Here is an 89,605-nt window from a genome sequence, read left to right as displayed (position 1 = left end):
TAATAATACGGCTTGTTAAAATTGTTTATATCTAGAATATAAAAATTAATATAGACGAGTGCGACGAGCGTTTTCTCTTTCTAATTTCTTAGCATGGCGTTTAACAGCAGCTGCTTTTGCGCGTTTACGAATAGTTGTTGGTTTTTCGTAAAATTCACGATTACGAACTTCAGCTAATACTCCTGCTTTTTCGCAAGAACGTTTAAAACGACGTAATGCTACATCGAAAGGTTCATTTTCACGTACTTTAATTACTGGCATGTGCCTCTCACCTCAAATTTGTTTAATATCACAAAGGACCAAAATTAGTGCGCAATTTTACTCCTATTTGGTATAGGTTGTAAAGTAAAATATCGTATAATTACTATATAGTAAATTAATTTGCTAATCTACTTTTTCAATCAGATAATAAAATAGTTTAATTAAAGATATATAGGTGTTTTATGTCGTCTTTTTTTACTGGTCAATATCCACAAAAACGTTTACGTCGAAACCGTGCACAAGATTTTAGTCGTCGTCTGGTAGCAGAAAATCATTTGACGGTTAATGATCTAATTTATCCAGTATTTATTGTTGAAGGCAACAATATCAGTCAATCCGTACCATCAATGCCAAATGTAAAACGAATGAGTATTGATATATTAGTGAAAGAAGCTGAACAAGTTGCTAAACTAGGTATACCAGTACTTTCATTGTTTCCGGCTATTGATTCTTCACTTAAATCACTATTAGCCGAAGAAGCTTATAATGAAAGAGGTTTAGTTCCTAAAGCAATTCGAGCATTAAAAAAAGAAATACCAGAACTCGGAATTTTAACTGATGTGGCTCTCGATCCTTATACGACACACGGTCAAGATGGCATCATTGATGACAACGGTTATGTTCTCAATGATATATCTGTCGAAGCTTTAAAAAAACAAGCATTAATACAAGCTGATGCAGGGGCAGATATTATTGCACCAAGTGATATGATGGATGGACGAATTGGCGCAATACGTAAAGAGCTAGAATCACATAATTTTGTTAATAGCCAAATTATGGCTTACTCGGCAAAATATGCATCTAGCTTTTATGGACCTTTCCGTGATGCCGTTGGTTCAGCCAATAATATCAAAGGTGGCAATAAAAAAACTTATCAACTTGATCCAGCAAATAGCGATGAAGCCTTACAAGAAATTTATCAAGATTTAAGTGAAGGCGCAGATATGGTCATGGTTAAACCTGGTATGCCCTATCTAGATATTGTTCGCCGAGTAAAAGAAACTTTTGCAGTGCCTACATTTGCCTATCAAGTATCAGGAGAATATGCAATGTTGATGGCTGCAATCGAAAACGGTTGGTTAGATGAAAAGTCCACTATCATGGAATCTCTACTCTGTTTCAAACGAGCAGGTGCCGATGGTGTGTTAACTTATTTTGCTAAGCAAGTAGCTCAATGGCTCAATAACCAGTAGTAGCTGTATTATATTTATCATATCAATTTACTAATTATAGTGAATTGATATGATTAACAACGGAAAAACAAGCACAACTTTTTAAAGCAAAATCGAATCTCTTTAGATAAAAACATACCTCAAATTAGCTCAATCAAGCTTTTCCATAATCAATAACATCATTAATGTTTTAATTTTTTTAATAAATATTAAACTAAATCAATTACAAAATCTTAATTTATGGATAAAATATATTAAGTTACTTATTCTGACACTAAAAATCACAAATTAAGTGATGAGAGTGAAGATTAGTCTGATATGATGATCAAGTAACTATTCAATAATAAAAATATTATTGCTCATAGCTAGAATAAACTGATGAATCGAAATATTAATATCGCTATTAGATATAAATAAAATTTTAACCAATAACATTAAGAAGCCAACATTATGAAAAATTATATCTATCTTTTCTTATTAAGTATTCTTTTATTAACTGGGTGTGATGATAAAAAAGACAGCCAACCATCATCTGATGCAACTCCATCGACTAATCAAAATAACGAAGTTAATACTAATACCCAAAATGATACAACTGATAAAACTACAATTACAACAAATAACAATGAAAACAATGCTACAAATTCTAGTAATGACAACCAATCACAGTTATCTACCCAAGTAACCAATAGCTATCTATTTCATACCGAACCAGAACTATTACCTAATAAAAAACTCATTAAACATCAAACTATTCAAAGTTCAGATAAAAAATCTATTAATTATAACGATAAAGGTTATGTTAAAGATTACGACTTGGAAGGATTATATGGCGAAATAAATTATGATACAGCTAAATACATTTATGGTATGAAAGATACCAGAAACAGTTATGACATTACCTTCGATGAATCTAAAAATATCATTGGTATGAAAAATAGTAATGATGAAATTGTCGCTAATAGTGAATTTGATGAACAAGGCCGCTTAGTTGAAACTACTTTATCCAACTTTGCTGATAATAATATTATTTTTAACAGTAAAATTATTTATCAAAGTAATCAAGTGGAACAAGTTTTATATAACGCTTATGTAAAAATGGATGATAAAAAACAATTACCCGTTTTAGTAAGAGAAAAAGATATTATTTATAATGCAGAAAAACAATTAGAAAAAACGATCACTCGAACCTTCAAATTATCTGCCAAAGGTGAAGTCATCATCAATGATAAAAATGAACAAGAATTAGAATCTACTGAAACTTGTAGTTATTCTGAATATAACCAAAATAATGACTGGACCAAAGCTGTTTGTGAAACAACAGGAAATGGTTCAAGTAAAATTAATTTAACCAGAACCATCGAGTATCTATAACTTACCAAATAAAGTGAATATGATGAGTTTTACTCACCATATTCATCATATTCACGGCAAAGTATTACGGTATCTTCAATCAAACGCCTTGCGATCGTGCCATACTCTGGTATTTTGGGTAATTGAGAATAGTGATACCAATTTGCTTCCATTAACTCATTTTTATCGATGGTAATTTCGCCACTCTCGTAATCAGCTAAGTAAGCCATCATCATGGAGTTAGGGAATGGCCAAGGTTGAGAACCAACATAACGAATATTTTTAATTTTTATCTTTGACTCTTCATACACTTCACGAGCTACTGTCATTTCCATGGTTTCACCAATCTCTGTAAAACCCGCTAATACAGTATATAAATTATCTTGATTATGCCTTACATGTTTAGCCAATAAAATTTTATTTTTATTGCGAATAGCGACAATAATAGATGGTGAAATTTGTGGGTAATAACGTTGCTGGCAATGATCACATAGACAACACCATTCGGTTTGACTGATATACATCTCATGACCACAATAGCCGCAATATTTATGAGAACGATAAAACTCTGACAACTGTACTGCCCTGCCAGCCATATTAAATAATGATTGATCGCCAATATTGAGTAAAGGTCTAATCGAACCCATTGAATCTTGCATTTCTTGGCAAATCAACCATGCAGTTTGCCCATTCCATTCACCGATTGATTGAGCTAAATTATTGGTAAAACCAAATTCACTCGCAACACCATTAGGAACCTCACCATTAGGCAACCATAATCGGCCATTTTTGCTAACGAACCAGTAACCTTTTTCATTACCGACTAAATTAAATTGTTTTTGTATATTCATCGCATCAATACTCGAAAATTAACTACTAAAAAGGAGGATTTTACTCCTCCTTTTTATCAATACTATTTCTTTTTCTTCTCATGGAGACCTTTTTTCTCAAGCTCCCAGTAAATTACACGTTGCTGTGCAATAGTAAATAAGTTACTTACGATATAGTATAAAACTAGACCTGATGGGAACCATAAAAAGAATACCGTAAAGATTAATGGCATATAAGTCATTAATTTTTGTTGTAACGGATCGGTAACCGGAGTTGGTGACATCTTCTGAATTAAGAACATGGTCGCCCCCATTAATAATGGGAAAATATAATATGGGTCTTGTGCAGATAAGTCATGGATCCAAAGTGCAAATGGCGCATGACGTAGCTCAACCGTGTTACCTAACATATAAAATAGAGACAAGAAGATCGGCATTTGGATCAACAATGGTAAACAACCGCCAAGAGGATTAACTTTCTCTTGTCTATAAAGTGCCATGGTTTCCATACTCATTTTTTGTCTATCATCACCATAACGCTCTTTTAGTGCCTGTAAACGAGGTTGTAATAACTTCATTTTAGCCATTGAACGGTACTGTGCTCGCGTGAGTGGGAATAAAATACCCCGCACAATAAAGGTGATAACTATTATTGAGAAGCCCCAGTTTCCAATAAAACTATGGATAAATTTTAATAAATAAAACAGTGGTTGAGATAAGAACCATAACCAACCATAATCCACGATTAAATCAAGATGATTAGCCGTTTCTTTCAATTCACTTTGAATTTCAGGACCTAACCATAATTTAGCATTAATTGATTGTGTTTTACCCGGTTGAATAACGGTTGTTTCACCTTTAAAGCCAATTGTCGCTTGGGAATTTTTTGCGGTTGAACGTGAATAAAATAGATTATTCTGATCCTGAGCAGGAATCCAAGCAGAGGCAAAATAGTGTTGCAACATGGCAATCCAACCTGTATTTGTTTCTACTTTTAACGCTTTATCTTTAATATCATCGAAACTATATTTACTATAATTGGTATCAGCACTAGAGTAAGCTGTACCACGGAAAGCGCTTAACCCTAATCCGCCACCGCCTTCAGTAACGGCATCTTTTGGTAGTTCAATTGTTTGTTTTAACTGACCATACATTGCCACTTCTAAAGGATTTTGGCTCTGGTTATTTACCTCGTACTGTACATCAATAGCATAATTACCACGATGTAAGATGTAATATTTAGTAAAGGTTGCGCCATTAACTTGATAGGTAAATGGAACTTTTAACTCATCTTGACCATCAGCTAAAACATACTCAGATTGAGCTGTTTGATACACAGGTCTTTTTGAACCTTGGTTAGCATTATCTGGACCATCTTTGCCAGTTAATCCACTTTCAGCAATGTAAATAAAATCCGGGGTTGAGGTTAATAGTTGAAAAGGTGTACCGGAATGAAGAGTCTGCTCATATTTCAACAATTGGGCAGCTTGTACATCGCCACCATAGGTATTAACCGTTAATGACAATACATCAGATTTTATTGTGATTGTTTTACCTTGCGCAGAATCCGCCGGTGAATTATCTTCACCTATTTGTTGTGTCAATTGGTTAGCGACTGGCGGTTTTGGTGTATGATCCTCTTCCCAAGCTCTCCAAACTAGGAAAGAGACAAAAAGTAAAGCAATGACTAAAATATTACGTTGAGATCCCATTAGTGTTTTTCTCTATTGGTTTTAATTTTCTTAGGAGGAACAAAATCTTCTCCTCCTTCATGTAAAGGGTGACATTTTAATACACGTTTGAGCGTTAGCCAACCACCTTTTATCAATCCGAAGCGTCTAAATGCAATTATTGCATATTGTGAACAGCTAGGAGTAAAGCGACATTTTGGACCCAATAGTGGGCTAATGACATGTTGATATAGCTTGATAATAAAAACAAAAACATTAACAATCATATATTTAACTGCATAAACATGCTGTTTAATGAATAATAATAGCTTGTTTAATTTTTTTGTTTTTTGAAGATTTGCTGACATAGTTTATCTAATGTCTCAACTAGTTGTTGATTATTCAATTGTATAACAGGCTGTTTAGCCATCAAAATAAAATCGATATTAGGAAACTGATGTTGATGGTGACGAAAATATTCTTTAGCTAATCGTTTTATTCGATTACGCTCGTGAGCTCGTTTAACCTGTTTTTTAGCTATAGCAAAACCTAATCTAGGATGATTTAGTGAGTTTTTACGTGTAACCAAAGTCAGAAAAGGAGAACCTGCACGAATAGATTCTTGAAAGACATGATTAAAATCGAAGGGAGTTAACAAGCGTAACTCCCGAGGAAAAGTGAGTTTAGTCACCCAACTTTTTAACTAGCAACAGTTAAACGAACACGGCCTTTAGCGCGACGACGAGCAAGAACTTGACGACCGTTTTTAGTAGCCATACGAGCACGGAAACCGTGAGTTCTATTGCGTTTTAATACTGATGGTTGAAATGTGCGTTTCATGACGATTTATATCCAAATCTAATTTATCAACAAGTAGTAGAGTAAAAACTCCACAGCATTAATTAAAGAGGTCGGAATTATAGAGTCTATTTTATTTTTCGTCAACGAGATTTTGATACATAAATTATAAGGACATCAAATTAACTAGTACCTTTATTCATCATTAATAGCTAAAACACGTTTACTTTCCTCACCACCAACCTCACGAGCTAATTTAGGCACCAAATAGCCCGATACCTTTTTGGCCAGTTGCTGCATAATTTGCCTTGCCGTATCATCATCGATTAAAAAATGAGCCGCACCTTGCACTTTATCAAGCAAATGAATGTAGTAAGGCAAAATACCAATTGAAAATAATTTATTGCTTAACTCTGCTAACACATCAGCATTATCATTAATTTTTTTCAATAAAACACTTTGATTCAATACTGTTACATTACTATTCTTTAAAGATTTAACGGCATTTGTAACATCATCATCAATTTCATTGGGATGATTAATATGAGTAACTAATACAATTTGTAAACGCGTTTTGGCAAATAAACGACATAACTCAGAAGTAATACGATTAGGTATCACCACCGCCAAACGACTATGAATACGTAACCGTTTGATATGTGGAATTTTTTCTAGTTCAGCTATTAACAAAGCCATTTCGTGATCTTTTGCCATTAATGGATCACCTCCTGAAAGAATAATTTCATCCAGTTCGTTATGATCTGCAATATACGCTAATGCTGCACTAATATTTTTTTTATTACCTTGATTGTCATGATAAGGAAAATGTCGCCTAAAACAGTAACGACAATTAATTGCACAGGCGGTTTTGGTCATTAATAATGCGCGATTATGATATTTATGTAGCAACCCCGGAACATCATTATGTTGCTCGTCAAGGGGATCTTTACTAAAACCTGGTATATTTATTAATTCTTGCTCATCACAAAGTACTTGCAATAGCAACGGATCTTGACTGTCGCCTTTTTTCATTCGATTGATAAAGGCCATAGGCACTCGTAGCGGAAATTGTTTTCGCGCCTGCAACATCGGTAAAGAAATAACGTTGGGATCTAAATCTAAACAACGATAGAGCTTTTTGATGTCTGTCACCACATTAGCGAGATCAAAAATCCACTCATCTTTATTTGGTTGTTCAACATTTTGCTGTATAATATGGCTCATTTTTGTAATTCAGAATGATAGTTGGAGCTTTTATGGCATCTTATAGTACTAATGAGTTTAAAGCTGGTCTTAAAATAATGCAAGATGGCGAGCCGTGTGTGATCGTTGAAAATGAATTTTATAAACCAGGTAAAGGGCAAGCAATCAACCGTGTTAAAATAAAAAAATTACTTTCTGGTAAAACAGTTGATAAAACATTCAAATCTGGTGAATCAGTTGAAGCAGCTGATGTCGTAGATATGAACCTCACTTATCTTTATACCGACGGTGAGTTTTGGCATTTTATGAATAATGATACTTTTGAGCAACTTTCCGCGGATGCAAAAGCGGTGGGTGACAACGCTAAATGGTTAGTGGATCAAGCTGAATGTATCTTAACCTTATGGAATGGTCAACCGATTGCAGTCACACCACCAAACTTTGTTGAACTTGAAGTAATTGAAACTGATCCAGGTTTAAAAGGTGATACAGCAGGAACCGGAGGCAAACCAGCAACATTATCAACCGGTGCAGTAGTACGTGTTCCTTTATTTGTACAAATTGGTGAAGTACTTAAAGTTGATACTCGTTCAGGTGAATATGTTTCACGTGTTAAATAATATCAACGAGTTATAAATGCTATTTTTAAAAAAGAGGTCAATATGACCTCTTTTTTATTTCAATAATTAGGCACAGTTTTTCGACAATTACCTATCCAGCACTCAATCAAACTAGTGAACGGCAATAAACTAACAATATCTAAATTAAGAATTTTAGTTTATTTAGCTCCAATATAATTTAGTTGTCGCCATGATTCATAAACAACTACAGCAACAGAATTAGATAAATTCATACTTCGACTATTGGCAACCATTGGAATTCTAATTTTTCTATCTTGCGGTAGCACATCAAGAATGCGATTTGGTAAACCTCGTGTTTCAGGGCCAAACATTAAAAAATCTGCTTGTTTATAATTGACTTCACTATGTGATTTTTGGCCTTTTGTGGTTAAGGCATAAACTTGAGAAACTAAATCAAGGTGGTTATCAGCTAAAAAATGCTCAAGATTTTTATAACGTTTTACATCAACAAATTCCTGATAATCAAGCCCAGCTCGTCGCAACTTTTTATCATCCCAATAAAACCCCATCGGTTCAATAATATGTAAGTTAAACCCAGTGTTAGCACACAATCGAATGATATTACCAGTGTTGGCAGGAATTTCGGGTTCAAATAAAACAACATTTAAAGGTACAGTGGACACAATTATTTCTCTTAACTGTTAATATTTTTTTGAAGTGGTAATTCTATCACAATTCTAAGTCCACCTAAGTGGCTTTTCTCAGATCTAACTGTTCCATTATCTCGAGTAATAGCATTAGCAACAATGGCTAAACCTAAACCTGTGCCACCAGATTCACGATCTCGAGCTTCATTAGTACGATAAAATGGCCTAAAAATTTTCTCTAGTTCACTATCAGCAACGCCAGGACCATCATCATCAATTGTGATAGTCACTGTTTGTTGTTGAATAACAAAATTTACATCAATACGTTGGTTTGAATAACGAAATGCATTTCTTATCACATTTTCAAGCGCACTACATAACGCTATTGGATAACACAAAATTGTATGATTCATTGGAGGTTTATGAATTGAAAACTGTTTAGAAATTTGATTTGCTTCAAAAGTTGCATTATCTAAAACATTTTTAAATAATTCATCTAACTTTTCATATTCACGAACTTCATTATTATCATGCTGATTTCTGGCTAACAATAGCAAATCGCCAATCATTGAATCAAGTTTTATCGCTTCATCACTTATCCGTAAAACCTCGTTACTTTCCCCTTGTTTACGACGTAACAGTGAAGTTGCTAATTGCAATCGAGTTAATGGTGTTCGCAATTCATGTGAAATATCAGAAAACAATCGTTGTTGTAACTCTTGCATCCGTTTCAACTCTCTAAGCATATGGTTAAAACTTGCACCGGTTGCTTTATATTCATATGACCCTATTTTTTCAAGCTCAGGCCATTGTTGTAAATTTCCTTTAGCCACTTGTTCCGCTGCTAACCGCAATCCTCGTGCTGGTCTAGCAATACTCCAAGATAACCATAACAAGAATGGTGTACTTGCCAACATGGTTAATGTTAGAAGTAAGAAGGGATGATCAAAAATTAAATTAACAAATTGTGACTGAATATCCGATGCAGGTTGCAATAAATATAATTGGTAATCTTCATTAGTATAATGGATAAGAAAAGGCCCTATAATCTCTTGATCATCATAAATTTTTTTAGCAGGGTCATCAATATCATGAGATTTTTCGCTAAAACTTTTTACTAAATCAATGTTTTTAGTGTCGGCAGTAATTATTTGTTGATTAGGAGTGACAATAAATAAAGTTTGGCTAGTTTTTTGATAATTATCCATTACCACTATAAATCTCATCCACCAGCGGAAGCTATCTTTGGATATTTTCCTAAGATCTTTTTCAATTTGGGCTGCAAGAATTCTACCACTTTCCTTATCTTTATTTGCTAAATAAGTTAAGTTGCGCGAGTCAAGTTCAGGTAATAGCATTACAAGCGTAAGAAAAAAAACGATGGTAAGTAAGAATATTGTGAAAATTTTAATTGTAAGACGGTCAAATATCCACATAGATTCTTACCATATTTAGGAAAACCTAATTTTGCGATAAATCATCATTTTGATCAACAACAAATAGATATCCTTTAGAGCGTAATGTTTTTATCCATGGTAATCCATCACTACGAGGAGGAAGTTTTTTACGCAAGTTAGAAACATGTACATCGATTGAACGAGCTAATGGAATAAATTCTTTCCCTAAAACTGTTTCGCTAAGTGTATCACGAGAAATAATATTACCTGCATTTTCAAGTAATTTTAATAAGACTTGAAATTCAGTGCCTGTTAATTCAATATATTTATTATCAAAATAAACTGATTGCTGTTTATTATTTACTACTAGTTTATCAATAGTATATTGGACTGCTTTTTCATTACTTGAGTTATCCCAACGAGTCCTACGTAATAACGCATTAATCCTAGCAATAAGTTCCTTATCATTAAAAGGTTTAAGAATATAATCATCAGCACCGAGTTCAAGTCCATTAATTTTGTCAAATTCACTATCTTTTGCAGTCAAGAATATAACAGGAACAGTAAACTTACTTCTAAGTTGCGACAATACACTGAAACCATTCATTTCTGGCATCATAATATCCAGTAGAACAAGATCTATTGAATCATCAAACTTTTCTAATGCTTCAATACCATTATTTGCAATTTCAATGGTGAACCCTTCCAATTCTAATAATTCACATAACAACGAAGCAATTTCTAGATCATCATCAACTACAAGTAATTTGCTCATTATAATCCTCAATAAGTAATAAAATCCTTAGTTTTTATATCTATTAAATAGACGATAACTAGATTTTATATTTTAGGAAATATTATATAGATATATGAGAAAAATATCGTAAATAATTGTTAAGATTCACAGTTTAAACACTTTAACATTGTTAAAACCTTGCTCTATTAAATAAAGCGCTTGTAGTTTACTCATCACTCCTTTAGCACAATAAAGTAAATATTGCTTTGATTGATCTAAATCACCAAATTGAGTTGCCAATTTATAAAATGGTATAAGCTTAACGTCAACATTTTCGATTTCCAGAGGTTGCTCCTCTTGCTCTTCTGGCGCTCGAATATCAATGATTACGTGCTTTTCTTCTAGTGTTGTAACGGTATCTACCTGAGTAATGGTATTATTAGTCTGTTTAGCTATTTCACGAATATCAATATTTTCAGCTTCTTCAACGACCTTATCTAAAATAGCAAAATCAAAATTTTTCTCTTCAGCTTCTATTTTTTCTTTAACTGCCTTTACCGTTGGACTTTTCGATATGACACCACAAAATTCAGGCATAGTTTTAGCAATATCTTCAGTACCTATCTGACGAGCTAGATTAATTATTGTTTCTTTGTCATGGGTGATAAGTGGACGTAAAATTAGTGTATTACTAACATTATCGATTAAACGTAAATTAGTTAAGGTTTGACTTGATACTTGTCCTAACGCTTCGCCAGTAACCAGCGCTTCAACATTATAACGCTGTGCAACTTTAGAGGCTGCACGTATCATCATTCGTTTTAAGATAACCCCCATCTGGCCATCATCAATTTTTTCTAAAATTTCGCCGACAACATCAGAAAAATCAATAGCAATAAAACGAACTTTATGAGAGCTTCCAAATCTATCCCACAAATAATGAGCCATCTGTTTCACTCCAATTTCATGGGTTTTGCCACCTAAATTAAAAAAGCAATAATGGACTCGACAGCCTCGTCTTATCAGCATATAACTAGAAACACCAGAATCAAATCCACCTGAAATAAGAGAGATGACATCTTCTTGTGTTCCGGTTGGAAAACCACCTATCCCGGCATGCCGTTCTTTAACTAGTAGAAGTTTATCTTTATCAATTTCAAGATTAACCGTAATATCTGGACGCGTTAATTTGACTTTGGCAGTAGCAACATGCTGATTAAGACCACCACCGACATAACGCTCTACCTCAATTGAGGTAAATTCGTGCTTACCTCGTCGTTTAACTCTTACACAAAATGTTTTATTCTCAATTAAAGGTGCATAGTGATTAAACGCTTTTTCATAAATATCATGTAAATCAGTAAAAGTAAGCTCTTCAACCACTAAAATATGATGGATACCAGGAATTCTTGTTAATAGTTCTAATATTTGATTTTCACTATTTTCAACTTTAGGGCGAACCTCAATAAAATCCCAATGACGAATAACTGCCACATCATTAATAGCATTCTTTAAAATATTACGAATATTACTAGTAAGAATTTTAATAAAACGTAAACGAACGGATTCACTTTTGATGGTAATTTCGGGGAAAAGTTTAACTATAAATTTCATACAACTGCATTTGCCAAGAATAAAAATGGCGACATTATACTGATTTTTCCCTTAAAAACGTACAATTGATTATGATAAATACAGAAAATAATAAAATATACTTGCTTGTTGCTCACTCTTTCGCTAATATTTCGCATCAATAAATTCTGTTCTATAACATAAAAATTGACAGGTTGAAATGTACGAACTTTTAATTATAGGTTATTTATTTATCGCACTTGCGATAATCGTTTTAGTGCTAATTCAGCGCGGTAAAGGTGCTGATATGGGCTCATCTTTTGGTGCAGGCGCTTCTGCAACTTTATTTGGTTCATCAGGAAGTGGCAATTTTCTAACTCGCACAACAACAATACTTGGTGTTTTATTTTTTGTGTTAAGCATTATTTTATCAAATCTTGGCAGCTCAAAAACCACAACTTCAAGTGATGAGTTTAAAAATATTGGAGATAGTGCTCCTGCGACTACGCAACAAAATACTGAAAGCACTAGCGATAATGGGGAAGTAATTCCAACTGCTGATCCTGTTATTCAACCACAGAAGATTAATCCTACATCCGATATTCCAGAATAAAAAGGCGCCGTGGTGGTGAAATTGGTAGACACGCTATCTTGAGGGGGTAGTGCTCTAAGGGCATGCGGGTTCAAGTCCCGCCCACGGCACCAATTCAATATTCATTAACATTCTTTTAACTCCTTTAAAACACATCAAAACCAACAAATATAAGGCTTAAAGCCTATTTTGTTATTCATTAAGCATCAGTAAGATACATTTACAACCAAAATTTTTAGGACTATATTAAGGACTACGCAAACATATTAAAATAATTTCATAGTCCCATAAGAGAAAAGTATGCCTAAAAAAGTAACCCCAATGACTGATACACAAATAAAGAATGCCAAGCCACAAAGTAAAGATTATCCTATTTATGATGGAAATGGTTTGCTTTTACTTATTAAGTCAACGGGGGCAAAAATATGGCAGTTCAGATATTACCGCCCTATAACTAATAATAGGACTACTGTAAGCTTCGGAAGTTATCCAGAAGTTTCGCTACAACAAGCGCGAAAACAACGGGACGAAGCACGCGAATTAATTAAACAAGGTATAGATCCTCAAGAACATAAGGCAGAACAAGAGCAACTACAACAAGAAGCTAGCAATAATACTTTTTATGCTATGGCTCAAAAATGGTTTAAATTCAAAACCGAACAAGGATTAGAAGAACAAACCTTAAAAAAAGCTTGGCGCTCATTAGAGAATCATGTTTTCCCATATATAAAAGACATTCCCATTAACCAAGTAACAGCTATTAAAGCAATTAATGCACTACAGCCATTAAATAACAACAATAAATACGAAACAGTTAAGCGAGTTTGTCGGCGAATTAATGAAATAATGTATTATGCTGTCAATATGGGAATTATCGATAATAACCCTCTCGCTAGAATTACCGATGTTTTTAATAGCCCAAAAGTTAAAAATCAGCCAACTATCCCCCCTACTGAATTACCCGAATTTATGCAAGCACTGGCTATGGCAAATATTGAACTACAAACTCGATGCGTTATTGAATGGCAATTGCTAACTTTAACGCGACCAAGTGAAGCCGTAGGGGCTAAGTGGGACGAAATAAACTTTGATAGAAAATTATGGAGTATTCCTGCCGAACGCATGAAGATGGATAGACCACACAATATACCTTTATCATCACAGGCATTAGCTATCCTTGAGATAATGAAAACTATTAATCATAAAAGTGAGTTTGTATTTCCTACTGCTAGACCCCCCTATAACAAACCAATGAGTAGCCAAACCGCTAATATGGCAATAAAGCGCATGGGATATAAAGATAAGCTTGTTGCGCATGGCTTAAGAGCTTTAGCTAGTACCGCTTTAAACGAACAAGGCTTTAATTATGATGTCATTGAAAGCGCGTTATCGCATGTAGATAAAAACGCAGTAAGGCGAGCCTACAACAAAGCAGAATATGAACATCAAAAGCGTATTATGCTTGACTGGTGGGGTGACTTTGTCGAGCAAGCAAGCCAAGGAAATGTCTCACTATCAGGTAACCGGAATTTAAAGCTAGTTAATCATTAACCATATCGCGCTATTCATACCGTGCCCCATATTTGGGTTACGATAAAACCGTAACTCAAATTTGAGTTACTCACTTCAATAACTTCATATTAAACCACTCCTCATATCTGAGGGGTGCTTTTTCAAATGTCACCCTTTACCTATGCCAATCATTAGGTTGTTTTTATTCTTACCGCCCCATAATCTTAAACTTTTAATATAAAGTGTTCACTACTATTCACCAACCTAATATTAATTTATATATATCAATATATTATATACTTATTATATATATTTTTTGGTGTTCACTAGTATTCACTACTGTTCACTACTATACACATTATTAAAATAATCTTGATCCTGTAATTAACTAATTGAAATATAAATATATTTATGTAGCGTTATTTTCTCATTAAAATAAAGTAATTATTAATCATAATGTTAAGTTAGGGTGATTTTAAGGTTGATCCAGTGCTATTATTAGAGGAAAAGAATAAATGCTCTATGGTGATTTCCACCATACAGGTATTACATTTGCAATCTGCTAAAAAGCCAGCAGGTTTATTAAATTGAATTACTCAACCATAGCTATTTATGGGTACCCATTTAGTAATAACGGTCAAAAAAACTTAAAAAATCGGGTTAGCGCTGGAATGAATGGGTACGGGTGGTTTTAGGGATGCTTCGTTATGAACTTTGTACCCTCCCCTCTAGGTATAAAGGTTTTATTAATATCACTAAAGCATTAAACCTATTCCATGAATTTTAAACATTCTTCTCTTGGCTAGGTTATAGTTTCTAGAGTCCATAAAAAGAGCGCTCAATTTTGCAGTTCTGTTAAATTAAAACAGTTATCTTCATAATAAAGATAACTTATAAATCGCTTTCATGGGGTTGAATTTAAAAAACCCATCAAAGAACTTACAACTATCTTGCTACCGTGCGAGCCTGATGCTTTGATGTAGCGCGATGGCTCAAAATTTGCCTACTTTTTACGTTTATTTTAAAACTTTCTAAGTGACTCACGCCATTCATCCTTAGACATTATCACGATCTGCATCCTATTGTTAAAATCCTCTTTAGATATTGAGTTAACGCCACGCCCAGATTTATCATCAAGTACAAATACGAAAGGCAAGTTAAACTCAATAAGAGAAGGACTACCAACAGAAAGCCCTTTATTTTTTGTGATATAACAGTCTTTATCAATATTGAATAAATCAAATTGATATCCGCGCAATACTGAGTTATATCTCAATGTCAATTTTAGATTCATATCGAATAATGATAATGTTTGCTCTAATACGTCATCTGATGTTGTTTGTATAATGTGCATTTATAATTCCCTATTACCTATCCAAAAAATGGCTCTTTACCTAATAATCTTTCAAGAAACGCTCTTTTATTCTCTCCCGTTACTTCTTTAGGCTGAGTTCTGCCCAAGTTCCTCACTTTCGGCTTTTGCATTTTAAAACCATTTGCAATTTGAGTTTCAACGATAAATATCTCACGAAAGGTTATGATAAACTCGCCAACCGTGTTTTGTTTTTGAGTAAGTCCTACTGACGTTATCACCATATTTTTATATTGCCTTGAGTTAGTCTGTAACGTAACTGGCTCACCACTACGCTGAATTGCTAACAGTTTTTCATAGGCATCACTGATGCGGTCTGATGATAGATTATTGAGTAGTGGCGATTGATAATCAGGGAGAAAATCAGCAATCACATTATTAACTGTTTTTTCGACAGTCTGATAATGTGATTCATAATACTGTCGCAGTTTTTTTTCAGCCTGTTCCGTTATAACTCGAACTTCCATAGGTAACGGATATTCGGGGAAATCGTAACCTAAAATACTATCAATTGACGGAGTGTTAACCTCATAGCCAACCACTAATCCGTTAACGGTGACTTCTTTAGGATCTAACACAGCATGATCTGCAATATTCGCTCCATTCTCGATGGGGTTTTCTGTTACTCTCAGCTTTGATGTATGTTGCTCTACGGTGTTAATATCAAGGCTAAACGTGCCAGCATCCGAAATGATCAGACCTGTATTTGTCGATGATTTATTTAATATAGATTGAAAGGTCATTATTCTTTCCTAAAAATTATTTACCCCTCCAATTTTATCACGATTATTTTCATGTATATAGATACAGTGTTATAATGTATCTAACTGTATGTTAAAGTATTATTTGCGTCTAGGCTGATCCCCGAACATTCGCAACCCTAGCGAACTGGCGCAAATGTCTATTAGGGGCGTGAGGGGCGTATGGATATAATTAAAGATATTTTGGATAAAGAATATAAACTAGATAAAACTAAACAAGAATTAAATTCCGACACATCTAAAAATCTAAAAAAAATCAAATATGACGAGGAAAATTGCGATAATTTTCAGCAATATTTTACTTATTACTACGTCGAACAAATGGCTATGTTATGGTGTGGAATTGAACCAACAGATTTTAATGAGGTTATATCTGAGTGCGAGTATGCTAAAAGAGCAATCCCAAAACATCCCTATATAGGTTGCTTAGAGCATAGAGCGCGTGCAATTATGGATGCTATTGACGCGAAACAACTAGCTGTTGGAAGAGATGGAAAAACACATAGCATTAGTGACGACCATATAGCTCCAGAAAGGAGAACTATTTTACTAAAAGATTTTAAAGAATGGTTAATGTCTACTTTTCCAAGCGAAAAACCCAAGCTGATTTTTGATGATATGGAGAGAAAGACTCATACATCCATTACAACCGAAGCTTATTTAGCATTAGTTGCTGATAGAGATCATTTAAAAACAAGAATTAGCAATGCAGAGAATATATACAAAAAACAAATTGCCGAAATTAATAAATTGAAAGAAGAAAACGTAAAATTAAATAATTTGCCTACCAGTGAAAGTATTGGTGAGCGTCTAGAAAATACATATTTAAATATTATTGGTGGATTAGTTAATTTAATGCTATCAAAAACACCTAATGGTAGAAAAATTTCTGTATATAACTCGCAGTCAGATATTATCAATGCGCTTGTAGCACACTATCCAGGTAAGAAAGGATTAAGTCAGAGAAGTTTAGAAGGTAAGTTCTCCCAAGCAAATTTGAATCTACAAAAAGAGTAATTGAAAGTACCGCAATTGCGGTATCTGTTACCGCAGTTGCGATGACAGTAATAGCGCTTGGTTATATTCTGATATTGTCTTTTAAATACAGGAGAATATAACTAATGACAAATCAAATCCTATCAAAAAAAGAAGTAAAAGATTTACTTCACTTCAAATCTGACACTAGCCTTTATACGCTAGAACAGAAAGATAAAACTTTTCCCCAAAGAATCAGAATAGGCTTGCGCCGTGTTGGCTATCGAGCTGATGAGATTTACTCTTGGCTAGAATCTCGCAGAGTAGAACGCCGTGATGTGGCTTAATGGTGATAAAGCAAAACCCTTTATATCGCGAAATAATAAAGGGCTAACACTGGAATAATGACGCTTCCAATGATAGCCAATCTCGCGTTAAGTGTCTAGCTAAAAAACACTGAATTAACTAATTGATTTTAAAGCAAAGCGAAAAAATTCGTTACGGTCTCCCCTTGCCTAAATTCAGCTAAAAGGGGAATTTTTCGACACGTTAGGAGTAATACTTATGACAGATTTTAATAATTTAGTACCAGTAATAGAAACGCAATTCAACGGTAAATTACAGCAAACAGTTAGCGCAAAGTCTTTACATTCTTACTTAAAAGTAGGAAATGATTTTTCTACATGGATAAAGGGAAGAATAAAAGAATATGACCTAATTAAAGGTGATGATTTTTTAATCTTTGATTCATTAGAATTCAGGAATCAAAGTATAAATAATGAACAGTGGACAACTAAGCGAGGCGGAGACCGTAAAAGTATTGATTATATTCTAACAATTGGAACCGCTAAAGAATTAGCAATGATTGAAAACAATGAACACGGGCGAGCTATCAGAAAATACTTTATTCGTTGTGAAGAACACCTTAAGAACATTGCACCCGCCATCCAAAAGAAAGAGCTCAAACGCTTAAAGGCACGCAATGAAGTTGCAAATTATAGTCGTCCTATGTGTGATGCATTAACTCTACTCAGGCTATCACTTGGCAAAGAGACAAAACCTCATAACTATACCAACGAATTTAATATGATTAACGGTATTGTACTAGGTATGACAGCTAAAGCTTTCCGAAAAACTCATAATATAACTGGTGATATCCGCGATTACCTCAATGAAGAACAACTAAGCCAAATAGCCTACCTTGAGCGTTCTAATATTACCTTACTTGATTTGGGGTGGAGTTATGAGCAAAGGAAAGATGAACTAATCAAGCTATCACAAAGCTACATGACCAGATTAATCGGCAAAGAGGCTTAAAAATGACTACAAGCTTATATAACAACCCAGCAATACAGATGTATGCCCAGCCCTTAAATAATCGCCCTGTGAAGCGTTACGGCGCAATTTTCCGACACGTTAGGGAAGATTTTATTGATATCACTACGCACGCGTGTATGCATCGGGAAACTCATTGCATGGGGTTGAATTTCAAAAGTATGTTTCTTGAGTCCATAAAAAGGGAAAGCAGAATACTAATAACTAAGTTTTGTCAGTCCATAAAAAGGAAACCAAGAAAACAAATACCACCAAAAAGTGGTATTAAGCTAGTAAATTATTTCTTATTTGGTTTGGTGAGTTTTTCTCGACAAGCAGAAATAACGAAGGTAAAAATAAAAAAGCGCTTGCATGAATTTCAGAATTTGGGCTATATTAATCTTGCACTAGCAAAATCTAGTGTCAGGATTGGAACCCTGAATTACTCAACGGCGACACATGACGCCCTAAGCGTCTTTTTTTGTGTCAATACTTGCGCACGCCTGTTTATCAAATCTTTTTCTATGGTGGCGTTAGTAGGGCATCCGAAAGGGTGGCTGGATTCCGTTGGTGCCAGTAGTTCCAACCCTGCTAATGTCACCGCCAACGAGATTGGAACCTCTAGCGGTGATTACAATAATCAACCAACGGAGGCTGTCATTATGACTACTACCCCTAACCCTATTGTATCCACACAAAAACTATTTAAATTTTACGACCTTTCAACCGCTCAAGTTATCCAAACTACAGCTACAACTGAACGAGAAGCACGTAAGAGCTTAGGCAAGCAATCGCTTATCTTTATTGCCAGAATTCGATTAACCCCAATCATTGAACGAACTAGAACTTGGAGAGGCTACAGCCATGAATAACCATCAACTAGTTTGTAAAGTTGAAGGCACACTTCTTCAAGTTAAAAGTATGGCAAAAATCGCGCTAGATAATACAAATTACAAATTATCAGGATATGACGAGCCGTTTATTAACCAATCGGATATGAGTAATTTGTTGTGGGCTATAGTCGATTTAGCAGACCAAGCCTTTAATGACCTGCAGGAATACCACTTATTAGGGGGTAAAGACAATGCGCAACAATAACCATCGATTAATAAATAATATTGAAACCAAACTATCGCAAGCTCAAAGCATGATTAGGGTAATCTTAGATAACCATAATTATAAAGACGATGGATTAGACGAGCCTTTTATTAACCATTACGATACAGGTAATTTACTTTGGGCGACTGGTGACTTACTCGAAGATGCGTATAAGGAGTTATTAAAAATTGATATCAAAGGAGATAAAAACAATGGCTAATATCTCTTTAGATGCAATTAATACTATTAACTCAAAACTCGGTCAGGCAGACGCGATAACAACGCTTTTAATGTGTGAATGCGATTCAGGAAGTCAATTAAGTGAGGAGCTACGCTCATATGTCCTCGGGGCTATATCGGACCTAATAACTGATTCTAAAAAATTATTTCGCAGCGAAACTGAGCGAGGTGTCAGCAAATGAAAGAGTTTGACTTTAAACACAATAGTAATGGAACCATCACCGCGCTAAGGCTCAAAAATAACAAATATGTGGAAATTCTTTCTTTTGGCAAGGCAGACATTCCTCACTTGCTAGCAGATGTAACCAAACGATTACCGCCCGAAGTTAGGCGATATATGGAACAAATTAAGGAGTAATTATTATGGATAACCAACAAAGAATAACTGCAATTCACCATATCATCGTTGATTCAACTATGGCGATAGTAGCGGGTTTGTTTTTAATTGAGCAGATTAACAAAAATGATAGTCAAGTATTTGTTCATGAGGGCACTAAGATTGATATTAACAAAGATTTAATTGTACTAGGCTTAAAAATCAATCTTAAACAATACATGATTGAGAATTTCGGCGAAAAAGAAGGGTTAAATCGTACTTATGGCGCGTTAAAAGACATGTACATAGAAAGTACAGATGCCCCCTTAGCATTAACCCCATTCGGGCAAGAATTACTTTCAACATTGTTTATTGATTTAGTCGAGGATATCAAAGCTGAATCTAACGGGACAATCCATTAAGGGGGCGGTAATGAGAATAAATGAAATTACCACTCAAGCGGTAGGTAAATGGCAATCAATCTTTAGTTCATTAGGTATTGAGGTGGGTAATGGTAGACATTGCCCCTGTCCCGTCTGTGGTGGTAAAGATAGATTTAGATTTGATAATAAAGATGGGCGCGGTACTTATATCTGCAATCAATGCGGTAGCGGTGACGGCTTAGAACTTATTAAAAACTATTATCATTGTGACGCGAAAGAGGCGAGCAATAAAGTAGCCGAATACTTAAATTTAAGGAACACCTCCACAAGCTCGGATTTGAAATCCGACCTACAAAACAACATACCAGAAAATCCTGTATGTAAAAAGGTTAATTATTTGCTATCTAAAGCAATATTAGGTCAATCGGATTACCTCACTGAAAAAGGGTTAACGTTCGATTTAACCTTGCTAGATGATGGGCGTATCTTTGTCCCTTTGATTAATATCAACAGTGAATATACAGGCGGTCAATTTATCGAGCCAAACGGAAATAAGCGCTTAATGAGAGGCTCAAATAAGAAAGGTGCTTTTATATGGGTTAGCCCAAAATTGGGCAGACCTGACGAGGTATACAAAGAATTACTCACAGCTACCGAGATTATTATTTGTGAGGGATTAGCTACAGGTATATCGATAGCGGAATTCCGCCATCGGTCACTGGTGATATCTGCTATTGATGCAGGCAATCTTATTCATGTGGCCAAAGCTATCCGTGAGGTTAATTCTACCGCAAATATTATTATTGCCGGTGATAATGATATAGGTAGTCATAAAAACACAGGTAAAGAAAAAGCGATAGAAGCGGCTACTGCGATTAATGGTTATTACACAATCCCCGATACAGATTATAAATGTGATTGGGATGATTATAGGCAACAATTTGGAAGCGATAACGCTTTGGCTCATTTTAATAAAAACCTCATAAAACCAGAGTTATCCACCATGACAAAACATAACATGCAAAACGAGTTATCAAGCATGAACCTATCGCAAATGGCATCAAGTCAACGCGCCGAACTGCTTAATCAATATTATGATAATAACCTTGCGATTAATCTTACTACCGATGAAATCTATCGCTATCAAGATAACGCATGGCAACCTATAAGCGATAAACTATTAATGCGAACACTAGCCGATTTATTCACCCAATCAGGCGAACCATTTAACCCTATGCGAATTAGCTCAGCGGTTGAATCGCTCAGGTTATCTTTACCTGTAATGGGAAGTTCTCAAAAGGATTTAATTTGCTTTAAAAATGGTGTTTATGAGCTGAAGACACAAACTTTCAGACCTCACAATAAGCAAGATTGGTTATTGGTGAGTAATGATATTGATTATTACCCCGCCAAAGAAAATGAATCTTTTGATACTCACGCGCCAAACTTCGCTAAATGGCTAAAAAGAGCATCAGGCAATCAAGATAAGGCTAAAAATATCTTAGCCGCGCTATATATGATATTGGCTAATCGTCATGACTGGCAATTATTCTTAGAGGTTACAGGCGCAGGCGGTAGCGGTAAAAGTGTTTTTGCTGAAATCGCAACTATGTTATCGGGCAAGAATAACACTGTTATAGGCACAATGGAATCACTGGAAAAGGCAAGAGATAGGGCCTTAGTAGTTGGTTACTCTCTTATCATTTTACCAGACCAACCGCGTTATATGGGCAGTGGTGCAGGTTTAAAAGCAATTACGGGCGGTGATGAGGTCGCAATCGACCCAAAACACAAGCAACCCTATTCTTGTAAAATCCCTGCGGTAGTATTGGTTATCAATAACGAGGCAATGAGATTTAACGAACGAAATGGCGGTATATCACGACGTAGGGTTATCTTTCACTTTGGCGAGGTCATCCCTGAAAAAGAGCGAGATTTAAACTTGGTTAGCAAAATAGAGCAAGAGCTACCCTCAATTGTGAGATTGCTATTAAATGAGTTTACCAGTCCAGCAGAAGCCAAAGAAAGACTACACCAGCAACAACAATCAGACGAAGCGACGGCGATTAAACGCGAATCTGACCACTTGGTAGATTTTTGTAGTTATCTTGATGTGCTGGATCATCCCAATGGTATGCTTATGGGTAATTTAGGCATAATACCATTTAACCCTAAAAAATATTTATATCATGCTTATATTGAGTATGTGCGAAATACAGGGCTTAATAATCCATTGTCCTTGAGTGGGTTCGGTTTATCATTAAATTACGCCATAAAAGAAAATAGAAAGGCGTACATTAAAAAACGAACTAATATAGGGGTAAAAACTAATTTAGAAATAAACCCAGATATGTGTAAAGATTGGCTACCTAAAGCCGAAGATCCTAACTAGTAGCTCAAATTGAACCACTAAAATAAGGCCGCCCTAATTGGCGGTTTTTTATTGAGTGAATACCTAAAGTGTATACTTGTGAATAGTAAACATTCAAGTATACACCACTCAAACCCTTTTATAATAAGGCTTCAAGCAGGTAGTGAACACCGTGCATACTTTTTTATAAAATTTTATTTTTATGGGGGAGGTATAAAAAATCTAAAACATAATTAACGGATACCGATCACCTAGATAAATTTTCACACCGTCAAAATTCTAAAACCAATTTTTAACCTTTCAATTTGGCAAGATTAAAATACCTAATATTGGGGGTCAGTTTTTATTTTGGGACTATGTTTGGGACTATTTCTTCAATAAATAAAAATCAAAAACCTTTATTGAAAAGGCTTTAACAAGACTATTTCAAGTCCCGCCCACGCACCAATTCAATATTCATTGACATTCTTTTAAATCCTTTAAAACACATCAAAACTAACAAATACAAGGCTTAAAGCCTATTTTGTTATTCATTAAGCACCAGTAAGATACATTTACAACCAAAAAGAATGGGGATATATATTGGGATAAGATAAATTATCCTTTTGATTAGATACCCCCAAAGTTGATAAATGGCTATCAAAACTCCCCCTTTAACTGATACACAAATAAAATCATTAAAAGTCACAAACAAAGATAAAAAGTATTTTGATGGGGGTGGTTAATTTCTTTAATACTCAAATTTGGGCACTGCCTCTTTGAACAGATTTTTACACCCGCGAAAATAAACTATAAATCAAAAATAAATGAGTACGACCCCCCCCCAACTTTAGGGAACACTTTTCTTTTCAGATATTCGGTTGAATTTATTAAAAATAAAAACATAGTATTAATAAGTTTTTTTTATTTTTATGCTTAGTTTTCCGTGGCTCATTAATATCCATTAACCCCCATAAAACACTTACAATACAGTAATCACAATGATAAAACATTTAATTAACACCAATTAATGTACACTTAGATACATTTATGACCAAATTTTATGAAGTATATTAAGTGGTATTTGATGTAGAACCTAAAAACGATATCGCACTAGGTTAGCAAATAGCTTTTTTTAAACGCAACCAATTCAATTATATTAATAATAATTTATAGCGTCTTTTGTCGTAAGTAACACAAATTTGTAACAAGTCCTATAAAATTTAGTTGACACATTTAATTAGTATACTTATTATAAGTATACTAATTAAATAAATAAGGATTATATATGAAAAAAATTTCTATTTCTTTTGAACTTCCGACTGTATCCATGCCTAATAAAATTTGGCCATATTTTACTGACTTTTCATTAAGAAAACTTTGGGAAACAGATCTTGAAGAATTTACGATAACAGGTGAAATAAAAAGTGGAGTTAATGGTTTATTTAAACTGGAAAACATGCCAGCCATGAAAGTTATATTATCTACAGTATTGATTAATAGAGAATTCACTGAAAGATTTGATATTCCAGATATTGGGATTTTATTTTTTTCTCATCAAATAGTCGAATATTCAGATAATAATTATGCGATAAAAGCTGTAATTGAATTAGAACCGAAAGTAGAATTATCAAATAAAGTTTGTTATGATTTTATGAAGAATATTTCAAATGATATTATAGATAAAGCATTTTTATTAAAAGATCTGGTAGAAAAATAAGTATGTCCAAAGACAATAGGTTTTCTTCTCAATTCAAGCATGATTCGTCAGAATCTATAGGTTTTGTATTTATGAAAACCTATGCAACTTGGCATAGTTTAATAAAAAATAGTTTGAAACAGTATTCAATAACTCATCCGCAATTTATTATTCTTACCACGTTGGCATATCTTTCAGAACATTTTGATGAAGTTACACAAGTAACTTTATCTCAACATGCTAATATTGATGTAGTTACAGTATCGCAGATTTTAGATAATTTAGAAAAAAAAATATTAGTTAAAAGAATTACATCAGTAAAAGATAGTAGAGCTAAATCTATTCAATTAACAGATAATGGGTATATTATGGTAAATAAAACTACTCCATTAGTAGAAAAAATTGATGATCAATTCTTTTCTTGTTTAGGTGAAGATATCACCTATTTTCATAAAATGTTATTAAAACTGTCATGATATTATAGAATAGATTAAACTTTAATAACTATCTATCAGCACTAATCAATTAAAATATTATCTAATTAGTATTCTTTTCGTTTTATTATCATAACAGTTATGGGGTAGTAAATATCTACACTCAATAGCTAAAACACCGCCTTTACTCATTTCTGTGCAAAACCGCGAAATAAAAGTATTTTTTGGGCTTGTAATAATCAAAATCATAAAAAATAAATAGCCCATTATTTAGCTAATCTAGTAATAAATTTTTACATCACTGAATTATGTAGAGTTATGCAGAGTTAAAATTTAGACCATACACAGCACAAACCCTTATAGAATAAGGCTTACAAGAAATGATGTATAGTATGCATAGATTTTTATAAAATTTTATTTTAATCGGGGGTAGTTAATTTCTTTAACACTCAAATTTGGGTACCGCCTCTTTAGACAGATTTTTACATCCGCGAAAAATCAACTTTAAATCAAAAATAAGTGAGTACTAAAAATACCCAAGTTTAGGGATCACTAAAATTTATACAGCATAACAATCGAAATATAAGTAAAAAAATTTATTCGTTATAATTGTAAGTATCTTATTTCCATCCTCTTGCAACACTACCTATTTCGTTTATTTCTAGTTTACTATCTGACTCAATCCAAAGAATGGTGAATGTTCCTGAGACATCATATTTTTTAACATTTTAATACTTATTAATAATTACATGAAATTATTAATATATTCCAGCTTACAAAATTGCAAATCATCATTCCAAATGAAATGGTAAAGAGCTGTATTAGGGATAGGTAATCCTAATTGAAATTTTCTAAATAATTGCATTTCGATTGTTCTATCACACTTGTCTTTGAATCCAAGTTGTTGCCATATATAAAGTGCTAACCACATTCCATGCCCAAAGATAATACTATTATTGGGAATATGTTCTAACTCTTGATTGAATGAAAATACTTGTTGATAAAATTCATTAAAAGTTTGTGCCGTTTCTCCATGTCTCCAATTAGGATCGGAATCTTCCCAATACTTTAATATGATAGGAATTCTTTCTTCACCATTAAGGCCATCTATGACTTTATGACACAATGTATTAAATTCATTTAAACAAGGTAATACTAATGCAGATAAATTATGTTTTTGCAGTAATGCTTCTGCTGTTTGTTGAGTCCTATAGTACTCAGAAACAAAGATTTTTGTTGGTACTACATTCAGCATTTTAGCTATTTTTTCGGCTTGTTTAATACCTGTTTGTGTAAGATTGATTTCTTTGTTAGGTTTAGTTATACCGCCGATATTTGCTTCACTTTGAGCATGACGTATAAAATATATATTTTTCATATTACCTCATATTTATTTTTTTATTTTCTAATGAAACGTATTTTACTTAGAATTAGAAATAAGCGTTTACATAATTTTGTTGAGATAAACCAACCTATAATAATAAAAACCTATGCCAAAATAAAATAGATAGGATCTGGTATATTTGGGAATAATTCATGTAATTGACATATTAGCCAAATAGCGAAACAGATTGGTCATAGAAAACTCCATATCAATTACAAATATAATTAACAATTTTGTTGTGGTAACTTAATATACTACGATAAACATAGTATTCAAAACAAATAACTATGACTATTGTAGTTTGCAGATAAGAGAAAACTTAAGCTAAAGCGAAAAATGAAAATAAGTATCACCATATTTTTGTGAAAGGCTAAAAAAAACAAGACAAGAAAAAATTTTATAACAAAAAATGGGGATACAACCTTTATTGAAGAACCTACCGCAAAAATAGTGACGTTACAAATAATGATGAATAAATTTGCTCCTAATAAAACTTTCTCTTTTACCGAAGGCGATTTTAAACCAATTAGCGTCATAAAAATTGAAGTACAAGCTTATACAGCTGAAAAACATTAAATTATAAAAGTTATATCAATGCTGGTAAAAAACTCTAAAATAAGTGAGTATTAAAAATACCCAATTTTAAGGGTCACTTTTCGTTTTAGGTATACGGTTCAGTTTGTTGAAATAAAAAAACTTTATTTACAAGCATTCTCATGACTAGGTTAAGATTCCACCAACGCTTATTTTGATATTCATTAAGCACCTGTAAAATACATTTATAAGCAAAATTTTTAGGTATATAGTTAGTCATATCGATGCACTATAACTAAAAATGGTATACTTATGATGCTATTAACACTATTAACGAATCATCTACTGATATTTCTCTGTAGCAATCAATTAAAGCCAGTAATTAATAAAGAATACCTCGTTTACTTATGTCTCAACTAAACTAATCCAAGCAAATATAACGCAAACTGGTAATTTTTTAGCCGCACGATTCTATCGTTAATCTATCTCTTCTACAGAATATATTATAAATTTAAGCAGATACTTTAGACGCTGTTTACATAAGATTTAAACGCAATAATAATCATAATAAGTCCTTTACTTTTTGCCATTCATGTTTAAATCTAAACTTAAGATAGAAAACAAAAATACGCATTTTGATTTTATGAATGGGGCGATTTTGTTTTTTTTGATGTCATCTATTGCACTCATTAAGTCATCTTCATCAAAAAAACACCAAACCGGTGGCACTGGTCCGATCGTATTGTAATGACAAGCAGGCGCCACGTAATAAAATAACATATGTTAAACATAGGATATTGGATATAATTTTACTACCGATGCAATATAGTTATAATCTACCTTGTTATCAACAAATAGATCTGAAAGCGCAACATAGAGCTCTTTTTCATTTAATAGTTCCATCTAGTAACTCCTCTATTTCATCATCAAAGCTACGTAAGACGGTAGCAATCATTGCTTTCGCTAAGTATTAAAACATCAGCCAGAACGCAAAATGAATAAAGCTCAGTGCATTACCGTTTTATAAATAAATCAGAGGTAAAATCATCACTCGAAGCATTTTATATTTTAGTTACTAGTTTAATAATTACTGGGTATGGGTGGGATGATTTATATCGAAATCATGAGCCCCGGTATACATAGATAAGCTGTGTATTAATCAAATTATTCAAGAATTTTTTTATATTGAAGATAATATTATCCAATTTAGTGCCTTATCGACTAATATAACAGCAAAACAGTTTGCTAATTATTTGTATTGCATGCATCTTGATGTAGATTCAGATTTCATTAACGATATAATGGATAAGTTTCCTTTGATATCTTTATTTGAGCTTGTTGATAATCCTGACAATTTTATGAAAGACTTGGGATATTTTATGTAGACAGAGTTTCACTATATCTATCTTTTCAGTTTTACTTCAGGATAAGATACCAATTAAATCAAAATATGAGAGTGATATTATTTATTAATTGAATAAAAAATTGCATCAATTTGATTTATTTTTCGTGAGGTGGCATTAGGTGAATATTCATTTATATTGTGAGCTTGTTGCGTAATAAGCCTGTACCAGTACATTATCACGCAATTCTTCACATTCACCTATTTAATTTTCAGCATTCTTATAAATACTTTAAAAAAGATCAATCCAAAATATAAAACGATTCTGTATTTGACGGTGAAATTACTTATCTTCTTATACACAATAAATTGCGCTACTAAAAATATTATAATTTATTAGATATATAGCTAATAACTAATTATAAACTAATATTCAATTTCCCTTAAATAATGATAAGATTCAAAGACAATCCTATTCCATTTCGTTATGGCGCTTATTTTTTCTAAACCACATTCATCTGCTCGCCATACAAAACGGTTTCCTGAATAAGTTTCAATCACATTAACATGATTCCAATATAATTGGGATAATAAACTTTCAAACTCTTCTAACCAATCATCCGGCATAACATACATTTCATCATATTCAGCAGCAAAATGAATAATATATGAATATTTACAAAGCGCTCTATTGTCAAAAGGTAACATTGCAAACATATCCCGACAAATATAAGAACCATATTGAGGAAGTCGTTGTAAGACTGCCTTATTAAAATCACTTAAAGCTTTGTCATCAGCGGCGGATGAGGAGATATACCCATATATGATTGCCATTCTATTTAATCTTTTTAGTTATAGTTTAATGTTTAATTGATACTAATAAAGCGTTATGAATAAATTCTACCATATCTAATTGATGTTTCCCCACTTTTAACTTTAGTAATGAATAATTAATACTTATTGACGTAATAAGGATTTATTTAGTAAGTGGAATTATTATTTAACCATAAAGATGGTTGCAGGATATAGTGTGTTTGACTGGAATTAACACATTTTGATTAGATGTATAAAATTTCAGAAGAAGTTGCTACAAAATAAATAGAAAAGTCCATGCGACATAATATAGATTCTTAGATCCAATAGCGTTAAAATATAATAATCTTACAGCAGCCATAAATTCTATCGTATTTAAAATACTGAAAAATAGTATTAAAGATATGGGAATATTTTTATCAGTAGATGGAACTAAAATTTAGTAATTTATCTCTCGATGAAGTTTTATCATTATATAAATTTTATCTATATTATGGATCTTCAACAGAACATTTTTATTCTAATGAGTTAGTAATTAATTGGGCTGAAAAGCAAGTTATGCAACATAATGATTCTGAAATACTTTTGATTATTGCGTCTTTAGGACTTGATAAGCAAATTGATAGTGATGAAGTTATTACATATTTAAAAAGATATCTTGCGTAAAAAAATATTGCTATACCGGATATTAATTATAGCAGTCTAATTGTCTTAAAGCTTTTGATTCAAAAAATCATATCAAGCAATAATTTGAATGATATTGATTTTCTTCCTTCAAGTTTTGTATTTAAATACATTGATTTGGACAATAAATATTTTCATAAAATAAAGAAATATTGGCTATTTATCTATTATGACTACTTTGCAAGATATGAAGAACCTAATTGTTATTATTCTAAAGAACAACTGTGTGTAAAAAACAATATGATAAAATTAAATTTCTAACAAAAAGATTCTATACTTTATTGAATAACAAAGAAATGGTTCAATTTTTAGCTAAACATGGATAGCTATATTTAAATTAAAACTATCTCTATATAGTTTTGAAGAATATGAGAGAATACTTTTGACAAAATATTCATCGAATATCTCCTGTTCCATTTAGTGTTTTATTGAAGAGGTTCTATAAGTAATCATATAAGATGAAAAACCTCAAAAATCCATTTAAAATTGATTCGCTATTCAGTTCTAATACCCCGTAAATTTCTCTCTTTCAACCACCATACTTTGACTTAGAAACTGCTTTATTTTCTCTTCTATTTGACTTTCAATAGTTTTAAGTCGTAATAATGGCACACCAGCTTTATCAAGAATGGCATTCTTCAGCTGATCTCGTTTCCTCTGCTCTGGTTTACTGTGATCATCGCCATCAACTTCAATCACTGCTATAGGATTTTTACCTATTTTAAAATAAAGGACAAAATCACAACTAGCTTTATTATCCATATATTCAAGTTCACGTTCTGTAAAGCTGTTGTTAGTTTTTGAGACAAGCTGCTCTAAATGAACCTGTTGATGGTAATTTATGGTTTGAAAAGTGCTTTCTTCTAATATCTCACGCAGTAATTGAGCAATAATCTGTTCTGATTTATATTTTGAGTCATTTTTTCTTAACCGTGAGTTAAGTGCCTCTAACGACTTATCGTAATCTTCATAAAGTAAGTCAAAAGCCGAGATAACCGGACTTTGGTAAATATGATCATTATCCGCATAGTACTTAATATACCGAATTAAGGCAGCAATACTTTTATTATTTTCAGTAAAGATATCATTACCTGTGACAAGTATGAACTTATTTTTAGCCCTCGAAACCGCTACGTTAATTAAATGTGGATTATCAACAAAATCTAGCTTTTCTCGTTTACTCGTTTTTTTATCCAATACAGTAGAAAAGATAATATTATCACACTCTCTACCCTGAAATTTATGCGTTGTAGCTTTAACAATATCTAATGGCAAATGTTCTTGCGATAAATCAATTTGGTTATTGTAGGGCGCAATAAAACCGGTGTTTTCTTCTGTAAAATCTTGCCAACCTACTTTATTAAGAGAGTCAAGTTCTCGCAAATTCGTTAAATTTCTTGTGTGATTCCCCGGTGCGGTAACAATTAATGTGAGCGCTTGTTCTCCATTATCTTTGATCATTGGAATAAGCTGATCATTGTAAAATTGCTTATTACAAAACTGAATGATTTTCGGATGACAACGATAATGCTCTTTCAGTAAAGTGATGGGGATTTTGTCTTGAAATAAGCCAATAAAAGAGTCAAGTAGACTATATTTTTCACAATCATAATATTCATGAGGTGGTTTGATATCAAGTTTGGTAGATACATGAGGTAGCTGTTTACGATCGCCGACAATAATCACATTCTTGGCACAGCCCAAACCAAGAATACCGGGAATAATATCTTGCTGTGAAGCTTCATCAATAATTAAGTAGTCTATTAAGGCACCTTGACCCAAAGAGTTGATAATGGAATGAGTACTACTACCTATAATTGGAAAACGTTTAGTAAATTCACTAAAACGTGGTTGATAGTCTTTGTCGGTAAAGGTCGCTTTAAGGTCGATGGTTTGTGAAAGATGCGCTTTCAAATATTGCATTGAAAAACGGGTTAAATCAGCCAATAACGAGTGAAATTGATTTTGTTCAAGTCGCTCTTGATAGCGTTTAAGTAGGCTGTTTTTTTCATTCAACTGCTGATCATAATAAGCCAACTGTAAAAGATTAAAAATTGCTTGTCGCTTTTGCCAATTACTAATGAATTTTGTGCGTATTATCTTAAAATTAAGCAGAAGTTGTATGCGGTCTTTAAATGTAATTCGACGTTGATCTAGGTATTGTAAATAAGCCAATAAATCGGTAATTTTCTCTTTGGAAAACTGATATTTACTTAGTAGCTGGGCGTCCGACGATAAGTTTTCACTTTGGCTCTGTTGTAAATAGCCCTTTTCAATTGTCAATTCTTCAATTTGCGCTTGCAAGAAAGCAACTTGGTTCTGTGCTTGGAGATGTTCAACTAATGTATTTGAAAGCTCGCTTATTCTTTGTAAAGATATTGTTTGCTCTTGTTTTTCAAGACTTAGTTCTAGTTCACCGCCAAAGAAGTTTTTTCGTTTATCACTACTACCTAATTTAGCAACCAGATAATCAAGTTGATCTTTAGCTAATTTTTCATAGACATTTTCTACCGCAGAATTGTTATTGGATAAAATAGCAACCGTGCGATTATTTATCAAAATATTCGCCACAATATTTAAAATAGTTTGGGTTTTGCCGGTTCCAGGCGGGCCTTCAATAATACTGATTTGTGAAGCGAAAGCTTGTTTTACTGCTTTTAACTGACTTTCATTAATTCCAAAAGGATAAATAAAATGTTGAGGAGGCTGGCGTTTTTGGTTTGTTACACTGCAATAAGCATGAAGCACCGTATCAGGATGAGGAGTGATTTTATCCAGTTGTCGTAACACATTTTCGGCAATACCTTTATTGTGCTCATCGGCATGTTCAATACGAGCTTGCGCTACTTGCGTAAAGTAGTGAAAAATATCTTCATTTTTAAGATTGGTCTCAGATACGATCTGAATATTCTCACTAAGCATAACGTAGGGTCGGGAATTGTTAGGATAATAGACAACTGTATACTTTCGCCCATAACTTTCAGCTTTTTCAATCCAATCTATTTTCGATTTATCCTTAACAATAAGAAGATTTCCCTTTATTTGCTCAAATGGGTTCACTTGGCATTGTGATAATGGCTGAGTATATTTTTTGCCAGAAGGAAAATGGCTAGTGAGTTTGAGTTCTTGATCTTTATTATCATAGTAGAGAGACCAGTCGCTGATTTGCTTAGTTTTATTTTCGCCATTCATATAGATAGAAATCATTGCTTTCGTCCTTTTAATAGGAAATATATTCCATAAGAAGAAAATCGTTTAACCTTATTGTTTACGTTTGAACAATTGTAGTAAACCTCGTACAGTAACTTCTAGCTGGCTACCTTGCTGATAATTAGCAGGAACAACATAATTAGCTCGTTCTTCAGCAATGAGTTTTTCAACTTTTTCTTGTGTACGTTGATCCTTCCATTTTTGCTCATCAAATACCGCCAAGGAAAACCCGCCTTGGTATCTAACCATTTTCATTGATGGAATATCGGTATCACCATCACCAAAATAGATCATTCGTTCAAATGGGATATCTCGTTCTTCTAACTCAATAAATTTATTAACTTCAGTATTGTCCCAGGAATTTAAGATGCCTTTGTTAATTCGAAATAAAAATTGGGTTTTGGTTGTATAGTTTATCGCTTGAGCAGGCCAAATAGCTTGTTTTCCTTTTTGGCAATAATGATATTTACATGCATAAATTTGGCTAAATTGATGACCAATGTCTGTACCACGAATCATAGCATCTAAACCACTTGAAATAATGTAATGTTGTAGTGCTATCTCATTAACCGCCGCATATTCATTAATACGCTCAAACCAAGTATCAACACCGGGGAAGAGAGGAATAGATTTTCCATGTTTTTTTAAATTGTCTTCACTTAATTCATCAGAACCAAGTTGGTTGGCTGTTTCAGCTAAGAGTCCAAGATAAGATAGTATTTCGTCACCATCGTCTTGTTTGGCACGTTCTTTCACTTTATTCCAAAAGCTTGCTATGTCCGTAATTCCTAATGCTGGCATCAGTCCATGTTGGGCACAATCACCTTCTGCTAGCGTTCCATCGAAATCATAAATTAATGCACACTTAATCATTTATTTATCCTCATATAATGCTTTAAATTAAATAAGCACGATACATTGTTCCTATAATGTGACAATTTATTATCAATCTTATGCTCTAAACTCTTGCCACTAAAAAACTTGCTTTATAAATTATGGTTTGGTATCAAATTTAGCATTCATTAATTACCTTAACTGTTCACCTTTAAGGCGCCTAAAAGACATATTTAATTCTTATGTTTTACATTGCAATACAAAGCTGTTAAACAGTTTTGATATATGTTGTGAGATTTTAGTTCTGCAGTCAGATAGACGCAGGTAAGCTTGTTTAAACTGAATTAAAACATAAAACAGTAGTAAAGATTTATCAAGTTTATGTTGTCGCTCGTTCTTTATGATGATCACTGTAATAATATTTTTTAATTGTTTTATATTCATATTATTAACACATTTTTATGTTAAACAATGTAATTAATATACATCAATTTTGCGATACTACTTAAAAAAGTTCACCTACAAGTCAAAAAACTAGAAATATTAATTTCTAACTATGAGCTCTATCACAGATTAAAGCATTTGGCCAATTGCGTAGAATGGAGAAATATAGGATTTGAGGATTGCATATATGGAAATGAATGACAACTTTTTAGTTGCCACAAATAAGATTAAAAACAACACGTTATGTAAATTACATTTTATTAATTCCACAAAATGTGTTTTGTTCCACCATTGGCTATTAAATTGAAATATACAAAATATTTTTATTATAATTAATTCTAGAATAAATCAACGCCTGTTATCATTGCCTATTCACTGTTTAATAGCATTCTTTTACATCTTTTAAAAACACCTGAAGATAAATACTATTGTTGTGTGTATGTCAACTTTAGCACCATAGACAACAATTCATCTTAATTAGATGGTTAAAAGCGATAAAAAAGTTATTAATATAAAAAATATCAATCTAGATCGTTAAACCTTTAGTTCTAATAGATTCTTTTAAACAGAACTGATTTTTGATTTTCAACTATACCCTTTAATTCTTGTGGACTTAGCCAAGGTTTTCTACGATGAATCATTTTATGACAATTTGCACATATAATAATTAAATCTGATAATTTAGTTTTTACATTACCTGACTCTGATAATGGATTTATGTGATGGCATTCAGCAAAACCTTGTCCAAGTTCTTCACCATAAAAATCAGCAAAATCAAATCCGCAAATTTCACATTTTAAACATTTTTGGCTTGTTAAAACTTTTTGTTTTTTTAATTTAACAATTTTTCTATTACGTTCGAGATATTTATGATTTTCGATAAACTTAACATACCCTTCATTAACTGAAAAATCTTTAAGTTCATTTGGATCTATATCTAAACCAAAATCATCAATCTTCGTGAAATTAATGATTTTATTGTTGCCCACAAAACAAACATCACCTCCTGATTTAATTGATTTTAAAGTTGCTTCAATTAATTCAGAACCAAACTCTTCCATATTAAATAATACATTAGTTACTTGTTCTTTAATTTTAAAATTAAATCGGTGTCGATACTCATTATCTTGCCAAACAATAGAACTATCTTGATAATAACCTTTAGTTATTTCTCCGATTACTATTTCAGAAACAATACCTTTAAATTGTTGAGGATCTTTTAAAAATTTAGGGAACCCTTTTGGTACATCACCATTTATTGACTGCCATTTTAATTGTTGAACAAAAATAATTTGATCGCCAACCTGTATGTTATCTATTTTAGATTGGCTTGTGATTTTTTTTAAACCCCAAATTCCTTTTTGTTTACCAATGCTATAATTTACTTGTGCTTTTGCTCCAGCGACATATACGACCCAATAACGCATATTTTATCCCTTATCAATTAATTAATAATTTAAAGTTTTCAATAATTATCTTAATAGCTTACCAGATATGATTACTATTTCTCCTTTTATATAGATTAGAAGATTAATGATCATTTTCTTCAGTTGAAATTTCAAAATGGACTAGATTAAAAAATCATGAGTAATATTAATTTATATTTAACCATAATTAAGGTTATTTATTAATAATTCATGTAATTTGTTATTGCAAAAAGTATGATGGGAAAGCTTTATTGATACATTACGCACTGAAAATAAAGGAATACTTTCATCTGAGCTATATCTATAATCGGATTTTACTCTTCAACACAAGGAAAAGACAGAAGATCATTGGCAACAAATCTGTACCAATATTAACAGTATAGTTGTGCAATATATAGAAACAGACCGATTCATTTGTTGATAGCAGTTCTATCGCTTATCTAATAAAAAGATAGAATTTTACAATAGATTAAATATGATTGATAACTAAAATAATTACCAATCAGGGTGTAATTATTATGAATAAATTTATTTACTATTTTTGAAAAATACTAATATCAAATTGGCTTTATAATAAACATCAATAAAGCCAATTAAAAATCATTTATTAATCAACAATAACTCTTCCATTTGATGGCTGTACTGGGCGGTTGTTGTTGTGATGCATGATTGAATGGAATTTTTCAATTTGTTGTTGTGAGACAGTTACAGGTTGTTCTAACACAATCCATCTTACACCTTCAGTACACGGTGGTGTTGTTAATGATCCACTAAAGCGATAATAATCGAGTGTTTTAGGAAATAATGCACTGATATCAACAGTTTTGTCTAAAGTTGCTTTGTTATCCAATTCTGTTGGCATTTGCTGCCAAGCCTTCGCAATTTCAGAATTCGCTTCGCCATTATTAAACATTAAGGCGACGACGGTAAGCTCACCAGTTTTATTTTTGTAAACAAAGTGGGCTTCCATTGGATAACTTTTACCTTTAATGGTATTTTCACTTGGGCTATGAAAATGGAATTGTTGTAACGTAAAGCTTTGCTCATCTAATATTAACTGATTATTACCAGTCACGTTAACCTGAATAGTATGTCCGTTATTAATAATTTCTTGTTTACTTGGTTTGAATGAGAACTTTAAATTTTCATGCTCTGTCTTTAATACATGATCGATATTGATCGGTGACTGATTTTTACCATTCTCACAGGTAGAATACTCTGGTGATAATTTACCCCAGTTTTCTGGTTTTTCTTGACCTTCATATCCCCAATGAGATGAATGTTCTGAAGCGGCACAAGATAAGCTAGTTGCCATTAATACTGCAATTACTACGTTATGTTTCATGTTGATTTCACACTTTGGTATTAATTGGAGGGAAGCTGAATTATACTCTGCAAGAATAAGGCTTTCCAGCTAAAACACGCCTTATAAAAAATAATTATATATCGCTGTTCAAACATCGCTAAACGGCGAATTAATAATGTTTATGCAGATAAAAGTGATCTTGAAGTATCTATTGAAAGGTTGATATAAAAAAACCTGCTATATAAGCAGGTTCTTAAAAACTGAAATTGGCTCCTCCAACAGGACTTGAACCTGTGACATACGGATTAACAGTCCGCCGTTCTACCGACTGAACTATGGAGGAACATTTAACGAACAAGATATTAACCATCTATGACGATTCTGTCAATCTCTAAAACACTAATTAGGTTTAACTGCTCAGCTTGTAAGCAAATCGAGGGAAAGCTATGCTAAAATAGCGAGAAAATAGCATAACCAGTAGAGTAAAATTGATGAAGAAAAATATTTGTGTGTTTTGTGGGGCGAGTGAAGGTAATCGTCCAGAATATCGTATGGCAGCAGAGCAATTAGGTATGATTATTGCCAAACATAATAGACGATTAATCTATGGTGGAGGTAATAAAGGACTAATGGGTGTTATTGCTAATGCCGTTCTCACTCATGGTGGTGAAGTTATTGGCATTATTCCTGAGCGGTTAGTTAAAGCTGAAACTGCACACCATGGTATTACGCGTTTGGAAGTTGTTGAAAATATGCATCAACGCAAAGCAAGATTAACTGAGCTAGCTGATGGTTTTATTGCTATGCCTGGAGGCACAGGAACATTAGAAGAGCTGTTTGAGGTATGGACAGGCATGCAAATTGGTTATCATGAAAAACCAGTTGCCTTATTTAATAGTCAATTTTGGCAACCAATGCTCAATTTTTTAGAACACGCAGTACAAGAAGGCTTTATCCGAGACAGTTTTTATCGAACATTGATCGTCGCAGATGTTGCTGATGAAATGTTAGAGAAGATGGATAATTTTATCCCAAAAGATTTACAACGTTGGGTAAAAAAATAGATTAAGACAAGAATAAAAAAACGCCATCAGATGATGGCGCTTTTAGTTGCATAATGTATTATGCGCTAACTAATTCAGAAGTTTGTGCTTCAGGTTTTTTAATCAATGCGTAAGCGACACCCGCAATCACCGAACCAACAACAATTGATAGTAAATAACCACCAACTGGTTTAACTACGCCAGGGATTGCTAAAGCGAATAGACCACCATGTGGAGTCATAAGCTCAGAACCAAATGCTAATGATAGACCACCAGTTATTGCCCCACCAATAATACAACAAGGAATAACACGTAATGGATCACGAGCAGCGAAAGGAATTGCCCCTTCAGAGATAAAACATAAGCCTAATACTAATGAAGCTTTGCCACTTTCTTGTTCTGCTTTAGCAAATTTTTTGCGAGCGATTAAGGTTGCTAATCCCATTGCTAAAGGTGGAACCATACCACCAGCCATAACCGCTGCCATTGGTGCATATACTTGAGCCGAAATTAAGCCTGTACCAAACGCATAAGCAACTTTATTGATTGGTCCGCCCATATCAGTACACATCATACCACCTAAAACTGCACCTAACAGAATAGCGTTGGCTGTTCCCATTGATTTCAACCATTCAGTTAAAGCTTCCATTAGCCATGCTATCGGTGTACCAACAATAAACTGCATAACTAAACCTGTAGCTAATGTAGCAAGTAATGGTACAATAAGAATTGGTTTTAATGCTTCAAGTGTTTTTGGTAATGGTAAATACTTAGTGATTAACATTGCTAAGTAACCTGCAAAATAACCAATGATTATACCACCTAAAAAGCCCGCACCAGTAGAGACAGCAAGCAAACCACCAACAAGCCCAGGGGCTAAACCAGGTCTATCAGCAATAGAATAAGCAATATAACCAGCAAGTAAAGGTACCATGAGTGAGAATGCTAGCCCACCGATTTGTGCTAAATGAGATTCACCTACCAGTTTTTGTACGCCATCAACCATTTCAAATGAACCAAAAGCAAATGATAAAGCAATGATTAATCCACCAGCAACAACCATTGGTAACATGTAAGATACACCAGTTAATAGATGCTGATAGACACCTTTCTTCTCGTTACTTGATTTTGTTGTTGAAGCAGAACTAGTTGGTTGATAAATTGTAGCTTCTTCAAAAGCTCTATCTAATTCTTGTGCAGTTTTTTTAAGAGCTGGACCGGTTTTAGTTCGGTACATCTTTTTACCTGCAAACTTACTTAAATCAACATCAATATCACATGCTACAATCACTAGATCAGCTGAAGCCACCTCTTCTGGAGTTAATTCATTACCAACACCAACCGAACCACGCGTTTCAACTTTACACCACCAGCCACGTTTTTTCGCTTCTTCTTCAATCGCCTCAGCAGCCATAAATGTGTGAGCAACACCAGTTGGACAAGCTGTTACCGCAACAATACGTTTTTGTCCGTTGTTTGCTGCTGATACAGATGCAGAACTAGCAGATTGTTCATAGACAGTTGCTTTAAGTTTTGCATCATTTAAGATTTTTTTAGGATCAGCAAAAATTTCATTAAGATCACTTACCACATAAACTTTTTTGCCAATCACTGAGTTATCGCTGATATTACCATCACCAACCGAAATAATCGTATCGGCTAATGTCGCATTATCAACAACTTTGAAATTTAATGAATTAGCAGCTAATGCTAATTCCGCTTTAGCTAAACGGCCATTAACTGGGCCTGAATTGCTACCTTCTACAATATATATATTCATGAATACTCCTATCCCGCGATTATTTCAATTTTTTCTGACATGTCTATAACCGCTTGACGGTCTGACACACCTACACCAGCTTGTCCAACTGATAAAGCGGCAACACTTGATGCAAATACTAAGGTGTCTTTAATTGATTGATTCGTTATTAAACCATACATTAATCCACCAACCATTGAATCACCAGCACCAACAGTGCTTACCACCTTACATTTAGGTGGTTTGGCTAACCATGCTTCATTTTTAGTTACCCATAAAGCACCTTGACTTCCTAGTGAAATGACTACGTTTTCTACACCGCCATCGATAAGTTCCATAGCAGCAGTTTTGATTTCTGATAATGTAGTTAGTTTTCTACCAACCCACATTTCAAGTTCTTTATCATTTGGTTTAATTAACCATGGATTAGCTTTCAACCCAGCAACTAAAGCATCACGGCTACTGTCAAACACAACTTTAGGACAAATTGCTTTTACTTGTTTCATCCACTCTGTGAATTTTTCAAGAGATACACCTGCAGGTAAACTGCCACTAATGGCAACCATATCAATCTCTTTCAACCATTCCAATGAAGTCGTCACAAATGTTTGCCAATCTTGCTCGCTAATAGTAAAACCAGAAAAATTAAGATCAGTAACTTCACTGTTTTCTTCGGTTAATTTAACATTAATACGAGTACGGCCTTCGACTGTTTGGAATTTATCAGTAACATTTAATGACTCAAACAGTAAATTGAAACCATCACGATTCTCTTTACCTAAAAAACCACCTACAGTTAATTTAATACCTAAATCAGATAAAACTTTAGCAACATTGATACCTTTACCGGCTGGCAATAAAGCATTAGTTTGCACTAAATTAACATCCCCTAACTCAACTTTAGGGCAAAAACCTAATAGATCATAAGCGGGATTTAAAGTGATAGTTGCAACACGATAAGTCATGATTAAGCACCCTCACCTAAGCCGCTTTCAATAGCTTTACCGATTGCATCTAATACTTGTTCAGCATCATCACCAACTGCTGTGAATTGTAAACGACTGCCTTTTTTTGCACCTAATGCAACAATCTTCATTAAACTGGTTGCACTAACTGGTTCATTTTTACCATCGAGATTAGCAACAGTCACTTTACTATTGAACTCTTTTACTAATTTAACTAGTACCGATGATGGGCGAGTATGCAATCCATTTTCATTTGGAATAACAAATACTCGACTTAACTCTTCACCATTATTAGATGTTACGCTACCATTGGCAGTTTCTGATTTTTCAGATGATACTGACTGAGTTCCAGATAAAAGTAAGTTATTAAAGTCATCACCATTTGCTATAATTAATTGAGCTAATTTTTGGTTATAAGCTAACGCTGCAATATTATTGGCGATAGTTGCCACGCTATCATCAACAGCAGAAATAGTAATAAGAAGCTTAGCTGGTTTACCATCTTGATTAAAATCATTCACCGTACGGCTGATTGCAATCGCATTTTTTAAGTTACCTTCACGGCTATCATTTAACCATACGCCATCACCTAAATAATTCGGTGTATTATCAAGGACGTTAGTAATAAAGCTAGCATTAACCGCACCTTGTTGTTTTAAACGTGAAGCATTTAAAGCTTGTAATGTTGCTAAGCTATCAGCTTGAATATCTAGTAATAATGAGGATTTATTAATTTCAAATTGGCTATCTTCTACACTTTCTTTACCTGTTAAGATAGCAAGAGCTTCATCCGCTGATTGAATATTCTTAATTCTATCTTCAACACCATCAGCGCCTAAAACATGTGTTAATTGACGTAGTAATTCTAAATGTTCATCGGAACTTGCCGCAATACCGATGGCAAGATAGGCTTTTTCACCGTCATCACCCCATTCTACACCTTCTGGGAAACAGAAAACTTGAACACCTGTTTTCTTCACCAAATGGCGAGTTTTGGGTGTGCCATGAGGTATAGCAATGCCAATACCTAAATAAGTTGCTGCTTGACCTTCACGTTCAAGCATACCATCAACATATCCTTCTTCGACAAAATCAGCATTGGTTAATGCAGCTGCAATCTTTTTAATTGCATCAGTTTTGTTGATTGCTTGTTCATTTAAATGAATATCTTCTTTGACTAAATGAAACATATAATAAATACCTCTTGGTTTTAATGTTGGGTCTACTACAAACAATTCAGTAATCCCATAAACCTTATTGAATCATATTGAATCGTTTCAGCAATAATGAATATAAATTTAATAATTATCAAATAAATTATACCAATAAATTCCTAAATTGTGATCTAGATCATTTTTTTACGATAAATCATTTTATTTCTATAATAACTACAATAACTTTTCAGCAGAATTATCTCGACTTAGACAACCTCGATAAATTAAGCGCCGAGGAATAACTGTTGTTCCAGATTGATAATCTTTATTATGTAAACTATCTAATAATAATTTAATGGTTACTTCTGATATTGTTTTATGATCTTGAGATAATGCAATCATTTTGCAAGGTAAAAAATCAAGTAATTCGTTGTCACCAAAAGTGGCAATAGTGAGATTATCAGGTAGATGTCCATACTTTTTTAAAATTGCATCAATTGTGCCTTGTAATAAAGAAAAAGAGGTTGAAAAAATACCGTTTGGTAATTCATTATTCATCAACCATTGGCTAAAAGTAATTTCGGCATCGCGACGACTATAATTATTTGCACATAAAAAATCAACTTTATTACCATTATTTTTGTTTAATGCAATTTCTTTGAAACCTTGCATACGCAGTTGGCTAACGGATAAATTGGGTAAGGCACCAATATAAACAATTTTGCCATTTACAAACTGGCTAAATGCTTTAGCTAACATCTTAGAGTCTTCTTTATCAGCACCAATAATATTTCTAAATTCATAAGTTGACAGAGTTCTATCTAAAGCAAATAAAGGAATATCATAATTTTGCCAATCATTATAAAAAGCGTAATCTGATTCAGCAATAAATGAAGATGAAATAATCAATGCATCCACACGACGTTGTTTTAAATGTTTAACACACTCTTTTTCAATTTCAGGATTGTCTTCCGAACAAGAAAGTAATAATTGATATCCCTCTTTTCTGACTAATTGTTCAATATAGTTTGCAATTCGGGTATAACTTATATTTTCAAAGTCAGGAATGATAATACCAATTGTCCGTGTTTTACCTGCTCTAAGTCCTGCTGCTACTGCATTAGGTTGATAATTGTATTCATTTACTATTGCCATGACCTTTCTAATAGTATCATCACTGACTCGATATTGTTTGGCTTTTCCGTTTATCACATAACTAGCTGTTGTCCTTGATACACCAGCTAACATAGCAATCTGTTCTAATTTCATAAATATATCTCAACGCAAAAATTGCTAGTTATTTAACCTGAACATACATTAAATGTAAACAAAAGTTATAATTTTCACTCAACGGCATTTTATCACCATATAACTTAAAAATTTATAAGCAAAGAAATATAACAAAAAGGATCTAACTATTGTCTAAATCATTTCTGTTAAAAGAATTAGATACTAATAATAAATAGCAATTTTTTGATTATAAATATTTTCTATTTTCACTGGGGTATCAAAAATTTCCTCTAAAATGGTTGAATTCATAATTTGTTTAGGGCTACCTTGATAAACAAGTTGACCATCTTTCATCGCTAAAATATAGTCAGAATAAACAGAAGCAAAATTAATATCATGAATAACAATAACGATGGTTTTACCAAGCTCATCAGCTGCTCGTCGCAACTGTTTCATCATGGCGACCGCGTGTTTCATATCGAGGTTATTTAATGGCTCATCAAGTAATACATAATCAGTATCTTGACATAGCACCATGGCAACATAAGCTCGTTGTCGTTGTCCACCAGAAAGCTCATCTAAAAAGCGATCTTTATATTCTGTAAGATTTAAGAATTCGAGTGCTCGATGAATATGCGCTAAATCGTCTTGATTTAATCGCCCTTTTGAATAGGGATAACGGCCAAAACCGACCAGTTCAAAAACAGTTAATCGGCTAGTAAAACGGTTCTCTTGTCTTAATACTGATAAGTAGGTAGCCAGTTTGTCACTCGGGGTATTAACCACATCCATATTCTGAATTTTTACTTGTCCTTCATCAGCCAATAATAGACGACTAATAATTGATAATAATGTCGATTTACCAGCACCATTTGGACCGATGATGGCGGTAACACCACCTTGGGATATGGTCGCATTCACATTTTTTAAAACCGGTATGGTTTGATATTTTTTACTAACATTATCAATTTCTATCACATCGGTACCTTTTTCAAAATTAAGAAGATGAACAATGAACCACCAATAAACTCAATGACAATGGATAGTGCGCCGACCATATTTAAAACATGCTCTAAAAACATCTGTCCACCGACCAGAAATATAACCCCTAACAAAAATGCTGTTGGCAATAAAAAACGATGTTGGCTTGATCCACTAATACTATAAGCTAAATTGGCAATAAGTAGGCCTAAAAACGTAAAAGGACCTACTAATGTGGTCGATATTGAAACTAACACTGAGACCAACAATAAAATAATGGTGACACTTTTTTGATAGTCGATACCAAGATTTATTGCATTATCCCGCCCTAAGGCTAATACGTCGAACCGGAACCGCATTCGCCATAAAAATAGACCAATTGTGGTGGCGATAACTAATGAAAAGACAATCAATACCGGTTCAGCGCGAGTAAAAGTTGCAAATATTCGGCTTTGCAAAACTGCGAATTCCGTTGGCGTCATTAATCGTTGTAACAAATTAGAAAAGCTACGGAACAGTGTCCCTAAAATAATACCGATTAATAAAACTAAGTGCAGATTCTGTTTAAGTTTGGTAAATAATCCTCGATACAGAAATAGAGAAAATAAAATCAATAGTAATGACTCAAAGATGAATTTACCGACAATGCCAATATAAGGAATACCTTGTGCATCAATAAAAAATATCACTACAGTTTGAATCAATACAAACAACGACTCAAACCCCATTATTGAAGGCGTTAAAATTCGATTATTGGTAACGGTTTGGAAAAGCAATGTCGAAGTTGCCGCGGAAAAGGCGACTAAAATCATGGTTAACACGATCCAAGCACGATGTGTCAAAATGTAACTAATATTACCTTTCAAATTAAATGTCATAAAAAAAACAACACAAAAAGTGGCAATAGCCAGTAAAAGTAGTACAGTTTTTCGATTAGAAATATGGCGTTTTTGATTAACTCGCATGGCGTTTTTTACTCAACAACACTAAAAAAATAACAGCCCCAACTACACCAAGAATAACACTGACAGGAATTTCGAATGGATAACGAATCACTCGTCCAATGATGTCGCATAACAAAACAAGTCCACTACCAAATAAACAGATCCAAGGAATAGTTTTGCGAACATTATCGCCAAATAATAAACTAACAATATTGGGAACAATTAATCCTAAAAATGGTAAGACGCCAACAACCACAACCACTATCCCACCTATCAACGCAATCACCACCAGACCGGTTAACATTACTCGATTATAATTAAGTCCAACATTGACAGAGAAATCTCGCCCTAAACCAGCAACCGTAAAGCGATCAGCACTCCAACAAGCAAGTAAGGTTATAGCACCGACTAACCATAATAATTCATAGCGACCTTGCAAAATACCTGAAAAGTCACCCGATTCCCAACCTCCGAGTGATTGCAATAAATCAAAATACATGGCAAAAAAAGTACAAATTGCACTAATTACTGCGCCAAGCATAATCCCAATAAGGGGCACCATCAACGCAGATTTAAAGATTATTTTTCGCGAGATGAACATAAATAGCATCGTACCAGCCATGGCAAATAAGCTAGCTACCACCATTTTCATCATCACACTTGTACCCGGCGCCAGTACCATCATCACTAATAAGCCAAGGCTAGCTGATTGAGTAGTACCAACTAATGAGGGTTCCACGAATCGATTTTGGGTAAGTAGTTGCATAATTAAGCCAGCCACGCTCATTGCGCTACCGGCTAATAGCAATGCCACCGTTCTTGGTACTCGGCTAACAAAAAATATTTGTAGCATATTACTGTCAGACCATAAATCGGCTAACGTGACATGCCCAGCACCAATAAATAGGCTTAATGCAGACATTGCGAATAAAACAACAATGCCAGCAATAAAGTATACCGTTTTAAACATGGTTTAGATTAATTAGCTGATGTTTTTTGTAATACATCACTTATTTGATCCATCAAACGACTATAAGTTTGAATACCGCCTGAGATATACATAGAAGTAGAATCTAAATACACGATGTGGTTTTGTTGCCATGCATCGGTCTTTTGAATCAATTCATTATCTAAAACTTGTTGTGCCGATTGCGCTTCTTTATTGCCAATTGCGTTATCTCTATCAAGTACAAATAACCATTGTGGATTAACGCTTAACACAAATTCAGAAGTAACAGCATTACCATGACGACCCGCTTCTTGAAATGTTGCTGCAGGTTTAAATCCTAACACATCAAAAATAAAGCCAAAACGTGATTTAGGGCCATAAGCTGACATTTTACCGCCATTAACCATAATCACTAAAGCGGTTCCCGCAGTGCTGGTTTTTGATTTTAAGCCTTCAATTTTTTTATTAAAATCATCAATTAATTTTTTTGCCTCTGCTTGTTTAGCAAAAATAGTACCTAATTGTTCCGTACGCTCGGTTAAGCTAGCCACAAAATTATTAGGATCAATATCAAGCGAAATTGTCGGTGCAATATCACTCAATTTTTTATAGACATCATTGGCGCGCCCACCGGCAATAATGACATCCGGTTGTAATGAACTTAATACTTCATAATTTGGTTCAAATAAAGTACCAACATTGGTATAAGTTTTATCAGCATATTTAGATAAAAACTCGGGGAAATGTACATCAGATTGGGGAACCGCGGTAACAGGAATATTTAATGCATCAATAATATCAAGTGTTGCAGTATTAAATACCACCACTTTTTTCGGATTCTCAGGAACGTCGGTTTTACCTTGAGAATGTTCGATTGTTATTGATGTTTTATTAGCGGCAGGTGCTTCTTTTTTATCATCACAACCAACCAAGGCAAATAAAGCGGTCAGTAATACTAAAAATTTAACTTTAATAGATGAAAACATTGTAACTCCTAATTATTAGCTTAGTTCAAAAGCGCGTAAATGATAAATAGAATAATTATCATTTGCACTGAATTGTAACTAAAAATAAATAAGTGTTCAATGAGCTTTGGTAAACTTTGATAAACAAAAAAATCAATAATAAATAAGCTGATAAAAGTATCAGCTAATAAGGTTAAATTTATGGCTAATTATTGAGCTATTTTCTGTCAATTAATGCCCGTTTTTAGGTACGTCAGCTAACTCTTTAAGCTTTCTAGTTAAAGTGTTTCGCCCCCAACCTAACAGGTTAGCCGCATCTTGTTTATGACCACGGGTAAAACTAAGTGCACATTTCAATAAAATCCGTTCAACATCAGTAACAGTTTGTGTCAATATACCCGTTTGACCGGCTAATAGTGCTTGCTTAGCCCACTGTTCTAACATCACTTTCCAATCGGTTTCAGGTAATATATGAGAATTGGTACTTATATCATAATTAACCTCTGTAGCAGGTGCTGATGACTGTAATAGCTCAGGAGGCAAATCTTGAACAAAAATTTCACTGTTTGACGACATCACGGTGACCCAACGGCAGACATTTTCCAATTGTCTAACATTGCCCGGCCAATTAAACATACATAACAGATTAAGTGCATCAGGACTTAGCACTTTACTCTCCACACCTAACTCTTTCGCTGTTGTACGTAAAAAATGTTCCGCCAGTTTGGGAATATCTTGTGCTCTATCTCGTAGTGGCGGTAATAAAATGCGAATAACATTTAAGCGATGGAATAAATCTTCTCTAAATTTACCCTCTCTTACTCTTGCTTGAAGATCCTGATGAGTAGCGGCAATAATACGCACATCAACCTTAACCGGTGAATATCCACCAATACGATAAAATTGGCCGTCAGCAAGCACTCTTAATAATCGCGTCTGCACATCTAACGGCATATCACCAATTTCATCTAAAAACAGGGTTCCACCATTGGCTTGTTCAAAACGACCGTGCCTGATTTGGGCGGCACCGGTAAATGCACCTTTTTCATGACCAAACAATTCAGATTCAATTAAATCCTTAGGTATAGCAGCCATATTGAGTGCAATAAAGGGGGAGTGTGAACGTGGACTATGAGTATGCAGTGCTTTGGCCACTAACTCCTTACCTGTTCCGGATTCACCATTAATTAACACACTAATAGAGGATTTGGAAAGTCGGCCGATAATACGAAATACTTCCTGCATTGAAGGGGCTTCACCAATAATACCCGTAGAGGCTTTATTACTAGAAGGATTACTCGGTTTATTGCTTTGATTGTGTGAAATAGCCCGTTCGACTAGTTGAATGACCTCATCGACATCAAAAGGCTTAGGAATATAATCATAAGCCCCTTTTTGATAAGCATTCACCGCCGCATCAAGGTCCGAATGAGCCGTCATAATAATCACTGGCAAATTGGGCATTTGTTCTTTGATATAATTAAGTAAAGATAACCCATCGATCCCCGGCATTTTAATGTCGGATAATATTACGGCAGGTTTTTGCGGATGATTAACTAAAGCATCAATCACTTCTTGACCACTTGAAAAGCTGATGCAATTAAAATGCGCATTGGTAAGTGCTTTTTCTAGCACCCATCTAATCGAACTATCATCATCAACAATCCAAACATTCATTTTAATTAACCTCATTGTTTGATTGGCAAATAGATAGAAAACTCAGTGTGTCCCGGCCAGCTGTTAAATTCAATCTTACCATGGTGCTGATCGATAATATTATGCGCTATCGATAACCCTATACCATTGCCACCTTCATAACCACTGACCATCGGATAAAACAACGTATCTTGAATATGTACTGGAACCCCTGGGCCATTATCTTCAATATCAATGCGCGCACAAAGTCGATAACGTTGACCATGTAAAGTGACCTGAAATGCTGTTCGCGTCCTAATTGTGATAGAACCCGCTTTTGAACCAATCGCTTGTATCGCATTACGGACGATATTTAAAACTACTTGCTCGATCTGCTCGGAGTCATGTACCAGTTCCGGCAAACTAGGATCATAATCGCGAATAATCTCAACATTTGACGGTTTTTCTAAACACAACAAGGCATAAATTCGCTCTATGGCTTGGTGAATATTCTGTTGTGTTTGCTGTAATCGTTGTTGCGGACCTAATAATCTATCAACAAGATTTCTTAATCTATCTGCTTGTTCAATAATAATTTGTGTATAATCTTGTAACTCATTTTTAGGCAGTTCACGCGATAACAATTGTGCTGCACCTCTAAGCCCGCCTAATGGATTTTTAATTTCATGCGCAAGTCCACGAACGAGTTCACGCGCGGCATTCTGTTGCGCTTGCTGTAATTGCTCTTGACTTAACTTTTTATGACTATTTAATGGTGCCATTTCGATCAAAATGCGACCATTAACTAATAATTGCGCCGTCAGTGATAAAATATGCAATTCATTGTTTATCACTAGATTTACTTCACTATCAGTAAAACTTTGGTTTTGATCCAAGGCATTTTGCATCAATTCAAGATCTAGTGAAAAATACCCCAATAAATCGGGAAGATAACTATCAAATATTTTTTTCGAACTTTGGGATAGTAACTGTTGTGCCGCCGAATTGGCGTAAACAATATTGAGTTTTTTATCAAGTAATAAAATATTAGTTATAATTGAGTCGAGAACAAGATTCGCATCAGATTCATTATCAAAAGTCATCGTAGGCACTCCGTTCTCTTTAGATACCACCGCCAAATAGCGGTGGTTAACACTTCAAATAGTAAAATAATGACTTATAGGCTATAGTACAATTCAAATTCAACCGGATGTGGAGTCATACGTACACGATCAACATCTTGGCGTTTTAATTCAATATATGCATCAATAGTGTCATTAGTAAACACATTACCACGAGTTAAGAATTCACGATCGGCATCTAAAGCATTTAGCGCTTCTTCAAGTGAACCTGCAACTTGTGGAATTAATTTAGACTCTTCTGGTGGTAAGTCATATAAGTTTTTATCCATCGCATCACCCGGATGAATCTTATTGATAATCCCATCTAAACCAGCCATTAATTGTGCTGCAAATGATAAGTATGGATTACCCGCCGGATCTGGGAAGCGAACTTCAATACGACGCGCTTTAGGGCTAGTAACCACAGGGATACGAATTGATGCAGAACGGTTACGCGCAGAATATGCAAGCATAACTGGTGCTTCATAACCTGGAACTAAACGTTTATAGGAGTTAGTTGCTGGGTTAGCAAAAGCATTAATTGCTTTAGCGTGTTTGATAATACCACCAATATAGAATAACGCCATTTCAGAAAGTCCAGCATATTTATCACCAGCAAAAAGATTTACGCCATCTTTGGCGAGTGATTGGTGACAATGCATACCAGATCCGTTATCACCAAACATTGGTTTTGGCATAAATGTCGCTGTTTTACCATAATTATGAGCTACATTTTGGACAACATATTTATAGATTTGAACTTCATCAGCTTTTTTAGTTAATGTATTGAAACGGCAAGCAATCTCATTTTGCCCAGCAGTTGCAACTTCATGGTGATGCGCTTCAACTACTAAACCAAGTTGTTCCATGATTAAACACATTTCAGAACGAATATCTTGTGATGAATCAACAGGTGGAAGTGGGAAATAACCACCTTTAACGCCAGGACGATGCCCCTTATTACCTTCTTCGTATTTAGTACCAGAGTTCCAAGCTGCTTCGATATCATCAATATGAACAAAGCTACCAGACATTGGCGATCCAAAACGAACATCATCAAATAAGAAAAACTCAGGTTCTGGTCCAAAAATAACGGTATCAGCAATACCTGATGATTTTAAAAACTCTTCAGCACGTTTAGCAATTGAACGAGGGTCACGGTCATAACCTTGTAAAGTCGCTGGTTCTAAAACGTCACAACGAATATTTAATGTTACATCTTCAAAAAATGGATCAATTACTGCGCTTGATGCATCTGGCATTAAAACCATATCTGATTCGTTAATGCCTTTCCAACCAGCAATGGAAGAGCCATCAAACATTTTACCATCTTCAAAAAAATCTGCGTCGATTTGACTTACAGGAATTGTAACGTGTTGTTCTTTACCTTTAGTATCAGTAAAACGTAAATCAACAAACTTAACATCGTTTTCTTTTATTAGCGTTAAAACTTTTTGTGTAGACATGTAGCTTCTCCATTGAGGACATATAATAATTGTTCAGTTTAAAGGCATTTTGCCTATTTATTAGATTATATGCAAATATGATGCCAGTTTTTCATTAACCATTTTAGACGGTTTTAGTGATTAAATAATAGCAGAAAAAGTATTAATGCACCATGATAATGCATAAAGCACCAAAACAATGCACCAAAATGTTACATAAACCATTTATGCCACACTTTTGCTCCATGACAAAGTAGTTAATTGGTGACGCTTCTTTACTAAGTTATATATCGAATCTTCGAAAACCGGTTATGGTTAAATAAAAAGTCGTTTCATCCCAATCACGTTTGAGTGTTTCGCCTGAAGAAAACGACACCTCATATAATAAGTTATTCTTTGGATTAACGATCATTACTGGATTTTGTTGTTCCCAATAACAGCATAAATATTTCAGGTCCCCCATTCCCATAGTTTTAATCAAATATTGGTGGGCTTGCTTAGCATATTTACCGTCAACTTTATAAATTACTGTTATCGGCCATGTTTGACCTTCATCTTGCATTTGACAATCATAATATTGAAAATAATCAGGTGCATTAGCATCAATTTCCAGAAAAAAATTTCGACAGGTTAAATTTGGGTCAAACAGTAATGGCTCATCGGTTATTTGCATATTTTCATCTAGGTTTGCGGTTTTATTTATCGCTAAATTATTTAGATCAGCTAAAACAGACGGTATTACAGTAATTAAAAGAAATGGCAGTAAGATAAATCGTTTAAATAACATTAATTCTCTCCTTAGAATTCTTTAGATCTTATCAACTTAAAATAAGATTTCTCCCTTTAGCTCTGTATTTCAGTAGACAATATCGTTATAATCCTATCTTATTTTTAATAAATTAGGTAATCATAAAAGTATGGACTTTGTTACGCTCGAAATTATACCTTTTGTCAAAAATCATCTTCTTCTTTCATTAGGTTGGGTTGTGTTATTTGTTGCAATCATTGTATTAACTGTAAAAAGTAAATTGTCAAAAGTGAAAATAATTAATAATGCGCAAGCAATTAATATGATCAATAAACAAGATGCGGTTATTATTGATATTCGTTCAGCAGATAGCTTCAAAAAAGGGCATATTACTGAATCACATAACATCCTACCCGTTGATATAAAGAATGCTAGTGCGAAAACTATAGAAAAATTTAAAGAAAATATCATTATTGTGATTGATGAAAATGGCTTAACATCAGCTGGTATTGGTGAAGTATTAGTCAAACAAGGTTTTTTACATGTATTTACATTAAAAGATGGTATTGCTGGTTGGAACGGCGAAAACTTACCATTAGTTAGAAAATAATATAATTTTAAAATAAGGTTTTATCATGACAGAACAAAACAATACACAACAACCAGAAACACAATTTGCAATTCAACGTATTTACACTAAAGATGTTTCTTTTGAAACCAATAACGTCCCTGAAATTTTTACTAAGCAGTGGCAACCAGAAATGAATTTAGAGCTAAATTCATCATCACAAGCATTAAGTGATGAAGTGCATGAAGTTTCTTTACGTGTTACCGTAACGGTAAAACAGCAAGAAGAAGTTGTGTATATTTGTGAAGTTACCCAATCAGGAATTTTCTCTCTTATTGGTTTTGATGATGCACAAATTCAACATTGTGTTGGTGCTTATTGTCCAAACATTTTATTCCCTTATGCGCGTGAAGTTATTTCAAGCCTAGTGAATAAAGGGACATTCCCACAAGTTAATTTAGAGCCAGTAAATTTTGAAGCATTGTTCATTAACTATTTACAACAACAAGAACAACAAGCGCAAAATAGTGCAACTGAAACCTTACAATAATTGTAATTGTTTGGTTAATCGAGTCTATTGGATTATATATGAGTAAAGATGCTGCAGTGACTGTAATTGGTGCCGGTTCTTATGGAACCTCACTAGCTATATTACTAGCACGTAATGGCCATGAAACTTTATTGTGGGGACATAACCCAGATAAGATGGCTATTTTGCAGCATGATAGACAAAATAGACAGTTTTTGCCTGATATCCCTTTCCCAGAGCAACTGCAAATTGAAGCTGATTTAGCCACTGCTGTTGCTGCTGCACCTATTTTACTTATTGTTGTACCTAGCCATGCGTTTGGTAGTATTCTTAAACAAATAAAACCATTGTTAAGAAAGGATAGTAAAATTGTTTGGGCAACAAAAGGGCTTGAAGTTGATACTGGACGATTATTACAAGATGTTGCACGCGAAGTTTTAGGTGACAAAATTCCATTAGCGGTTATTTCTGGTCCTACATTTGCTAAAGAAGTGGCATCTGGTTTACCCACTGCAGTTACTGTTGCCTCAACTGATGAACAATTTTTAACAGAACTACAAAATTTATTCCATTGTAGTAAATCGTTTCGAGTATACAGCAGTAAAGATTTTATCGGTGTTCAACTTGGCGGAGCAGTCAAAAATGTGATTGCCATTGGTGCTGGATTGTCTGATGGACTTGGTTTTGGTGCTAATGCCAGAACAGCATTAATCACTCGTGGATTGGCTGAAATGATGCGATTAGGAGAAGCACTTGGTGCCGATCCCGCCACTTTTATGGGGATGGCAGGATTAGGTGATTTGGTACTAACCTGTACCGATAATCAGTCTCGAAATCGTCGTTTTGGTATTTTACTAGGTCAAAACAAATCAATTCAAGAAGCACAAGAAATCATTGCTCAAGTGGTTGAAGGCTGTAGAAATACCAAAGAAGTTTGGTCATTAGCACAAAAATATCACGTCGATATGCCTATTACTGAACAAATCTATAAAGTACTTTATGAACATAAAGATCCAAAACAGGCAGCTATGTCATTATTAGGGCGTTCACAAAAAGAAGAGCTGAAAAGCTAAGTTTCGATCTTAGAGCCGCTCTTACCTCGCATGATTTTATTGATAATGGCTAATCTATTGTTGATGTTAATAAGTAATACCATTAACGACGATTTTAAGCGCTAAAAAACCCTTTCCTATAATTTTTTATTTTATAGAACTAACTTATTGTTAATACTCATAAGAAACACTATTAATACCAATTTTAGACATTAAAAACCCCTTTTTCAAATTTTTTGTTAAGGGGTGATTTGGGGTTTAAAAGAATTATTAGATAGTAGTTCCAATAGCCTTTTGTTTAGCTTTCTGATAAATATCATAACCGACATAGACATCTAAAACTGCCGTTCCCACTGTTTTAAATAACGTGATTTGCTGATCGTTTTGACGACATTTTTGCGGATCGATAACTAAATCTCCCAATTCATAAAAATCTTGTTTTGTTACTAAATTTTGATTAATTGGGTCGATAATATCACCAGCTTCAGCAAATACACCATCTTGAGTATCAAGTACACGAATATCTGCTTTTGCCACTATATTACTTGGGATTTCGTGCATCTCGGGAGTGTAAGCACCTACACCATTGATATGAGTTCCGGGTTTGACTAGCTCACCATTGAAAGTCACTTCTTTTGATGTAGTCACTGAAGTAATAATATCAGCATGGCGAATATCTTCATCCAAATCTTGTGAAAAATAGAAGTTAGTTGAAAAATGGCAAAATCGTTTTTTCATCTCTTCAGTAAATTGTTTGCCTTTTTTGGCATCAAGTCCATAAATAGCTACATCGGTTAACTGCCGTACCGTTAACATAGCTTCTAATTGTGCAGCAGCTTGCCCACCAGTACCAATTAATACTGCTCTTTTAGCATCTTTTTTAGCTAATAAATCCGTAGCAGCACCTTGTACCGCACCGGTTCGCAATTGCGTAACAAAGGTTCCATCTAATATCGCACAAACTTCGCCCGTTTGAGGCTCGATCATAAACACTTGTGCCGGAACTGATGGTTTGCCCAATTTAGGATTATCAGGAAAAACCGAGACAATCTTTAATCCAACAACATCATTTTCTTTAATATGAGCTGGCATAACTAGGCATTGTCCTTTTTGCATATCAAAGTTGATACGTAAAGGTACTTCACTATTACCCTGAGTATAAATTTTTAATGCTTGTTTATCTGCTGCTACAGCATCTTCCATGGTATAAAATTGTTGGATATCTTGAGCTGTTAAAATTAACATTTTCATTCCTTACTGTTATTTAACTTTTATTTTACTTTTTTACTATTTATTGTCTATTAATTAATATTTAGAACTAGAAAACTCGCATAACAAATTGTTTAATAACAATTAAATTCAATTGAAATTTAGCTTCTTGTATATTGCAATAATTTTCACTATCATGACAGAGTGCAATTTTGCACGGAAATTGAGAAATCAGATGTTATTTAAAATATTAAAATTTTTTTTAAAGATTTTATTCCATGTCAAGATTCAAGGTAATCTTGATAACCTAAAACAAGACAGACTTCTTATCACCCCTAATCATGTTTCCTTTCTAGATGGCGTTTTAATCGGCGTATTTTTACCAGTAAAACCAGTATTTGCTATCTACGCAGGATATATTAATCACTGGCTAGTTCGTTTAGCCAAACGCTATGTCGATTTTGTGCCAATGGATCCATTAAGTCCTATGGCAATAAAAAAATTGGTCCGTGAAATTGAAAAAGGCCGACCAATTGTTATTTTTCCGGAAGGTCGAATTACCATAACCGGATCATTAATGAAGATTTATGACGGTGCGGCATTTGTTGCGGCACGTTCTCAGGCGACCATTGTACCCGTTTGGATAGAAGGTGCCGAATTCACCTTAACCAGTCGCTTAAAAGGTCTATTTAAACGTCGTCTATTTCCAAAAATTACTATTAATGTATTGGAACCAAAATCAATTCCAATGCCTGACGCAGCAAAAGCAAGTGATCGAAGATATATTGCAGGCGAAAAATTACATCAAATTATGATGAATGCCAGAATGGCAAGTCGCCCTAAATTAACCCTTTTTGAAGCTCTACTCGAAGCTCAAGTTCGTTATGGCGTAAAATCACGAATGGTTCAAGACCCTACCACTCATGAAGCCTCCTATCGAAACTTACTTAAGCAGATTATCGGTGTAAGTTGTATTATTTCTAAAATTACCAAACCGAAAGAACGAGTTGGCCTATTATTACCCAATGCAACAATTACTGTTGCCACTATTTTTGGTTTATCAGTTAAAAACCGTATTCCAGCAATGCTCAACTACACGGCAGGTACTAAAGGATTGACCTGTGCAATTACTGCAGCTGAAATAAAAACCATTATCACTTCACGTAAATTTATTAAAAAAGGTAAGCTTGATTACTTATTAGAAGAAATTAACGATGTAAATTGGTATTTCCTTGAAGACTTGCGTAATAGTTTGAACTTTTTTGATAAACTATATGTTGTAGTGCATCAATACATTCCTCGGTTAGTTAAACGACGACAATCAAGTCAAGATGAGGCTTTAGTTCTATTTACTTCAGGCTCAGAAGGTAATCCGAAAGGGGTTGTCCATAGCCATGGCAGTTTATTGGCTAATGTCGAACAAATTCGTACTGTTATCGATCCAACGCCTGCTGACCGTTTTATGTCGGCATTACCTCTTTTCCACGCCTTTGGCATTACCGCAGGCTTATTTTTACCGTTGTTCTCTGGCAGTCGTACGTTTTTATATCCAAATCCATTACATTATCGTATGGTACCGGAAATCATTTATGACCAAAACTGTACGGTGTTATTTGGAACACCAACATTTTTAGCCAACTACGCCCGTTATGCACATCCATACGATTTTATGCGTTTACGCTACGTAGTTGCTGGTGCTGAAAAACTTTCTGATGCGGTGCGTGAACAATGGAAAGATAAATACGGTATTCGAATCTTAGAAGGTTATGGTGTAACCGAATGTGCACCAGTTGTTGCTCTTAATGTGCCGATGGCATTTAAAGCTGGTACTGTTGGTCGTTTATTACCGGGCATGGAGTCAAGATTAATACCCGTTTCAGGCATTAGCAATGGCGGAGAGCTACAACTTAAAGGCCCTAACGTAATGAAGGGGTACTTACGGGTTGAAAAACCAGGGGTACTCGAAGAGCCTGTTGCTATTGATGAAAATGGTAATGTGGATAAAGGTTGGTATGATACCGGTGATATCGTTGCAATTGATAAAGATGAATTTTTAACTATCAAAGGTCGATTAAAACGTTTCGCAAAAATTGCTGGCGAAATGGTCTCACTTGAAAGTGTTGAAGCTTTAGCTAAAAAGGTCGATGTTGATGCCATGCATGGCGCAACCGTAAAAGCCGATGCAGCCAAAGGAGAGGCTATTGTGCTATTTACAACCTCGACTAAATTAACTAGGGAACAGCTGAATCAAGCAGCGCAGGATTTAGGTATTCCGGCATTAACGATCCCTCGAGATATTCGTGTTGTTAAAGAGTTACCATTATTGGGTACAGGTAAAATCGATTTTATTACCTTACGCAAAATGGCCGATGAGAATCAATAACAGCAAGGATTCGATATGTCTAAACAACCATTGTTATCAGTTGGCATGGCAGCGACCATGCTAGCTCAGTTTTTTTCAGCCTTTGCTGACAATGCAATTTTTTTTGCTATCCTTGCTTTTATTAAGCAGCTCCATTATCCAGAATGGAGCCAATCAGCATTGCAAATCGGTTTTGTAATTCCTTTTATCCTTCTTTCTCCTTTTGTTGGTCAATTTGCTGACAGTATGTCGAAAGGTAAAGCGATGATGATTGCAAATGGGGTTAAATTATTAGGTGCAGCGATTATCTGCTTAAATATCAATCCATTTTTAGGCTATTTTTTAGTCGGTGTTGGCGCAGCCGGTTACTCGCCAGCAAAATATGGTATTTTAGGAGAACTCACTTCCGGCGATAATTTAGTTAAAGCGAATGGCTTAATAGAAGCGTCAACCATTGCAGCTATTTTGCTTGGTTCACTTGCCGGTGGCCATATTGCTGATTTAGATATTACTTTAGCGTTGCTTACTTGTGTTGTTATGTATGGACTAGCGGTAATAGCAAATATTTTTATTCCCAAATTACCAGCTGCTCGACAAGATATTGAGTGGAAGTTGATAAGTATGATAAAAGATTTCGCTAAAACCATCAAAATCATCTTCAATAATAAACAAGCCCTTTATACTTTACTTGGTACCAGTCTATTTTGGGGTGCAGGCATTACTCTGCGTTTCTTATTAATCAGCTGGGTACCAATTGTTTTAGGTATTACCGACAATTCAACTCCAACGAATCTAAATGCTGTTGTAGCAATAGGTATTGTTATTGGTGCGGCATTGGCTAGTGCTTTGGTTTCAATTTCGAATACATTACGTTGTATTCCAGCTGGGATATTAATGGGATTTGCCGTCATCGCATTCACGTTACAAAGTAATATGATTAGCTCTTATATATTATTAGTTGTTATTGGTGCATTAGGCGGTTATTTTTTAGTGCCACTAAATGCACTAATTCAAAAAATTGGTAAAGAGCTTGTCGGTGCCGGAAGTGTGATTTCAATACAGAACTTAAGCGAGTATAGCGCAATGATGATTATGTTAAGTGCTTATACCTTAGCTGTCGCTTGTGGATTATCAGTCATTACAATTGGCGTCGGTTTTGGTATGCTATTTGCTATTCTTATTGCTTTTGTATGGTTAGGGTTAAAATCACATGCCAAACATTAATTTATCGGCTATGGTCACCGAAAATCGCAACAATGCGAGCGAAAATATTGACTGCGCATCCACAATTGAAATTCTACAAATTATCAATAATGAAGATAAACAAGTGGCACTCGCAGTCGAAAAACAACTTACCTACATCGCTAATGCCGTGGATGCAATCAGCGATGCATTCCTAAATCATGGCCGTTTAATCTACCTTGGTGCCGGCACCTCAGGTCGATTGGGAATTTTAGATGCCAGCGAGTGTCCGCCTACTTATGGAACAGCTCCTGAACAAGTGGTTGGATTAATCGCTGGCGGGCATCCTGCCATATTTAAAGCTGTCGAAAATGCAGAAGATTTACCCGAATTGGCAATTAATGATCTAAAACACATTAATTTTACTGATAAAGATATTTTAGTGGGGATCGCAGCAAGTGGTCGCACACCTTATGTTATTGGAGGCATGCAATATGCAAAATCACTTGGCGCTACAGTGGTAAGTTTATGTTGCAACCCTAATGCACCAATGATTAATTTGGCTAATATTGCTATTACCCCTATTGTCGGAGCCGAAGTCATTACCGGTTCATCAAGAATGAAAGCCGGCACTGCACAAAAGATGATCCTCAATATGTTAACAACAGCCAGTATGATTAGAATCGGCAAAGTTTATGGTAATTTAATGGTTGATGTTGAAGCCACTAATGCTAAGCTTGTTGAACGGCAAATATCAATTGTTATGCAAGCCACCGATTGCAACCGAGATACAGCTATAACAACGTTAAATCAATGTAATCAACATTGTAAAACAGCTATTTTAATGATTCTTGCCGGAATAACCGCTCAGCAAGCAAAAACAAAACTCGAACAAAATAATGGCTTCATTCGTAAAACATTAGTACAAAATAATACCTAATTTATTCTCTTATTGAGCAGTAGTCTTAGAAAGTATGACATAGTTTTTATATGTTAGTTAAATGAAGATTATTTAATCAGTTGACAATTATTGTTATTAATCTTTGATACAGATCAAGGTAATAGCTTATTTTGTTAACTAAAATAAAATTACTTTGCTTTATTTTATTAACTTTATATTAGCAATAATATAGAAACCTAGGAGGTACGTTATGGTTGGAATTATCCTAGCAACTCATGGTGAGTTTGCTGAAGGTATTTTACAATCAGGGACGATGATATTTGGCGAGCAAGAAAACGTTAAAGCCGTTACCTTGCACCCAAGTGATAGTCCAGAAAGTTTAAAAGAACGGATGCTAGCAGCAATAGCTACTTTCGATAACCAAAACGAAGTACTGTTTTTAGTTGATTTATGGGGTGGAACGCCATTTAATCAAGCCAATACACTCTGTGGCAAACACCCAAATTGGGCTATCGTTGCTGGCTTGAACCTTCCTATGCTGATCGAAGCCTATTCATCACGTTTATCCATGGATAGTGCCAAACAAGTGGCTACAGCAATTATAGAGTCAGCTCAGGAAGGAATTCGAACAACTATTGAAATTGCGGCTAAACCACAAGTAAACAACCAACAATCAAATACTATCCCAGAAGGTACTGTGTTAGGTGATGGTAAGTTGAAAATAGTATTAGCTCGTGTTGATTCGCGCTTATTACATGGTCAGGTGGCGACGTCTTGGACTAAAGCTACTAATCCTAATCGGATTATCGTAGTTTCTGATTCAGTAGCCAAAGATGAGTTAAGAAAAAAACTGATTGAAGAAGCTGCACCTCCTGGAGTTAAAGCTAATGTCGTGCCAATTAAAAAAATCATCGAAGTTGCGAATGATCCTCGTTTTGGTAACACTAAAGCTTTATTACTTTTCGAAAACCCGGAAGATGTACTTCGTGCTATCGAAGGTGGCGTTGATATTCAAACATTAAATGTGGGTTCGATGGCGCACTCTGTTGGCAAGGTAATGGTCAATAAAGTGCTATCTATGAGTACTGAAGATGTTGACGCATTCGAAAAATTAAAAGCGAAAAATGTGAAATTTGACGTTCGCAAAGTACCTAATGATTCTAACGATAATATGGATGAATTATTAAAGAAAGCGAAACAAGAATTAGCCGGACAGAAAAATTAGTTTAATTAAGAGGTTATTATTATGACTTTATCGATTATTGCTATCATTTTAGTGATAGTTATTGCGTTCCTAGCGGGGATGGAAGGTATTTTGGATCAATTCCAGTTTCATCAACCATTAGTTGCTTGTTCATTAATTGGTCTTGTAACAGGAAATCTAGATGCGGGTGTTATGTTAGGTGGCGCATTACAGATGATAGCACTAGGTTGGGCAAATATTGGTGCCGCCGTTGCTCCTGATGCCGCACTTGCTGCCGTTGCTTCGTCAATTATTTTAGTACTTGGTGGACAAGGTGAAGCTGGGGTGAACACAGCTATCGCTATTGCTATCCCACTTGCGGTTGCTGGTCTATTTTTAACGATGATCGTACGAACTATTGCCGTGCCATTAGTGCATTTAATGGACGCCGCAGCAGAACAAGGTAATATTCGTAGAATCGAATTATTGCAAATATTAGGGGTTTGTTTACAAGGTTTACGTATCGCAATCCCAGCAGCAGCACTATTGTTTATTCCTGCCGATGCAGTTAAGGGAGCGTTAAACTCAATGCCTGAATGGTTAACAACTGGTATGGCTATTGGTGGCGGTATGGTGGTTGCTGTTGGTTATGCTATGGTAATCAATATGATGGCAAACCGCGAAGTTTGGCCATTTTTCATTATCGGTTTTGTCGTTGCCGCGATATCACAATTAACCTTGATTGCACTAGGTGCGTTAGGTATTGCTTTAGCACTGATTTATCTAAATCTTTCTGAACGCGGCAATTCATCAAATGGTGGTAACAAAGGCGATCCACTTGATGATATTTTGAATGATTACTAAGAACTTGGAGAAGAACATGACAGATAAAATTCAATTAAGCAAAAAAGACCGTTTAGCGGTAGCTTGGCGTTCAACTTTCCTTCAAGGTTCTTGGAACTACGAACGTATGCAAAATGGTGGTTGGGTTTATTCAATGATTCCGGCTATCAAAAAATTATATACCACAAAAGAAGATCGTTCAGCCGCGCTTAAACGTCATTTAGAATTTTTTAATACTCACCCTTATTTAGCATCACCGGTACTTGGTGTGACTTTAGCCCTTGAAGAAGAACGTGCTAATGGTGCGCCAGTTGATGATGTCGCTATTCAAGGGGTTAAAGTGGGGATGATGGGACCTTTAGCAGGGGTTGGTGATCCAGTATTCTGGTTTACGGTTCGTCCGATGCTTGGTGCATTAGGCGCTTCACTTGCCTTAAGTGGTAATATTTTAGGACCAATTTTATTCTTCTTACTTTGGAATATTATTCGTTGCTCCTTTATGTGGCTTACTCAAGAATTTGGTTACCGTACCGGTTCGAAAATTACCGATAATTTAGGTGATGGTTTACTGCAAAAAATCACTAAAGGTGCATCTATCTTAGGGATGTTTGTCCTGGCAGCTTTGGTACAAAGGTGGGTATCAATAAAATTCCAACCTATTGTATCAACAGTAAAATTAGATAATGGTGCATTTATTGATTGGAATTCACTACCCGCTGGTGCCGAAGGTATTCACCAAGCATTAATCCAAATGCAAAGTGGACTTGCGCTGAGCCAAGAAAAAGTAACTACCTTACAAAATAACTTAGATCAGTTAATACCTGGACTGGTGCCATTACTATTAACTTTCTTATGTATGTGGTTACTTCGTAAAAAAGTATCCCCTATTTTAATTATTCTTGGATTATTCTTAGTCGGTATTATTGGTCACGTTGTTGGTCTTTTATAACATCAACAATGTTAACTAAAAAAGTTGAGGAGAGCACTTTTTAAGTAAAAATTGTACTTTTCTCAAACATTACTCACCCTTTTCACCATCAATAACGGGAAAAGGGTGAAATAACTAACTCAAATTAGCATAATGGAAACAAGTAATTAAATGGTGCAATCATTAAATACCAAAATAGATTTAACAGTTAAAGCGACTGCATTTTCAGGATTTTCAGAATATGGCGACATTATGATTGGCGATAAAGCATTTGAATTCTATCATCAACGTGATCCACGCAAATATATTCAAATTCCTTGGGAAGAAGTCGATTATGTAATCGCCTCGGTATTTTTTAAAGGTAAGTGGATATCTCGATACTCCATACAAACCAAAAAAGATGGAACATTTGCTTTTGCCTCCAAAGAGCCAAAGAAAGTATTAAGAGCAATACGAGTCTATGTTGATAGCCAAAAAATGGTCAAATCATTAGGATTTTTCGACATCTTAATTCGTGCTTTTCGACGTAAAAAGTCCTAAAAATAAACCATCTATTAGACAGCAATATCTCAGTAAACCAAGCCAACTATTATCAATTAAGCGAATTGTCTGCAATACGCTTGGTTAACCAGATGAATTTATGTTCATTTATGGTTAAACTTGCGGATAACCGCTACTACCACGCTTCTACACACTCAATCAGTCATTGCACTTTTCGCTAGAAAGAGTATAATTCTGGGGCTTTGATTTTGTCCATGTTGGGCAAAAGAAAGATTATTTTTTAATTTAAGAGGATGTTATGGTAACTATTCGTTTAGCTCGTGGTGGCTCTAAAAAGCGCCCTTTTTATCAAGTAGTTGTCACTGATAGCCGTAACCCACGTGATGGTCGTTTTATTGAGCGCGTTGGCTTTTTTAATCCAATTGCACAAGGTAAAGCAGAAGAATTACGTTTAGATCTTGATCGCGTAAATCACTGGGTTGGTTTAGGTGCAACTATTTCTGATCGTGTTAATGCATTGATCAAACAAGCACAAAAAGCTGCTTAATTAAGTAATAGTAACTGTGATGATGAATACTGAGAATCTAATTGTTGTTGGTAAACTTGGTTCAAGCTACGGCATTCGTGGATGGCTCAGGATTTTTTCGTTTACAGAATTTCCAGATAGTATTTTTGATTACAAACCTTGGTATATCCAGCGTGCTGGAAAATGGCAAGAAGTAGTCGTTGAAAGCTTTAAACCACATAATCAGGACATGATTGTCAAACTTAAAGGCATTGATGATCGCGACCAAGCTAATGCGTTAACGAATGCTGAAGTATTTGTTGATGCAGAAGAATTACCTGAATTAAATCAAGGTGATTTTTATTGGAAAGATCTCATTAGCTGTCGAGTAAAAACAGTTAATGGTTATGACTTAGGTCAGGTAACTGATTTAATGGAAACCGGTTCTAATGATGTATTGGTCGTTAAAGCAAATCTAAAAGATGCATTTGGAGCAACAGAACGTTTAATCCCTTTTGTTGAAGAACAATTTATTAAACAAGTTGATTTAACAACAAAAATGATTGTGGTCGATTGGGATCCCGCTTTTTAATTGGTAAGGTAAGAATATGTGGATTGGCGTAATTAGCCTTTTTCCCGAAATGTTCCAAGCTATTACCTGTTATGGCGTAACTAGTCGAGCTGTTAAAAATGGGCTGTTAACCGTAGATTATTGGAACCCGCGCGATTTTGCGCATGATAAGCATAAGACTGTCGATGATAGGCCTTATGGTGGTGGTCCCGGCATGTTAATGATGGTGCAACCACTTAGAGATGCAATTCATGCGGCAAAGGCAGTAGCAGGTGAAGATACCAAAGTAATCTATCTTTCCCCACAAGGGCGCAAATTAAACCAACAAGGTGTTTGCGAGTTGTCACAATATCAAAAGTTGATTTTGATTTGTGGTCGATACGAAGGTATAGATGAACGCGTTATCCAAACCGAAATTGATGAAGAATGGTCAATTGGGGATTACGTGTTAAGTGGCGGTGAATTACCGGCGATGACAATGATTGATGCATTAGCCAGATTTATTCCGGGTGTGTTAAATCATGAATCATCAGCAGAAGAAGACTCTTTTGCTAACGGCTTACTTGATTGCCCACACTATACTCGACCTGAGGTGTTAGATGGAATGGCGGTGCCTGACGTATTAAAGTCTGGTCACCATGAAGCGATTCGTCGTTGGCGATTAAAACAATCACTAGGACGAACTTGGTTGAGAAGAGAAGATCTTCTTGAAAATCTAGCTCTGACTGATGAAGAGCAACGTTTACTCACTGAATTTCAACAAGAATATCGTGATAAACCGAGCCAATAATATTTCAGTATAACTAGTAAGAGACAAAATTATGAAAAATGCAATTATTCAGCAATTAGAACAAGAACAAATGAAAAAAGACATCCCGTCTTTTCGCCCGGGTGATACGGTAGAAGTTAAAGTATGGGTTGTTGAAGGTAACAAAAAACGTCTTCAAGCATATGAAGGTGTTGTTGTAGCAATTCGTAATCGTGGTTTACATTCTGCATTTACAGTACGTAAAATTTCGAATGGCGAAGGTGTTGAACGAGTATTCCAAACTCACTCACCAATTGTTGATTCAATTACTGTGAAACGTCGTGGTCAAGTACGTCAAGCTAAACTTTACTACTTACGCGAACTTCGTGGTAAAGCAGCGCGTATCAAAGAGCGCCTTAACTAATTCCAATTGGTTAATATTTAATATACACATTAAAATATATCCAATTAAATATGGTCACCTTTATGGTGACCGTTTTTATGGGTATTATAGTTCATTCCCGCCAACAATCGTTGACACATTTCAAGCAATATCTAGTGATAAAAAAGGTAACACTATGGACAACTATCTTGTTGAGATTCTTGCCACCACAACCAAGTTATTTGCATTGATGACGCCACCAGCAGTGTTAAGTGCATTTTTAAGTGGTACCAAACAATATGATGAACAACAACGCCGTAAAACTGCACTTAAAACATCGTGTGCGGTGTTTATTATTGGTATTGTGCTATTCTTTTTTGGTAATGCGATGTTTAGCGTGTTTGGTTTTACACTCGACGCATTTAGAATTGGCTCGGGAGCATTACTGTTTATTACCGCGGTGACATTAATGAATGATTCGCCTGAAAAAAATAAAATTCATAGTGACGATGATGATATTAGTGTCGTGCCATTAGCAATACCGCTATGTATGGGGCCGGCATCTATCGGTACCATCATTGTTATGGGGACGAGTTCAGTTGGTATTATGCAAAATCTGATTGGCGCCCTTTCGTTATTGATTGCCTCAAGTGGTATTTACGCCATGCTATTATGCGCTAAAAGCATTGCTAAAGTGTTAAAAAATACCGGTATTGCCATTTTGTCAAAACTCACCGGATTATTAATATCAGCGATTGCGGCACAAGTTGTTTTTACTGGCGTCTCTGCATTCCTAAAATAAGTAAGGCCAGCCATCTTTTAGATAGATATAGATATAGATATAAAGATAGTTATCACTGATAGTATGTAATCACCTTTAATTGAGAGTTTAGGTGATTACATAAATAAAGAATAAGATTAATTTAATCTATTATTTAAATATCGTTTTTTAAAAAAGTAGTATGAAACTAAGATAACAAAAATTAAAAGCATTTCTGATAATAAAATAAAATGCCCTGATTCACCAAACCATACGCCAACAATAATAATGATGTTAACAATAATGGAGATCATCGCTAACCAAGGAAATAACGGTGATTTAAATTTAATCATCTCTTTAGTATACTTACCTTGATTCACACCTTTGCGAAATTGGTACTGACACCAAGCAATAATTATCCACGCAAAACAACCAACTTGTCCGGTACTTGCCACTAAATAGAGATATAATTTTTCAGCCGCGATATATTTTGAAAATAGCGAAACTAAGGCAATAATGGCGATAAATAATATTCCTTTGGTTGGCACGCCGCGTTTGTTCACTTTTGAAAAAGATTTTGGCGCTAAATTATCCTGAGCCATCGACCATAGCATTCGCGAACTAGCATAAACTGCTGAATTAGCAGCCGAAATCGCCGCACAAAAGATAACAAACAGCATCGCATAGGAAGCAAAGTTAATCCCCGCTTTATTAAATACCCAAACAAATGGACTAATCTCATCATGTGTTGTGCCATAAGGATAAACCAGTGCTAATACGGCTATCGCTAACACATAAAACAAGATGATACGAAACGCCACACCAGTAATAATTTTCGGTAATACCGTTTGTGGTGATTGCGCTTCACCGGCAGCACTACCGATTAATTCCACGCCCTGAAATGAATAGGTAACAATCGTCATACAGACAAAGATGGATAAAAAGCCATTAGGAAACCAACCCTGCTCTGTCTTAAAAGTTGGTAACTCATGCGTTTGATTATATTGTTGATAAAGTAGATATATACCAACTGCAATAAACGCAATAATAGCTAATACTTTAATCGTTGAAAACCAGTATTCACTTTCACCAAAGGCGCGAACCGAAGTTAAATGGACACAAGTGATAACGGTTAAAATAATTAGACTAAGAATGTAGATGGGGATAGAGGAAAAAACTTGATGAGCAATCATAGAAGCTGCAGTTAAGTCAGCCGCCATAGACAGCACCCAGCTTAGCCAATATAACCAGCCAATGGTATAACTCCAGATAGGATGTGGTATAAACATTAATGCATAATGTTGAAAAGAACCCGCATGCGGGAATGCACAAGAAAGCTCACCTAAGCAAAGCATAGTAGATAGCATAATACTACCCGCAAGTAGATATGCGATAATGGTCCCTAAAGGTCCAACCGTGCTAAGTGGTGCTGCGATACCAATAAATAATCCAGTACCAATTGAGCCACCTAAGGAAATCATCAATAAATGACGATTTTTTAAGTTTTTCTTTAAGGTACTGGGATAAGGACTTTCTTGAGATTCTGATGTTGCCATGTAAACCGCCTAGTAATCAATAATAGCTGCTGGTTGCCCAGCAGCTGATACATATTAATAAACAAACCGTTTTTCTACACCGTTGGTTTGGCAAGCCATAAGAAGAGCTGTGTAATCAAGTTCAAAGCCAATCATATCGCCAACTCGTAATGTTTCAGAAACATCTTCGATATCAACAATAGTATGATCGCTAGTTTGACCCAATACCGTAATGTTATCATTAATCGGTATACAGCTTTCTGCTGGTACATCTTGTCGGCCAAAAGCAAGAAGTGCTCGTTTGCGAGTACCATGATCAACAAAAGTTTTGCTGTTCAAAAAGGCATCAACACCTAGCTCACCGACAGGAACCGTTGGTTTACTATTAAGCTCAATAATTTGTGCATATAATTTATACATGTCACTACAAGCTTTTTCGACAGGTTTGTTTGAGTGATGAAATTCATCAAGATATTTCATATCCACATACTCAATACCAAACTCATGTAAACCACCAATTCGGATGTGATTAAGTCCTTCTGGCCAGATCCCTTTATCAAGCAGATGATAACTTGTACAGTTACCAGCTGATAGATACTTGATCTTGATATTACAAGCTTGCTCTACTTTACGCGCTATATGTAAAAAGTCCACACCATTTTTAACAGTTGGTAGAACCGTACCATAGCAATTAAAGTTAGTACCCAGCCCATACAGCTCAACGCCGGGTAGAGAAAGGATAAGTTTGACTGTCTCGATAATATCATCGACATGTTCAAACCAAATACCTTCACGCAAATCCCCCATATCAACCATTAATAGGACTTGATGGACTTTTTGCTGTTTGACCGCTTCATCAGAAAGTGCTTGGATAACTTGTTTTTCACTGTTCAAGCTAATATCAGCATATTTAACTACTTCGCTGATCTCGCTTAAGCAAGGACTACGTAGTAAACAAGTTTTACAATTTAAAGCGTCTTTAAGTTTCTTCAAATTGTAAGTTCTTGATTCGGCGATGACATCAATGCCACCATCAAGTACCGCTTTGGCGGTCTCCACACAACCGTCAAAGACTTTATTTACTGCCATTACTTCAATGCCGTGTTTAGCCAATAGCTCTTTTTCAACACGAGCATTGTCTTTTAATTTACCTAAATCAATTTCCAATATAGGTTTGTACATAAAATTACTCCTCTATATTTTATTGTTGTTGCAAGCGATTACGTTTTTGTGCGCGATGGTATATCCATTCAGCTAACACAATTGCAAGCACTGCACCACCAACAATTTTCGCGATGTACTCAACATATCCACCCATATCAATTTGTGCTGGTGGAATAAACACTAAGATCACCGCAAATAGCGTAGATAAGAAGCCTAAACCTGGTAAAACAATTGGTAATACTTTACCTGGGATCTTAAAGCTACGTGGTACATCTGGTTGAGTAATACGTAAGCGATAGTAAGCAATAAACATCACTAAATAAGGGATAAAGTAACAAATGGTTGTTAATGCAGTTAACATCCAATATGCAGCAGCAATACTTGGTGATACAAACGTTGAGAAACAAAGTACCGTTACAATGATTGCTTGGATAACTAAAGCAAATGCTGGTGTTTGATATACCGGATGTAAACGACCAATACGTTCACCAAGTAAATTATCTTCTTTTGATGCTTCTTGTAACATATAGATAGGACCAACTAACCATGAGTTAATTTGACCTAATGCACCAAAGAATAAACAGATTGCCATTACAGGTAATAACCAAGGCATATTTAATTCTTCAGCGGCTGCTTCCATCGCTTGCATTACACCGGCAACAATATCAGTATCAGCAGCTGGTAATAAAGTGTTAATTGCCCAAGTACCGATCATATAGATACCTACAATAACAATTGCAGATACTGCCATTGCTTTAGGGAAGTCTCGTTGTGGATCACGAGTACGACCAGCAATCATTGGTGCAACTTCAAGTCCAGCAAAAGCGAACATCATGCTTGATAAAAAGACAATAGTATCCCAGCTACTTAAATCCGGAATCCAATCACTAACATGACTATAATCAGTTGCCATTGGATGACCAGTCATTAACCAGACAATAGCTAATAACACGATAATAGCAGCAGGAATAAATACCCCTAACCAAGCACTAACACTGTTAATGATTTTAGTCCATTTCATCCCTTTGATATTCATTAATGTTAAGATCCAGAATACCACCATGGAGCCAACACCAATAAACACCTGATTTTGCGCTAATTCAGGACTAAACATGTAACCAATTGCCGTAAAGCCAAATTGCAACATTAATGGGAAGAAAAGTACGCATGAGAATAGGAAACAAACGACCACTATCCAGCCAACTCGTTTACCAAAAGCTTCTTTTACCCAAACAAATATCCCACCATCTTTTGGCCAACCAGTAGAAAGTTCACCACAAACCATAGCTAATGGGAAAAACAGACAAAATGCAGCAAGTAGCCAAAGCACCATTGCTGACGCTCCATAAGGAGCAACATTAGGAATTTGACGTAAACTTAGTATGGCAATAACATTCATAAACACAATGTCTTTAATACCAAGTAAACTTGAATCTTTAGAATCACTCATAAAATAACCTCACATTATAATATCTGGAGCACTAAGTGCCCCAGATAGCTCATGATTAATACACGTCGTATCCAACCATATCCTCGTAAGTGTCTTCACGGCGAATCAATCGGTCTTTGCCTTCTTTATCGATCATAACAACAGCTGTACGTGGACGATTGTTATAAACCGTTTGGCTTTCGATGGTATAAGCACCAGCATCAAGGAAAGCAATGATATCGCCAATTTGAGTGTCTTTAGGTAATAAGAATTCTTCACCTTTAACACCAACGTGGAAATAGTCACCACCATCACATAATGGACCAGCTAATTTAATGTACTCATCATGTTGTTCAGTAATTTTTGACGCATCATAAACATAGAAGAACCAATCAAAGTGTTGGCTGTCAGATAATACGCTATAACCCGCATCAACAAATTTCCATTCAACATGTTCTTCAATGTTACCGTCTAAATCGTAGTTAGTTTTACGTTTTTCACAAGCAACTTCAGTTAAAAGCACACCTGCTGAACCGGTAACTTTACGACCTGGTTCGATACAGATTTCAACGTCTGTACGCCATTTGTGAACTTCACTAATTACCGCATCAGCGAAATCTTGTGCAGTAATACCGGCATACATGTTGTCTTGTAATGGATTACCATTTTCATCATCGTATTTATAAGGAACTGGAATACCACCACCTACGTTGATTAAATCAAATTTAATGCCTAAAACTTCTTCTAAACGGCGTGATTCATCAACTAATACTTTGGTTGCTTTAGCAAATGGTTCTGCTTCAGGCACTTGGTCACCCACATGCATATGTAAACCACGTAAATGCACATAAGGCATTTCAAGAATACGACGACAAGTTTCTTCAGCTTGTTCTAAATCGATACCTGATTTAGCGTGGTAAGCAGTAACTAATTCTGCGTGAGTTGCTGATGGAACATTTGGTTCAACACGCACACAAACATTGGCTACTTTCTTTAAGCGACGTGAAATTTCATCGATGATATCTAATTCATATAAGCTATCAACGTTGATGATATAAAGATCGTTTTGGATTGCAAATTCTAAATCAACTGGTTTTTTAACCACACCGTTGAAAACAATTTGACTACCTGGAAAACCGATTTCTAAACATTTACGCACTTCAAACATTGAGTTCGCTTCTGCATAGATACCCGCATCTTTAATCGCTTTAAGAACACCCATTACTGAACAAGTTTTTGACGCATAGAAAATTTTAGTATTTGGATGAGCTTTAAACGAATCTTTGATTTCCTGAATATTACGGTCAATTTCTTTTTCAGAAAATACATAAAAAGGTGTTGGATATTTCTTGGCTAATTCTTCCAAATTCACACCGTCAAAACAAAGTTTACCGTCTTGCGCACTGAAACGGCGATCTTTTGTTATTAGATCGGTACGTAATTTGTTATAATTTGACATAATTGTGTCGGACATATGACCTCCAGTTAATTAGTACATAAAAAAAGGTAAGTAAAAAATTACTCACTTACAATGCAATCACCGTGCCAACTTAAAAAACAAACATAATCAATTAGTTAACTAAATAATTACAAATTTAATATTAGTCATTTAGTAAAAAATATGTTTTTATGACAAAAATTTGACACTATTTTTAGTAATACTTGAAAGATATTTAAATCAACGCTAGTTATACTTAACAAGAATCCAATTTTTAAAAGGCTTTAGAATCATGATAATTGATCCTGAATTATTACAAGCATTGGAAATATTTAAACATTTTTTTGATCTAATACATCAGCCAATGGCCATTATTGATAAAGAAGGTAAATACATTTACTACAATCAGGAAAGCGCAGAACTTGATGGCTATACAATGGAGCAAGCCATCGGTAAACCAATGCTTAAAGTTTACCCTAATTTGAAAAAAGAAGATAGTACTATGCTACAAGCTTTACAAGGTAAAGAATATCAAGATACCTATCAAACTTATTATAATCATGTGGGTAAATTGGTTGATTATCAACACACAACAGTACCGCTTTATAATCATAATAAAGAGATTATCGGTGCAGTCGAAATAGGTCGAAATATATCCAATGTTAGGCAGTTACAAGATCAAGTTTTTCGCCTTAATAGAAAATTATATCAGAATAAAGAACAACCACTGCCGGAAATCATTTTTGCTTCGAAAAAAATGCAAGAAGTTATCGATCAGACCAATATTCTAGGCAGTAATGATGTACCGGTATTAATTGTTGGTGAAACTGGTACTGGTAAAGAGCTATTTGCCAGATTAATTCATCAAACCAGCCATCGCCGCGATAAAGCGTTTATTTCACTTAACTGTAGTGCTTTACCAACCACCTTGATTGAAAGTACCTTATTTGGGACAGTTAAAGGGGCCTTTACCGGTGCTGAAAATCGCCAAGGTTATCTTGAACTGGCTAATGGAGGTACCTTGTTTCTTGATGAACTTAATGCAATGCCACTTGAAATGCAAAGTAAACTATTGCGCTTCTTACAAGAAAAAACTTATTGGCCGTTAGGCGGTAATAAAGAGCAACATGCCGATGTGCGAATTGTGGCGGCGATGAATGAATCACCGGTCGAATTGCTAAAATCCGGTAAAATGCGCAGTGACCTATTTTATCGATTAAATGTTGGTTTAATCAAACTACCTGCCCTCCGAGAAAGGCAAGAAGATATCCCGGTACTGGCACGATACTTTATCGATAAACATAAAACAGATGTCAACCTAGTGATCACCGGTATTAGTGAACATGCTTTACAACAACTTATGTCAGCACCTTGGCCGGGGAATGTACGGATGCTAGAGAATGCTATCGTCCGTAGTATGGTTTTACAAAATGAGCCTGGAGAATTACAACAAATTGTTCTTGATGAAGAGTTATTTGATCTTCCAAGCCCTTTTCCACAAGAAGAAGCTAAGCTTGAAAAGCCAAATATTAAAGAGATAACCGGCAATCTAACCGAACAAGTTGAAAACTATGAAAAGCAAATTATTGTTGATGCATTAAATCAAGCCAACGGTAAAATTATTACAGCGGCAAAATTACTTAATGTTTCGCGCACCACATTACAATATAAGGTGAAGAAATATAATATACAAATGGGAGTAATTGATAGTTAATCACCAAAAGCTTGGGCGCAGGCAAATGCACTGCTCCAAGCCCATTGGAAATTATAACCACCAAGCCAACCGGCCACATCTACAACTTCACCAATAAAGTAGAGATTAGGCTGATTTTTTACCGCCATCGTCTTTGAGGATAATGCATCACAACTTACCCCACCTAAGGTCACCTCTGCCGTACGATAACCTTCAGTTCCATTTGGTGTCACGCTCCATGTTGTTAAGGTCTGATACAGTGCTTGTTGCTCAGTAGGCGTTAACTGTTTAACCGTTGTATCAACGATCAAATTTAGTTGCATTAACGCTTCAATTAACCGTTTAGGTAATATCTGCGCTAAACAATTTTTAAGACTTTGATTGCGATTATTATCTAACAAAGGCTTAAAATCTTCCTCAAAAGCAACGTCAGGCAATAAATTGATCGTTATTGCTTCACCTGCTTGCCAATAACTGGAGATTTGTAAAATGGCTGGTCCAGATAATCCTCGATGAGTAAATAGTAAGTTTTCTTTAAAACTGATACGTTTATTAGATACTTCAATTAGTAGTGCGATTCCTGATAACGAAGATAATACTGTTAACAACGGTTTATGTAAGGTAAATGGCACCAATCCGGCTTTTACAGGGACAACTGGAATAGCAAATTTTTCAGCAATTTTATAGCCAATTGCTGTCATACCAAGTGCGGGCATAGATTGCCCACCGGTTGCAACAATTAAGTGATCCGTTTGCAAGTAACCTTTGGAAGTGTGTAATTTAAAACCCTGCTCCGCTAATACTACATCCTCAAGTTGTGTTTGTAACATAAAGTTAACTTGCCCTTTTTGGCACTCTTGGCTAAGCATATCGACAATATCTTGCGCTGAATTATCACAAAATAACTGACCATGATCTTTTTCATGGTAGCCAATATGATATTGATTAACTAGCTGGATAAAATCCCATTGAGTATAGCGCTTTAACGCTGACTTGCAAAAATGACGATTTTGAGAAATATAATGGGTAGATTCAACATTTAGGTTAGTAAAATTACATTTACCACCGCCAGACATTAAAATTTTGCGACCCAATTTTTTACCGTTATCAATGACAGTCACATCATAACCTTTTTGCCCTAATAATCCGGCACAAAAAAGCCCCGCAGCACCAGCACCGATAATTGTAATTTTAGTTTGCATATTTAATCTAATACCCATAATAAAGATGGCGTATTATAGCAATATAACAGTTACGATTCTAATGCCGCTATTTTTGAAAAATGTGTAAAAATCGTCAATTTTTATACTCAAAAAACTTATTCCGCAACTTTTTTTAATCAGATATTAATTCTTATTATGAAAAATTTTTAAAATTAAATGACCTTAATTTTAAATAAAATTTAAAACTAATAAAAACAATTGGTTAATATAAGATATAAGCTTCATTAATATACATGTGTTATGTGATTAAAATATTGACTTATAAGTAATATTTATTTGACCAAAAACCTATTTTTAATTACCTTCACACCTATTATGGGATTAATGCCTATATCTTTTCAAAAAAGAATAACAATGAATTAGAGGCAATGATATGTTATACAACCAGCAGCATGAAAAAGATAACTGCGGATTTGGTTTAATTGCTCATATTGAAGGGCAACCAAGTCATAAAGTAGTGCGTACTGCAATTCACGGGCTTGCTCGCATGCAACACCGTGGCGCCATATTATCGGATGGTAAAACCGGTGATGGCTGTGGTCTTTTATTACAAAAACCAGACCGATTTTTCCGACTAGTTGCCGAGGACGCAGGTTGGCGTTTAGCCGCTAATTATGCCGTTGGCATGCTATTTTTAAGTCAAGATGAAGCCGAAGCGCAAGCTAGTCGTGAAATTGTTGAAGAAGAGCTAGCGGAAGAAACCTTATATGTATTAGGTTGGCGTGAAGTGCCAATCGATAAGAGTGTTCTAGGTGAAATCGCCCTCTCATCACTACCAAGAATTGAACAAGTATTTGTCAATGCTCCGGCGGGTTGGACCAAAATCGATTTAGAACGCCGTCTATATATGGTGCGCCGACGTATAGAAAAACGTGTACAAGATGATACGTTTTATGTCTGTAGTTTTTCAAATCAGGTTAATATCTATAAAGGCTTATGTATGCCGAAGGATTTACCTCGATTCTATTTAGATTTAGCTGATATTCGGATGGAAACCGCAATCTGTTTATTCCATCAACGTTTTTCAACCAATACCGTACCGCGTTGGCCACTTGCACAACCATTTAGACATTTAGCCCATAATGGTGAGATCAATACTATTGAAGGTAATCGGCAATGGGCAAAAGCGCGATCTTACAAATTTAAAACACCATTGATTCCAGATCTACAAGATGCGGCACCGTTTGTTAATGTCACCGGTTCTGATTCAAGCTCACTAGATAATATGCTGGAACTATTTTTAGTTGGTGGTATGGATATTGTCCGTGCGATGCGTTTACTAGTGCCACCAGCATGGCAAAACAATCCAGATATGAATGAGGATTTACGAGCTTTCTTTGATTTTAACTCCATGCATATGGAACCATGGGACGGGCCTGCTGGTATCGTTATGTCAGATGGTCGTTATGCTGCGTGTAACTTAGACCGTAATGGTTTACGTCCCGCTCGTTATGTTATTACTACAGATAAACTCATCACTTGTGCTTCAGAAATCGGTATTTGGGACTATCAACCAGATGAAGTCGTCACCAAAGGGCGCGTTGGTCCGGGCGAATTACTGGTAATTGATACTGAAGAAGGTCGCATTTTACAATCTTCAGAAACCGATAATGATTTACAAAAACGTCATCCATATAAAGAATGGATGACTAAAAATGTAAAACGTTTGATCCCATTTGAAGATCTTCCTGATGATGATATCGGTTCTCGTGATTATGATGATACATTACTTGCAACTTACCAAAAACAATTTGGTTATAGTGCCGAAGAGCTCGACCAATGTATTCGAGTTCTAGGTGAAAACGGTCAAGAAGCAACTGGCTCAATGGGTGATGATACACCGTTTGCAGTATTATCTAGTCGTCCGCGCTTAATTTATGATTACTTCCGACAAAAATTTGCTCAGGTAACTAATCCACCTATCGATCCATTGCGTGAAGCGCACGTCATGTCGCTTTCAACCAGCATTGGTCGTGAAATGAATGTATTTGCCGAAGCTGAAGGCCAAGCGCATCGGGTTGCCTTTAAATATCCGGTATTAGTTCATTCGGATTTTAAACAGTTAACAACCTTAGAATCTCGTTACTACAAATCAGAAACACTGGATATCACTTATGAGATTGACGGTAGTTTACGTGATGCAATTGAACAATTATGTGGTGATGCCGAAGCGAAAGTTCGTGAGGGAACGGTATTACTCATTTTATCCGATAGAAATATTGCACCTGATCGCCTGCCAATTCCGGCACCAATGGCAGTTGGTGCGGTACAACAACGTTTAGTAGAAAAAAGTTTACGCTGTGATGCCAACATCATTGTTGAAACCGCAAGCTGTCGCGATCCGCATCAGTTTGCCGTCCTATTAGGCTTTGGAGCGACGGCAATCTATCCATATTTAGCCTATGAAACCCTAGCTAAAATGGTAGATAATGGAACTGTGAATAAGTCTTATCGAGAAGCAATTCTTAATTATCGCAATGGTATTAATAAAGGCTTATACAAAATCATGTCCAAAATGGGCATTTCAACAGTTGCCTCTTACCGTTGTTCTAAACTATTTGAGGCCGTAGGTCTAAATGAAGAAGTGGTTGAACTTTGCTTCCAAGGAGTAACTAGCCGTATTAGTGGTGCCAATTTTGATGATTTCGCTCAAGATCAGTTCAATCTTTCTAAGAAAGCATGGCTACGGCGTAAACCATTAGAACAAGGTGGCTTGTTGAAATTTGTGCATGGCGGTGAATACCATGCTTATAATCCTGATGTAGTACAATCACTACAAAAAGCGGTAAATAATGGTAATTATGAAGATTATAAGCGCTATGTAGATATCGTAAATAATCGACCAACTGCAACCTTGCGAGATCTGTTAAAACTCAATCCACCTGAAAACGCAGCTATCGCACTTGATCAGGTGGAACCAGAAGAGTCATTATTTAAACGATTTGACTCGGCAGCTATGTCAATTGGTGCATTAAGTCCAGAAGCGCATGAATCATTAGCCGAAGCCATGAACACCTTAGGTGGCTTTTCTAACTCAGGTGAAGGAGGAGAAGATCCAGCTCGTTATAACACCATCAAAGTATCACGTATTAAACAAGTTGCCTCTGGCCGATTTGGTGTAACACCAGGTTATTTAATGAGTGCTGATGTTATTCAAATTAAAGTCGCTCAAGGTGCAAAACCGGGCGAAGGTGGTCAATTACCTGGCGATAAAGTCACCCCTTATATTGCAAAATTACGTTTTTCTGTACCGGGTGTAACATTAATTTCACCGCCACCACATCATGATATCTATTCAATTGAAGACTTGGCGCAATTGATTTTTGACTTAAAACAGATTAATCCAACCGCAATGATTTCGGTTAAGTTGGTTTCTGAACCAGGAGTAGGTACTATCGCAACCGGTGTTGCCAAAGCCTATGCTGATTTAATCACTATTTCAGGTTACGATGGCGGTACTGGAGCCAGTCCGTTAACTTCGGTTAAATATGCAGGATCACCATGGGAACTAGGTTTAGTTGAGACCCAACAATCATTGGTCGCTAATGGTTTACGCCATAAAATACGTTTGCAAGTAGATGGTGGCTTAAAAACCGGTGCCGATATTGTGAAAGCCGCAATTTTAGGTGCTGAAAGCTTTGGCTTTGGTACCGGGCCAATGGTTGCCCTAGGTTGTAAATACTTACGTATTTGTCACCTGAATAACTGTGCGACCGGTGTTGCTACTCAAGATGAGAAACTGCGTAGTGAGCATTATCATGGTCTTCCAGAAAAAGCCATGAACTACTTCCATTTTCTTGCTCGTAATACGCGAGAAGTTATGGCAGAACTTGGCGTTTGCCGAATTGTTGATTTAATCGGTCGTACCGATCTGCTTATTGAGCTTGATGGTATTACCGCAAAACAGCAAAAACTGGATTTATCTGGCTTGCTTAAAACCGCATCGCCGGTTGAAGGTAAACCTGTACACTGTATTGAAGATAACAAACCATTTGATAAAGGCGTGCTTAATAAAGAGATCATCACCCAAGCGCAAGACACGGTGGATAATCGTCAAAGTAAAAGTTTCTACTTTGATATTCAAAATACTGATCGCTCTGTTGGTACTACCTTATCTGGTTATATAGCTAAAAAATATGGTGATCAAGGCTTAGTTACCTCACCTATTTCATTGAATTTCAATGGTACCGCAGGTCAAAGCTTTGGTGTATGGAATGCAGGTGGTGTTGATTTAACGCTTACTGGCGATGCCAACGACTATGTTGGTAAAGGCATGGCTGGTGGTCGCATTGTGATTCGCCCACCGCAAGGCTCGGCATTTTTAAGTCATGAAGCGACCATTGTCGGTAATACCTGTTTATACGGCGCAACAGGTGGTAAATTATTTGCCGCTGGCCGAGCTGGCGAACGTTTTGCCGTGCGTAACTCAGGTGCCATTAGTGTGGTTGAAGGCATTGGTGATAATGGCTGTGAATATATGACAGGTGGTATTGTCTGTGTGTTAGGTAAAACTGGCGTTAACTTCGGTGCTGGTATGACCGGTGGTTTTGCTTATATTTTAGATACCGATGGCGATTTACATAAGCGTATTAATAAAGAGTTGGTCGAAATGTTAAATGTGGCCGACTACTCGATCCATGAGGAGCACTTACGAGGTTTAATCATGGAACACGCTCAGTTAACTCACTCATCTTGGGCTGAAGAGATATTAGCTAACTGGGAAGGCTTTGCCAAACAATTTGTCTTAGTTAAACCAAAATCTAGTGATGTTAAAGCATTGTTAGGTCACCGTAGCCGCTCATCAGCAGAGCTTCGCGTGCAAGCACAGTAAGGGGAGAACACGATATGAGTCAGAATGTTTATCAGTTTATCGATTTACAACGTGTTGATCCGCCTAAAAAATCGCTAAACGTTCGTAAAATTGAATTTGTTGAAATTTATGAGGGATTTTCCGCCTCACAATCACAAGCTCAGGCAGATCGTTGCCTTGCTTGTGGTAACCCTTATTGTGAATGGCGCTGTCCGGTACATAACTATATTCCAAATTGGTTAAAATTAATCAATGAAGGCAAAATTTTAGAAGCGGTTGAGCTATCTCACCAAACCAATAGTTTACCAGAGGTGTGTGGTCGAGTTTGTCCACAAGATCGTCTTTGTGAAGGTTCTTGTACTTTGAATGCTGAATTTGGTGCGGTAACTATTGGTAGTATTGAGCGTTATATTACTGATGAAGCCTTTAAAATGGGATGGAGACCAAATCTCTCTAACGTGGAAAAAACCGGGTTGAAAGTCGCAATTATTGGTGCTGGCCCCGCCGGTTTGGCTTGTGCTGATGTTTTAGTACGTAATGGTGTCACCCCTGTCGTTTTTGATCGCCATCCTGAAATTGGTGGTTTATTAACATTTGGTATTCCAGCCTTCAAATTAGATAAAGAGGTCTTAGTTCATCGTAGACATGTCTTTAGCGAAATGGGCGTTGAGTTCCGCCTTAATACTGAAGTGGGTAAAACAGTACAATTAGCCGATCTTTTTGCTGAATTTGCTGCCGTTTTTGTTGGTGCTGGAACTTATCAATCAATGCGTGCCGGGCTTGAAAATGAAGATGCTGATGGTGTCTATGATGCATTACCATTTTTAATTGCTAATACTAAACATATTATGCAGCACCAACAAACTGACGATGCGCCTTATGTAGATATGAAAAATAAACGTGTCGTGGTATTAGGCGGTGGTGATACTGCTATGGACTGCGTAAGAACTTCTATCCGTCAAGGTGCTACTGAAGTGACGTGTGCATATCGCCGTGATGAAGCTAATATGCCTGGTTCTAAACGTGAAGTTAAAAATGCCAAAGAAGAAGGCGCGCAGTTCCAATTCAATGTACAACCGCTGAGCATTGAAATTAACAATGTAGGGCATGTTACTGGCGTAAAAATGGTAAGAACAGAGCTTGGCGAACCAGATGCGAAAGGTCGTCGCTCACCAGTGATTGTCGAAGGTTCAGAATTTGTGCTTCCGGCTGATGCGGTAGTTATGGCATTTGGTTTTAAACCACATGCTATGCCATGGTTAGCTGAGCATGGTGTTGATTTTGATGATAGAGGTAGAATAATAGCACCAGAAATCAAAGGATACCAAACTACCAATGCCAAAATCTTTGCTGGTGGTGATGCGGTACGCGGTTCTGATTTAGTCGTTACGGCAATTAGTGAAGGGCGTAAAGCTGCTGAAGGAATCTTGGATTACTTAGAAGTGTAATCACTAATCATTGTTTAAAAAATCAAACCCGCTTCAATACAAGCGGGTTTTTTAATGGCAAAGAAATTTATTTCAGTGATAGTTCAGTTTCGACAATAAAATAGATATCACTTTTAAGACAGCTCTGCATCCACTATGACTTGTTCATTGCCAGTTTCGTCAATTAATATAATTGATAACCAGTCAATGCCGTCACAAAGTAGTTGTTGCCAAGCTATTTTTCGCCCATCAAGCAATATTACATTACCTTGTTCATCAAACTCATAAAGTTCTTTTTCTGAATCATAGTCAATACTATAACCAATTGTTAATTTTATTTTTGACGATGGAACATTAAATTTTTCAAGTAATCTATTAGCTTTTTCTTCATCAGAATGACTATCACAAAACATTGCGTTATAACCATGTTCAGTTTCATCAAATAGTAATATTTCTTCTTTACTGTTAGTAGATTTTGCAACAATTTTAATATTTGCGAAAGACGGTTCTACTCCTGTAATATAACCATTTTCTAATTCACCATAATAATAGATGTCAAACCATTGCTCTTTAGTTGATGACTGAAGAGAAAAAGATGTTACCCCATTGGACTCATCTTCGATAATGTCCATAGCATATTGAGTTAGATGGGATGGTATTTTCATATTATTTCCAGCAATGCTTAATTATCTGTGTATACGATAAGGTTCATCCATGGCTACAAAAGATTGTTCTTGCAATGCATCTGCTATCCAATCTTTCACACCTTTAGTGTTACAAATAGTATCAATATAATCGCTGAGAACTGAACTTGTTGCTATATGATAATTTTTTAGTCTTAGACATAAAGGGGCATAAAATCCATCGGCTATACTAAAATTACCAAACAAATAGTCACAATTTGATTTTTTCGAGGTTAATAATGAGGATAGCAAATCATCTAAAAACATGATTTCTTTTTTTACCTCTAAATGGTCTCGTAATATTATTTGCCCTATTTGAGGAAACTCAGCTTCAATATTCATCGGCAAATAACTTCGAATAGCTTGAAATCCAGAATGCATTTTAGCCACTAAACTTCGAGCAATTGCTCTTTTTTTGGGGTCAGCCGGCCATAAAGCTAGGTCGTGATGCTTTTCAGCTAAATATTCACAAATAGCTAAAGAGTCACTTATCACTAAATCTGCATCAATTAGGATAGGTACAGTGCCATATTTTGAAACAGAGCACATTGTCCTTTTAAACAAAGAATCATCATTAAAACTATCAAATTTAACAAGCTTTTCGTTAAAAGGAATATCAAAATATTTCATCACAACCCAAGGACGCATAGACCATGTTGAATAGTTTTTATTGCCAATATAAAGTGTATAGTTCATACTTAGAACTCCTTTTAACAAAATTTATTAAAGTCGGAAAACTTATCTGTTTAGCAACTTTTTTTAATTATATTTATTGCAAATATGATTTATAGATAAACTAAATTGGTACCTTTTTCTGGTTGGAAAACTGCTTTGCCAAATTCATCTAGAAAATAAGCGATATGATCAGTTTTATCGCCTAATAAACGCCCTTTTACTTTATTCCATGTTAATAATGCTATGGTCGAATCAGGTTCACAGCAAATTAACATTGGTTGTTCTAATTCTTGATTCCAATAAAACTGACCACCATATAATTTATGTGCAGTTAATAATAAATAACAGCCATATTCTTGTGAAATCATATTGAGTTGTTCTTCAGGAAGACCAAAGCTTTTATCTGCCATTTCACCAATAATCATTTCAACAACAGAAATACTCTTTTCCGAGTAATCTAATTGATTAATACTCCACGTTGGGCTATGTAAAATAGCATTTTGAGACCAAGCCTCTATTTCTTGATATAATTCATTTTTTTGTTCAGTCATTTTTATTTACTTCGCTAGATAATTTTTCTGTTTGCTTGACAATTTGCCATGCATCTTCCATTTCTTCAAGTGTTGCATCAACTAAATTGCGATTTTTTTGCTTTAGTAGCAATTCAACTTGTTTAAATCGCCTAATAAACTTGTTATTAGCATTTTGTAAGCATAATTCTGATTTAACTTTTAGATGTCTTGCCAAATTGACGGTAGCAAACAACAGGTCGCCCATTTCTTCTGCAACTTTTGATTTCTCAATAGTTGATTGTGCTAATTCTTGTTCAACTTCATTAAGTTCTTCTTTAACTTTAGCTATAACTGGTTGTAGTTCAGTCCAATCAAATCCAACTGATGCACAACGTTTTTGAATTTTTTCAGCCTTCATTAATGCTGGAATTGCGGTCGGGATATCATCTAATAGCGAATATTGTGCTCGCTTATCGCGTTCTTGTTGTTTAAGTTGTTCCCAATTCGGTTTAATAGTCGTATTATTAGAAAAAACATGCGGATGACGACTGACCAGCTTATCAGCAACAGTTCGACAAATATCATCAAAATTAAAAAAACCTTGTTCACTTGCTAAATCCGCATAAAAAACAATCTGAAACAGTAAGTCGCCCAATTCACTTTTAAGTTCAACCATATCTTGTTTATCAATTGCATCTAAGACTTCATAAGTCTCTTCTAAAGTATAGGATTTTAACGAGTCAAAAGTTTGTTTACTATCCCATTCGCAACCTTTAATAGGATTGCGTAATTGTTTAGTAATCGCTTGTAGACGTTCTAATTGGTTCACAATATCTCTCACAAAGTAATAATCATTAACTGACATTGTAATAGTTTCAAAAAGAAATGGTAATTCTTTAAGAACTAAATAGTAAACATTCAAAATATATTAAGAAATGTTTTTATTTAAAAACAACCATCAAAAACAAAAAAACAACATCAATTCGTAGTTTTACACGCAAATTAATCTGATTAAGTATATAATACGCTTAAATTCAACTGAAATTACATTAAAAACATGAGTAAACTACGAGAACTTACATTTAGAGGGATTATTCTTGGTGCATTAATAACAATTATTTTTACCGCATCAAATGTTTATCTTGGCTTAAAAGTCGGCTTAACTTTTTCATCTGCAATTCCTGCAGCAGTCATTTCTATGGCGATTTTACGCCTTTTTCCGGATTCAACCATTTTAGAAAATAATATGGTACAAACACAAGCTTCAGCAGCGGGAACTTTATCTTCAATTATTTTTGTTATACCTGGTTTATTAATGATGGGATATTGGCATGATTTCCCATTTTGGTTAACCTTTGCGGTATGTTTGGCTGGCGGTATGTTAGGGGTGTTGTTTTCTATACCGCTTCGACATGTTATGGTGGTAAAAAGTAATTTACCTTATCCTGAGGGGGTTGCTGCAGCTGAAATATTAAAAGCCGGATCAAAAACTGAAGGCAATGACGCTAATGATGGACTAAAAGATATTTTATTTGGCGGCGTAATTGCCTCTACAGTCAGTTTATTTACTAATGGGTTTAAATTACTCTCTGGGAGTTCAGCTTATTGGTTCACGGCAGGCAAATCAATAATCCAAATTCCTTTAGGTTTTTCTTTGGCCCTACTTAGTGCCGGTTATTTGATCGGTATTATCTCAGGTATTGCAATATTGGTAGGTATGGTTATTGCTTGGGTATTTGGTATACCTATTTTAACTGCCATCATTGGTTATGATACAAGTTTACCGTTATCTCAAGTTGCCATGCAATTTTGGGACAGTGATATCCGTTTTATTGGTGCTGGAACCATTGCTATTTCAGCTGTTTGGACTTTATTTTCATTAATCAAACCTGTTATCGAGGGGTTGAAAATTTCTTTTAAGACCTTACGTTCAGATGTATCGATACAAGACATCCCCACCATAGAACGCGATTTGTCTCCAAAGTGGATCTTTTCAATTATGACGGCAATGTTAGTAATTTTAGTGGCGACTTTTTACTCATTTATTGCAGATAGTGGCTTATCAAGTGGTGTAGCATGGTCATTAGTTGCTTGTGCAGTGTTATTCTCTTTTATTATGGGATTTTTAGTTGCTGCTGCTTGCGGATATATGGCCGGTTTAGTTGGTTCATCTGCAAGCCCGATGTCTGGCATTGCAATAGTTGCTGTTATTGTTGTTTCACTTATCTTATTAGGACTAGGTGAAATAAATGGTATGTTATCAACAACTGAAGGATCGAAGTTTGCCACAGCATTAGCCCTATTTACCACTAGTACGGTTTTGGCTATAGCTTGTATATCCAATGATAATTTGCAAGATTTAAAAACCGGTCATTTAGTCAATGCAACCCCATGGAAACAACAAGTTGCTTTATTAATTGGTTGTTTTGTTGGTGCTTTAGTTATAGCACCTATTTTAGAAACGTTATACCATGCCTATGGCTTTACTGGTGCGACTCCTCGTAATGATATGGATCTTACGCAAGTATTAGCTGCGCCTCAAGCATCGTTAATGACAACTATTGCCCGAGGTATCTTTTCGCATCAACTTGATTGGACAATGATTTTTATTGGTTTAGTATTAGGAACCATAATTATCATCTCTGATTTAATTTTAGCAAAACGTCATTCGAAATTTAGATTACCAGCGCTCGCTGTCGGATTAGGAATTTATCTACCACCGAGTGTCACCACACCGATTTTTGTCGGTACATTATTATCTTGGATTATTAAACGTTATACTTATGCTAATGCTAAGAGGCATAATCTCGATCCGAAAGTACAATTTAAAAAAGTGGATCGCAAAGCCGCTTTAATTGCATCAGGCTTAATCGTTGGTGAAAGTCTAATTGGGGTTATCTTAGCTGTAGTAATTGTAATCAGTATAACTAATGGTGGCAGCGATGCGCCACTGGCAATACTTTATAACCTAGGAAATATACCGCAATATTTAGGTTTGTTTGTATTTATCTTTATCTGTTGGCTTTTTATTCGCCGAGCATTGTTGGCGATAAAAAAATAAAATTTAAGTGATATTAATATGAATAGATAGTTATTATACTGAATTTAAGTAAGATTTTATTAAATAAATTAATGAAAAATTAATCTTATTTTTCCATTATCCTCATTGTTATAAATCCATCATCAATTTTCGATAGTAATACAATGGGGATAAATCACCTGCAAAACGTTTTGCATAAAGTTCTTTTTTTGTTAGCATAACACATTTTATATTGAATCATAGGTGACTTCGTCATGATAGTGTTTGATTCTATCCAAATTCGTAGAGGTATTAATCTACTTTTAGATAATGCCTCTGCAACAATAAATCCTAAACAGAAAGTTGGATTAGTCGGTAAAAATGGCTGTGGTAAGTCCACACTTTTTTCTTTAATTAAAGGTGAAATTCAAACAGATGCTGGCAGTGTTTCTATTCCTGCCCAATGGCAATTAGCATGGGTAAACCAAGAAACTCCAGCATTAGATACACCGGCTATCGAATATGTTATTGATGGTGATCGAGAGTTTCGAAAATTAGAGCAAGATCTAGAGATTGCTTACGAAAAAAATAACGGTGAGCAAATTGCGCTTATTCATGAAAAACTTGATAACATTGATGCTTGGACTATCCGCTCTCGAGCGGCAACATTATTGCATGGTTTAGGTTTTTCTAATGAACAATTAACGCTACCGGTTAAATCCTACTCTGGTGGTTGGCGTATGCGACTTAATCTAGCACAAGCGTTAATGTGTCGTTCTGATTTACTGCTTCTTGATGAACCAACTAACCATCTTGATTTAGACGCAGTGATGTGGTTAGAAAAATGGTTAAGTAATTATCAAGGTACACTTATTTTAATCTCTCATGACCGTGATTTCTTAGATCCATTGGTTAATAAAATCATTCATATTGAACAGAAGAAATTATTTGAATACACCGGTAACTATTCATCATTTGAGACACAGCGCTCGGCAAAACTGGCACAACAACAATCCATGTATGAAAGTCAGCAACTTAAAGTTGCTCATTTGCAAAGCTATATCGATCGTTTTAGGGCTAAAGCAACCAAAGCAAAACAGGCTCAAAGTCGAATAAAAATGTTAGAAAGAATGGAACTGATTGCTCCAGCTCATGTTGACAATCCTTTTCATTTTAAATTTCGACGACCAGAATTCTTACCTAGTCCATTATTAACCATGGAAAATATCGTTGCTGGGTATGGTGATAAAGTTGTGTTAGAACAGATTAAACTTAATTTAGTACCTGGCTCACGTATCGGTTTGTTAGGTCGTAACGGTGCTGGTAAATCAACACTGATTAAACTGCTAGCTGGTGAATTACCTCCTATGCAAGGGCAGATTAGTTTAGCTAAAGGGGTACAATTAGGCTATTTTGCGCAACACCAATTAGAATACTTACGGGCTGATGAATCAGCTTTATGGCATTTAAAACAACTTGCAGAACCAAAGAATACCGAACAAGAATTACGTAATTATTTGGGAGGATTTGATTTTCATGGTGATAAAGTTAGTGAGCCAGTAAAAACATTTTCTGGCGGCGAAAAGGCTCGATTAGTTTTAGCGTTAATTGTTTGGCAAAAACCAAATCTACTGTTACTCGATGAACCAACAAACCATTTAGATTTAGACATGCGACAAGCATTGACTGAAGCGTTAATTGATTTTGAAGGTGCTTTAGTTGTGGTTTCCCATGATAGACATTTATTGCGGTCAACAACAGATGAATTTTACTTGGTGCATAACCATAAAGTTGAACCTTTTAATGGTGATCTTGATGACTATCATAAATGGTTGACCGATGAGCAAAAGGCTGAAAATCAACCGCAAGAAAAAGATAAACCAGTAAAAAAAGAAGTGTTGCCTAAAGTTTCTGCACAAGAACGTAAAGAACAGAAACGAAAAGATGCAGAAGCCAGAGCACAATTGCAGCTACTTAAAAAGCAGTTACAAAAAGAAGAGAAAATTATTGCACGATTAAATGATCAATTAAAAATTATTGAAAAGCAATTAGCGGATCCCGATCTTTACGGTTCAGATAAAAAAGCAGAACTAACGCAATTGCTACTCAATCAAAGTAATTTAAAAATAGAATTAGATGAAGCAGAGTCAAATTGGTTTGATTTACAACAACAGTTAGAAGAATTTGAAGCTGAGTAATCATAACTTCAAAAAAATTTATTTGTTTAAAACAAAAAACACAGAGCTTATGCTCTGTGTTTTTCTATAAATATTGTACAGTAAAACAGTTAAGTTTTTAGCTTTTTTCTACTTGGCTAAAATCAAGTTCAACTGGAGTAGAACGACCAAAAATAGAAACCGATACTTTTAAGCGACTTTTTTCGTAATCTACTTCTTCAACTACACCATTAAAGTCAGCAAATGGCCCTTCATTAACGCGCACAAGTTCACCTGGCTCAAATAATGTTTTAGGACGCGGTTTATCACCAACTTGCTGTAGACGATTCATAATTGCATCAACTTCACGTTGGCTAATTGGCGCTGGTCTATCTGATGTCCCACCAATGAATCCCATTGTTCTTGGTACACTTTTAACTAAATGCCAAGTTGCATCGTTCATCATCATTTCAACTAAAACATAACCTGGGAAAAATTTACGTTCGCTTTTACGGCGCTGTCCACTTTTCATTTCAACAACTTCTTCGGTTGGTACTAAAACTTCCCCAAAAGAATCTTCCATATTATGTAATTTAATATATTCACGTAATGATTGTGCAACACGTGCTTCATAGCCAGAATAAGCTTGGATCACATACCAGCGTTTTTGTTGTGTTTCACTCATATTAACGCCCTATTGAAGTTAAATAAAAGATGATTGAACGGAACAAAGAATCCATTCCCCAAAGCGCAGTACCAACAATAACGGTAATAACAGCGATTAATAAAGTTGTTTGTACAGTTTCTTTACGAGTAGGCCATACAACTTTTCGGAGTTCTTTTCGTGATTCTTGCAGAAAAGCTATAAACGATTTCCCTTTAGCGGTTGTAAATGCAATAAATAAGGTTAAAAGCGAAACCACAACAACTGCAATAATTCGAACGATCGCATTTGGTTGATATATATCATTAGGTAAAGAGAAATAAGAATTTCCCCAAACAATTAACGCAATTAATACTAGAACCAAAACCCATTTAAATTTGTCTAGAACAGTGCTTGTATCTTGACTCTCGTTACTTACTAGCATATAAAACCTATGATTATGTTATTTATAATATTATCCATTTTCCAAAATGCTCTTTCTCTAAAAACATTTTGCTAAACAGACTAGGTAAGAAAGGGTATCAAAAGATACCCTTTCTATGATCGCGATTGCTGAAATTATTTAATAACTTTAGCAACAACACCAGCACCAACAGTACGACCACCTTCACGGATAGCGAAACGTAAACCGTCTGCCATTGCAATTGGGTGAATTAATGATACTGTCATTTTGATGTTATCACCTGGCATTACCATTTCTACGCCTTCTGGTAATTCAATAGTACCTGTTACGTCTGTTGTACGGAAGTAGAACTGTGGACGGTAACCTT

General features: G+C 35.1%; 80 protein-coding genes, 2 tRNA genes and 3 pseudogenes. 40 read left to right on the top strand and 45 right to left on the bottom strand.

The features are described 5' to 3' along the window. Positions 1–45: 45 nt before the first annotated feature. Positions 46–261, bottom strand: a complete 216-nt coding sequence (gene rpsU / locus B6C99_RS06915; RefSeq protein ID WP_034882800.1) for a 30S ribosomal protein S21 — start codon at positions 259–261, stop codon at positions 46–48. Positions 262–443: 182 nt separating this feature from the next. Here rpsU and hemB point away from each other — a divergent pair, with 182 nt between their 5' ends. Both hemB and B6C99_RS06905 read left to right on the top strand, forming a co-directional pair. After that, entirely contained in the window at positions 444–1,454 is a 1,011-nt protein-coding gene (gene hemB / locus B6C99_RS06910) for a porphobilinogen synthase (RefSeq protein ID WP_086359172.1), read from the top strand. 429 nt (positions 1,455–1,883) lie between these two features. Next, on the top strand, positions 1,884–2,807 hold the full coding sequence (locus B6C99_RS06905; protein ID WP_086359171.1) for a hypothetical protein: 924 nt from the start codon (positions 1,884–1,886) through the stop codon (positions 2,805–2,807). Between the two features lie 29 nt (positions 2,808–2,836). Here the strand turns inward: B6C99_RS06905 and nudC are convergent, their stop codons facing one another. From nudC to epmB, 6 genes are all read right to left on the bottom strand, one after another. Further along, positions 2,837–3,637: an NAD(+) diphosphatase gene (gene nudC, locus B6C99_RS06900; protein WP_086359170.1), complete on the bottom strand. Its 801-nt coding sequence runs from the start codon at positions 3,635–3,637 to the stop codon at positions 2,837–2,839. A 62-nt stretch (positions 3,638–3,699) separates the two neighbouring features. Beyond that, positions 3,700–5,328, bottom strand: a complete 1,629-nt coding sequence (gene yidC, locus B6C99_RS06895) for a membrane protein insertase YidC (protein WP_086359169.1) — start codon at positions 5,326–5,328, stop codon at positions 3,700–3,702. Beyond that, positions 5,328–5,573 (bottom strand): membrane protein insertion efficiency factor YidD, encoded by a 246-nt coding sequence (gene yidD, locus B6C99_RS06890; RefSeq protein WP_034882864.1) that lies wholly within the window; start codon positions 5,571–5,573, stop codon positions 5,328–5,330. The genes yidC and yidD overlap by 1 nt, the downstream gene beginning before the upstream one ends. A gap of 47 nt (positions 5,574–5,620) precedes the next feature. Beyond that, positions 5,621–5,977 carry a ribonuclease P protein component gene (gene rnpA, locus B6C99_RS06885; protein WP_086359168.1) on the bottom strand — a complete coding sequence of 119 codons (357 nt, stop codon included), beginning with the start codon at positions 5,975–5,977 and terminating at the stop codon, positions 5,621–5,623. A gap of 8 nt (positions 5,978–5,985) precedes the next feature. Then, positions 5,986–6,126 carry a 50S ribosomal protein L34 gene (rpmH, locus tag B6C99_RS06880; RefSeq protein WP_025314679.1) on the bottom strand — a complete coding sequence of 47 codons (141 nt, stop codon included), beginning with the start codon at positions 6,124–6,126 and terminating at the stop codon, positions 5,986–5,988. Between the two features lie 153 nt (positions 6,127–6,279). Then, a complete protein-coding gene (gene epmB, locus B6C99_RS06875; protein WP_086359167.1) occupies positions 6,280–7,308 on the bottom strand; it encodes an EF-P beta-lysylation protein EpmB in 1,029 nt (342 codons plus the stop codon). A 32-nt stretch (positions 7,309–7,340) separates the two neighbouring features. Here epmB and efp point away from each other — a divergent pair, with 32 nt between their 5' ends. After that, complete coding sequence (efp, locus tag B6C99_RS06870) at positions 7,341–7,907, top strand: elongation factor P (RefSeq protein ID WP_034882790.1); 567 nt, start codon at positions 7,341–7,343, stop codon at positions 7,905–7,907. Between the two features lie 158 nt (positions 7,908–8,065). On the opposite strand, the gene trmL is transcribed toward efp, so the two are convergent. From trmL to thiI, 4 genes are all read right to left on the bottom strand, one after another. Further along, positions 8,066–8,551, bottom strand: a complete 486-nt coding sequence (gene trmL / locus B6C99_RS06865; RefSeq protein ID WP_086359166.1) for a tRNA (uridine(34)/cytosine(34)/5-carboxymethylaminomethyluridine(34)-2'-O)-methyltransferase TrmL — start codon at positions 8,549–8,551, stop codon at positions 8,066–8,068. An 11-nt stretch (positions 8,552–8,562) separates the two neighbouring features. Next, positions 8,563–9,945: an envelope stress sensor histidine kinase CpxA gene (gene cpxA, locus B6C99_RS06860; protein WP_086359177.1), complete on the bottom strand. Its 1,383-nt coding sequence runs from the start codon at positions 9,943–9,945 to the stop codon at positions 8,563–8,565. 31 nt (positions 9,946–9,976) lie between these two features. Then, positions 9,977–10,687, bottom strand: coding sequence for a response regulator (locus B6C99_RS06855; protein ID WP_086359165.1), 711 nt, complete (start codon positions 10,685–10,687; stop codon positions 9,977–9,979). Between the two features lie 126 nt (positions 10,688–10,813). Then, a complete protein-coding gene (gene thiI / locus B6C99_RS06850; protein ID WP_086359164.1) occupies positions 10,814–12,262 on the bottom strand; it encodes a tRNA uracil 4-sulfurtransferase ThiI in 1,449 nt (482 codons plus the stop codon). Positions 12,263–12,440: 178 nt separating this feature from the next. On the opposite strand from thiI, the gene secG reads away from it, so the two are divergent. The 3 genes from secG to B6C99_RS06835 all read left to right on the top strand — a co-directional run bounded on the left by secG (position 12,441) and on the right by B6C99_RS06835 (position 14,363). Beyond that, positions 12,441–12,833: a preprotein translocase subunit SecG gene (secG, locus tag B6C99_RS06845; protein WP_086359163.1), complete on the top strand. Its 393-nt coding sequence runs from the start codon at positions 12,441–12,443 to the stop codon at positions 12,831–12,833. A 6-nt stretch (positions 12,834–12,839) separates the two neighbouring features. After that, a tRNA-Leu gene (locus B6C99_RS06840) sits at positions 12,840–12,925 on the top strand. A 187-nt stretch (positions 12,926–13,112) separates the two neighbouring features. Further along, complete coding sequence (locus B6C99_RS06835; protein WP_086359162.1) at positions 13,113–14,363, top strand: integrase domain-containing protein; 1,251 nt, start codon at positions 13,113–13,115, stop codon at positions 14,361–14,363. 982 nt (positions 14,364–15,345) lie between these two features. Here B6C99_RS06835 and B6C99_RS06830 read toward each other — a convergent pair. Then, positions 15,346–15,678: a hypothetical protein gene (locus tag B6C99_RS06830; protein ID WP_086359161.1), complete on the bottom strand. Its 333-nt coding sequence runs from the start codon at positions 15,676–15,678 to the stop codon at positions 15,346–15,348. A gap of 17 nt (positions 15,679–15,695) precedes the next feature. After that, entirely contained in the window at positions 15,696–16,439 is a 744-nt protein-coding gene (locus tag B6C99_RS06825; protein ID WP_216819410.1) for a phage baseplate protein, read from the bottom strand. 180 nt (positions 16,440–16,619) lie between these two features. Between B6C99_RS06825 and B6C99_RS06820 the strand changes: the two genes are divergently transcribed. From B6C99_RS06820 to B6C99_RS06765, 11 genes are all read left to right on the top strand, one after another. Then, positions 16,620–17,474, top strand: a complete 855-nt coding sequence (locus B6C99_RS06820) for a hypothetical protein (RefSeq protein ID WP_086359160.1) — start codon at positions 16,620–16,622, stop codon at positions 17,472–17,474. Between the two features lie 104 nt (positions 17,475–17,578). Beyond that, complete coding sequence (locus B6C99_RS06815; RefSeq protein WP_086359159.1) at positions 17,579–17,779, top strand: AlpA family transcriptional regulator; 201 nt, start codon at positions 17,579–17,581, stop codon at positions 17,777–17,779. Positions 17,780–17,996: 217 nt separating this feature from the next. After that, a complete protein-coding gene (locus B6C99_RS06810) occupies positions 17,997–18,749 on the top strand; it encodes an antA/AntB antirepressor family protein (RefSeq protein WP_086359158.1) in 753 nt (250 codons plus the stop codon). A 2-nt stretch (positions 18,750–18,751) separates the two neighbouring features. Continuing rightward, positions 18,752–19,618: a host cell division inhibitor Icd-like protein gene (locus B6C99_RS06805; RefSeq protein ID WP_143413941.1), complete on the top strand. Its 867-nt coding sequence runs from the start codon at positions 18,752–18,754 to the stop codon at positions 19,616–19,618. Further along, positions 19,611–19,844 carry a hypothetical protein gene (locus tag B6C99_RS06800; RefSeq protein WP_086359157.1) on the top strand — a complete coding sequence of 78 codons (234 nt, stop codon included), beginning with the start codon at positions 19,611–19,613 and terminating at the stop codon, positions 19,842–19,844. Before B6C99_RS06805 ends, B6C99_RS06800 begins: the two co-directional genes overlap by 8 nt. After that, positions 19,831–20,064: a hypothetical protein gene (locus B6C99_RS06795; RefSeq protein ID WP_086359156.1), complete on the top strand. Its 234-nt coding sequence runs from the start codon at positions 19,831–19,833 to the stop codon at positions 20,062–20,064. The genes B6C99_RS06800 and B6C99_RS06795 overlap by 14 nt, the downstream gene beginning before the upstream one ends. Before the next feature lie 198 nt (positions 20,065–20,262). Next, positions 20,263–20,442 (top strand): hypothetical protein, encoded by a 180-nt coding sequence (locus tag B6C99_RS06785; RefSeq protein WP_086359154.1) that lies wholly within the window; start codon positions 20,263–20,265, stop codon positions 20,440–20,442. A gap of 5 nt (positions 20,443–20,447) precedes the next feature. Then, positions 20,448–20,822, top strand: a complete 375-nt coding sequence (locus tag B6C99_RS06780) for a hypothetical protein (protein WP_086359153.1) — start codon at positions 20,448–20,450, stop codon at positions 20,820–20,822. Between the two features lie 10 nt (positions 20,823–20,832). Next, positions 20,833–23,175 (top strand): primase-helicase zinc-binding domain-containing protein, encoded by a 2,343-nt coding sequence (locus B6C99_RS06775; RefSeq protein ID WP_086359152.1) that lies wholly within the window; start codon positions 20,833–20,835, stop codon positions 23,173–23,175. Positions 23,176–24,421: 1,246 nt separating this feature from the next. Then, on the top strand, positions 24,422–24,853 hold the full coding sequence (locus B6C99_RS06770; protein ID WP_086359151.1) for a hypothetical protein: 432 nt from the start codon (positions 24,422–24,424) through the stop codon (positions 24,851–24,853). A gap of 71 nt (positions 24,854–24,924) precedes the next feature. Continuing rightward, entirely contained in the window at positions 24,925–25,308 is a 384-nt protein-coding gene (locus B6C99_RS06765) for a MarR family winged helix-turn-helix transcriptional regulator (RefSeq protein WP_216819409.1), read from the top strand. A 703-nt stretch (positions 25,309–26,011) separates the two neighbouring features. Here B6C99_RS06765 and B6C99_RS06760 read toward each other — a convergent pair. Together B6C99_RS06760 and B6C99_RS06755 are read right to left on the bottom strand one after the other, a co-directional pair. Continuing rightward, the gene (locus B6C99_RS06760; RefSeq protein ID WP_086359149.1) at positions 26,012–26,644 is read right to left on the bottom strand and encodes a histidine phosphatase family protein; all 633 of its coding nucleotides are present in this window, start codon (positions 26,642–26,644) and stop codon (positions 26,012–26,014) included. A 2,308-nt stretch (positions 26,645–28,952) separates the two neighbouring features. After that, positions 28,953–29,360 carry a hypothetical protein gene (locus B6C99_RS06755; RefSeq protein WP_086359148.1) on the bottom strand — a complete coding sequence of 136 codons (408 nt, stop codon included), beginning with the start codon at positions 29,358–29,360 and terminating at the stop codon, positions 28,953–28,955. 405 nt (positions 29,361–29,765) lie between these two features. On the opposite strand from B6C99_RS06755, the gene B6C99_RS06750 reads away from it, so the two are divergent. Then, on the top strand, positions 29,766–30,005 hold the full coding sequence (locus tag B6C99_RS06750; RefSeq protein ID WP_086359147.1) for a hypothetical protein: 240 nt from the start codon (positions 29,766–29,768) through the stop codon (positions 30,003–30,005). Positions 30,006–30,527: 522 nt separating this feature from the next. On the opposite strand, the gene B6C99_RS06745 is transcribed toward B6C99_RS06750, so the two are convergent. The 5 genes from B6C99_RS06745 to B6C99_RS06725 all read right to left on the bottom strand — a co-directional run bounded on the left by B6C99_RS06745 (position 30,528) and on the right by B6C99_RS06725 (position 37,587). Then, a complete protein-coding gene (locus B6C99_RS06745) occupies positions 30,528–33,230 on the bottom strand; it encodes an AAA domain-containing protein (protein ID WP_086359146.1) in 2,703 nt (900 codons plus the stop codon). Positions 33,231–33,284: 54 nt separating this feature from the next. Then, entirely contained in the window at positions 33,285–34,103 is an 819-nt protein-coding gene (locus tag B6C99_RS06740) for a haloacid dehalogenase-like hydrolase (protein WP_371265830.1), read from the bottom strand. A 956-nt stretch (positions 34,104–35,059) separates the two neighbouring features. Further along, positions 35,060–35,938, bottom strand: a complete 879-nt coding sequence (locus B6C99_RS06735; RefSeq protein ID WP_086359144.1) for an HNH endonuclease — start codon at positions 35,936–35,938, stop codon at positions 35,060–35,062. A gap of 607 nt (positions 35,939–36,545) precedes the next feature. Further along, positions 36,546–37,283: a carbonic anhydrase gene (locus B6C99_RS06730; RefSeq protein WP_086359143.1), complete on the bottom strand. Its 738-nt coding sequence runs from the start codon at positions 37,281–37,283 to the stop codon at positions 36,546–36,548. Positions 37,284–37,511: 228 nt separating this feature from the next. Further along, a tRNA-Asn gene (locus tag B6C99_RS06725) sits at positions 37,512–37,587 on the bottom strand. 148 nt (positions 37,588–37,735) lie between these two features. Between B6C99_RS06725 and B6C99_RS06720 the strand changes: the two genes are divergently transcribed. Then, a complete protein-coding gene (locus B6C99_RS06720; RefSeq protein ID WP_086359142.1) occupies positions 37,736–38,308 on the top strand; it encodes a TIGR00730 family Rossman fold protein in 573 nt (190 codons plus the stop codon). Positions 38,309–38,366: 58 nt separating this feature from the next. Here B6C99_RS06720 and fruA read toward each other — a convergent pair whose 3' ends face one another. The 12 genes from fruA to B6C99_RS06660 all read right to left on the bottom strand — a co-directional run bounded on the left by fruA (position 38,367) and on the right by B6C99_RS06660 (position 52,222). Further along, on the bottom strand, positions 38,367–40,067 hold the full coding sequence (gene fruA, locus B6C99_RS06715) for a PTS fructose transporter subunit IIBC (protein ID WP_086359141.1): 1,701 nt from the start codon (positions 40,065–40,067) through the stop codon (positions 38,367–38,369). Positions 40,068–40,075: 8 nt separating this feature from the next. Next, the gene (fruK, locus tag B6C99_RS06710) at positions 40,076–41,011 is read right to left on the bottom strand and encodes a 1-phosphofructokinase (protein WP_086359140.1); all 936 of its coding nucleotides are present in this window, start codon (positions 41,009–41,011) and stop codon (positions 40,076–40,078) included. A gap of 2 nt (positions 41,012–41,013) precedes the next feature. Beyond that, positions 41,014–42,201: a fused PTS fructose transporter subunit IIA/HPr protein gene (fruB, locus tag B6C99_RS06705; RefSeq protein ID WP_086359139.1), complete on the bottom strand. Its 1,188-nt coding sequence runs from the start codon at positions 42,199–42,201 to the stop codon at positions 41,014–41,016. A gap of 198 nt (positions 42,202–42,399) precedes the next feature. Continuing rightward, on the bottom strand, positions 42,400–43,434 hold the full coding sequence (gene cra, locus B6C99_RS06700; protein WP_086359138.1) for a catabolite repressor/activator: 1,035 nt from the start codon (positions 43,432–43,434) through the stop codon (positions 42,400–42,402). A gap of 183 nt (positions 43,435–43,617) precedes the next feature. Further along, on the bottom strand, positions 43,618–44,373 hold the full coding sequence (locus B6C99_RS06695; RefSeq protein WP_086359137.1) for an ABC transporter ATP-binding protein: 756 nt from the start codon (positions 44,371–44,373) through the stop codon (positions 43,618–43,620). Further along, a complete protein-coding gene (locus tag B6C99_RS06690; protein ID WP_086359136.1) occupies positions 44,370–45,341 on the bottom strand; it encodes an iron chelate uptake ABC transporter family permease subunit in 972 nt (323 codons plus the stop codon). Before B6C99_RS06690 ends, B6C99_RS06695 begins: the two co-directional genes overlap by 4 nt. Further along, positions 45,331–46,290 (bottom strand): ABC transporter permease, encoded by a 960-nt coding sequence (locus B6C99_RS06685; RefSeq protein ID WP_086359135.1) that lies wholly within the window; start codon positions 46,288–46,290, stop codon positions 45,331–45,333. Before B6C99_RS06685 ends, B6C99_RS06690 begins: the two co-directional genes overlap by 11 nt. An 8-nt stretch (positions 46,291–46,298) precedes the next feature. Beyond that, a complete protein-coding gene (locus tag B6C99_RS06680) occupies positions 46,299–47,255 on the bottom strand; it encodes a siderophore ABC transporter substrate-binding protein (RefSeq protein WP_086359134.1) in 957 nt (318 codons plus the stop codon). Between the two features lie 210 nt (positions 47,256–47,465). Next, the gene (gene glnG, locus B6C99_RS06675; RefSeq protein WP_216819408.1) at positions 47,466–48,911 is read right to left on the bottom strand and encodes a nitrogen regulation protein NR(I); all 1,446 of its coding nucleotides are present in this window, start codon (positions 48,909–48,911) and stop codon (positions 47,466–47,468) included. 11 nt (positions 48,912–48,922) lie between these two features. Then, positions 48,923–49,972: a nitrogen regulation protein NR(II) gene (gene glnL, locus B6C99_RS06670; protein ID WP_086359132.1), complete on the bottom strand. Its 1,050-nt coding sequence runs from the start codon at positions 49,970–49,972 to the stop codon at positions 48,923–48,925. Between the two features lie 74 nt (positions 49,973–50,046). Beyond that, positions 50,047–51,456, bottom strand: coding sequence for a glutamate--ammonia ligase (gene glnA, locus B6C99_RS06665; RefSeq protein ID WP_086359131.1), 1,410 nt, complete (start codon positions 51,454–51,456; stop codon positions 50,047–50,049). Between the two features lie 262 nt (positions 51,457–51,718). After that, positions 51,719–52,222 (bottom strand): DUF4952 domain-containing protein, encoded by a 504-nt coding sequence (locus B6C99_RS06660; RefSeq protein WP_086359130.1) that lies wholly within the window; start codon positions 52,220–52,222, stop codon positions 51,719–51,721. A gap of 130 nt (positions 52,223–52,352) precedes the next feature. Here B6C99_RS06660 and B6C99_RS06655 point away from each other — a divergent pair, with 130 nt between their 5' ends. From B6C99_RS06655 to gpsA, 3 genes are read left to right on the top strand one after another with little or no spacing between them, the layout of a single operon-like run. Beyond that, complete coding sequence (locus B6C99_RS06655; protein ID WP_086359129.1) at positions 52,353–52,793, top strand: rhodanese-like domain-containing protein; 441 nt, start codon at positions 52,353–52,355, stop codon at positions 52,791–52,793. A 25-nt stretch (positions 52,794–52,818) separates the two neighbouring features. Beyond that, positions 52,819–53,301: a protein-export chaperone SecB gene (secB, locus tag B6C99_RS06650; protein ID WP_086359128.1), complete on the top strand. Its 483-nt coding sequence runs from the start codon at positions 52,819–52,821 to the stop codon at positions 53,299–53,301. Positions 53,302–53,339: 38 nt separating this feature from the next. Next, positions 53,340–54,353, top strand: coding sequence for an NAD(P)H-dependent glycerol-3-phosphate dehydrogenase (gene gpsA / locus B6C99_RS06645; protein ID WP_034900767.1), 1,014 nt, complete (start codon positions 53,340–53,342; stop codon positions 54,351–54,353). A gap of 249 nt (positions 54,354–54,602) precedes the next feature. Here the strand turns inward: gpsA and B6C99_RS06640 are convergent, their stop codons facing one another. Continuing rightward, positions 54,603–55,577, bottom strand: coding sequence for an ornithine cyclodeaminase family protein (locus B6C99_RS06640; protein ID WP_086359127.1), 975 nt, complete (start codon positions 55,575–55,577; stop codon positions 54,603–54,605). 199 nt (positions 55,578–55,776) lie between these two features. On the opposite strand from B6C99_RS06640, the gene aas reads away from it, so the two are divergent. The 13 genes and pseudogenes from aas (at position 55,777) to B6C99_RS06580 (ending at position 66,449) form a co-directional block, all read left to right on the top strand. Then, on the top strand, positions 55,777–57,924 hold the full coding sequence (aas, locus tag B6C99_RS06635; protein WP_086359126.1) for a bifunctional acyl-ACP--phospholipid O-acyltransferase/long-chain-fatty-acid--ACP ligase: 2,148 nt from the start codon (positions 55,777–55,779) through the stop codon (positions 57,922–57,924). Positions 57,925–57,939: 15 nt separating this feature from the next. Then, complete coding sequence (gene lplT, locus B6C99_RS06630) at positions 57,940–59,127, top strand: lysophospholipid transporter LplT (protein ID WP_086359125.1); 1,188 nt, start codon at positions 57,940–57,942, stop codon at positions 59,125–59,127. Continuing rightward, entirely contained in the window at positions 59,114–60,025 is a 912-nt protein-coding gene (murQ, locus tag B6C99_RS06625) for an N-acetylmuramic acid 6-phosphate etherase (protein WP_086359124.1), read from the top strand. The genes lplT and murQ overlap by 14 nt, the downstream gene beginning before the upstream one ends. Positions 60,026–60,236: 211 nt before the next feature. Continuing rightward, positions 60,237–60,603: pseudogene (locus tag B6C99_RS13675) on the top strand (PTS sugar transporter subunit IIA); the annotation flags it as partial. Between the two features lie 65 nt (positions 60,604–60,668). Next, a pseudogene (locus B6C99_RS13670) lies at positions 60,669–61,211 on the top strand (PTS system mannose/fructose/N-acetylgalactosamine-transporter subunit IIB); the annotation flags it as partial. 21 nt (positions 61,212–61,232) lie between these two features. Next, positions 61,233–62,033, top strand: coding sequence for a PTS mannose/fructose/sorbose transporter subunit IIC (locus B6C99_RS06615; RefSeq protein ID WP_034883163.1), 801 nt, complete (start codon positions 61,233–61,235; stop codon positions 62,031–62,033). A gap of 16 nt (positions 62,034–62,049) precedes the next feature. After that, positions 62,050–62,961 (top strand): PTS system mannose/fructose/sorbose family transporter subunit IID, encoded by a 912-nt coding sequence (locus tag B6C99_RS06610; RefSeq protein WP_086359122.1) that lies wholly within the window; start codon positions 62,050–62,052, stop codon positions 62,959–62,961. A 150-nt stretch (positions 62,962–63,111) separates the two neighbouring features. Next, entirely contained in the window at positions 63,112–63,480 is a 369-nt protein-coding gene (locus B6C99_RS06605) for a DUF956 family protein (protein WP_086359121.1), read from the top strand. A 259-nt stretch (positions 63,481–63,739) separates the two neighbouring features. Further along, on the top strand, positions 63,740–63,988 hold the full coding sequence (gene rpsP, locus B6C99_RS06600; protein ID WP_086359120.1) for a 30S ribosomal protein S16: 249 nt from the start codon (positions 63,740–63,742) through the stop codon (positions 63,986–63,988). Between the two features lie 19 nt (positions 63,989–64,007). Then, a complete protein-coding gene (gene rimM, locus B6C99_RS06595) occupies positions 64,008–64,538 on the top strand; it encodes a ribosome maturation factor RimM (RefSeq protein ID WP_086359119.1) in 531 nt (176 codons plus the stop codon). 16 nt (positions 64,539–64,554) lie between these two features. Continuing rightward, positions 64,555–65,307: a tRNA (guanosine(37)-N1)-methyltransferase TrmD gene (gene trmD, locus B6C99_RS06590; RefSeq protein WP_086359118.1), complete on the top strand. Its 753-nt coding sequence runs from the start codon at positions 64,555–64,557 to the stop codon at positions 65,305–65,307. Between the two features lie 31 nt (positions 65,308–65,338). Beyond that, positions 65,339–65,689, top strand: coding sequence for a 50S ribosomal protein L19 (gene rplS, locus B6C99_RS06585; protein WP_025314641.1), 351 nt, complete (start codon positions 65,339–65,341; stop codon positions 65,687–65,689). A gap of 154 nt (positions 65,690–65,843) precedes the next feature. Continuing rightward, entirely contained in the window at positions 65,844–66,449 is a 606-nt protein-coding gene (locus B6C99_RS06580; RefSeq protein WP_086359117.1) for a MarC family protein, read from the top strand. 116 nt (positions 66,450–66,565) lie between these two features. Here B6C99_RS06580 and B6C99_RS06575 read toward each other — a convergent pair whose 3' ends face one another. From B6C99_RS06575 to lysA, 4 genes are read right to left on the bottom strand one after another with little or no spacing between them, the layout of a single operon-like run. After that, a complete protein-coding gene (locus B6C99_RS06575) occupies positions 66,566–67,963 on the bottom strand; it encodes an amino acid permease (protein WP_216819407.1) in 1,398 nt (465 codons plus the stop codon). 54 nt (positions 67,964–68,017) lie between these two features. Next, positions 68,018–69,124: an alanine/ornithine racemase family PLP-dependent enzyme gene (locus B6C99_RS06570; RefSeq protein WP_086359116.1), complete on the bottom strand. Its 1,107-nt coding sequence runs from the start codon at positions 69,122–69,124 to the stop codon at positions 68,018–68,020. Between the two features lie 19 nt (positions 69,125–69,143). Continuing rightward, the gene (locus B6C99_RS06565) at positions 69,144–70,556 is read right to left on the bottom strand and encodes an APC family permease (protein WP_086359115.1); all 1,413 of its coding nucleotides are present in this window, start codon (positions 70,554–70,556) and stop codon (positions 69,144–69,146) included. Positions 70,557–70,611: 55 nt separating this feature from the next. Then, the gene (gene lysA / locus B6C99_RS06560; RefSeq protein ID WP_034883145.1) at positions 70,612–72,009 is read right to left on the bottom strand and encodes a diaminopimelate decarboxylase; all 1,398 of its coding nucleotides are present in this window, start codon (positions 72,007–72,009) and stop codon (positions 70,612–70,614) included. Positions 72,010–72,265: 256 nt separating this feature from the next. Between lysA and B6C99_RS06555 the strand changes: the two genes are divergently transcribed. Next, positions 72,266–73,687, top strand: a complete 1,422-nt coding sequence (locus B6C99_RS06555) for a sigma-54-dependent Fis family transcriptional regulator (RefSeq protein WP_173795336.1) — start codon at positions 72,266–72,268, stop codon at positions 73,685–73,687. Here the strand turns inward: B6C99_RS06555 and B6C99_RS06550 are convergent. Next, the gene (locus B6C99_RS06550; RefSeq protein ID WP_086359113.1) at positions 73,684–74,868 is read right to left on the bottom strand and encodes an NAD(P)/FAD-dependent oxidoreductase; all 1,185 of its coding nucleotides are present in this window, start codon (positions 74,866–74,868) and stop codon (positions 73,684–73,686) included. The genes B6C99_RS06555 and B6C99_RS06550 overlap by 4 nt on opposite strands. A 394-nt stretch (positions 74,869–75,262) precedes the next feature. Here B6C99_RS06550 and gltB point away from each other — a divergent pair, with 394 nt between their 5' ends. Both gltB and B6C99_RS06540 read left to right on the top strand, forming a co-directional pair. After that, a complete protein-coding gene (gltB, locus tag B6C99_RS06545) occupies positions 75,263–79,720 on the top strand; it encodes a glutamate synthase large subunit (RefSeq protein WP_086359112.1) in 4,458 nt (1,485 codons plus the stop codon). Positions 79,721–79,734: 14 nt separating this feature from the next. Next, positions 79,735–81,147 carry an FAD-dependent oxidoreductase gene (locus B6C99_RS06540; protein WP_086359111.1) on the top strand — a complete coding sequence of 471 codons (1,413 nt, stop codon included), beginning with the start codon at positions 79,735–79,737 and terminating at the stop codon, positions 81,145–81,147. Positions 81,148–81,260: 113 nt separating this feature from the next. Here B6C99_RS06540 and B6C99_RS06535 read toward each other — a convergent pair whose 3' ends face one another. The 4 genes from B6C99_RS06535 to mazG all read right to left on the bottom strand — a co-directional run bounded on the left by B6C99_RS06535 (position 81,261) and on the right by mazG (position 83,825). Further along, positions 81,261–81,791: a hypothetical protein gene (locus tag B6C99_RS06535; protein ID WP_086359110.1), complete on the bottom strand. Its 531-nt coding sequence runs from the start codon at positions 81,789–81,791 to the stop codon at positions 81,261–81,263. 21 nt (positions 81,792–81,812) lie between these two features. Continuing rightward, positions 81,813–82,505 carry a glutathione S-transferase gene (locus tag B6C99_RS06530; protein ID WP_086359109.1) on the bottom strand — a complete coding sequence of 231 codons (693 nt, stop codon included), beginning with the start codon at positions 82,503–82,505 and terminating at the stop codon, positions 81,813–81,815. A gap of 89 nt (positions 82,506–82,594) precedes the next feature. After that, positions 82,595–83,035 carry a hypothetical protein gene (locus B6C99_RS06525; protein ID WP_086359108.1) on the bottom strand — a complete coding sequence of 147 codons (441 nt, stop codon included), beginning with the start codon at positions 83,033–83,035 and terminating at the stop codon, positions 82,595–82,597. Then, positions 83,028–83,825, bottom strand: coding sequence for a nucleoside triphosphate pyrophosphohydrolase (gene mazG / locus B6C99_RS06520; RefSeq protein WP_086359173.1), 798 nt, complete (start codon positions 83,823–83,825; stop codon positions 83,028–83,030). Before mazG ends, B6C99_RS06525 begins: the two co-directional genes overlap by 8 nt. A gap of 228 nt (positions 83,826–84,053) precedes the next feature. Here mazG and B6C99_RS06515 point away from each other — a divergent pair, with 228 nt between their 5' ends. Together B6C99_RS06515 and B6C99_RS06510 are read left to right on the top strand one after the other, a co-directional pair. Then, on the top strand, positions 84,054–86,057 hold the full coding sequence (locus B6C99_RS06515) for an OPT family oligopeptide transporter (protein ID WP_086359107.1): 2,004 nt from the start codon (positions 84,054–84,056) through the stop codon (positions 86,055–86,057). 233 nt (positions 86,058–86,290) lie between these two features. After that, the gene (locus B6C99_RS06510) at positions 86,291–88,213 is read left to right on the top strand and encodes an ABC transporter ATP-binding protein (protein ID WP_086359106.1); all 1,923 of its coding nucleotides are present in this window, start codon (positions 86,291–86,293) and stop codon (positions 88,211–88,213) included. A gap of 97 nt (positions 88,214–88,310) precedes the next feature. Here B6C99_RS06510 and nusG read toward each other — a convergent pair whose 3' ends face one another. The 3 genes and pseudogenes from nusG to B6C99_RS06495 form a co-directional block, all read right to left on the bottom strand. Further along, positions 88,311–88,856, bottom strand: coding sequence for a transcription termination/antitermination protein NusG (gene nusG / locus B6C99_RS06505; protein WP_065602493.1), 546 nt, complete (start codon positions 88,854–88,856; stop codon positions 88,311–88,313). 1 nt (position 88,857) lies between these two features. After that, the gene (secE, locus tag B6C99_RS06500; protein ID WP_086359105.1) at positions 88,858–89,259 is read right to left on the bottom strand and encodes a preprotein translocase subunit SecE; all 402 of its coding nucleotides are present in this window, start codon (positions 89,257–89,259) and stop codon (positions 88,858–88,860) included. Between the two features lie 134 nt (positions 89,260–89,393). Continuing rightward, a pseudogene (locus B6C99_RS06495) lies at positions 89,394–89,605 on the bottom strand (elongation factor Tu); the annotation flags it as partial.

Source organism: Gilliamella sp. N-G2 (assembly GCF_002142215.1).
Classification (GTDB): Bacteria; Pseudomonadota; Gammaproteobacteria; order Enterobacterales; family Orbaceae; genus Gilliamella.
This window is presented reverse-complemented; position numbering and strand designations above follow the sequence as displayed.

Bases quoted from the DNA above. Each gene is read 5' to 3' on its own strand.
- secG (WP_086359163.1), top strand. From the start codon at position 12,441: ATGTACGAACTTTTAATTATAGGTTATTTATTTATCGCACTTGCGATA.
- B6C99_RS06745 (WP_086359146.1), bottom strand. From the start codon at position 33,230: ATGATTTCTATCTATATGAATGGCGAAAATAAAACTAAGCAAATCAGC.
- hemB (WP_086359172.1), top strand. From the start codon at position 444: ATGTCGTCTTTTTTTACTGGTCAATATCCACAAAAACGTTTACGTCGA.
- B6C99_RS06685 (WP_086359135.1), bottom strand. From the start codon at position 46,290: ATGTTTAAAACGGTATACTTTATTGCTGGCATTGTTGTTTTATTCGCA.
- lysA (WP_034883145.1), bottom strand. From the start codon at position 72,009: ATGTCCGACACAATTATGTCAAATTATAACAAATTACGTACCGATCTA.
- rpsU (WP_034882800.1), bottom strand. From the start codon at position 261: ATGCCAGTAATTAAAGTACGTGAAAATGAACCTTTCGATGTAGCATTA.
- B6C99_RS06760 (WP_086359149.1), bottom strand. From the start codon at position 26,644: ATGAAAAATATATATTTTATACGTCATGCTCAAAGTGAAGCAAATATC.
- B6C99_RS06540 (WP_086359111.1), top strand. From the start codon at position 79,735: ATGAGTCAGAATGTTTATCAGTTTATCGATTTACAACGTGTTGATCCG.
- B6C99_RS06660 (WP_086359130.1), bottom strand. From the start codon at position 52,222: ATGTTATTTAAACGATTTATCTTACTGCCATTTCTTTTAATTACTGTA.
- epmB (WP_086359167.1), bottom strand. From the start codon at position 7,308: ATGAGCCATATTATACAGCAAAATGTTGAACAACCAAATAAAGATGAG.
- glnG (WP_216819408.1), bottom strand. From the start codon at position 48,911: ATGAATGTTTGGATTGTTGATGATGATAGTTCGATTAGATGGGTGCTA.
- secE (WP_086359105.1), bottom strand. From the start codon at position 89,259: ATGCTAGTAAGTAACGAGAGTCAAGATACAAGCACTGTTCTAGACAAA.
- B6C99_RS06565 (WP_086359115.1), bottom strand. From the start codon at position 70,556: ATGAGTGATTCTAAAGATTCAAGTTTACTTGGTATTAAAGACATTGTG.
- B6C99_RS06525 (WP_086359108.1), bottom strand. From the start codon at position 83,035: ATGACTGAACAAAAAAATGAATTATATCAAGAAATAGAGGCTTGGTCT.
- B6C99_RS06835 (WP_086359162.1), top strand. From the start codon at position 13,113: ATGCCTAAAAAAGTAACCCCAATGACTGATACACAAATAAAGAATGCC.
- B6C99_RS06905 (WP_086359171.1), top strand. From the start codon at position 1,884: ATGAAAAATTATATCTATCTTTTCTTATTAAGTATTCTTTTATTAACT.
- gpsA (WP_034900767.1), top strand. From the start codon at position 53,340: ATGAGTAAAGATGCTGCAGTGACTGTAATTGGTGCCGGTTCTTATGGA.
- B6C99_RS06800 (WP_086359157.1), top strand. From the start codon at position 19,611: ATGAATAACCATCAACTAGTTTGTAAAGTTGAAGGCACACTTCTTCAA.
- glnL (WP_086359132.1), bottom strand. From the start codon at position 49,972: ATGACTTTTGATAATGAATCTGATGCGAATCTTGTTCTCGACTCAATT.
- B6C99_RS06640 (WP_086359127.1), bottom strand. From the start codon at position 55,577: ATGTTAATTTTAACAGCTCAAGATATCCAACAATTTTATACCATGGAA.
- rplS (WP_025314641.1), top strand. From the start codon at position 65,339: ATGAAAAATGCAATTATTCAGCAATTAGAACAAGAACAAATGAAAAAA.
- B6C99_RS06610 (WP_086359122.1), top strand. From the start codon at position 62,050: ATGACAGATAAAATTCAATTAAGCAAAAAAGACCGTTTAGCGGTAGCT.
- B6C99_RS06515 (WP_086359107.1), top strand. From the start codon at position 84,054: ATGAGTAAACTACGAGAACTTACATTTAGAGGGATTATTCTTGGTGCA.
- efp (WP_034882790.1), top strand. From the start codon at position 7,341: ATGGCATCTTATAGTACTAATGAGTTTAAAGCTGGTCTTAAAATAATG.
- B6C99_RS06810 (WP_086359158.1), top strand. From the start codon at position 17,997: ATGACAGATTTTAATAATTTAGTACCAGTAATAGAAACGCAATTCAAC.
- B6C99_RS06730 (WP_086359143.1), bottom strand. From the start codon at position 37,283: ATGAAACATAACGTAGTAATTGCAGTATTAATGGCAACTAGCTTATCT.
- B6C99_RS06765 (WP_216819409.1), top strand. From the start codon at position 24,925: ATGAAAACCTATGCAACTTGGCATAGTTTAATAAAAAATAGTTTGAAA.
- B6C99_RS06550 (WP_086359113.1), bottom strand. From the start codon at position 74,868: ATGCAAACTAAAATTACAATTATCGGTGCTGGTGCTGCGGGGCTTTTT.
- B6C99_RS06690 (WP_086359136.1), bottom strand. From the start codon at position 45,341: ATGCGAGTTAATCAAAAACGCCATATTTCTAATCGAAAAACTGTACTA.
- B6C99_RS06755 (WP_086359148.1), bottom strand. From the start codon at position 29,360: ATGGCAATCATATATGGGTATATCTCCTCATCCGCCGCTGATGACAAA.
- thiI (WP_086359164.1), bottom strand. From the start codon at position 12,262: ATGAAATTTATAGTTAAACTTTTCCCCGAAATTACCATCAAAAGTGAA.
- nudC (WP_086359170.1), bottom strand. From the start codon at position 3,637: ATGAATATACAAAAACAATTTAATTTAGTCGGTAATGAAAAAGGTTAC.
- cra (WP_086359138.1), bottom strand. From the start codon at position 43,434: ATGAAATTAGAACAGATTGCTATGTTAGCTGGTGTATCAAGGACAACA.
- yidC (WP_086359169.1), bottom strand. From the start codon at position 5,328: ATGGGATCTCAACGTAATATTTTAGTCATTGCTTTACTTTTTGTCTCT.
- rpsP (WP_086359120.1), top strand. From the start codon at position 63,740: ATGGTAACTATTCGTTTAGCTCGTGGTGGCTCTAAAAAGCGCCCTTTT.
- B6C99_RS06720 (WP_086359142.1), top strand. From the start codon at position 37,736: ATGAAGAAAAATATTTGTGTGTTTTGTGGGGCGAGTGAAGGTAATCGT.
- rpmH (WP_025314679.1), bottom strand. From the start codon at position 6,126: ATGAAACGCACATTTCAACCATCAGTATTAAAACGCAATAGAACTCAC.
- B6C99_RS06815 (WP_086359159.1), top strand. From the start codon at position 17,579: ATGACAAATCAAATCCTATCAAAAAAAGAAGTAAAAGATTTACTTCAC.
- aas (WP_086359126.1), top strand. From the start codon at position 55,777: ATGTTATTTAAAATATTAAAATTTTTTTTAAAGATTTTATTCCATGTC.
- B6C99_RS06750 (WP_086359147.1), top strand. From the start codon at position 29,766: ATGGAACTAAAATTTAGTAATTTATCTCTCGATGAAGTTTTATCATTA.
- B6C99_RS06655 (WP_086359129.1), top strand. From the start codon at position 52,353: ATGGACTTTGTTACGCTCGAAATTATACCTTTTGTCAAAAATCATCTT.
- B6C99_RS06825 (WP_216819410.1), bottom strand. From the start codon at position 16,439: ATGACCTTTCAATCTATATTAAATAAATCATCGACAAATACAGGTCTG.
- B6C99_RS06855 (WP_086359165.1), bottom strand. From the start codon at position 10,687: ATGAGCAAATTACTTGTAGTTGATGATGATCTAGAAATTGCTTCGTTG.
- trmD (WP_086359118.1), top strand. From the start codon at position 64,555: ATGTGGATTGGCGTAATTAGCCTTTTTCCCGAAATGTTCCAAGCTATT.
- B6C99_RS06680 (WP_086359134.1), bottom strand. From the start codon at position 47,255: ATGTTTTCATCTATTAAAGTTAAATTTTTAGTATTACTGACCGCTTTA.
- glnA (WP_086359131.1), bottom strand. From the start codon at position 51,456: ATGTCTACACAAAAAGTTTTAACGCTAATAAAAGAAAACGATGTTAAG.
- nusG (WP_065602493.1), bottom strand. From the start codon at position 88,856: ATGAGTGAAACACAACAAAAACGCTGGTATGTGATCCAAGCTTATTCT.
- B6C99_RS06805 (WP_143413941.1), top strand. From the start codon at position 18,752: ATGACTACAAGCTTATATAACAACCCAGCAATACAGATGTATGCCCAG.
- B6C99_RS06575 (WP_216819407.1), bottom strand. From the start codon at position 67,963: ATGGCAACATCAGAATCTCAAGAAAGTCCTTATCCCAGTACCTTAAAG.
- B6C99_RS06605 (WP_086359121.1), top strand. From the start codon at position 63,112: ATGGTGCAATCATTAAATACCAAAATAGATTTAACAGTTAAAGCGACT.
- murQ (WP_086359124.1), top strand. From the start codon at position 59,114: ATGCCAAACATTAATTTATCGGCTATGGTCACCGAAAATCGCAACAAT.
- gltB (WP_086359112.1), top strand. From the start codon at position 75,263: ATGTTATACAACCAGCAGCATGAAAAAGATAACTGCGGATTTGGTTTA.
- B6C99_RS06530 (WP_086359109.1), bottom strand. From the start codon at position 82,505: ATGAACTATACACTTTATATTGGCAATAAAAACTATTCAACATGGTCT.
- B6C99_RS06780 (WP_086359153.1), top strand. From the start codon at position 20,448: ATGGATAACCAACAAAGAATAACTGCAATTCACCATATCATCGTTGAT.
- B6C99_RS06830 (WP_086359161.1), bottom strand. From the start codon at position 15,678: ATGCACATTATACAAACAACATCAGATGACGTATTAGAGCAAACATTA.
- B6C99_RS06775 (WP_086359152.1), top strand. From the start codon at position 20,833: ATGAGAATAAATGAAATTACCACTCAAGCGGTAGGTAAATGGCAATCA.
- B6C99_RS06795 (WP_086359156.1), top strand. From the start codon at position 19,831: ATGCGCAACAATAACCATCGATTAATAAATAATATTGAAACCAAACTA.
- B6C99_RS06785 (WP_086359154.1), top strand. From the start codon at position 20,263: ATGAAAGAGTTTGACTTTAAACACAATAGTAATGGAACCATCACCGCG.
- B6C99_RS06555 (WP_173795336.1), top strand. From the start codon at position 72,266: ATGATAATTGATCCTGAATTATTACAAGCATTGGAAATATTTAAACAT.
- B6C99_RS06820 (WP_086359160.1), top strand. From the start codon at position 16,620: ATGGATATAATTAAAGATATTTTGGATAAAGAATATAAACTAGATAAA.
- rimM (WP_086359119.1), top strand. From the start codon at position 64,008: ATGATGAATACTGAGAATCTAATTGTTGTTGGTAAACTTGGTTCAAGC.
- B6C99_RS06580 (WP_086359117.1), top strand. From the start codon at position 65,844: ATGGACAACTATCTTGTTGAGATTCTTGCCACCACAACCAAGTTATTT.
- B6C99_RS06535 (WP_086359110.1), bottom strand. From the start codon at position 81,791: ATGAAAATACCATCCCATCTAACTCAATATGCTATGGACATTATCGAA.
- lplT (WP_086359125.1), top strand. From the start codon at position 57,940: ATGTCTAAACAACCATTGTTATCAGTTGGCATGGCAGCGACCATGCTA.
- secB (WP_086359128.1), top strand. From the start codon at position 52,819: ATGACAGAACAAAACAATACACAACAACCAGAAACACAATTTGCAATT.
- B6C99_RS06735 (WP_086359144.1), bottom strand. From the start codon at position 35,938: ATGCGTTATTGGGTCGTATATGTCGCTGGAGCAAAAGCACAAGTAAAT.
- fruA (WP_086359141.1), bottom strand. From the start codon at position 40,067: ATGAATATATATATTGTAGAAGGTAGCAATTCAGGCCCAGTTAATGGC.
- fruB (WP_086359139.1), bottom strand. From the start codon at position 42,201: ATGTTTCATTTAGTCAAAGAAGATATTCATTTAAATGAACAAGCAATC.
- yidD (WP_034882864.1), bottom strand. From the start codon at position 5,573: ATGATTGTTAATGTTTTTGTTTTTATTATCAAGCTATATCAACATGTC.
- B6C99_RS06510 (WP_086359106.1), top strand. From the start codon at position 86,291: ATGATAGTGTTTGATTCTATCCAAATTCGTAGAGGTATTAATCTACTT.
- B6C99_RS06570 (WP_086359116.1), bottom strand. From the start codon at position 69,124: ATGTACAAACCTATATTGGAAATTGATTTAGGTAAATTAAAAGACAAT.
- B6C99_RS06770 (WP_086359151.1), top strand. From the start codon at position 24,422: ATGAAAAAAATTTCTATTTCTTTTGAACTTCCGACTGTATCCATGCCT.
- fruK (WP_086359140.1), bottom strand. From the start codon at position 41,011: ATGACTTATCGTGTTGCAACTATCACTTTAAATCCCGCTTATGATCTA.
- B6C99_RS06615 (WP_034883163.1), top strand. From the start codon at position 61,233: ATGACTTTATCGATTATTGCTATCATTTTAGTGATAGTTATTGCGTTC.